Source organism: Streptomyces sp. NPDC003379, from assembly GCF_053589195.1.
The window spans coordinates 1-92,159 of the sequence record NZ_JBSFRK010000034.1 but is presented as its reverse complement, the minus strand read 5'-3'; the positions used below and the strand labels follow the sequence as shown (position 1 = coordinate 92,159).

The window sequence follows — 92,159 nt, the reverse complement described above, 5'->3', positions numbered from 1 at the left end:
GGGCCGTGTACACGGCCCGCCGCCCCTCACGTCTGTGGTGTGCCCTACAGCGCCTGCGCGGCCGGCTTCACCATGCCGCGCACCGTGCGGGACTTGACGAACTGCCCCATACCGGTCATTTCCCACTCGCCGGTGAACTGCTTGATGAGCTTGGCCATCATGACGCCCGTCTGTGCCTCGGCGTTGGTCAGGTCGAAGCGGACCAGCTCCTCGCCGGAGGCCGCGTCGATCAGGCGGCAGTACGCCTTCGCGACCTCCGTGAACTTCTGGCCCGAGAACGAGTTCACCGTGAAGACCAGGCCCGTGACGTCCTGCGGGAGACGGCCGAGGTCGACGACGATCACCTCGTCGTCACCGCCGCCCTCGCCCGTGAGGTTGTCGCCGGAGTGCTTGATCGCGCCGTTCACGATCGACAGCTTGCCGAAGTAGCAGCTGTCCACGTGGTTGCGCTGCGGGCCGTACGCGATGACGGAGGCGTCCAGGTCGATGTCCTTGCCGCGGAACGCGGGCTCCCAGCCGAGGCCCATCTTGACCTGGGAGAGCAGCGGCTTGCCGCCCTTGACCAGCGACACCGTCTGGTTCTTCTGGAGGCTGACCCGGCCCTTGTCCAGGTTGATCTTCCCCGAGCCGGGCGCGGGCGCGGCGGGCGCCGGGGGAGCGGCGGCCGGCGGGGGCGGGCCCTGGACCGGCTGTCCCACCGGGGGAGCCATCGGGGCGGCGGGCGCGGCGGCCGGAGCGGCCGGGGCCGGGGCGGGCTCCTCGACCGAGACGCCGAAGTCTGTCGCGATGCCCGCGAGGCCGTTGGAGTACCCCTGGCCGACCGCGCGGGCCTTCCACGCGCCGTTGCGGAGGTAGATCTCGACGATCACCAGGGCCGTCTCGGAGCCGAGCTGCGGCGGTGTGAACGTCGCGAGGACCGAGCCGTCGTCGGCGTTGCGGATCGTGGCGGTGGGCTCGACGCCCTGGAAGCTCTGGCCGGCCGCGTCCGGGCTCGCGGTCACGACGATCTTCTCGATGCCGGACGGCACGGAGGAGGTGTCCACGGTGATCTTGTCGGGGGTCGTGCCGCCGCCCGACTGGTAGGTCACACCGGGGCCCGAGGGCTGGTTGAAGAAGATGAAGTCGTCGTCGGAGCGCACCTTGCCGTCGGCGGTGAGCAGCAGGCCCGATACGTCGAGCCGCACAGGAGCGGCGACGTCCACCGCGACGCGGGCGGCGGTCAGCGGGATGTTCGAGCCGGGGGTCATAGCTGTCATGCCAGGGGTAACGAACGACCCCGCTTTGCCGTTCCCTTACCCGCGCAAGGTTTTTCTCAGGCGCGGTTACGAGGGTGCGCCCGCGCCGACCGTTCGTTGCCGCGCTTGTAGTTTCCGGTCCAGCGGGCCATGACCAGCTGCGGGTCCCCGCCCGCCACCTCGGCGAGGAACTGTTCGGCGCGGGGGCCGCGCAGCGTTCCGGCGGCGCGTGCGCCGTGGGTTATGACGACGGCGCCGTCGGCGCGCTGTTCGTAGGTGAATCCATGAGGTCTCGGCATGGCCGGGAGCGTATGTCCCGGCCATGCCGCCGCGGTAGCGGATTACGGCACGACAATGATCTTCCGGCCCACCCCGGCGGCGAACTGGTCAAGCGCCCGCGGGTAGTCGTCCAGCGGCAGCCGGTCGCTGATGAAGACCTCCGGGTCGAGGACGCCCGCCGCGAACAGCTCGGCGGCCCGCTCGTAGCTGTGCAGGACCGCCATCGACCCGGTGATGGTGATCTCCTGGTTGTAGATCCGGTACGGGTCGATGGTGACGCGTGTGGCGTAGTCGGCGACACCGAACTGCAGGAAGGTGCCCGCCTTGGCGACCCGGTCGAGGCCGTCCTGGATGGCGGCCGCGCTGCCCGTCGCGTCGATCACCACGTCCCAGCCGCCGGGCCGGTCCAGCTCGTCGGCGTCGGCCGCCGAGGCCGAGACGCCGAGCCGCGCCGCCGTGGCGAGCCGCTCCGGGTTGAGGTCGACCACGTCGACGCTCGCGGTGCCGGTCCGCTTGGCGAGCTCCAGCATCATCAGGCCCATCGTCCCGGAGCCGTAGATCAGCACATGCGCGCCGAGCCGCGACCGCAGGACGTCGTAGCCGCGCACCGCGCAGGACAGCGGCTCGATGAGGGCGGCGTCCTGGGTGCGTACGTGATCGGGCAGGCGCACGCAGTTGGCGGCGGGTGCGAGGGCGTACTGGGCGGCGCCGCCCGCCGTGGTCACTCCGATGGCGGCCCACCGCTCGCACAGGTTGCCCCGTCCGGCCCGGCACTGGCGGCACTCGTGGCAGTGCAGCGAGGGGTCGACGGCGACCCGGTCGCCGATGCCGAGGTCGGTGACGTCGCGGCCCCGCTCCACGACGGTGCCGGCGAACTCGTGGCCGGGCACCACTGGCAGCGTCGGCGCGAACTCGCCCTGGCGGATGTGGAGATCGGTGCCGCACAGGCCGCACGCGGCGACCTCCACGACGACGTCACGGGGTCCGGGCGCCGGGTCGGGCACCTCGCCGACGACGACCTTGCCCACTGACTCGACGATCGCGGCCTTCATTTCACGGCTCCCAACGACAGGCCCTGGACCAGCTTGTCCTGGGCGGCGAACCCCGCGGCGAGCACCGGCAGGGAGATCACGAGCGACGCGGCGCACACCTTCGCCAGGAACAGGCCCTGGCTGGTGATGAAGCCGGTCAGGAAGACGGGCGCGGTCTGGGCGACGACGCCCGTGAGCACCCGTGCGAAGAGCAGTTCGTTCCAGCTGAAGATGAAGCAGATCAGGGAGGTCGCGGCGATGCCCGGCAGCGCGATGGGCGCCACCACGCGCGTGAGGACGGTCGGCAGCCGTGCCCCGTCGATCTGCGCGGCCTCGATGACCGCCTTCGGCACCTCGGCGAGGAAGGACTGCATCATCCACACCGCGATCGGCAGGTTCATCGAGGTGTAGAGCAGGACGAGCAGCCAGATGTTGTCGAGCAGCCCGGTGTTCTTGGCGAAGAGGTAGAGGGGCAGCAGACCCGCCACGACCGGCAGCATCTTCGTCGACAGAAAGAAGAAGAGCACGTCTGTCCACTTCTTCACGGGCCTGATGGACAGGGCGTACGCGGCGGGCAGGGCCAGCACGAGCACGCACAGGGTCGAGGCGACCGAGGCCACGGTGGAGTTGATGAGCGACGGCCAGGGGCTCGCGCCGCCGCCCGCCCCGAAGAACTCGCGGTAGCCGTCGAGGGTGAGCGAGGCGGCGAGCGAGGGCGGGTTGGTGGCGGCGTCCTCCTCCGAGTGGAAGGAGGTCAGCGCCATCCAGGCGATGGGCAGGAAGAACAGGATCCCGGCGAGCCAGGCGGTCAGGCCGAGTACGGACCCACGCGCGCGGGGACGGGCCTTCACGGGTACGGCCATCAGCGAGAGGCCTCCTCACGGAACAGGGACGAGACGACCCGCAGCGCGAAGGTCGCGATGACGAGGGAGCCGATGACGACGAGCACGCCGGCCGCGGAGGCCAGGCCGTTCTCGTGCGCCTGGTAGAAGCTCTGGTAGACGGTGTAGGGGAGGTTCGCCGTGCCGAGGCCGCCCGAGGTGAGGGTGAAGACGGCGTCGAAGTTCTGCACGATGTAGATCGAGCCGAGCAGCGCGCCCAGTTCGAGGTAGCGGCGCAGGTGGGGCAGTGTCAGATGGCGGAAGACCTGCCAGTCGCTCGCGCCGTCGATGCGGGCCGCTTCGATCAGCTCGGTGTCGCGGCTCTGCAGCCCCGCGAGCAGGATCAGCATCATGAAGGGCGTCCACTGCCACACCAGGGAGGCCTCGATGGCCAGGAGCGGGGTGTCGGAGATCCAGTCGGGCTGCGCGGCCCCGTTACCGCCCACCCAGTGCAGCAGGCCGTTGAAGAGGCCGTACTCGGGGTTGTAGAGCACGTGCTTCCACAGCAGCGCGGCGGCCACCGGCACCAGCAGGAACGGCGCGATGAGCAGCGTGCGCACGAGCCCCCGCCCCTTGAATTTCCGGTCAAGGAGCAGCGCGAGGCCGAGCCCGACGACCAGGCTCGCGAGGACGACGGAGGCTGTGAGCAGGATCGTGGTCAGGACGGACTTGCGCAGGTCGGGGTCGGTGAGGACCTCGGAGTAGTTGGCGAACCAGGTGAAGCCGCGCGCGTCCGGGTAGAGGGCGTTCCAGTCGAAGAAGGAGATCACCAGAGTGGCCACGAACGGCAGTTGGGTCACGGCGATCATGAAGATGAGGGCGGGCAGCAGGGGCGCCCTGGTGGCCCAGGCGCGCAAGCGGCCCGGGGTCTTCGCGGCGGGCACGCGCGCGTGGCCGACCGTGGCGGTGCTGGTGGCGGTGGCGGTCATCGTCCCTCGTACTCCTCGGAGATCTTCTCGGCGAGCTTCTGGGACTTGCTCAGGGCCGCGTCGACGGACTGCCGTCCCGCGATGGCCGCGCTGATCTCCTGGGAGACCTTGGTGCCGAGGTCGGTGAACTCGGGGATGCCGACGAACTGGATGCCGGGCGCCGGGCGGGGCTGTACGCCGGGGTCGCGGGGCCTGGCTCCTTCGATGGCGGCGCGGGTGACGTCCTGGAAGGCGGCGGCTTCCTTGCGGTAGGCGGGGTTCGCGTACGTAGAGGCGCGCTTGCCCGCGGGGACGTTCGACCAGCCGGTCTTCTCGCCGACGAGCTTCTCGTACTCCTTGCCGGACGCCCAGGAGATGAACTTCCAGGCATTGTCCGGGTTCCGCGAGGTCTTCTGCATGCCCCAGGCCCAGGTGTAGAGCCACCCGGAGCTCTCGGTCCGCACCACGGGGGCCGGTACGTAGCCGATCTTGCCCTTCACCGGGGACCTGGCGGACTCCAGCGAACCGGCGGCGGCCGTCGCGTCGTACCACATGGCGGTCTTGCCCTGGGTGAGGTTGTTGAGGCACTCGGCATAGCCGGACTGCGCGGCCCCGGACTGGCCGTGTGCGCGGACGAGGTCTACGTAGAAGCGAGTTGCCTTTTCGAACTCGGGGGAGTCGAGGCGGGCCTTCCAGTCCTTGTCGAACCACGTGCCTCCGAAGGTGTTCACCACGGTCGTCAGCGGCGCCATCAGCTCGCCCCAGCCGGGCAGGCCGCGCAGGCAGATGCCCTTCATCCCCGGCTCCTCGCCGTCCACCTGGGCGGCGAGCTTCGCCACCTGCTGCCAGGTGGGGTGCTCGGGCATGGTCAGGCCCGCCTTCTCGAAGACGTCCTTGCGGTACATCAGGAAGGACGACTCTCCGTAGAAGGGCTGTCCGTAGAGCTTGCCGTCCTCCCCGGTGAGGGACTGGCGCATGGACGGCAGGATGTCCTTCTCGTCGTACGCCGTGTCCTCGCGGGCGTACGAACCGACCTCGTGCAGCCAGCCGTTCCTGGCGTAGATCGGTATCTCGTAGTTGCTGAGGGTGGCGACGTCGTACTGCCCGGCCTGGTTGGCGAAGTCCTGGCTGATCTTGTCGCGGACGTCGTTCTCCGGCAGGACGGTGAAGTTCACCTCGATGCCCGTCTCCTTGGTGAAGTGGGCGGCCGTGAGCTTGCGCAACTCCACCATCTGCGGGTTGTTCACCATGAGGACGTTCAGGGAGTCGCCTGAACCGGCCCCGCCCGCGCCGGCCCAGCAGCCGGCGAGCAGCGGGGCGAGCAGCGTCCCTGCGGCGGCCGCGGCGAACGCGCGCGCCCTCCGTCGGCTCGGGGTTCGCATGAATCGCTCCTGGATATAGGGGAGATTTAGGGATATTTGGGGCATGCGGAGGTGTGGGGAGGTCCGGGTGGTACCGGGCAGGGCGGGAAGCGGCCGTCAGGCGCGGATGACCTGGGGGCCGAGAAGGGAGTAGCGGTGGGCCTCGGAGGCGGGCAGGCGACTGCTCGTGACGATCGCGTCCAGGTCGCCGATCCCGGCGAACCGGCAGAAGCTCGTCGCGCCGAACTTGGTGTGCACGCCGAGGAAGACGGTGCGCCGCGAGGCCCTGATCGCCTGCGCCTTCACCTCGCTGACCGCCGGGTCCGGCGTCGTCAGGCCGTGCTCGCGGGAGATGCCGTTGGCGCCGATGTACGCCAGGTCGATGACGAACCCGGCCAGCATGCGGGTCGTCCAGTGGTCGACGGTGGCGAGCGTGCCCGGACGGACCCGCCCGCCGAGCAGCAGCACGGTGACGTTCTCCGCCTCCGCGAGGGCGCCCGCGGTGGCCAGCGAGGCGGTGACGACGGTCAGCGCGCGCCCGGCCGCGGCCCCGGGCAGCGCCTCGGCGATCAGCTGGGGCGTGAACCCCTCGTCGACGAAGACCGTCTCGGCGTCGCCGAGCAGCTCGGCCGCGGCGGCGGCGATGCGTCGCTTCTCGGGGACGTGCATGGTCGTGCGGAAGGCGAGGGTGGTCTCGAAGCCCGCGCTCTCCACGGGGTAGGCGCCGCCATGGGTGCGGCGGACCAGGCCGTGGTCCTCCAGGGCGCGCAGGTCGCGGCGGACGGTCTCCTTCGCGACGCCGAGCTGGGCGGCGAGCGCCGTCACGTCGACGGAGCCGGAGTGGCGGGCCGCGTTGACGATCCGCCGCTGACGTTCCTCCGCGGTCATCGGCGCCACCTTCTTCCCCTGGGTCACAGCGTGCCCGTTCGGGCCCTGTGGGGAAGTTCTACAGCGCGGGCAGGGGCGTGACCAGGTGCGCAGCGGGCGTGATGCTGCCCGTTTGTGCCCGCTCGTCGGGGCGGGGGCCTGCGGCTCGGGCGGCGCGCACGCCCGTTTCGGGTCGAGGGCTGCCCGCTCGCCGCCCGAACCGGCCTACTGGTTCAGTACGGCCACACCGGCGGGTTGGTGCAGAAGTGGCCGCCCAGGTGCGCGTGGTCGGGGTTGGCGGGGTCCAGTTCGCCCTGCTCGGCGATGAGCTTCTCCGCGTACTGTTCGGAGTCGTCCTGAGGGTCGTAACCGAGCGCCCGCGCCGAGGAGAGGTCCCACCACAGGCGCGTGTTGGCGGACGAGCCGTGGACGACGGTGTGCCGCACGTCCTCGGCGGTGAGCGCCGCGTGGAAGAGCCGCGCGCCGTCGCCGGGGCTCATCCAGACCGACAGCATCCGTACGTTCGTCGGCTCCAGGAAGCAGGATCCGATGCGGACGGAGACGGTCTGGATGCCGTACTTGTCCCAGTAGAACTGGGCGAGGTCCTCGCCGAAGGACTTCGACAGGCCGTAGAACGTGTCGGGGCGGTGCGGGGTGTCGACCGGGATCAGCGGGTCGTCGTCCCGCGGTCGCGGAGTGAAGCCCACCGCGTGGTTGGAGGAGGCGGAGACGATGCGCCGGACGCCCTCCGCGCGGGCCGCCTCGTAGAGGTTGTACGTCCCCTCGATGTTGGCCTTCAGGATCTTGTCGAAGGTGGACTCCAGGGAGATGCCCGCCAGGTGGAGGACCGCGTCGACCCCGCGCACGGCCTCGCGCAGCGCGTCCTTGTCCGCGAGGTCGGCGGTGACCGCGTCCGGCTCGCCGTCGATGCCGCGTATGTCGAGCAGGCGCAGGTCGTAGCCGTAGGCCGGCAGGAGCCCGCGCATCAGCGTGCCGAGGCCGCCGGCGGCGCCGGTGAGCAGGACGGTGCGGGGAGCGGGCATGCGGGGATCTCCTTGTGCGGCCGTATGTATCCACGTACGGGATTCACATGTAGACAACGGGATTCACATGTGTAGACACGCTAGGGATCTCGATCGTGCCGCGTCAAGTCTCTCGCGGAGGCGGTAAATCCGCTCCAGGGCGGGGAGTTCCTCCGCTTGACCGGCCCGCGGGCGCGCCTTAGCGTGGTCGCGTTCAGGGATATGGACACCAATCAGAAACGTGCACGCTCACGTGCACACTCATACGGCACACGCGCACGCCTAGGGAGAGCCCGTGACGTCAGCCCCTCTCGCTTCCCGACTTCGCGTCCCCAGCGGGCCGTTGTTCTTCCCGGTCACCGCGTACGGACCTGACGGTTCCGTCGACCTGGACGCCTTCCGCGCCCATGTGCGCGGCGGCGTCGAGGCGGGCTGCGCGGCCGTCTTCGCCTGCTGCGGCACGGGCGAGTTCCACGCCCTGACGCCCGAGGAGTTCCAGGAGTGCGTCGCGGCCGCCGTCGAGGAGGCGGCGGGGCGCGTGCCGGTCGTCGCGGGCGCCGGGTACGGCACCGCGCTCGCCGTGCGGTACGCGCGACTGGCCGAGGAGGCGGGCGCCGACGGGCTGCTCGCCATGCCGCCCTACCTCGTCGTCGCCGGGCAGGAGGGGCTGCTCCGGCACTACACCGAACTGGCCGCCGCCACGTCCCTGGACGTCATCGTCTACCAGCGCGACAACGCCGTCTTCACCCCAGGGACGGTCGTCGAACTCGCCCGTGCCGAGGGCGTCATCGGCTTCAAGGACGGCCTCGGCGACCTGGACCTGATGCAGCGCACTGTCAGCGCGGTGCGCGGCGAGGTGCCGGGTGACTTCCTGTACTTCAACGGACTGCCGACCGCCGAACTGACCGGCCTCGCCTACCGAGGCATCGGCGTGAGCCTCTACTCCTCGGCCGTCTTCTGCTTCGCACCGGACATCGCGCTCGCCTTCCACCGGGCGTTCAACGCCGGGACCCCGCAGGGCGACGCCACCGTGAACCGCCTCATCGACGGCTTCTACCGCCCCTTCGTGGAGCTGCGTGCCCTGGGCCGCGGCTATGCCGTCTCCCTGGTCAAGGCGGGCGTACGCCTCGGCGGCCTCGACGTCGGCCCCGTACGCCCGCCGCTGCACGAGCCCGCCGACGAACACGTCAAGCGGCTCGCGGAGCTCGTGGAGCGCGGCCGCGAGTTGCTGGGCGACGAGGCCGCCGGTGATGGGGCCGCCGGTGACCCGGGGGTGGATGCGTGAAGGCCGCCGCGTTCCTCTATCCCTGGGACGTCGTCGGTGACCCCGACGCGCCCGCACGCCTCGCCGCTCTCGGTGTCCGGCAGGTCACCCTCGCCTCCGCCTACCACTCCACGCGCGCGCTGACCCCGCGCCACCCGCGCCACCGGATCGTCACGGCCGCGCACGCCGCCGTGCTCTACCCGCCGGGCGAGCGGTGGCGGGGGCGCGAGCTGCGGCCGTACACCGCCGGGGACTGGGCTCCCGGTGACGCCTACGGAGCGGCCGCGGAGGCGCTGGCCGCCGCCGGGCTCGACGTGCACAGTTGGGTCGTCCTCGCGCACAACTCCCGTATGGGCGACGACCATCCGGCCACCTCCGTGGTCAACGCCTACGGAGACCGCTACCCCTGGGCGCCGTGCATCGCGCAGCACGCCACGCGCGCGTACCTCGTCGACCTCGCCGCGGAGGCCGCCGTGCGCCCCGGAGCGCACGGCACCGAACTGGAGTCGTGCGGCTGGTACGGACTCGCGCATCTGCACGCCCACGACAAGACCGCGGGCGTCGGTCTCGGCGAGGCGGGCCAGTATCTGATGTCCCTGTGCTTCTGCCCCTCCTGCCGTGCGGGGTACGACGGAGCGGGCCTCGACCCGGACGAGCTGGCCGCCTCCGTCCGGCACGCCCTGGAGCCCGTCTGGCGCGGCGAGGCCGAGGGCACCGGCTGGGCTGCCGTCGAGAAGCTCATCGGCACGGACACGGCACAGGCCACGCGCGCGTGGCGGGACGAAACGGCCCGCACGCTCCAAGAGGCCGCCATCGGCGCCGTCCGCGCGGCCGCCCCGCCGGGCTTCCAGGTGCTGCTGCACGCGGACCCGCTCTCGTACCACTGCGGGGCGAACGCGGGTGTGGACCCGGCGCACATCCTCTCCGTGGCCGACGGCGTGGTCGTGCCGTGCACGGGCGGCGCGCGGGCCCTGACGCCGTTCGCCGAACACGCCGGGGCCGAGGCCGTCCTCGCCGCCAACCTCACCGTCGTACGCGGCATGGGCGGCAGCCCCGCCACGCTCGGCGCCGACGCGGCTCGCGCCGCGGACCTCGGCGCCACGGAACTGCGGCTCTACCACGCGGGGTTGGCCTCGGACGCCGACCTCGCCCTTGTCGCGGAGGCTCTGTCGCGCCCGCGGTGATCGCCGCTACGATCCGCGCACCACGAACCGTCGCTCCAGTACCAGGGGACAGAGGAGACAAGGTGCGCAACAAGGGGATATCCGCGCTGGCCTGTGCCGGACTGATGGCGGGTGCCGCGGTGCTCGGCGGCGCGGCACCCGCCGCCGCGCAGGCCACGGAGGCACCCGCCGCCGCGCTGGCCACGGCGGCGGCCCGGCAGAGCGAGGCGGCCGACACCGTGCGCGAACGGCTGGAGAAGATACCCGGCATGAAGGTCGTCTCCGTCGCCGACAAGGAGGGCCACCCCCTCTACTCGCTGACGTACGTCCAGCCCGTCGACCACCGCAGGCCCCACGGCGCCACCTTCACGCAGCGCGCCACGCTCTGGCACAAGGCCACGGACAAGCCGACCGTGCTCTACACCGGCGGCTACACCCTCCCCGGCGGCACGGCCTCCCTCACCAGGCTGATCGACGCCAACCAGATCAGCGTCGAGCACCGCTACTTCGGCCAGTCCCGGCCCTTGGGGGCGGCGGGCGACGACTGGTCCAAGCTGACCGTCCGCCAGGAGGCCGCCGACGAGCACCGCCTCACCCGGGCCCTGCGCACCATCGAGAAGGGCAAGTGGCTGGGCACCGGCGCCAGCAAGGGCGGCATGACGGCGACCTACCACGAGCGTTTCTACCCCGAGGACCTCGACGCGGTCGTCGCCTTCGTCACGCCCAACGACGCCAACAACCGTGACGACTCCGGCTACGAGCGCTTCTTCAAGACGGTCGGGACCAAGGAGTGCCGCGACGCGCTGAACGCCGTACAGCGCGAGATGCTCGTACGCCGCGACACGCTGCTCCCCAAGTTCGAGGCGGACGCGAAGGCCAACGGCGACACCTTCGAGGAGACCCTCGGCACCACCGACCGCGCCTACGAGTTCGCGGTCCTGGACCAGGTGTGGAACTTCTGGCAGTCCGGCACCGCCGCCGACTGCCCGACCGTCCCCGATGCCAGGAAGGCAGGCGACGACCAGCTCTACGACTGGTCGAAGGAGCACGGCCTGAGCGTCTACCGCGACGAGGACCTCGGCGTCAACGGCTCCGGCCCCTACTACCGCCAGGCCGCCACCGAACTGGGCTGGGCCGACCTGAAGTTCAAGCACCTCAAGGGCGTCCGCCACTACCCGGACATCTACCAGCCCAACTCGGTGCTGCCCGCCGCCATGCGCGGCACCTACGACAACAGGACCGTCGCCGACGTCGACCGCTGGGTGAAGAGCCGCGGCCAGCGGATGATGTTCATCTACGGCCAGAACGACCCGTGGAGCGCGGAGCGGTTCACACCGAGCCACCGCGACTCCTACCGCTACGAGGTGCCGGGCGCCAACCACGGCGCGTCCATCGCCAAGCTGCCCGAGGCCGAGCAGACGGAGGCCGTCGCCACCATCAAGCGCTGGGCCGGCGTGAAGTAACCCGCCCCCGGGGCCTCAGCAGGGGCGCGGCGATCAGCAGCCGCGCCCCCGCGAGGACCGCCAGCAGAAGGCGGAGGTCGACGCACTCCACGAGGGCCGCGCCCGCCGCGACGCCGACCGCGGTCGGCGCGAACATCAGCGTGTTGGCGGTCGCCGCCACCCGGCCGAGCAGCGCGTCCGGGGCCTCCCGCTGCACCGCCGTCAGCCCGGCGATGAGTACGCAGGGCAGCCCGACGCCGTTCGCGAAGCTCCCCGCGAGGACCGCCGCGTCGCTCGGCAGCGCGCTCAGCACCGCCGCCACGCCGGTCAGCACGGTGCCCGCGCCGCCGAACCGCCACGCCCCGAGCCGCCGCATCAGCGCCCCCGACGCCACGCCCACCGCGACGGACCGGCGCCCTGCACGACGTACAGCACACCCGTGTACGCGGGTGAGCGGCCGAGCCCCTCCACGATCGCGTACACCGTCGCGCCGCTGATCCCCGACGTCAGCATCGTCAGGCCGCCCGCCACCACGAGGGGCCGCAGCCGCTCGTGCCCCCACAGGTAGCGGGCCCCCTCGGCGGTGCGGTCCCACAGGGACGCGCGCTCGCGCACCGGGGCGGCCTCGCGCACCCGCATCAGCGCGTACATGCCCGCGGCGAGTACGAACGTGACGGCGTCCAGGAGCGCCACCCGGGCGCCGCCGTACGCGGCGAACAGGCCCGCACCCGCGAGGGGCGCCACCAGCTTCATGCCCTCGTTCGCCGACATCCGCAGGCCGTTGAAGTCGCCGAGCAGCTCCTTGCCGACGGCCGTCGGGACCAGGGCGGCCTCCGCCGCGTCCGTGACGACGCCGCCCGCCCCGTACACCAGGAGCACGGCGAAGAGGATCCAGAGCCGTCCGGCGCCGTCCACGGCGAACAGGGACAGGAGCAGCGCGCCGAGCGCGAGGTTGGCGGCCACCAGGAGCGGTCTGCGGCGCGTGCGGTCGGCGAGCGTGCCGAGCAGCGGGCCGATGAGGGTGGGCGCCCACAGGGCGAACTGGCAGAGCGCGGCGAGCCCGTCGGAACCGGTCAGCTCCTTCGCCCAGATGCCGGAGGCCAGCCACAGCGCGGAGGTCCCGAAGCCGGAGACCACCACCGCGCCGAGACAGAGGCCCGCGTCGCGGTCCCGCAGGACGCGCCCGATCGTCGATGTCATGCCAGGTGATGCTGGTTTCTAAGGCCCCCGGGGCGGAATCGGGCGCTTTCCCTACCGCGGACCGATGAGTTCGGGGAGCGGGGCCGGTCAACAGAGGAGACGTACCGAGAAAGCTGCCTTAAGTCCTTAGCGGAGGCCCTCATGACCGACGACACCGTGACCGGCGACACCCTCGACCTCGGCCCGCAGGCCCGCCTGGTGGCGCGCCTCGCGGAGCAGGTCACGGACGAACAGCTCGCGGCACCCACGCCCTGCCCCGAGTACGCCGTGCGGCATCTGCTGGGCCATGTGATCGGCCTCGCCCGGGCCTTCGAGCAGGCCGCGCGCAAGGAGTTCGGGCCGACGCTGGACCAGAACCCCGCGGGCGTCGTGCCGGACGTGGGCCCTGGCTGGCGCGGCGAGCTGCCCAAGGCCCTGGACGCTCTCGCCGAGGCCTGGCGCGACCCGGCCGCCTGGCAGGGCATGACCCGGGCGGGCGGCGTAGACCTGCCCGGCGAGGTCGCGGGCCTCGTCGCCCTCGACGAACTGGTCGTCCACGGCTGGGACCTGGCACGCGCCACAGGCCAGGAGTACGCGCCCGACGAGGTGAGCCTGGAGGGCGCGCGGGCGCTCCTCACCCCCACGGGGGAAGGGGACGACGAGGAACCGGGCAGCCTGTTCGGGACGCCGGTCCCGGTGCCGGAGGGGGCGCCCCTGCTGGACCGGGTGATCGGTCTGAGCGGCCGCGATCCGGGGTGGCGCGCCGACCGCTGAGGGGCCGTACGTCAGGTATGGATCAGGGTATGGATCAGGTAAAGGGTCCGCCCACGGTCTCCCCAGACCCGGGTCAATGCGCGTAGACAGACCTTGACCTGCCCGAACCCTGATGCGGAGACGCAACGTATGCGGAAGTCCCTACGCGTGGCCGGCCTGGCCACGGCTTGTACCGTCGCCGGTGCCGCCCTCTACGCCACCGGTGTCGCGAGCGCCGACCAGGCCGGACCGCGCCCCACCAAGGAGCCCCACAACATCGGCCTCCTCGTCGGCGAGATCGACGCCTACTACGGCGCGACCAAGGACGCCGACGGCGTGTGGAAGTCCTCGCCCGACAGCCCGTACGCCAAGGACCTGGCCCGCATCCAGGCCAAGGCGAAGAAGGACATGAGGAAGGCCGCGCACAAGACGCGGCACGGCAAGAAGCCCGCGATCGTCCTCGACGTCGACGACACCGCGCTGCTCAGCTTCGACTACGAGAAGTCCACCAACTTCACGTACGACAACGACAGTTGGGACGCCTATGTCAAGGCGGCCAAGCGCCCCGCCGTCTTCGGCATGCCCGAGCTGGTGAAGTACGCCAAGAGCAAGGGCGTCGAGGTCTTCTTCCTCACCGGCCTCGCCGAGTCGCAGCGCGAGGGCGCCGTGACCAACCTCGCCAAGGCGGGCTACGCCACGAAGCTCGACCGCGCGCATGTCTTCACCAAGAACAAGCCGAACCCCCCGGCGTACCTCAGCCACTGCGCCACGCCCGCCGCCTGGAAGTGCGACACGGTCCAGTTCAAGGAGGGCACGCGCAAGTACATCGAGTCGACCGGCTACGACATAGTCGGCAGCTTCGGCGACCAGGCGTCGGACCTCGCGGGCGGCTACGCCGACAAGACGTACAAGCTGCCGAACCCGACGTACTTCGTGGGCTGAGCCTCACTCGGCAGTCAGCATGAGCAGCGGCAGTCGGCGGTCGGCAGTCAGTGACCCGAGATAGGTTGCATTACTGACTAGGTCGCCATACGGTCTAGGTAGCTCAGACGCTCAAGGGTCCGCGCGGCACGCGCCATTCCACATCCACGCGCTCGTGCCGTGCGGCCCTTTCGGGAAGGGGGATCCCATGACCATCTCGCCGGACTTCTCGGCCGCCGCGACGACCGTCACGGCCGTGCTCGCCGCCTATCTACTCCTCGGCGAGCCCTGGCTCGGCCGCCGGATGTACGCCTCGCTGGCCCGGCGCAGGGACACCGAACCCCGCGCCCTCGTCCGCTACTTCGGCGTCGTGTTCGCCCTCTGGTGGGCCTTCGCCGCGGTCGCGGTCGCCGCCCTGCTCCTCTCGCCCGGCGTCGACGCCGCCGACTTCGGTCTCGCGGCGCCCGAGAGGCCCATATACGCGGTCGCCGGAATCCTGCTCATCACGGCGATCGCCGCGGCCTCCGCACGGAACTTCCACGACCTCGCCAAGCACGACAAGAACGTGCCGGGCCTCGCCGCCATCGAGGCGATGCTGCCCCGCACCGCCGAGGAGCGCAGGCTCGCGATCGCCGTCGCCGTCACGGACGGCGTCTGCGGCGAACTCGTCTACCGGGGCCTGCTCATCGCCTTCGGCGTCGGCGCGCTCGGCCTGCCCCTCTACGCCGCGGCGGCCCTCTCCGTGCTCGTCCACGCGGTCGCCGGTCTCTACCAGGGCCGCAAGGGCGTCCTCGTCTTCGCCCTCTTCGGGGCGGTGCTCACCGGCCTCTACCTCGCCACGGGCAGCCTGCTGCTCCCCATCGCCGTGCACGCCGCCCTCTCCGTACGCGATCTGACGCTTCCCGCGCCGGACAAGCTGCGCGCCGCGCCCGCCGCGTGACTCCGTAAGTCCTCCGTAAGCCCATCCGCGAGCCCCTCCGCGAGCCCTCGAAAGGCAGCCCCAGTGACAGACCGCCCAGACCGCCGCGCCAGCTGGTTCAAGGGCGTACTCGACCTCCTCGTGCTCGCGAGCCTCACCGACGGGGAGAGCTACGGCTACGAGATCGCCAAGCTCCTCGGCGCCGCCGGCTTCGGCCAGATCAAGGGCGGCACGCTCTACCCCGTACTGAACCGCCTGGAGGAGGCGGGCCTGGTCGCCGCGGAGTTCCGCGCCACCGAGAAGGGCCCCGGCCGACGCTACTACCGGCTCACCGACGCCGGGCGCGAGACCCTCGGCGAGCAGGGCGGTCTCTGGCTCGCCTTCGACAAGTCCGTACGTGAGGTTCTCGCGAAGGCGGGGGTGGAGGCACGATGAACGCCCGGCACGAGTACGAGCGGGACGGCTATCTCATCGACCTCGCCGAGCGGCTGCGGGCGCACGGCCTGCCCGCCGACCGCGTCGAGGCGACCGTCACTGACCTGGCCGCGCACCTGGAGGAGTCCGGCGCCGAGGACGCGGAGGCGGAGTTCGGCCCCGCCGAGGAGTTCGCCCGGCAACTGGCGCCTGAGACGGCCACCTCGGGGGCGGCCGCCCCCGAAGGGTCCCCGGAGGGCCGCGTCGAGACCTGGCGCTGGACCGCCGACACCTACGTCGACGAGGAGCTGCTGAACCGCTTCGGCGACGAGGGCTGGGAGGTCGAGCGCGTCGACGCCCTAGGCCGCTTCGTCAGCCACCGGGACGTGGCGCGGCCCCAGCGGTGGGAGTACCGCAGGGAGCTGATCACCCGCGGCCGCGAGGGGCTGGACGAACGCCTCGCCCCCGACGGCTGGGAGGCGTGCGGGACCTGGGTGGTCTACGCCTGGTTCAAGCGCCCCAGGGCGGCCAGCCTGGGCCCGGCGGCGGAGATCGCCTCGCCGCCGCCCGTGCCGGAGCGGTCCAGCTTCTTCAGCCGGAAGTTCTACGTACTGCTCGCGGCGTTGGCGGTGGCCGTCGTGGTGGCGGCCGTCGCGGTGGCCGTCGAGGACGGCGACGCGGGCTCCGGCCTGGGCTTCGCGATGGGCCTGCCGGCCGGCGCGGCAGCGGTCGCGGCGGCGCTGTGGACCACGCAGCGATGGCGAGGCCGCTCCTAGACGAGGCCGCTCCTGGACGAGGCCGCTCCTAGGCGAGGCCGCTCCTGGACGAGGCCGCGCTGGACGAGGTCGCTCCTAGGCGAGGTCGCTCCTGGACGAGGCCGCTCTCAGACATGGCGAGCGGCGCACGGCCCCGAGGGAGGTCAGCGCTTGAGCGCCGCCTCCATCATCGCCTTCGCGATGGGGGCCGCCAGGCCGTTGCCGCTGACCTCGTCGCGGGCCGCGCTGGACGACTCGATCATCACCGCGACCGCCACCTCCTGGCCGTCGCCGCCCTTGGCGTACGACGTGAACCACGCGTACGGAGTCTTGCTGTTGTTCTCGCCGTGCTGCGCCGTGCCCGTCTTGCCGCCCACCGTCGCGCCGTCGATCTGCGCGTTCGAGCCGGTGCCCTTCTCGACGACCGTCTGCATCGCGGACCGCAGGCCCTCGGCGGTGGAACCGCTCATCACGCGCTGGGAGTCGCCGTCGCCGTACTTCTCCAGGGCGTTGCCGTCCGAGTCCGTGATCTGCGAGACCATGTGCGGTTCGGCCAGCTCGCCGCCGTTGGCGATCGCCGCCGACACCATCGACATCTGCAGCGGCGTCGCCGTCACGTCGAACTGGCCGATGCCCGACAGGCCCGTCTGCGCCTTGTCCATGTCGGAGGGGTACACGCTCTTGGCCGCGCGCACCGGCACGTCCAGCTTGTCCGCGTTGAAGCCCATCTTCTCCGCCATCGCCTTGACCTTGTCCTGGCCCAGGTCGACGGCCATCTTCGCGAAGACGTTGTTGCAGGAGTACTGGAGCGCCGTGCGGATGTCGGCGTTCTCGCAGGGCGCCGACTGGTTCTCGTTCCTCAGGACCGTCGCCGTGCCGGGCAGCGTGTACGGGTTCGGGCTGTCCGTTCCGGTGTCCACCGAGCCGTAGAGGCCGTCCTCCAGGGCCGCCGCCGCGACGACCAGCTTGAACGTCGAACCGGGCGGCAGGGGCTGGCGCATCGCGCGGTTCACCATCGGCTTGTCCTTGTCGGACAGCAGCTCCTTCCACGCCTCGGAGTCCGTGGAGCCGCTGATCTTCGACGGGTCGTACGACGGCGTCGAGACCATGCCGAGGATCTCGCCGGTCTTCGGGTCGACGGCGACCGCCGCGCCCTTGGTGTCACCGAGCGCCTTGTACCCGGCCTTCTGGACCGCCGGGTCGATGGTCGTCACGACGTCGCCGGGGTCGGCGCGCTTGTTGGTGACGGTGTCGAGCGGGTTCTTCAGACGGTTGTCGGTGCCGTCCAGGAGGTCCTGGTAGATGCCTTCCAGCTGCGTGGCGCCGTACACCTGGGAGCTGTAGCCCGTGACGGGCGCGTACAGGTCACCGTCCTTGTACGTGCGCTTGTACGCGAGGTCGCCGCCCTTCGTCCGCTCGGAGCCGGTGATGGCCTCACCGCCCACGATGATGTCGCCCAGCGGGTTCGCGTACTGCTCGATCGCGTTGCGCCGGTTGTGCTTGTCGTCCGCGAGCGCCTTCGAGTCGTAGAACTGCACCCACGTCGCCCGCATCAGGAGGGCGAGCACGAGCAGCAGTGCGAAGACCGAGGCGCGCCTGATCGTCTTGTTCATCCCATGGAAGGACGAGCGGAGGGGAGGGGTTCGTTCCCTTCTGGCCCGCTTGCGGCCGTTTTCTCAGAAAGTCCTCATGGAGCGGTCTTCATTAATTCATGAAGCCCGCCTCGTACGCCGCGATCACCGCCTGCGTGCGGTCCCGCGCGCCCGTCTTGGCGAGCACGGACGCCACGTGCGTCTTCACCGTCGCCGCGCCCACCCCCATCCGCCCGGCGATCTCCGCGTTGGTAAGCCCCGCCGCCATCAGCCGCAGCACCTCGCTCTCCCGGCCGGTGAGCCGCGCCACCCAGGCGGGCGGCGCGGGTTTGGCGCGCCCGTGTTCGGCGGCCAGGGCGCGCACCGCCGCCGGGAAGAGCAGGGAGTCGCTGTGCGCGACGATGCGCACGGCCTGGACGAGCGAGTCCGCGTCCGCCCGCTTGAGCAGGAACCCGGCGGCGCCCGCGCGCAGTGCCTCGTACACGTACGAGTCGTTCTCGAAGGTCGTCACCACCACGATGCGCGGCGGCCGTCCCATCGTCCGGAGGATCTGCTCGGTGGCGCGGATGCCGTCGATCTCCGGCATGCGTACGTCCATCAGGACGACGTCCGGCTGCAGCTCGCGTACGACGGACACCGCCTCGGCGCCGGTCGCCGCCTCGCCGACGACCTCGATGCCCGGCTCGGCGGAGAGGATGGCGCGCAGGGCGGTACGCACCATGCGCTCGTCGTCGGCGAGGACGATCCGGATGGCCGCGTCGCCGGGGCCGTCGGTGCGGTCGGTGCGGTCGGGGACGCCGGGGCCGTCGGGGCCGTCGGTGGGGGCGGGCGTGGTCGTCATGCGTGTCCCTTCAGTGGAAGTCGTACGTCCAGTCGCCAGTTGCCGTCTGCCGGGCCCGCCGAGGCGGTGCCGCCGAGCAGCCGGGCCCGGTCCGCGATGCCGCGCAGGCCGTGGCCGCCGCCGGGGCGGGGAGCGGGGGAGTGGGGCGGCAGGGGGTTCTCGGCCGTGACGGTCAGGTCGGGGCCGTCCAGGGCGACGCGCAGGGTCATGGAGGTGTCGCCGCCGCCGTGCCGCAGGGCGTTGCTCAGCGCCTCCTGCACGATGCGGTACGCCTCGCGGGAGACCAGCGGGGGCAGGGCGTCGGGCTCCATGTCGACGGTGACGCCCACCCGCAGGCCGCCCGCCCGGGTGCGGCGCAGCAGGCCGTCCAGGTCGGCGGCGAGCGTCGGCGCGGGCGCCGTGGAGCGGGCGTCGTCGGCCTCCCGCAACACGCCGAGCACGGCGTCGAGTTCGCCGACCGTGCGGCGCGTGGTGTCCTCGATGGCGGCGAGCGCCTCGCGGACGAACTCCGGGTCGTGGTCGAGGACCCGGCGGGCCGCGCTCGCCTGGAGCGTGACGGCGCTCAGCGCGTGGCCCACCGAGTCGTGCAGCTCGCGTGCGAGGCGGTTGCGCACCGCGAGGTCGGCGGCGCGCTGCTCGGCGGCCGCGAGCCGGTCGGCGGGCGTCGGCCCGAGCAGCTCGGGCGCCCAGCGCGCGAGGAGCCCGCCGGCCGTGGCCGCGCACGCCGCGAGCGCCACCAGTGAGGCGCAGCCGATGACCGGGGAGAGCGCCACCATCCAGGGCTCGCCGAAGACTTCGGGCAGGCCGATGCGGCTGTCCCGGATCACGACGAAGAACGGCAGTGTGATCAGCACGCACGCGAACGGCGGCAGCGCGAGCGACATGCCGCTGATGACTCCGCCGAAGCCGAGGTGCAGCGTGAACCACGCGGCGGTCCGCCCGCGCGCCGCCCGGCCGCGCGCGGGTCCCTCGGCGAGGGAGTCGTCCGGGACCGCGCACAGCGCGCGGACGGCGGCCACCGACATCGGCCGGGTCAGCGGGAACAGCGCGGTGATCGCGGCCAGCGGCAGACCTGCGGCGAAGGCGGCGAGTTGAGAGGTCAGCGATCCGAAGATCTGGTCGTCGCCGACGAGCGGTCCGACGATCACGGAGCCGACGAAGACGTACGGCATGGCGAGCGCGCCGCCGAGGATCAGATGGATCCACCGGCGGCGCGCCGAACGCCCGAACAGGGCCGCGGGTAGGGCTGCGGGTAGTGCTGCGGAGAGGGCCTTCACGCCGTGGATCCCGACCGCTCCTTGAGGAAGCGCACGCCGAGGGCGGCCACGAGTATGCCGATGATCATCTGCACAGAGTAGGCCAGCGGCATCAGGCCGGTGGGCTGTCGGGAGAGGTCGTCGACGGGGCCGGCGAGCGAGGCGAGCAGCAGCCAGCCGCCCCAGCAGCCGACCGCGCCGGAGCCGATCCAGGTGAGGGCGAGCGGCACCTTGAGCGGCAGCGCGGGTGCCCGCCGGAGGCAGAGCAGCAGGGCGCCCGCCACGGCAGCGACGAGGTAGACCGCGTCCAGGCACTCCAGGAAGTAGAAGTCGGTGGTGCGTTCCCTGGCCTGCGCCGCGCTGAGTCCGGTGGTGGAGCCGGTGGCCCACAGCAGATGGAGGGTGAGGGGGACGAGCGCGAGCAGCGCGACGGCGACGGCGCCGGCCCGCTGGGAGCGGCGGCCGCGCGGCAGGTCCCGTATGCGGCCGCGCCACAGGTGGCCCCAGCGGTCCCGCGCGTACAGCACGAAGAGGGAGCCGAGGGCGATGCCCTGGAGAATGAAGCCGCTGTAGACGACACCGAAGACCCAGTCATCGAGGAACGGCTCGTCACCGCCCCCCTCCGAGGTACCCCGCACGCTCCCGCCGAACGCCCTGACCAGCAGCTGCAGCGGAAACCCGGCCATGATCGGCACGAGCAGCCCGGTGGCGCCCCACATCGGCAACACCAGCACCCAGGCGGGCACCCGCAGACCCCACGGCCGCGTCAGGAGCAGCGCGAGCACGATGACGGTCGCGTCCATCAGAACGGTCAGACCGTTGGCGAAAATCATCACCGTGCGGTGCTCGAGCAGGGAACTGCCCTCGGGTATCCCGAGGTGACTCCCGCAGATCCAGGCGACCTTGAGCGCGAGGTAGGGAACACAGGCAACGGTGAGGATGAAGCGCAGTGCGCGGCGGTGGCGGGTGAGGGTGAATGGCGCGGGGGCTGGGGGCGAGGCGGCTGGCGGGGAGATGACCGGCCGGGGGGCGACCGAACGGGAGCCGGGCGGCGCGGACGATCCCGGCGGGGAGGCGGGCGATGGGGAGGAGCCTGGCGGGGGCGCGGGCGATGGCGAGGACGCCGATGGGGGCGCGGCCGGCGGGGAGGAGCCCGGCGAGGAGGAAGTCGGCGGCGAGGACGCCGGTGTCTGTGTCATGCCTCAACGGTCCCGCCCGGGCGCTCCCCGCACCTCCTGCGCCACGACGATCCGCCTCCGCCGCACGGCGGAGTTCAGCCGCCGCTCAGGACGAGAGCGGCCTGGTCGATGTCCAGCCCTCAGCCCCCATCCAGCACAAGCACCACCTCGTCGATCTCCGCCCCCCGCGCCGCCGCGTACCCCCGCTCCCGCGTGGACTGGCGGAAGCCGCACTTCTCCAGGACCCGGAGCGAGCCGACGTTGTCCGCCGCCGCTCGGGCGTAGAGCGGGCGTTCCGGGACCAGGGTGAGCAGTTCGCGCAGGGCGGCGGTGGCCAGGCCGCGGCCCCAGTAGGCGCGGTCGATCCAGTACGTGACCTCGCGCTCACCCGGCTCCCCGTACACCGCGGCGTTGCCGACCACGTCTCCGTCGGCGAGCACCGTGCGTACGTCGACCCCGGACGACGCGCGTATCTTCGCCCAGTGCGCGTCGAAGCGGTTCCAGTCGGCCGGGTCCTCGGGGGTGAAGGCGGCCATGCGACTGGACTCGGGGTCGTTCAACTGCCGGAAGAAGACGGGCAGATCGCTGTCGTGGACTTCGCGCAGGCTGACATCCATGCGGCAGAGCCTACGAGGCGTCAGAGCCTGCGCGTCGCCAGGGTCAGCCGGTCACGCGCGTCGAACAGGGCGTCCTTGACCATCTGTTCGTGCGCGGGCGTCAGCCGCGCCACCGGCACCGAGCAGCTGATGGCGTCCCGCGCCGGCGTGCGGTAGGGGATGGCGACGCCGAAGCAGCGCAGCCCGAGCGTGTTCTCCTCGCGGTCCACCGCGAAGCCCTGCTCGCGCACCGTGCGCAGCTCCTCGATGAGCTTCTCGCGGTCGGTGATGGTGTGCTCGGTGAGCGCGGGCAGCGCCTCCGGGAGCATCTTGCGTACCTGCTCGTCGGTGTGGGTGGCGAGCAGCGCCTTGCCGAGCGAGGTGGAGTGCGCGGGCAGCCGGCGCCCCACGCGGGTGAAGGGCCGCAGGTAGTGCTGCGACTGGCGGGTCGCGAGGTAGACGACGTTCGTGCCGTCGAGCCGCGCCAGGTGGATGGTCTCCGTGGTGTCGTCGGAGAGCCGGTCCAGGGTCGGGCGCGCGGCGGCCACCACCTCGTCGCCATCGATGTACGAGGTGCCCACCAGCAGGGCGCGTACGCCGATGCCGTACCGCGTGCCGGTCGCGTCCGTCTCGACCCAGCCGAGCTCGACCAGGGTGCGCAGCAGCATGTAGAGGCTCGACTTGGGGTACCCGACCGCCTCCTGGACGGCGGCCAGGGAGTGCATGCCGGGACGGCTCGCGAAGTATTCGAGCAGCTCCACAGTCCGCACGGCGGACTTGACCTGCGCACCGCCTCCGGTCTCGCCAGCCGACATCGCCCTTGACCCCTTAGATCGCCGAGAAATAGTCTCCGAGTCCCCGCCCATTCATCAACCGAGACAGCGTTCAGTATATCGAACGCCCTGGTGAGTGGCATACCTCTGGCAGTACTTCTGGCAGTACTTCCGGCATTACCTCTGGAAAGGGAATCCGCGGTGGCAGCAGCACCAGTCTGGAGTGTCGACCCCCGAACCGGGAAGCAGCGCGAGCAGGTTGCGGTGGAAGCCACAGCCGAGGAGGTCGGCCGCGCCGTCCTCGCGGCCCGTGACGCGGCACCCGCCCTCGCCGACCGCGCGGTCCGCGCCGCCTTTCTGCGCACCGCGGCCGAGCTGCTCTCGGAGGCGAAGGACCACCTCGTGGAGGCCGCGGACGCGGAGACCGCGCTCGGCCCCGTCCGCCTCACCGGCGAACTCGCCCGCACCTGCTACCAGCTGCGGGCCTTCGCGGACATAGTCGACGAGGGCGCCTTCCTCGGCGTCGTCATCGACCACCCCGACGCCTCCGCGACCCCGCCCATCCCGGACCTGCGCCGCTACAAGATCCCGCTCGGCGTCGTCGCGGTCTACTCCGCGTCCAACTTCCCCTTCGCCTTCTCCGTGCCCGGCGGCGACACCGCGAGCGCGCTCGCCGCGGGCTGCCCCGTCGTCGTCAAGGCCCACCCCGACCACCCGGGCACCTCCGAGCTGGTCGCCTCCGTGCTGCGCGGGGCCGCGGCGCGGCACGGCATCCCGGAGGGCGTCCTCGGCCTGGTGCACGGCTTCGAGGCGGGCGTCGAGCTGGTCAAGCACCCGCTGGTCGCCGGCGCCGGGTTCACCGGCTCCATCCGCGGCGGGCGCGCCCTCTTCGACGCGGCCGCCGCGCGGCCCGTGCCGATCCCCTTCCACGGCGAGCTGGGCTCCCTCAACCCCGTCGTCGTCACCGAGGCCGCCGCCGCCGAGCGCGGCGAGCAGATCGGCGCCGGCCTCGCGGGCTCGATGACGCTCGGCGTCGGACAGTTCTGCGTCAAGCCGGGCCTGGTCCTCGCCCCCGAGGGCGCGGGCGGCGACCGGCTCGTGAAGTCCCTGACCGAGGCGGTCGGCGACACCGAGGCCGGGGTGCTCCTGGACCACCGGATGCGGGAGAACTTCGTCGCCGGGGTGCGCGAGCGCGCCGAACTCCCGGAGGTGGAGGCCCCGGTGACGCCCGGCGCCGGCGGCGAGCACACCGTCAGCGCCGGCTTCCTCACGGTCCCGGCCGCGCGGCTGACGAGCGAAGGGGCGTACGACGTGCTCCTGGAGGAGTGCTTCGGCCCGGTCACCGTCGTCGCGCGCTACGCCGACGACGCGGAGATCACCGCCGTCCTCTCGCGCCTGCCCGGCAACCTCACCGCGACCGTGCAGCTCTCCTCCGACGAGGCGGCGGGCGTCAGCGACCGCGGCGCCGAGCTGGTCGCCGAGGTCACCCCGCTCGCCGGGCGCGTACTCGTCGACGGCTGGCCCACCGGCGTCGCCGTCGCCCCCGCCCAGCACCACGGCGGCCCCTACCCGGCGACCACGTCCACGTCGACCTCCGTCGGCGGCACGGCCATCGAACGCTGGCTGCGCCCGGTGGCCTACCAGAGCACCCCCGAGGCCCTGCTCCCGCCGGAACTGCGCGACGCCAACCCGCTGGGGCTGCCGCGACGGGTGGACGGGCGCCTGGAGCACTGACCCGCCGCGCATTCAGGGGCGGTGGCAGGTGGCCCGGCCGTCCAGCGCCCAGGCCATCTCCCACACGTCGTCGCCGCCGAGGACGGGCGGGTCGTACTGACGGCCGCCTCGGCGGTCCCCGACGACCAGGCCCGGCCAGCGGCTCACACCGCCACGCGATGCCCCGTGACCGCCGCGCGCCCGACGGCGTCCAGAAGCCGCTGGCGCCGCGCCGCGTGGGCGAAGTCCGGGGTGTGGGCGGTGCCCTCGGTGAGGTCGGCGTGGATCTGGGCGTACAGCGCTCCTACGTTGTACGCCACCTCGTACGAGGGCAGCCCCCGCAGCTCGTCGAGTTCCGGGACGTCGAAGTAGCGGGCGGGTACGGGGAGTTCGGTGAGGCCCGCGTCCGTACCGCGCCCGCCGCGCACGGTCACCGCGGCCTGCTGGAGGTGGCCGGAGTCGCCCGTGACGACGAGGTCCCCGTCCGTGCCGTTGATCTCCCAGTGGAAGTTCGTGCCCCGGGAGAGACCTGAGCGGAAGTGCGCCGTGGCGACGGCGCCCGACTCCAGGCGTCCCGAGACGGCGACCTGGTCGGCGGCCGTCATCGGCGCGGCGCGCCCTGTGCCCGACTCGCGCACGACGGGGCGCCGCGTCGCCAGGGTCGCGGAGACCTCCGTGAACTCCCCCAGCGCCATGGTCAGCGCGTCGACGGTGTGCCCGAAGGGGATCGTCAGCATCGTGGCGCCGTTCTCCTCGTCCAGCAGATACGCGCCGCCCGGCTCGAACGTGGGCCCCCACCCGCGCCCCGAGGCGACCAGGCTGGTCGACAGGACCTCGCCCACATAGCCGTCGGCGATCAGATCCCGTACGTGCCGCACCGCGGGCGCCGAGCGGGCCTGCAGGCCCACGAACGTCCGTACCCCCGCCCGGTCCGCGGCCGCCGCCAGCTCCTCGGCCTCGGCGAGGCCGTTGCCGAGCGGCCACTCGCAGAGCACCGCCTTGCCCGCGTCGAGCGCGGCGAGGACCACCGCGCGGTGCAGCGGCACGCGCACGCTCACCACGACGAGGTCGACCTGGTCGCTGCGGACGAGTTCCCCGGTCGAGCCGAAGGCCAGCGGCACCCCATATTTCTCGCCCGCGGCCCGCGCGGAGGCCTCGCTCGACGCGGACAGGGCGCGCAGCTCGTACCCCTTGAGGCGCGTCAGCGCGGGCAGGTGGGAGCGGGGCGCCCAGCCGCCGCGGGCGGAGAGGCCGACGAGGCCGACGCGGACGGGCGGGGGCGGGGAAACAGCGGTGGAAGTCATGATCGGCACCGTAGGCCGGACCGCCCGGTCACCCGCAAGGGACCCAACTATATTTTGGGAACCATGACTGGTCAGCCCCGCCATGACACCGCCTCCGGACAGCCCCGCCACGACATCTACGGCCGGCTCTGCCCCGGCCGCGCCGTCTTCGAACTGCTCGTCCACAAATGGACGGGCCTCGCCATCACCGCCCTGGAGGACGGCCCGCGCCGCTTCGGCGAACTGCGCCGCAAGCTGGAGGGCGTCAGCCCCAAGTCGCTCACCCAGACCCTGCGCCGACTGGAGGAGAACGGCCTCGTCCTGCGCACCGTCCACGCCGAGGTCCCGCCCCGCGTCGAGTACGAACTGACCGAACTCGGCCGCGGCGCCCTGGAGCCGCTCGCCCACCTGCGCTCCTGGATCAGGTCGAACACGGGAAAGTTCTCGGCGGGGGAATGAGCCGCTTTGCCCGTACGTTGACGCCCGGAGCGGAGGCTCCCTCCGCAGCCCGACCTGACGTACGACCTGAAGAGAGCCACACACATGCGCGTCGAGATATGGAGCGACATCGCCTGCCCTTGGTGCTACGTGGGCAAGGCCCGCTTCGAGAAGGCCCTCGCCGCCTTCCCGCACCGCGACGGCGTCGAGGTCGTGCACCGCTCCTTCGAGCTGGACCCGACCCGCGCCAAGGGCGACTCCGGCCCGGTGATCCCGATGCTCATGCGCAAGTACGGCATGAGCGAGGACCAGGCGCGCGAGGGCGAGCGGCGGCTCGGTGAGAACGCCGCCGCTGAGGGCCTGGACTACCGCACCGAGGGCCGCGACCACGGCAACACCTTCGACATGCACCGCGTCCTGCACCTCGCCAAGGCGCGGGGCCGGCAGGACGAGCTGATCGGTCTGCTCTACCGCGCCAACTTCGCCGAGGAGCGGTCCGTCTTCGAGGACGACGAGCGCGTCGTGGAGCTCGCCGCCGACGCGGGCCTGGACGCGGACGAGGTGCGTGCCGTCCTCGCCGACCCCGAGAAGTACGCCGACGACGTCCGCGCCGACGAGCGCGAGGCCGCCGAACTGGGCGCGAACGGCGTGCCGTTCTTCGTCCTCGACCGGACGTACGGGATCTCCGGCGCCCAGCCCGCCGAGGTCTTCGCGCAGGCCCTGGAGCAGGCGTGGGGCAACCGCTCGCCGCTGACCACCCTCGCGGACGCCGACGGGGGCGAGGCGTGCGGGCCGGGCGGATGTGCGGTTCCGCAGGGCTGAGCGCCCACGTAGGTTGATCTTCATGACACTCATGGGGACCGACGACATCACCGGCCACGCGGGCGACCTCGCGGGCGAGTTCGCTCCGACGACGACCTACCTCAACACCGCGAGCTACGGTCTGCTGCCGCGCCGCGCCGTCGCGGCCGTACAGGCCCTGGCGGCGGAGGTCGCCTCGGGCGAGCGCGCCAGTTCGGGCGACTTCGGGCAGGTCGACGCGGCCCGCCGGTCCTTCGCGCGGCTGGTGGGCGTGGACTCCTCACGCGTGGCGACCGGCGGTTCGGTGGCCGTACACGTCGGCCTGATCGCGGCGTCCGTCCCGGCGGGCGCCGAAGTGCTCCTCCCCGAAGGGGACTTCTCCTCCCTGATCAACCCCTTCGTGCTGCGCGGCGACCTGAAACCCCGGTACGCGCCGCTGGAAGGGCTCGCGGAGGCGGTGGGGCCCGGGACCGCGCTGGTCGCGTTCTCCACCGTCCAGTCGGCCGACGGCCGCGAGGCGGACTGCGCGGCGATCCGCGAGGCCGCGGCCGCCCACGGCGCGCGCACCCTCGCCGACGCCACACAGTCGGCGGGCTGGCTGCCGTTCGACGCGGGGGCGTACGACTACTCCGTGACCGGCGCCTTCAAGTGGCTGCTCTGCCCGCGCGGCACGTCCTTCCTGACGGTGGGCGAGGCGGCGCAGGAGTCCCTGGTGCCGCTGCACGGCGGCTGGCTCGCGGCGGCCGACGGATGGAAGTCGACGTACGGCCCGATAGGCGAGGTGGCCCCGGACGCCCGGAGGTTCGACGAGCCGCCCGCCTTCCTCGCCTACCACGGGGCCGCCGCGGCGCTCTCCCTCGTCGAGGAGGTGGGCGTCGACGCGATCCACGCCCACGACGTGGCGCTCGCCGACCGCTACCGCGCGGGACTCGCCGAGCTCGGGCACTTCCCGGTGCCGGGCACCTCGCCGATCGTCTCGGTCCCCGGGCTCGCCGCCCGCGAGCCGGAGCTGGCCCGCGCGGGGATCGTCGCGTCGGCGCGGGCGGGCCACCTGCGCGCCACGTTCCACCTGTACAACACGGAGGCCGACGTGGCTCGGCTCCTCGACGTGCTCTCCGGCTGAGAGCCGACGCCCCCGCGGGGGCTCAGCCCCGCGCCGCCCGGTCCCGCGCCGCCGCCTCGGCCCTGCGCTCCGGGCAGTCCGCCGTCTCCGTGCAGAGGTTCGTCTCCACCTTGGTGAGCAGTCGCAGCAGTTCCGTACGCTCGTCCTCGTCCAGGCCGGCGAGCGTATGCCCCTCCAACTCGCCCCAGGCGCCCTCCACCTGAGCGAGGAGCCCGCAGCTCGCGTCGCTGGCCTCGACCAGGACCGCCCGGCGGTCGGCCGGGTCGGGGCGGCGGCGCACGTGCCCGGCCTGCTCCAGGCGCTGGAGCATCTTGGTGACCGTGGAGGGGTCGAGGTCGACGGCCTTGATCAGCTCGGACTGCCGCACCGGACCGGCGTCCCACAGCTGCATCATCACGAACTCCTGGCCGGGGTAGAGGCCGACCCCCTTCAGGAACTTGCCCGCGGCGATGCGGTGCAGCCGCGCCACCCTGCTGACCGCGTGGCTGACGGGCCCCGCCTGGGCCACCGCGGGCAGCCCGGGGGGACAGGCGGGGTCGGCGGGGGCGGCCCGGTCGGTGTCGGCCTTCATCACGTGCTCCTGCTGGTCACTGGACGTCTTCCAGAAGATTACCTTGGTCGGCCAAAGAATGGGTTACAGTGGCATCCGGACCGCATACTTGGCCGACCACATAAAACCTGCCCGGGAGCCCTGATGACCACCGCGTTCGATCCGATCGACCTGTCCGGCACCCCCCTCGCCAACCGCATCGCCATGGCCCCCATGACCCGAAGCCGCGCTGGTCAGGGCGGTGTGGTCACGGACCTGACCGTGGAGTACTACGTCCAGCGCGCCTCCGCCGGACTGATCGTCACCGAGGGCATCCAGCCTTCTGTGGTCGGCCAGGGATACCCGGACACGCCGGGCCTGCACAGCGCGGAGCAGGTCGCCTCCTGGCGCAAGGTCACCGACGCCGTACACGCGGCGGGCGGCAAGATCTTCGCCCAGATCATGCACGCGGGCCGCATCGGCCACCCCGTCCTGCTCCCCGACGGCCTGGTCAACGTCGCCCCCTCGCCGGTCCAGGCCCAGGGCCAGGTCTACACCGCCGAGGGCCCCAAGGACTTCATCACGCCGCACGAGCTGACCGACGCCGAGATCCGCGCCACCATCGCCGACTTCGCCGCCGCCGCGCGCAACGCCATCGAGGCGGGCTTCGACGGCGTGGAACTGCACGGCGCCAACGGCTATCTGATCCACCAGTTCCTCGCCCCCGGCACCAACCGGCGCACCGACGCGTGGGGCGGCTCGGTCGAGAACCGGCTGCGCTTCGCCGTCGAGGTGGCCAAGGCCGTCACCGCCGAGATCGGCGCCGCCCGCACCGCCATCCGCATCTCGCCCGGCAACCCCTTCAACGACATCTCCGAGCCCGACCCGGAGCCGACGTACACCGCCCTGGTCAAGGAGCTGGCCGCGCTCGACCTCGCGTATCTGCACGTCATGGAGGTCGGCGAGATCCGCGAGCTGACCACCCGGCTGCGCCAGGACTTCGGCGGGACGTTCGTGCTGAACCCGCAGACCGAGGGCCCCACCGGCCGGGACGCGCTCGCCCTCGTCGAGGACGGCACCGCGGACGTCATCGCGTTCGGCGCGCTCTTCCTCGCCAACCCCGACCTGCCGGCCCGCCTGAAGGCCGGAGGCCCGTACAACACGCCCGACCAGTCGACCTTCTACGGCGGGACCGAGAAGGGCTACACGGACTACCCCGCGCTGTAGCAGCGGCGACGGCAGTCGGCCCGGCACCCACGGGGGGTGCCGGGCCGATGGCGTGTACGTCAGGTCACTTCACCGGGGTGAAGTCCCGCGCTCCGATGAACTCGGGCCGCCGCACCGGCGCCGCGAACGGCTCGACCGCCGCGTTCTCCACGCTGTTGAAGACGATGAAGACGTTCGACCGCGGGTACGGGGTGATGTTGTCCCCGGAGCCGTGCATGGCGTTGCAGTCGAACCAGGTGGCCGAGCCCGCCTCGCCGGTGAAGAGACGGATGCCGTGGTCGGCCGCGAGGTGGGTCAGCGTCTCGTCCGACGGGATGCCCGCGTCCTGCATCTGCAGCGACCGCTTGTAGTTGTCCTTCGGCGTGGCGCCCGCGCAGCCGAGGAACGTCTTGTGCGACCCCGGCATGATCATGAGGCCGCCGTTGGTGTCGTGGTTCTTCGTCAGCGCGATCGACACCGAGACGGTGCGCATGTTCGGCAGGCCGTCCTCCGCGTGCCAGGTCTCGAAGTCCGAGTGCCAGTAGAACCCCGAGGCCCCGAAGCCCGGCTTCACGTTGATCCGGGACTGGTGGACGTACACGTCGGATCCGAGGATCTGCCGTGCCCGGCCCACCACCCGCGGGTCGGCCGCGAGCTTGCCGAACAGCTCACTGATCCTGTGCACCTCGAAGAGGGAACGGATCTCCTGCGAGCGCGGCTCGACGATGGAACGCTCGTCCGCGCGCATCGCGGGGTCGTTCATGAGCCGTTCCAGCTCGGCGTGGTACACGCTGACTTCGTCCGGGGTGATCAGCTGGTCGATGGCCAGGAAACCGTCCCGCTCGAACCCCGCCAGATCCCCGGCCGCGATGGGCCCCTCGGCACCCGGCTCGGACCACACCACCGGGTCCTTGCGTTCGATGAGCACCTCTTCGGCGCCTCGGGTCGGGTACAGGTCAGTGGTGCGTTCGGGTGCGGTGGTCATGGTGTTGCCTGCCTCTCCTCTCGTACGGCCCTGTGCGGGATGTCAGCCGACCTCAGCCGACCGGCGCGCGGCTCTCAGCCCTCGTCGTCCTCCGTGAGCAGCGGGTACACGCCGTTCTCGTCGTGGTCCTCACGACCGGTGACGGGCGGGTTGAAGACACACAGGCAGTGGAAGTCCTCCTTGATGCGCATGGTGTGCTTCTCGTGCCCGTCGAGCAGGTACATGGTGCCCGGAGTGATCGTGTACTTCTCGCCGGTCGTGTCGTCGGTCAGCTCGGCCTCGCCCTTGGTGCAGACGACGGCCTCGATGTGGTTGGCGTACCACATCGACGTCTCCGTCCCCGCGTACAGGATGGTCTCGTGCAGGGAGAACCCCACGCGCTCCTTGGCGAGGACGATGCGCTTGCTCTCCCAGGTACCCGACGCGGCCTTCACATGCCGGTCGGTGCCTTCAATGTCCTTGAACGAACGGACGATCACGGTGAGTTGGTTCCTTTTCTCTTACGGTGTGAGGGACTCGGTCAGCAGCCGGCTCAGGCGGTCTCGCGTACCGCGCGGGCCAGCGTGCGCAGCCCCTCGTCCAGCTCGTCGGGGGTGATCGTCAGCGCCGGAAGGAGCTTGACGACCTCGCCCTGGGGGCCGGAGGTCTCGATGAGCAGGCCCAGTTCGAAGGCCCGCTTGGCCACGGCGCTCGCGCGGTCCTTGTCCAGGAACTCGATGCCCCACACCAGGCCGCGGCCGCGGAACTCCTTGATCTCCGCGCGGTTCTCGTCGACGATCGCGGTCAGCACCTGCTCGACCTGCTCGCCGCGGGCGCGGGTCTGCTTCTCCATCGCCGGGCCGTCGGTCCAGTACGCCTCCAGGGCGGCGGCGGCCGTGACGAACGCGGGGTTGTTGCCGCGGAACGTGCCGTTGTGCTCGCCCGGCTCCCACACGTCCAGCTCGGGCTTGAACAGGCAGAGCGACATGGGCATGCCGTAGCCGCTGATCGACTTCGACACCGTCACGATGTCCGGCGTGATGCCCGCCTCCTCGAAGGAGAAGAAGGCGCCGGTGCGGCCGCAGCCCATCTGGATGTCGTCGACGATCAGGAGCATGTCCCAGCGCTCGCACACCTCGGCGAGCTTGCGCAGCCACTCGACGCGGGCGACGTTGATGCCGCCCTCGCCCTGCACCGTCTCGACGATCACGGCGGCGGGCTGGTTGAGGCCGGAGCCCTGGTCTTCGAGCAGCCGCTCGAACCAGATGAAGTCGGGGGTCCGGCCGTCGAGGTAGTTGTCGAACGGCATCGGCGTGCCGTGCACCAGCGGGATGCCGGCGCCCGCCCGCTTGAAGGCGTTGCCGGTCACCGCGAGCGAGCCGAGCGACATGCCGTGGAAGGCGTTCGTGAACGACACGATCGACTCGCGGCCCTTGACCTTGCGGGCCAGCTTCAGCGCCGACTCCACGGCGTTGGTGCCCGTCGGGCCCGGGAACATGACCTTGTACGGCAGGTCGCGCGGGCGCAGGATGATGTTCTGGAAGGACTCCAGGAAGGCGCGCTTCGCGGTCGTCGACATGTCGAGACCGTGCACGACGCCGTCGCGCTCCAGGTAGTCGATGAGCGCGCGTTTGAGGACCGGGTTGTTGTGGCCGTAGTTGAGTGAACCGGCTCCGGCGAAGAAGTCGAGGTACTCATGGCCGTCTTCGTCGAACATGCGGCTGCCCTGCGCGCGGTCGAAGACCGTAGGCCAACCGCGGCAGTAGCTGCGCACCTCCGACTCCAGGGTCTCGAAGACGCTCAGGTCGGGCTGGGTGATGGTCACAGCGAATCTCCTGGGAGATGGAAAGACGTGGGAGGTGGGGGGGGAGGTACGGGACATGCGGGGGGAGGGCGAGGAGGAGCGGGTGCGAGACGCGAGGTGCGAGATGCGAGGTGCAACGTGCGCGCTGCTCGGTACTCGGTACTCGGTGCTCGGCGCGAAGATCAGTGGCTGATCGGGCCGATGCGGTAGAGCACCTCTGGCTCATGCCCGTCATCGGGGAACAGGCCCGCGTCGAAGAGGACTTTCCGCTCGACCGACGCGCCGTGTCGACGCGCGTAGGAGAGGAAGAGCCGCTCGGACGCCGTGTTGCCCGGCGCGATGGTCGTCTCGATCGTGCTCAGCGGGCGCCCGGCGGCGACCTTCGCGGTCAGCCCGTCGAGCAGGGCGCCCGCGAGGCCCCGGCCGCGCTGTCCGTGGTCGACGGCCACCTGCCAGACCAGCAGGGTGTCCGGGCGCTCGGGCCGGATGTAGCCGGTGATGAAACCGGCCGGCTCACCGTCGGCGCCCCGGGCCACCACCGAGGTGGCCGCGAAGTCGCGGCACCACAGCAGGTAGCTGTACGAGGAGTTGAGGTCCAGCACCTTGGAGTCGCGGGCGATCCGCCAGATGGCGGCGCCGTCGGCGACAGCGGGACTGTCGAGTCGCAGCCCCTCCGGCATTTCCAGGAATTTCGCTCGCAGGTCGGTCGGTAGATCGGCTTGTGCAGCGGTCATGCGGATTGAATTTACCCAGCAATTTCTTGAATTGCATCGGGGAGAGGGGTTACGTCAGAGAGCCTTGTGTGTTATCGCGCGGGGGTGCGTGCCCGCATGAGGTCTTGTCGTTATGCCCGCATTTGACCGGGTTATTGTACGCAAATGGGATGCGCTGTGGAGTGCGTCACATGGCCGTAACTTGCTCGTGGCGTGACCGGATTGCGGTATTTCGTACTGTTGAAATCTTAGTGTTTAAGCTTCGAAAAAGCGGGCAGAAGAACACGGCAAGCTGTGTTCATAAAGAATTCGTGAGAATGCGCGGATGAATTGACGGGCCGTCCCGTTTTTTCACGTCCCGGTTACGCCGTCGATGCGTTCCCGCAAGAGATCCGCATGGCCGTTGTGGCGTGCGTATTCCTCGATGAGGTGGATCAGGATCCAGCGGAGGCTGACCTCGTCGTCCCCTCCCATGACGGCCGCCTCCTCGGCCCCGAGCCGCCCCGTGTCGTCGAGCGAACGCCCGGCGCAGATCTCCCGGTTCAGGGCGACCTCGCCCTCCCACACCGCGAGCACTTCGGCGAACGTCCGCGTCCGGTCCACCGTGAAGCCGCCGGGCGGCGGCCCGTAGATCAGGGGTACGTCCCGTCGGGCGAACACCCGCTGTATCCAGTTCCGTTCGACCTCGGCGAGATGCTGCACGAGCCCGAACAGCGAGAGCGTGGACGGCTCCACGGGCGTACGCAGCGTCTGCTCGTCGTCGAGCCCCGCGCACTTGGCGACGAGCGTGGCACGGTGCAGATCCAGCCAACTGGCCAACATGGTGGGCTCGTCGGCGGTCAGGGGCGGGATACGACGGCCGTCGGGAAGCGTGGTCATGGCGGGCAGGGTGCCATGGCGTGGTGCGGTGGGGGAAGGGGAAAGGGGGCGGGCGGGGTCGGGGACCTGGCCGGCCCCGGGCGGGGGCGGCGTACCGTCTGCGGCCGGCAGGCGCGCGGGCCTCCTGCCCGGACGGGCCGTGAGGCCTACCGCCAGGCGTCCGTCACCGTGCGGCGCGTGGTGGTGGGGCCTAGGGCCAGGCGTGCCGTCACCGTGCGGTGTGAGGTGGTGGGGTCTAGGGCCAGGCGTGCCGTCACCGCGTGGCGCGTGGTGGTGGGGTCTAGGGCCAGGCGTGCCGTCACCGCGCGGCGCGTGGTGGTGGGGTCTAGGGCCAGGCGTGCCGTCACCGCGCGGCGCGAGGTGGTGGGGTCTACCGCCAGGCGTGCCGTCACCGCGCGGCGCGAGTGGTGGGGCCTACCGCCAAGCCTCCGTCACCGCGCGCGCGAGTGGTGGGGCCTACCGTCAAGCCTCCGTCACCGCGCGGCGCGCGGCGCGAGGCCGTGGGGTCTACCGCCAAGCCTCCGTCACCGCGCGGCGCGCCGCCTCCAGGTCCACCGGGAGGCCCGTCTCGCCCATCGCGGCGCCCAGGGCCGCCAGGCAGGCGTGGACGACGCCGCGTGTCGCGTCGGGGCCGTAGTGGTTGACGCGGATCATCTCCTTCGCCAGCGCCCCGCCCCCGGCGACCAGCGGAAGCACCGGGTCCGCGGCGAGCGCCTTGGCGACCAGCTCCGAGGCGTCCGTGCCCGAGGGCGCCCGCAGGGTGGTGGCGACGGGGGCGGCGTCCCGCGCCTCGTACACGTAGGGCTCCAGACCCCCGCCGAGCGCGAGCGCGCCCGCGCGGGTGGCGGCGGCAGCGGTGGCGTGCCGTGCCGTCACGGCGTCGAGGCCCTCCGTCTCGACGCGCTCCACGCACGCCTCCAGAGCCAGCATCTCCAGCTGGGCGGGCGCGTGCAGCAGGGCCTTGCGGCCGGCGTCGATCCAGCGCTCCTTCCAGTCCAGGAGGGAGAGGTAGGAGCGGCGCGGCGCCTGCGGGTTGGCGGCGATCCGCTGCCAGGCCCGCTCGCTCACCGACACCGCGGAGACGCCCGCCGGGCCGCCCATCGCCTTCTGCGCGCCGATCACGCACAGGTCCACGCCCCACGCGTCGGGCAGCAGCGGCTCGGCGGCCACCGAGGCGACCGCGTCCAGCATGAACAGGGCGCCGTGCTCGCGTACGACCGCGCCGATCTCCGCGACCGGGTTGGTGTTGCCGGTCGCGGCCTCGGCGTGCACCAGCGAGACGAAGTCGATGCCGGGGTGCTCGGCGAAGGCTTGGCGCACCTCGTCGGCCGTGACGGCCGTGTGGAAGGGGACGGCTAGGTCGACGACGGTCGCGCCGCAGTCCCGCAGCCAGTTCCCGAAGGTCTGGCCGTACGGCCCGGTGATCACGTTGAGGGCGGTCGTACCGGGCCGCGCGGCGCCCCGGATGCATCCCTCCAGGGGCAGCAGGGCCTCGCCCTGCATGATCACGACGTCCTGCTCGGTGGCGAGCAGCCGGGCCACCCGCGCCTCGATGGCGGCGAAGTGCTGGGCGCTCAGCGGCGCCAGGTCCAGAAAGGGATGCGTCACGGTACTGCTCACGTCACTGCTCACTTCGCTCACGAGTTCGTTCGGGCCGGTACCGAGCGTACCCAGCGCCCCGTGCGCGGCCCCGCACCCGGCGCCCCGTACCGCCCGTCCGGGGCGCCTCCTAAGCTGCTGCCATGAGCGATCACGCGGTGCTGCACGTGAAGGGGCGGGTGCTCGTCGGGCCCGATGACGTACGGGACGAACTGTGGGTCGTCGGGGGGAGAGTGACGTACGACCGCCCGGTCGCCCCGGCGACGGAGACCGTCACCGTCGAGGGCTGGGCGCTGCCCGGCCTGGTCGACGCGCACTGCCACGTCGGCCTCGACGCGCACGGTCCCGTGGACGCCGCCACCGCCGAGAAGCAGGCCCTGACGGACCGGGAGATCGGCGCCCTCCTCCTCCGTGACGCGGGTTCCCCCTCCGACACCCGCTGGATCGACGACCGCGAGGACCTGCCGAAGATCATCCGCGCGGGCCGGCACATCGCGCGCACGCACCGCTACATCCGCAACTACGCCCATGAGATCGAGCCCGAGGACCTCGTGGCGTACGTCGCCCAGGAGGCGCGGCGCGGCGACGGCTGGGTCAAACTCGTCGGCGACTGGATCGACCGCGAGGCCGGCGACCTGACGGCCTGCTGGCCCCGCGACGCGGTCGAGGCGGCGATCGCCGAGGCGCACCGGCTCGGCGCCCGCGTGACGGCCCACTGCTTCGCCGAGGACTCCCTGCGGGACCTGGTCGAGGCGGGCATCGACTGTATCGAGCACGCCACCGGCCTGACGGAGGACACGATTCCGCTCTTCGCCGAGCGTGGCGTCGCGATCGTGCCCACGCTGGTGAACATCGCGACCTTCCCGGACCTGGCCGCGGGCGGCGAGAAGAAGTTCCCCCGCTGGTCGGCCCATATGCGTGGGCTCCACGACCGCCGCTACGACACGGTCCGCGCGGCGTACGACGCGGGCGTCCCGGTCTTCGCGGGCACCGACGCGGGCGGCTCCCTGGCCCACGGCCTGGTCGCCGCCGAGGTCGCCGAGCTGACCCTCGCGGGCATCCCGCCGGTGGCGGCGCTCTCCGCGACGACGTGGGGCGCGCGCGACTGGCTCGGCCGCCCCGGCCTGACGGAGGGGGCTCCGGCGGACCTCGTGGTGTACGAGGCGGATCCACGGGAGGACGTACGGGTGCTGGCGGCGCCGCGGAGGGTGGTGCTGAACGGGAGGGTGGTCGGTTAGAACTCGTAGGCGGAGGGCCACAGCAACATCGCTCGGGCCGAGCAAGACACCGGTGGGGCAAGGGGGAGGGGAGGGGAGGGAGTGGGTGTCTCAGCCCTGTAGGGACGCGGTGAGACCCCCGTCAGGGGCGAAGCGTCTCGGCGAGCGTGGTCAGGAAGCGGTCCGACGTGGCACGGTCACGGACCGCGAGCCGAACCCAGTCGGGCCCCAGGCCAGGAAACGTGTCGCCGCGCCGCACGGCGAACCCCGCCCCCCGCAGCCGATCACGTACGACCAAGGCCCCGGGAACCCGCACGAGCACGAAGGGCCCCTCCGCGGGCCCCACCGCGCGGACCCCGAAGGGGGCCAACTCCGCGAGCCCCGCGAGGAGATGCGCCCGGTCCGCCGCCACGCGGTGCGCCGCGTGACCGGCCTCCGCCAGCGCCCGAGGGCCGACACAGGCCCGCGCGGCGACCAGCGCCGGCGTGGACACCGGCCACAGCGGCTGCGCCTGCGCCAGCGCGGAGATCACGTCGGGCGGGGCGAGGACGTAGCCGATCCGGAGGCCCGCGAGGCCCCACGTCTTCGTGAGGCTGCGCAGCACCACGAGCCCGGGGACGTCCGTGCGGCCCGCCAGCGCCTCCCGCTCACCCGGCACCGCGTCCATGAACGCCTCGTCCACCACCAGAATCCGCCCGGGCCGCGCCAGCCCGGCGATGGACGCCGCCGGGTGGAGGACGGACGTCGGGTTCGTCGGGTTGCCGATCACCACCAGGTCGGCCTCCTCCGGCACCACCGCAGGACCGTCGAGGCGGAACCCGTCCTCCTCCCGCAGCAGCACCCGCCCCACCTCATGCCCCGCGTCCCGCAACGCCGCCTCGGGCTCCGTGAACTGCGGGTGCACGACGACGGGACGACCTACCTTCAGGGCGCGCGCCAGAAGGACGAAGGCCTCCGCGGCGCCCGAGGTGAGCAGCACCCGGTCCGGGGTCAGACCGTGCCGCGCCGCCACCGCCTCCCGCGCTTCCCTGCCGTCCGGATAGGCCGCCAAACCGTCCAGGGAGGCGGCGATGACGTCCTTCAGCCACGCCGGGGGAGTGTCGGCCCGTACGTTCACCGCCAGGTCGGTGAGGTCCGCGCCGTCGTCCCGCACCTCCGCGTCCCCGTGGTGACGCAGGTCGTGGCCGAAACCGGGCCCCCTGGAGGCGTCGTCGCGGCGCACCACCGCGCACGTCGCCATCGCCGGGCGCCCGGACGGCGCCGACTTCCGCTTGGGGACGACGAGTTCACCGCCGCCCCGCAGCGCCGCCGCCTCCGCCACGGACGGCGTCCCCACGGCGGTACGGGACGCCACGGACGGGTTCGGCACCCGCACGTCCGCCAGCTCCCGCGCCGAGTACGCCACGAGCGGCACCCCGAGCCGCGCCGCCGCCCCGACGATCGCAGGCTCCTCGGCCTTCACATCGACCGTCGCCAGCTCGGCGACCGCCCGTTCGCAGAAACCGGCCTCGCGGACCGCGTCCCGGACGAGCCCGAGCACCTCCTCCAGGGAAGCGCCCTCGCAGGCGCCGACGCCCACGACGAGTACTTGGGCGTCAGCCATGGAGAGGGTCCTTTCCACAGGGGATTTGTAAGAGGTGGGGAAACACGGGGCGAGGGATGTGCGCGGCAGGGGGTCAATCGGCTAGCAAGGGCGCATGGCGGTGTTCGTGGCGCTCGGCGCCTTCCTCATGACCCTGGTGGGCGGCTGGACGGCCCAGCGGGTCACCGACCGGCGCCACCTCGTCCTGGGACTCGCGGGCGGCCTGATGCTCGGTGTCGTCGGCCTCGACCTGCTGCCGGAGGCGCTGGACGCCGCAAGCGCGCCGGTCTTCGGCGTACCGGCGGCGCTCCTCCTGTTCGTGGCCGGCTTCCTCGTCGCCCATCTGGTGGAACGCCTCCTCGCGGTCCGGCAGGCCGCGCACGGCGCCGACGAGCACGCGAACGGCCGGGTCCCTCAGGTGGGGCTCACGGCGGCCGCCGCGATGGTGGGCCACAGCGTGATGGACGGCGTCGCGATCGGCGCCGCCTTCCAGGTGGGCGGCGGCATGGGCGTGGCCGTGGCGCTCGCGGTCATCGCCCATGACTTCGCGGACGGCTTCAACACGTACACGCTCACCAGTCTGTACGGGAACGCCCGCCGCAAGGCCCTCGCGATGCTGTTCGCGGACGCGCTGGCCCCCGTGGTCGGGGCCGCCTCGACGCTGCTCCTCACCATCCCGGAGCAGCTGCTCGGCGGCTATCTCGGCTTCTTCGGCGGCGCGCTGCTCTACCTCGCGGCGGCCGAGATCCTGCCCGAGGCGCACCACGACCACCCGGCCCGCTCGACGCTGCTGTGCACGGTGGCGGGCGCGGCGTTCATCTGGGCCGTGGTGGGCATCGCCGAATGAGCCGCCGCGTGCCTCCGAGCCGCCGCGCGCGTTCACGGCGTACATCTCTCGACGAAGCGGCGCGCGACCTCCGGCCGCGATGCCCAGTGCGTGTGCAGATAACTGGCGTGCACGTTCCCCTGTACGAAGCCTTCGACGCGCCGCTCCGGGGCGTGCAGGCCCCACGCGGGGGCCGTCCCGGCGCCGGGCTCCACCACCGTGCGGTGGAACTCATGGCCCCGCATCCGCGTCCCCGCCGCCGCGAGCACACTGTCCGACACGGCGACCGCCTCGCGGTAGCCCAGCGTCAGCCGCTGCGACATCCGCGCCTCGGCGTCCAGCACCCCGCACATCGGCTTCCCGTCCAGCTCACGGGAGAGGTACAGGAGCCCCGCGCACTCGGCGGCCACGGGCGCCCCGGAGCGCGCCAGCTCCGCCACGGCCTTGCGCAGCGGCTCGTTGGCGGACAACTCGGGCGCGTACACCTCGGGAAACCCGCCCCCCACGACCACCCCGGCGGTCCCGTCGGGCAGTTCCTCGTCATGGAGAGGGTCGAACGGCACGACCTCGGCCCCGGCGGCTCGTAGCAATTCGGTGTGCTCGGCGTAGGAGAAGGTGAAGGCGGCCCCACCGGCGACAGCGATGCGCGGGCGGTATTCAGCCCGTCCGGCGTTTGAGGACGAACCCGGCGAAGCCGGTGACAGAGCAAGCCCCGCCGCGGGGTCCCAAGCCTCCCCCGGCAGGGACGCCGCACTCCGGGCAAGGGCAAGAAGCGCGTCCAGATCGCAACCGTCCCGCACCCGCGAGGCCAACGCGGCGACGGACTCCACCGCCTCCCCCTGCCGCTCGGCAACCGGCACGAGCCCCAGGTGCCGCGAGGGCGCAGCCACCTGAGGGGTGCGACGCAGCGCGCCGAGCACCGGCACCCCGGACTCGTCCAGGGCCTCCCGCAGCAGCGCCTCGTGCCGGTCGGAGCCGACCTTGTTGAGGATGACGCCCGCGACGCGCACCTCGGGGTCCCAGGACGCGAAGCCGTGCACCAGCGCCGCCACCGAACGCGACTGCGACGACGCGTCGACGACCAGCACCACCGGCGCCCGCAGCAGCTTGGCGACATGCGCCGTCGACGCCAGTTCGCCCTGGCCCGCGGCACCGTCGTACATCCCCATCACGCCCTCGACCACGGCGAGGTCGCACCCGGCCGCCCCGTGCGCGAAGAGCGGCGCGATCAGGTCGGGCCCGCACAGGTACGCGTCGAGATTGCGGCCGGGGCGGCCGGTCGCCAGCGCGTGGTAGCCGGGGTCGATGTAGTCGGGCCCGACCTTGTGCGGGGAGACGGCGAGTCCGGCCGCCGTGAACGCGGCCATCAGGCCCGTCGCGACGGTCGTCTTGCCGCTGCCGGACGACGGCGCCGCGATGACGAGGCGAGCTACCACTCGATGCCCCTCTGGCCCTTCTGCCCGGCGTCCATGGGGTGCTTGACCTTGGACATGTCGGTCACCAGATCGGCGAAGTCGATCAGCTTCTGCGGCGCGTTGCGGCCGGTGATGACGACATGCTGGGTGCCGGGGCGGTTCCGCAGCACCTCCACGACCTCGTCCGTGTCGATCCAGCCCCAGTGCATCGGATAGGCGAACTCATCCAGGACGTACAGCTTGTACGTTTCCTCGGCGAGGTCCCGCTTGACCTGCTCCCAGCCCTCGCGGGCCTTGTCCTCGTTGGTCAACTCGCCCTCGGCGGGCGCGCGTTGGATCCACGACCAGCCCTCGCCCATCTTGTGCCAGGCGACCGATCCGCCCTCGCCGGAGGCGCCGAGCACCTTCAGCGCGTTCTCCTCGCCGACCTTCCACTTCGCCGACTTCACGAACTGGAAGACACCGATCGGCCACCCCTGATTCCAGGCCCGCAGCGCGAGCCCGAACGCGGCGGTCGACTTGCCCTTGCCGACGCCCGTGTGGACGAAGACGAGCGGGCGGTTGCGGCGCTGCCGCGTCGTGAGCCCGTCGTCCGGTACGACACTCGGCTGTCCCTGCGGCATTACGCGGCCTTCCTGGAGTAAGTCCCTTGTCCCTGCACATCCTTGACAAGCCCGGCGATCGAATCCGCCCGCAGCTCGTCCAGCGTCACGGCCGTCCCGCCCAGCTCGCCCGCCAACTGCCCGGCCAGGCCGAGCCGTACGTAGCCCGACTCGCAGTCGACGACGACGGACGCGACGCCGTCGGCCGCGAACAGCCGCGCCGCGCGCCCCGCGTGCGCCACCGGCTCCACGCCGCCCGTGGCCCGCCCGTCCGTCACCACGACGACCAGCGGCCGCCGCGCCGCGTCCCGCAGCCGCTCGATCCGCAGCACGTCGTGCGCCCTCAGCAGGCCCGCGGCCAGCGGGGTGCGCCCGCCGGTCGGCAGCGATTCGAGCCGGGCGGCGGCCGCGTCCACCGACGACGTCGGCGGCAGCGCCACCTCGGCCGCCGAGCCGCGGAACGTCACGAGCCCCACCTTGTCGCGCCGCTGGTAGGCGTCCAGGAGGAGGGAGAGCACGGCGCCCTTGACGGCGCTCATCCGCTGCCGCGCCGCCATCGACCCGGAGGCGTCCACGACGAACAGCACGAGATTGCCCTCGCGGCCCTCCCGCGTCGCCTGCCGCAGATCGTCACGGCGTACGACGAGACCCGTCCCGGAGCGTCCGCGCGCCCGCTGGTGCGGGGCCGCGGCCTGCACGGTCGCCGCCAGGTGCAGCTTGGTCAGCGCACCTCGGGGGCGCCGCGAACCCGTCGTACGCCCGTGTTCGGTACGGGCGCGGGAGCGCCGCCCCGCCGCGCCCTCGCCGATGCCGGGCACGCTCAGCATCTTCGTGCGGAAGGGCTCGGCGGCGCGTACGGCCTGCTGCTCGCCCGCTCCCGCCCCTGTGGTCGGGGCGGGCTCCTGCGGGGCCGGTGCCTCGTCGGAGTCCGGTCCCTGCTGCTGGGAGGGCAGCCCGGGGGAGTCGGGGCCGTCCGCCGGGGGCTGTCCGCCGCCACCGTCAGGACCGCCGCCACCGTCAGGACCGCCGCCACCGTCAGGACCGCCGCCACCGTCAGGACCGCCGCCACCGTCGGGATCATCGTCGCCCTCAGGAGGCTCGGGAGCCCCGGCAGCCTCGTCAGCCTCGTCCTCGCGTGCCTCCTCCAGCGTCTCGTCGAGCTTGTCCTCGTCGAGTCCCGGCGCGTCGAAGGGGTTGCGGCGCCGCCGGTGCGGCAGCGCGAGCAGCGCGGCCTGCCGTACGTCCTCGCTCCGCACCTCGGTACGTCCCGCCCAGGCGGCCAGGGCCGTCGCCGTGCGCGCCATCACGATGTCCGCGCGCATCCCGTCGACCTCGAACGCCGCGCAGGTCGCCGCGATCTGCCGCAACGGCCCGTCACCGAGGATGACTTGGGGCAGCAGCGCCCGCGCCGCCACGACCCGCTCGCGCAGCGCGTCCTCGTCCTCGGCCCAGCGCCCCGCGAACCCCTCGGGGTCGTCGTCGTAGGCGAGCCGCCGCCGCACGACCTCCACACGCTGGTCCGTCTCGCGGGACGCGGCCACCTCGACGGTGAGACCGAACCGGTCGAGCAACTGCGGCCGCAGCTCGCCCTCTTCGGGGTTCATGGTGCCGACGAGAAGGAAACGCGCGGAGTGCCGGACGGAGACGCCTTCGCGCTCGACGTACGAGGCGCCCATCGCGGCCGCGTCGAGGAGCAGGTCGACCAGGTGGTCGTGGAGGAGATTGACCTCGTCGACATAGAGGATGCCGCGGTGCGCGTCGGCGAGCAGTCCGGGCTCGAAGGCCTTCACGCCCTCCGAGAGCGCCCGTTCGATGTCGAGGGCGCCGACCAGCCGGTCCTCCGAGGCGCCGACCGGCAGCTCCACCATGCGCGCGGGCCGCGCCGTGCCGCCACCCGCCTCGTGCGGGCCGTCGGGACAGTTCGGGTCGGGCGCCGCCGGGTCGCACGAGAAGCGGCACCCGGCGACCACCGGCACCTGCGGCAGCAGCGCCGAAAGGGCGCGTACGGCGGTGGACTTGGCGGTGCCCTTCTCACCCCGTACGAGTACGCCGCCGACGGCGGGGGAGACGGCGTTCAGCAAGAGCGCGAGCCGCAGGTCGTCCTGCCCGACGAGAGCGGTGAACGGGTACGGGGTACTCACAGAGCCTCCATGGAGAAGTGGTGCGTGGTGGCGCTCGGGACACGGCTCATGACCGGGTTCATGCCGGGGCCCATGACGGGGCTCCTCATGACGGCGCTCCGGGCGCGATGAACGGCAACCCGGCCGGCGCGCCGTTCTCGATCAGGCTCAGCAGCCCGTCCGTGTCCGCGTGTTCCTCGATCAGGTCGCCGAGCAGATCGAGTTGTTCCTCGCGCAGCGCGCCGAAGCTGGTGTCCGGCGCCGGCACGAAGCGGCGCCCGGCCGCGCGCGCCACCTCGGTGAGGAAACGGCGCCGGAACGCGTCGCTCTCCAGCGACCCGTGCCAGTGCGTGCCCCACACCTCGCCGACCCGGCAGCCGTCCAGGAAGGTCTCCCCGCCAAGGACTTCGGCCACGCCATGATGGATCTCGTATCCCTCGACCGGTTCCCCGAGGGCCTCGCCCACCGGCCGCGCCAGGGTCTTCTCGCGGGCGAACCGCACCCGCACCGGCAGCAGCCCGAGCCCGTCCACGGAGCCCGCCCGCGACTCGACCTCGTCCTCGATGTGCTCGCCGAGGAGCTGGAAGCCGCCGCAGATCCCGAGCACCGGCCGCCCCTCGGCGGCGCGGCGCGCGAGGGCGGCGGCAAGACCGCGCTCCCGCAGCCACTCAAGCGCCCTTACGGTCCCGCGCGTGCCCGGTACGACCACGAGGTCCGCGTCGACGAGCTCCTCGGCCCGGTCCACGAACCGCACGACGACGCCCGGCTCGGCGGCCAGCGCGTCCACGTCCGTGAAGTTGGACATCAGCGGCACCGCGCACACGGCGACCCGCAGCACGTCCTCGCCGACGGGCGGCGCGACCACGGACTCGCGGACCGCGCCCCGCAGGGAGACCCGGAGGCCGTCCTCCTCGTCGATGCCGAGCCCGTGCTGGAACGGCAGCACGCCGTACGTGCGCCGCCCGGTGAGGCCGTGCAGCATGTCGAGCCCCGGTTCGAGGAGCGAGACGTCGCCGCGGAACTTGTTGACGAGATACCCGGCCACCAGCTCCTGGTCGGCCGCGCTCAGCAGCGCCGTCGTCCCGAAGAAGGAGGCGAACACCCCGCCCCGGTCGATGTCCCCGACCACAAGGACGGGGAAGCGGGCGGCCCGCGCGATGCCCATGTTCACGATGTCGGTGCGCCGCAGATTGATCTCGGCGGGGCTGCCCGCGCCCTCACAGATCACGGCGTCGTAGCTGCCCCGGAGTTCTTCGAGGCACCCCACGACGGTGTCGAGCAGCGCCGCCTGGCGCCCCCCGTGCAGCCTTTCCCCGGGGGACGACCCCCCAGGCCCCCCGAAGAACCCGCGCGCGCTCATCTCGCCCACCGGCTTGCCCATGAGTACGACCTGACTCGACCGGTCGCTGCCCGGCTTGAGCAGTACGGGATTCATCAGGGCGCTCGGCTCGACGCGGGCGGCCTGCGCCTGCATGGCCTGCGCCCGGCCGATTTCGGCGCCCTCGCGGGTGACGAAGGAGTTGAGGGACATGTTCTGCGCCTTGAACGGCGCGACGGCGACGCCCTTGCGGGCCAGCCACCGGCAGATCCCCGCGGTGACGACGCTCTTCCCGGCGTCCGAGGTGGTCCCGGCGACCAGTAGTCCACCACTCATGAGCTTCTTCACGGGGTTCTCCTTGACCGTGACCGACGGAGTACTTCCCGCGCGCCCACCGCGACGCCCAGCGCAAGCCAGCCGACCCGGCGGGAGAGTTTCGCGGCCCGCTCGATGTCCGCGACGTCGACGTCCCGTCCGTCCGCGTTCAGGACGGGCCGGTGCTCGACCCGCCCCGCGTACGAGAGGGTCCCGCCGAGCCGTACGCCGAGGGCGCCCGCGAAGGCGGCCTCGACGGGACCGGCGTTGGGGCTCGGGTGCTTGGCGGCGTCCGCGCGCCAGGCCCGCAGGGCGCCCCGGGGCGAATCCCCGGCCAGCGCCGCGAGGCCCGCCGTGAGCCGCGCTCCGGGCCACCCGAAGACGTCGTCGAGCCGTGCGGAAGCCCACCCGTACCGCCGGTACGTGGGCGACTTGTGCCCGACCATGGCGTCCAGGGTGTTCACGGCGCGGAAGGCGACAAGCCCGGGCACTCCGCCGACGGCGCCCCACACCAGCGCCCCGACCACCGCGTCCGAGGTGTTCTCGGCGACGGACTCGACGACGGCCCGCGCGATCCCGTCGGCGTCCAGCGCCTGCGGGTCCCGTCCGCACAGATGCGGCAGCCGCTCCCTGGCCACCTCGATGTCCCCGGCTTCGAGCGCGCCGCCGATGGCCCGCGCCTCCCGCCCGAGCGAGGTCCCGCCGACGACGGCCCAGGTGGCGGCGGCGGTCAGCGCGATGGACGCGGTGGGGCAGCGGCGTACAAGTCGGGAGGCGAGCGCGGCGGCACCCGCCGCGCCCCCGGCGCACACCACGGCGTGCAGCGCGCCCCACCCGCGGTGGTCCCGCCACAGCACCCGCTCGACGGCACCCGCCGCACGCCCGAACGCGGCGACCGGATGGCCCCGGCGGGGATCGCCGAGCAGCAGGTCACCGAGGAGGCCGGCGGCGGCGCCGTACGCGAAGTCGCGATCGGCACTCATGGGCTCAGCCGACCGCTGTGCCGAGGAGGGAGCTGACGCTCGGGAACTGGTCCGGCAGTGGGCGGCCGCGCATGGCGATATGTCCTCACTCAGGGTGTCCGCGCCCTGGTTCGACGTGATCGGCGGCGAGAGTTCCTGGCTGACGGGAGCGTCGGGGACGGTTTCCCGGTGACAGTGGCGGGACCGCGCCGGATTCGCACCGGCTTCCTCTTCTGCCGCCGTAGTTGGCCCCGGAAGTCCACCACGCCCCGCGAACGCCCGTCAACTCGCCGTTGACCTGCGGCGGGAGAGTGTGCGGAGCCCCACAGCAGAGCCTCACAGCGGGGCCCCGGACATGACGGTGGGGTGCGGGACGCGCACGCACGTCCCGCACCCCACCCGAAGCTTCTGCCGTCAGGCGACGATCAGATAGATGCCGTACGCCACGGCCGCCGCGCACAGCGCGAAGCAGGCGTACGCGCCGGTGCGCGCCATGGCCGCGGAGCCGCCGCCCGAGGCGGACGCCGTCTCCTGCTTGGAGAGACCGACGACGCCAAGGGTGAACAGGCCCACGAGAGCCACCGTCACGGCGAGGCTGACTCCGAAGACGGAACCGAGAGCTGCCCAGTCGATGTTCATGCTGATGTGTCCTTAAACCGTCGCGGGCCTGGCGGGGTCCGCCATGGCGCCGGTCGTGGTCGTGGTCGGGGCCGAGATGGTGGCCCTGACCGGGTCGTCGGAGGAGGCGTCCGCGGCGGCCATCGCGCCCGTCGGGGGCGGCGTGACGGCGGCGATCGCGGTGGTCACGACGCCCGCGGGCTCGACGTCCGCGGTGGTGCCGTCGTGGCGGATCTCGTCGTCGGTGACGTTGGTGTGGTCGACGGCGTTGCGCCGCGAGAGCACCCAGATGACCGCCGAGCCCGCGATGAGCAGCGCGGCGGTGACCGCGACGCCCCAGGGGCCCTGCTTGGTGAGGAACTCGGCGCCCGCACCGACCAGGCCGGCGGCCGGCAGGGTCAGGCCCCACGCGATGAACATGCGGCTCGCGGTCGACCAGCGGACCACGCCGCCCTTGCGGCCGAGGCCCGCGCCCATCACGGCGCCGGAGCAGGACTGGGTGGTGGAGAGCGAGAAGCCCAGGTGCGAGGAGGCAAGGATGACCGTCGCGGCGCTGGTCTGGGCGGCGAAGCCCTGCTGCGGCTGGAGGTCGGTGAGGCCCTTGCCCATGGTGCGGATGATGCGCCAGCCGCCGAGGTACGTGCCGAGCGCGATGGCGACACCGGCCGAGACGATGACCCACATCGGGGGGTTCGAGCCGGGGTTCAGGACGCCGCCGGTGACCAGGGCGAGCGTGATGATGCCCATGGTCTTCTGCGCGTCGTTCGTGCCGTGGGCCAGCGAGACGAGGCCCGCGGACGCGATCTGGCCCGCGCGGTAGCCCTTGGCCGTCGCCCTGGTGTCGGTGTTGCGGCCGATGCGGTACGTCAGTCGCGTGGCCACCATCGCGGCGAGACCCGCCACGAGGGGCGCGGCGAGGGCCGGGATCAGGATCTTGGTGACGACGGTGCCGCCGTTGATCGAGGACCAGCCCATCGACATGACCGCGGCGCCGATGAGGCCGCCGAAGAGCGCGTGGGAGGAGCTGGAGGGCAGGCCCACCAGCCAGGTCAGCAGATTCCAGAGGATCGCGCCGACGAGCGCGGCGAAGATGACCTCGGTCTTGAGGCCGTCCTCGTTGACGATGCCGCCGGAGATCGTCTTGGCGACTTCGACGGAGAGGAAGGCGCCGACGAGGTTGAGCACGGCGGACATGGCCACCGCCGTCTTGGGCTTGAGAGCGCCGGTCGAGATGGTCGTCGCCATCGCGTTGGCAGTGTCGTGGAAACCGTTCGTGAAATCGAACACGAGAGCGGTAACGATCACGATCCCGAGGAGAAGCGTGATGTGTTCCATTTACCCAGGCTTCTGTTGGACGTCAGTGGCATGTGGAACGTAGGCAACCTGGGTGAACGGAAAGTGAACTGGATCGGGCATCACGGTGACCCGAAGCGGAGTCTCGTCGATCCGTATCGATCAGGTGTCTGGTCAGGATCGTACGGATTGGCGGCGCACGGCCGTAAATCCGGGCGGAGTGTCGCCTTCCGCCACCCTTCGGCCCCCCTCTCCGCGCACTGATCCGACCGGCCGCCGGACCGCCCAGGAGATACTTGTCACCCGGCGGAGCCCGCGGGAAGCGGAAGCGGAAGCCGCCCCTCGCCTCTCGTCCCTCGCCCCTCGCCCCTCGCCCCTCGATCCTCGGCCACGCCTACAGCGCCGCGCGCCCGGCTGGCAGGATCGGCCCATGACGGAGCAGGAGCAGGGGCAGGGCGCCGGGCGTGGTGCGGAGCGGGACGCCGTCGGGCGGGCATGGGACGAGCTCGTGGAGACGGCCCGCAGGACGGTGACGGACGGCCTGGTCGTCGGCACCTCGGGCAATGTCTCGGTGCGGGTCGGCGACACGGTCCTGGTCACCCCGAGCGGGGTGCCCTACGACCGGCTGCGGCCGGAGGACGCGCTCGGCGTCGACCTCGAAGGGCAAAGGGTCCTCGGCGACCTCGCGCCGACCAGCGAGCTGCCCATGCACCTCGCGATCTACGGCACCACCGACGCGACGGCCGTCGTCCACACCCACGCGGTACACGCCACGGCCGTCTCCATGCTGGTCTCCGAGCTTCCGGCGGCCCACTACATGACGGGCATCCTCGGCGGCTCGGCCCGCGTCGCCCCCTACGCGCTCTACGGCACCGACGAACTGGCTGAGAACATGCTCCAGGCCCTGCGCGGCCGCACCGGATGCCTCCTCCAGAACCACGGAACGGTCACGTACGGAGACTCCCTGCCCCAGGCGTACGACCGGACGGCGCAACTGGAATGGATGTCCCGCCTCTGGCTCACGGCCAGCTCACTGCCGGGCCACACGCCCACGCTCCTGTCCGACACCCAGCTGCGTGCGGCGGAGGAGAAGCTGCGGGGGTACGGACAGGGCGACGAACGGGAGTACGAGCCGGAGCCGGAGCAGGAGCAGGAGCAGGAGCACGGGCAGAAGACTCCCTGACCGTTGCCACCGCCATCTGTGGGCACCAGACACACATGGCAGATCCAATGGCAGACCCGATGGCACATCCGATGGCACATCCCATGCGTACACAAGGCTCCCGACCCCGGCTGCGCCGAGCCGCCGGGTCACCCCGCGGGTACCGCCCACTGGCCTCCGGGCTCCTGCCCCCGGACACTGGGACGGTGCGCCCAGCCAAAGCGACGGCAGCGGCCGTCACCGCAGTCACAGCAGCCCTGGGGACAGCCGCGGCCGCCATCGCGGCGGGCCGGTTCGCCAGCGACGCCGCCCTCAAGGCCCCGGCGGGCCGCCGGCTGCCGACGGAGCCCCGCCTCACCGTGCACGCCACGGCCGCCGGCCAGATCTCCCTGACCCGCGCCCTCGCGAGCCTGCGCCCCGGCACGTACGGCCTGAGTGGCGACGGCATCCATGCGATCGTCGGCCCGGTCCTGGAGGCCGCCCCGCACGAGGCCGACACGGTCGTACGACGCCTCGAAGCCGTCACCCGGGGCGCCCTGGAACCGGGTGCCAAGGTCTGGCTCACCCCGCAGGTCCACATCGGCGACCCGCACACCGCGCTCGGCATCGACCACACGGACGTCGGCATCCCCGGGGAACTCGGCAACCTGCCCGCCTGGTTCGTGCCCGGCGGACGCGATACCTGGGTCATCACCGTGCACGGCCTCGGCACCACCCGCGAACACCCCATGGTCGTCATGGACTTCCTGCACCGCCTGCAGCTGCCCGTGCTCGACCTCGCCTACCGTGGCGACCCGGGCGCGCCCCGCTCCGCGGACGGACTCGCCCACCTCGGCGAGACGGAGTGGCGCGACCTGGACGCCGCCATCCGCTACGCCGTGCGCCACGGCGCCCGCAACGTCATCCTGCACGGCTGGTCCACCGGCGCCGCGATGTGCCTGCACGCCGCCGCCCACTCGGCGCTGCGCGAGAGGATCAGCGGTCTCGTCCTCGACTCCCCGGTACTCAACTGGGAGACCACCCTGCGCGCCCTCGCCGCGGCCCGCCGCACCCCAGGACCGCTCCTTCCGCTTGCGGTCCGCGCGGCCCAGGGACGCACGGGTCTGCGCGGCGACCGCACCCTGGCGGCCGCGGACCCCGCGACGCTCAAGGTCCCGACCCTCGTCCTGCACGGCCCCGACGACGCCATCGCCCCCTGGGCCCTCTCCCGTCGACTGGCCCGACACCGTCCCGACCTGGTCTCCTTGCGCACCGTCCCCGGCGCGCCGCACGGCGCCATGTGGAACGCCGACCCGGCGGGCTACGAAGAGGCGATGCGCCGCTTCCTCACCCCTCTGATGTGACCGTCCGCATCCTCTCCCGCGCGGCCGCCGCACCCCCTCGGCGCGGCGGCCGCGAGGTCACCGAGGCCCTTCCGTTTGGGTTTTCGGACCGTCAACAGGAAGACTGCTCCCGTGACGTCCCGTACCCCGCGCGACTCCAGGCTCCGACTCGTCCGCGCTCCCTACCCGAGGGCCGAGAAGCGAGGAGAGACCCAGCGCGACCCAGCGCGACCCCTCTCCGCAGCCCCCGGCGCGGTGAGCAACCGCCGCACGCGCCGTCCCGCGCCCCGTCCACCCGAGGGCACACCCGCGCCCTCGGAACTGGCCCGCGGCGCGCGTGCCGGCCTCGCCGACGCCGTGCGGGTCGCCCGCTGGGCCGACGCCGCCCTGCGCCCGGGGCCCGGCCGCACCGGCGCGACGCCCGACGGCAAGGGCACCCTCTCCGACGCCACCGCCGAACGGGCCGCCGCCGAGCTGGGGCTGACCCCCGGTCAGGTCCGCGCCCACTGGGACACCGCCCGCCTCGCCGGCCTCGTCGAGGTGCACGGCGACAGCGCGCGCCCCGGCTGGCGCCTGCGCGCGTGGGACCGCGACGACACCGCCGTGCTGCGCGGCTGGGTCGCACTCTTCGACGCCTGGTCCCTGGCCCACCCGGCACCGGACGACCTCGGTGCCGCCGCGGTCGCCGAGGTCGTCGAGGCCATGCCACAGGTCCTCTCCTTCCTCCAGCTCTCTGCGGGCCCCGTCCCCGTACCGCAACTACTCGACCTCCTGGACCAACGCGTCACGGAACTCCGCACCGAGCGCTGCGAGATCCCCTACGCCCCCCATCCCGAGGCCGCCGCCGGGGCCACCCCGGGGACCGTCGCCGGAGCCACCCCCGCCGACCGCGCCGAAGAGGCCGCCCCGCTGCCCGCCCTGCTCGACTGGGCGTTGCACGGTCTCGCCGCCGTCGGGGCGCTCACCTACGCCGGCGGTCAGGCCACGCTCACCCCGCTCGGCAGCTGGGCGGTCTGGGTCAAGCTGGAGCAGATCTGCGTCGCCGCGCAGAGTCCCGCCGGGCACATCGAGCAGTCCGCCGAGGACATGCTGCGCGGCTGCGCCCGCCTGCGCCCCAACGCGGCCCGCGCCGAGTACCGCGCCTGGCTCGCCGCCCGCCCCGTCGGCAGCGCCGTCACCGACCTGCTCACCGCCGCCCGCGGCGAGGACGCCCTGCTGCGCGGCCTCGCCTTCGAGGCGCTGCGCGTGGTCGGAGCTCCGGCTGAGGCGGAGGTCAGGGCCGTCGTCGACGAGGCATCCCTGCGCCCCTACGCCCTGCTGTGGCTCGCCGAGCAGGAGGGCGCCGACCCCGAGGACGTCCACCTCGTGCTGACCCGTGAGGAGTCCACCTGGCTGTGGATCGACACGGCGGCGGCCGTCGCCGACCACGGCGAGGCACAACTCCTCGTCCGGCACCTGGAGTCGGCGGTCCAGCCCACCGTGCCCGCCCTCCTCGACGAGGTGCGCCGCGCGGGACACCCCCGCACCGTCCAGGTCCTGGTCGCGCTCGCCGCGGCCCACCCCGACCCGGCGCTCGCCAAGGCCGTGCGCCGCGCCGCCTTCCAGGTGCACACCGGCGGGGAGTGAGCGAGGGGCGACCTCGGGGCCTCAGGTCCCTGTCCGCCTCAGGTCCGTATCTCGGGGGCGTACGTACCAAAGCTCCATACGTTGCCCTCGGCGTCCCGGGCCATGTAGTCCCGCGAGCCGTAGTCCTGGTCCGTCGGGGGCATCAGGATCTCCGCCCCGTGCTCCTTGGCCCGCTGGTGGTGGGCGTCGACGTCGTCCACGACGATGTACACCCCGCTGGGCCCCGCGTCCTTCATCGCCTGGTCGAAGACGCCGCCCGTGCCCCTGGAGCCGAGCATCACCGCGCCGTTCCCCTGGGCCAGCTCGGCGTGCACGATGCCGCCGTCCTCACCCTCGTACACACTCACCTCGGTGAAGCCGAAGGCCTCCGTCAGCTGCTTGACCGCGGCCTTCGCGTCCGCGTACAGCAGTGTCGGGAACACGCTCGGCCGTCCGCCGTCATCGCCTGCCATGCCGATCACTCCGATCAGATCCATGACGCGGAGTGTGATCCACCCCACATCTGCTCACAGTCTCGCACCGGGCACTGACAACGCCCTCCCGAGCCTGCGGAGTCCGTTCGACGGAAGGCTCAGCGGCAGGCTCAGCGGAAGGTGTCGCACCGCCCCATGTCCCCCGTGCGATAGCCCTGGTGGAACCACCGCCGGCGCTGCTCGGCGGAGCCGTGTGTCCAGGATTCGGGGGTGACCCGGCCCTGGAACCTCTCCTGGATCCGGTCGTCGCCCACCGCCGCCGCCGCGTCCAGGCCGTCCCGGATGTCCGCGTCGTCGAGGCTGGTGATCAGCGGCCTGCCCGTGCGGTCGTCCGGGCTGCGGGTCGCGTGCCGCGCCCAGACCCCGGCGTAGCAGTCGGCCTGCAACTCGACCCTGACCGCGTTGCTGTCGCGGCCCGTACGTCCGTCCTGGGCGCGCCGCAGGATCCCCGCCAGGTTCTGCACGTGGTGCCCGTACTCGTGGGCAACGACGTACGCCTGCGCGAAGGGACCGCCGCTGGAGCCGAACTTCGTGCGCAGCTCGTCGAAGAACCCGAGATCCAGATAGACCTTCCGGTCGCCGGGGCAGTAGAACGGGCCGACCGCCGAGGTCGCCGTGCCGCAGGCGGTGCCGACGCGGCCGGTGAACAGGACGGTCCGCGCGGGGGAGTACGTGGCCTGCCTGCGCTGGAACTCCGGCCGCCAGTAGTCCTGGAGGCTGTTGACCACCGCCACGATGCGGCAGTCCTCCTTGGTGTTCGCGTCCCGCCCCGTGCGGCAGCTCTGCTGCACCTGCGCGAGCGACGAGGACGAAACCTCGGGCTCCTCCTCACCGGAGGAGAGGCCCAGCTGATCCGGGCCCACTCCGAAGAAGAGGCCGAGCACCAGCGCGATGAGTCCGGCGATGCCGCCGCCGACGGTCGCCCGGCCGCCGGGGATCCGGCTGCCGCGCACGTCCTGCACCTCGGAGGTGTCCAGGCCGGCGTCGTCGTCGAACTGCATGGCGCACCCCTCTGCGTCGCACCCGGACCGGCACCGGCACCCACGCCCGCACCGAGACCTCCGGCCATCCACTCCATCCTGATACGCCCGCCGTCGCGAGGCGCCGGACGAAGGCCCGAACGGGGGACCGAACCACTCCCCACGCCGTGTCGCACCACCGCCACCCCCCACCACCGGCGCCCCCACCGCTACGCTCTGCGCCTGATCCGCAGGCAGTGGTACCGAAGGGGGGCCGACATGCCCACTCCGCCACCCACCACGCCAACGACGCCCACCGCGCCCGCCGCGTCCACCGTGCCGGCCGCGGCCGCCGTGCCCACCGTGCGGGCCGTGCCTGCTGCCCCCGCCAACACCACCGGCACCGCCGCGCCTGCCGTGCCCACCGCGTCCACCGTGCCTGCTGCCCCCGCCAACACCACCGGCACCGCCGCGCCCGCCGCGTCCACCGTGCCCGCCGTGCCCGCCGCGTCCACCGTGCCTGCTGCCGCCGCCAACACCACCGGCACCGCCGCGCCCGCCGCGTCCACCGTGCCCGCCGCGTCCACCGTGCCTGCTGCCCCCGCCAACACCACCGGCACCGCCGCGCCAGCCGCGCCCACCAGAACACCACCCCCCCACCCCGCCCGCAGAAGCGCCCGCATCCTCCTCCCCGTCGTCCTCGCGCTGTTCGCCCTGCCGCTCATCACCGCCGCTCACCACTCACGGCCCGCCCCCTACGGAGACCACCTCACCGCCCATGCCCACGCCCATGCCCACGCGCGCGTGCCAGGCACGGGCACGGGCACGGGCAGAGACACCGGCACAGCTCCCGCACTGCGGACAAAGGGGCGGGCCGTCGAGGCGTACGACACAAGGAGCGGTGAGGGCCGCTGGACGTACACGCGTGAAGGGCGTCGGCCCGTCACGCTGCTCGGCGCCCCCGGGCACGCCTTCGTGCTCTGGAGTGACGGGCTGGTCACCGATACCGAGCGCGACGCGGGCAGCTCCGTGCGCTGGCATCGGGCCATCCCCGAGAGCGCCGGCTGGCTGCGTACACCGGCCGCGCGCGGCGGCGCCGGAGTGCTGCGGCCGCTCAGCCCGGGGGCGCGGATGCTGGCGGTCGTCACCCCGCACCGCATCGCCGCCTACCGCGCCTCGGACGGCGACCTGCGCTGGGTGCTGCCCGCCCGTCGGGGCTGCGCCTTCGAACCGGGCCGCTCGCTCCGCCGCGACGGCGCCCTCCTGGTCGCCCAGCCCTGCACGGGCGTGGCCACGTCGTGGACGTCCCAGGTCATCGCGGTGGACGACCGCGGAAGGATCGTTCCCGGCCGCACTCCACTGGGCAACGGCGACCTGGAGTAGCGCAGCGGGGGCGGCACGGGCGGCCGGAGCCCAGAAAATTAGTTGCGTTCGCCCGTTAGAATGGCTGCCATGGCAGCTCCTCTCCTCAGTTGGACGGCATAGACACCGGTCCCGAGCACCTAGTCGTCCCACTCGCCGTCCACATCTGTTCAGGAGTACCCCCGTGATCACCGCTTCCGGCATCGAGCTGCGCGCCGGCGCCCGCATCCTCATCGAGAACGCCTCCTTCCGCATCGCGAAGGGCGACCGCATCGGCCTCGTCGGCCGCAACGGGGCGGGCAAGACCACCCTCACCAAGTGCCTGGCGGGTGAGGGCGTCCCCGCCGGCGGCACCATCAGCCGCTCCGGAGAGGTCGGCTACCTGCCGCAGGACCCCCGTACGGGCGACCTCGACGTGCTCGCCCGCGACCGCGTCCTCTCCGCGCGCGGACTCGACGTACTGATGCGCAAGATGCGCGAGAACGAACAGCGCATCGCGAACGGCGCGGGCGCCACCCGTGAGAAGGCCCTCAAGCAGTACGAGCGCCAGGAGACGGAGTTCCTCACCAAGGGCGGGTACGCCGCCGAGGCCGAGGCCGCCACCATCGCTGCCGCGCTCAACCTCCCCGACCGGGTGCTCGGCCAGCCCCTGCACACCCTCTCCGGTGGTCAGCGCCGCCGCATCGAGCTGGCCCGCATCCTCTTCTCGGACGCCGACACGCTCCTCCTGGACGAGCCGACCAACCACCTCGACGCCGACTCCATCGTCTGGCTGCGGGACTACCTGAAGACGTACCGCGGCGGCTTCATCGTGATCTCCCACGATGTCGAGCTGGTCGAGACGGTCGTCAACAAGGTCTTCTATCTGGACGCCAACCGCGCCCAGATCGACGTCTACAACATGGGCTGGAAGCTCTACCAGCAGCAGCGCGAGTCCGACGAGAAGCGCCGCAAGCGTGAGCGTCAGAACGCCGAGAAGAAGGCCGCGACGCTCCACTCGCAGGCCGACAAGATGCGTGCCAAGGCGACCAAGACCGTCGCGGCCCAGAACATGGCGCGGCGCGCGGACAAGCTCCTCGCGGGCCTGGAGGCGGTGCGCCAGAGCGACAAGGTCGCCAAGCTCCGCTTCCCCGAGCCCTCGCCGTGCGGCAAGACGCCGCTGATGGCGGAGGGCCTGTCGAAGTCGTACGGCTCGCTGGAGATCTTCACCGACGTCGACCTCGCGATCGACAAGGGGTCGCGGGTCGTCATCCTCGGCCTCAACGGCGCGGGCAAGACCACGCTCCTGAGGCTCCTCGGCGGCGCCGAGAAGCCCGACACCGGCCAGGTCATCGAGGGCCACGGCCTCAAGCTCGGCTACTACGCGCAGGAGCACGAGACCCTGGACCCCGAGCGCACGGTCCTGGAGAACATGCGTTCGGCCGCCCCGGACCTCGACCTCGTCGAGGTGCGCAAGACGCTCGGCTCGTTCCTCTTCTCCGGAGACGACGTCGACAAGCCGGCGGGCGTGCTCTCCGGTGGTGAGAAGACCCGGCTCGCGCTCGCGACCCTCGTCGTCTCCTCGGCCAACGTCCTGCTCCTGGACGAGCCCACCAACAACCTCGACCCGGCGAGCCGCGAGGAGATCCTCGGCGCCCTGCGCACCTACAAGGGCGCGGTCGTCCTCGTCACCCACGACGAGGGCGCGGTCCAGGCGCTCCAGCCGGAGCGGATCATCCTGCTGCCGGACGGCGTCGAGGACCTGTGGGGCCAGGACTACGCGGACCTTGTGGCGCTCGCCTGAGCCCCGGCGCCGGGGATGGCGGCGTCCACTTCGCGTGATCGAACCACTGATCCACTGCGTATGGATCATTCGGCCGATCCGTGATCCCCCATCTGTGTGAGCTGTCCTCGTACCGAGGTGTGGCATACACGGATTTTGGTGCCGTCGGGGCATGGAGGCGGCCTCCTGCCCCAGCACCGCGCTGACCTGGCCCTTCGTCGCGCGGTCCGATCGGTCGTATGGAATCCAGCAGGCGGAATCATTAATTCCGCTCATGGTGGCCCTTTCCGAAGAGCCAAACCTTGTCGTACGGACCTTGCCGAATGGGTGGCCAGGAAGCCCGGGAGGGGTGATCATGAGAAGTCCAGAGCGCACTTCCCATGAGGAGGCACGGGTGGCCGAGACTCTGAAGAAGGGCAGCCGGGTTACCGGCGCCGCGCGCGACAAGCTCGCGGCAGACCTGAAGAAGAAGTACGACGGCGGTGCGAGCATCCGGGCGTTGGCCGAGGAGACCGGCCGCTCGTACGGTTTTGTGCACCGGATGCTCAGCGAGTCCGGCGTCACGCTGCGGGGACGCGGCGGGGCGACGCGAGGCAAGAAGGCCGCCGGCTGACGCAGGCGGCACGCTGTTTCACGCTGTTCAGTGGTCCGATGGTGACCACCCGGTCGATCGTCTGATCGGTCGGGTGGTTACTGTGCAGTCACTTACGGGCGCTTGTGGGCGCCCGGCCCGACTGCATCCCATCGGAGGCACCCATGGCTTCGTCCGACAGCGAGCTCGCACCGGTTCTCGACAAGGACGGCGTACGCCTCACCATCGACGAGGCCGTCGCCACGGTGACGCTGACCAACCCGGCCAAAAGGAACGCCCAATCTCCCGCGCTGTGGAGGGCGTTGGCCGAGGCTGGTCAGCTGCTGCCGGGCAGCGTCCGCGTCGTGGTGCTGCGCGGTGAGGGCAAGTCCTTCTCCGCGGGCCTGGACCGGCAGGCGTTCACGCCCGAGGGCTTCGACGGCGAGCCGTCCTTCATCGACCTCGCGCGCGGCGAAGACGGCGTCCTCGACGCCACGATCGCCGAGTACCAAGAGGCCTTCACCTGGTGGCGGCGGAGCGACATCGTGTCCATCGCCGCCGTCCAGGGCCACGCCATCGGCGCCGGCTTCCAGCTCGCGCTCGCCTGCGATCTGCGGATCGCGGCGGACGACGTGCAGTTCGCCATGCGCGAGACCAGCCTGGGCCTGGTCCCCGACCTCACCGGCACGCACCCGCTGGTGGGGCTCGTCGGCTATGCCCGCGCGCTGGAGATCTGCGCCACCGGACGCTTCGTCCACGCGGACGAGGCCGAGCGGGTGGGCCTCGCCAACCTCGTCGTGCCCGAGGGGCAACTCCACGCCGCCGCCAAGGACTTGGCGGCCGCGCTGATCTCCGCGCCACGTGACGCGGTCATCGAGACCAAGGCCCTGCTGCGGGGCGCCGCGGGCCGTTCGTACGAGGAACAGCGCGCCGCCGAACGTGCCGCACAGGGCCGCCGTCTGCGTGACCTCGCGGGCCTCGGCGACTGACGGCTGCTCCACGGCCACGGCCATGCTCCACGGCCACGGCCATGCTCCACGGCCACGGGCTACTCCGTGGCCTGCTCCACCGCGGTGACGAGTACGGCCACCGAAGGGTGGTCCGGCAGAGCGTCACCGACCGCCGCGCGGACCGCGAGCGCCACGTCCAGGGCGCGGTGCTCCCGGTCCGTCGCGAGCTCCACGCGCGCGTGGCGGCGCGGCAGCGCGCCCGCCGCCGGGCGCTGCGGGCGCTCCTCGATGTGCACGGCCGCCGCGCCGAGCGCCCCCGTCAGCCGGGTCACCCCGGGCACCGACAGTGCCGCCTGCCCCACGCGCGCCTCGTCGCCGTCGCCCTGCGGCGTCTGAGCCGCAGGCGCACGGGCCGCTTCCGGGCGTACGTCCTTGGGACCGGCGCCCTCGTCCAGCAGCGCCGTCACCCGCAGATCCACCGCGTCGACCACCAGACCGAGCCGCTGTGCCGCTGTGCCGAGCGCGGCGCGCAGCCGGTCCGCCGAGACGGGCAGCGGCTGGGCCGTCGCCGCCGCGAAGTCCGCCGCGAGGTCCACCCCGAAGTCCGCCGTGATCCGCAGCGGTCCGGGCTGCAGCGCGCTCGGCGGTGGCGGCACGGCGGCGACGTACGCGGTGTCCGGGTCGGCCAGGGCGACGCGGACCCTGCCCAGACGCACGCCGGTGACCGGTCGCGCCGCACGGCACAGCACGCTGTCCACCGCCGACTCCGTCACCCACGCGCCGTCGCGCGCGCCGCCCAGCGGCAGCACCCGGCCGAGGCCGAGCTGCCGGCGTACCGCCTGGGTCCAACCGTCACCCGTCATGGCCCCACCCTGCCGCATCCCTGGGGCGCCGCAGCGCAACCCGTCCTAATGTGGGCGAAGAAAGCAGATCCCCTTTCGAAACGGACGGGACGACGATGACCGACGACACCGGAGAGCGGAAGACGTCTCAGACGCTGGAGAAGGACTCCCCGAGCCAGGGGCAAGGCCAGGGCCAGGGCCAGCGTCAAGGCCAGGGCCTGGCGGGCGGCGCGGCCGGGCGTGGCGGCGGTGACCCCGCGAGCCGGGGCCGCACCACCATCGCGGACGGAGTCGTCGAGAAGATCGCCGGGCTCGCCGCGCGCGACGTCGACGGCGTGCACGCGATGGGCGGCGGCCTCGCGCGGACCTTCGGGGCCGTGCGCGACCGGGTCCCCGGTGGCTCGAAATCCGTCTCGCGAGGGGTGAAGGCCGAGGTCGGCGAGGTGCAGACCGCACTCGACCTGGAGATCGTCGTCGAGTACGGCGTGCCGATCGCCGATGTCGCGCAGGATGTGCGGGAGAGCGTGATCGGCGCTGTCGAACGCATGACCGGGCTCGAAGTCGTCGAGGTCAACATCGCGGTCAGCGATGTGAAGCTGCCCGACGAGGATGACGACGACGAACCTCAGGGCCGCCTCCAGTAGGTACCAACCTTCAGCCGCGTCTCGCTAAGGAGCGCACGATGAGCATGGCCGTGATCGGCATGGTGGCGGGAATGGCGCTCGGCTTCGCCGGATACTTCGGCGGATTCGGGGCGTTCCTGCTGGTGGCCGCCTTGGGAGCCGTCGGCTTCGTGGCCGGCCGGTTCCTTGAGGGGGACCTGGAACCCGGCGAGTTCTTCCGCAGCCGCGGCGACCGGGGGCGGTGAGGGGTGGCGGCACAGGTCGCGCCCGGGGAGCGCGGCGCCACCCGGATCGCCGACCGGGTCGTCGCGAAGATCGCCGCGTGGGCGGCGCGTGAGGCGATGGAGACGGTGCCGGCCGACGGCTCCCCGCCGCACGCCACGGTCTCCGTGAGCCACGAGACCGCCCGCGTCCGCGTCAGCCTCGAACTGGACTACCCCTGCGACATCGGCCGCCAGTGCGGTGCCGTGCGTCACCAAGTCGTCGAGCGGGTAAGGGCGTTGGCGGGGATGGACGTGCCCGAGGTGGTCGTCCAGGTGGAGCGGCTGCACTCGGCGCGGGTACGCGCCGCGGCACAGGGGAGGACACGATGAGCGAACCCCCGGGGAGCGGTCCCACGCAGCCGCTGCCGGTCGTCGAAAAGGCCCGCCAGGGCGAGGGCGAGCTCGACCAGTCGGCCTCCGGTGCCACATACCATCCACTGCCCACGCTGTCGGGCGACGACAAGGCGTCCCGGTTCTGGTCGCCGCGCCGGGTGCCCGCCGCCCTTCTCGCCCTGGTGGTCCTGGGCGGCGCGGGGCTGCTCCTGTACGACGTCGTCGCCGTGCGGGCGGACCACCCCGCGATGCGCTGGCGGCGCGACCTCGCCCGCCAGCTCGGCGAGCGCCCCCTCGACGACGACGGGGTGCTCGCCGGAGCCGCCATCGCCGCCCTTGTCGGACTCTGGCTCATCGTGCTCGCCGCGACTCCCGGGCAGCGCGCGCTCCTGCCGATGCGGCGCACCGACTCCGACGTACGCGCCGGGCTGTACCGCGATGCCGCCGCCACGGTGCTGCGCGACCGGGCCATGGACGTCTCCGGTGTGCAGTCCGTGCGGGTCCGCATGAAGCGTTCCAAGGTCGTTGTGCGGGCCGTCTCGCACTTCCGTGAACTCGACGACGTACGGGGTGACCTGGACGCCACGCTGGCCGACGGCATCCGAGATCTCGGCCTCGCGCGTGCCCCCGGACTCTCCGTCCACGTCGCCCGGCCCGGCAGGAAGGGGTGAGCGCGATGCTCCGCACGGTCAACCGCGTGGTCCTCACCCTGGCCGGGCTCGTGCTGCTCGTCCTCGGCGGCTCGGTCCTCGCCGTCGGGCTCGGCGCCTCGCCGCCCTCCTGGTGGATCCACGACGGGCGGCACGACGTCCTGGTCAGCGCCGCCGACCGGGCGCGGTGGCGGGACGCCGGATGGTTCTGGCCCACGGTCATCGGCGTCCTCGCCGTGCTGGTCCTGCTCGCCCTGTGGTGGCTCTCGGCGCAGCTGCGCAGGCGCCGCCTCGCGGAGGTCCTGGTGGAGACCGGCGAAGGCGAGGGCGCGCTGCTGCGCGGGCGCGCCATGGAGAACGTCCTGGCCGGGGAGGCGGAGTCACTGGACGGCGTCGACCGGGCCCAGGCCGCCCTGAGGGGCCGCCGCGCCACGCCGCGAGCACGCGTACAACTCACCCTCGCACCCGACGCCACCCCGGCCGACACGCTGCACCGCTTCTCCTCGGAGATCCTCACACGCGCCCGCGACTCGGCAGGCTTGACGAGCCTGCCGGCTACGGTGCGGCTGCGGGGGGTCAAGCACCGAGCAGGGCGCGTGAGTTGAGGCCCGCAAGGCCGCAAATCCGCAAGGCCCGCCGAGTGGCCCCGGACGCCGGAACCGCGTCCCCGTCAGAAGCCGCTGCGTGCTCCGCCGTCCACCGGCACCATGATCCCCGTCAGATACGAGGCGGCGGGCGAGAGCAGGAACGCTGTCGTGCGGCCGAACTCCTGGGGTGTGCCGTAGCGGCGCAGCGGGATGCTCGCCTCGTTGGCGGCGCGGGTCGCCTCCGGGTCGGGGGAGAGGCCGTCCAGCTGGCGCATGCGGTCGGTGCCGATGCGGCCGGGGAGCACGCCGAGGACGCGGATGCCGCGCGGGCCGAGCTCGTCCGCCAGGGACTTGGCGAACCCGGCGAGCCCCGGCCGCAGGCCGTTGGAGATCGTCAGGCCCGCGATCGGCTCGTACACCGAACCGGACAGCACGAACCCGATGACCCCGCCCTCGGACAGCTCCGCGGCGGCCGTGCGGGCGAGCCGTACCGCGCCGAGGAAGACCGACTCGAAGGCCGCCTGCCACTGCTCGTCGGTGTTGTCGGCGACGAAGCCGGGCGCGGGCCCGCCGACGCTGATCAGTACGCCGTCGAAGCCGCCGAAGTGCTCGCGCGCCGCCGCGATCAGCCGCTCGGCGACGGCCGGGTCGGCGTTGTCGGCGGCGACTCCCACCGCGTTCGGGCCGAGCTCGGCGGCAGCCTCGGCGACCGTCTTCTCGTCGCGGCCGGTGACGACGACCTTCGCGCCGTCGGCGACCAGCTCGCGCGCGGTGGCGTTGCCGAGGCCGCGGGTCGCGCCGGTGACTACGTAGACACGGTCTTTCAGTCCAAGATCCATGGCCCTATCCTCCCGCGTCCTCACCGAAGAGCGCGAGGGCCGTGTTCACCAGACCGATGTGGCTGAACGCCTGCGGGAAGTTGCCCAGCTGGCGCCCGGACACCGGGTCGTACTCCTCCGCGAGCAGCCCCACGTCGTTGCACAGCGACACCAGGTACTCGAAGAGTTCGCGCGCCTCCTTCGTGCGGCCCGTCATGTGCAACGCGTCCACCAGCCAGAACGAACAGACGAGGAAGGTGCCTTCCTCGCCGGGCAGACCGTCGATCACCTTCGCGTCGGATGTGTAGCGGCGCAGCAGACCGTGGTGGTCGAGCTCCGCGCGGACCGCGTCGATCGTGCCGATGACACGCGGATCGTCGGGCGGCAGGAAACCGGTGTGCGGGATGAGCAACAAGGAGGCGTCCAGTTCGGTGGAGCCGTAGGACTGCGTGAAGGTGTTGCGCTCCGGGTCGTAGCCCTTCTCGCACACCTCCCGGTGGACCTCGTCCCGCAGCTTCCGCCAGCGGTCCGGGTCGCCGCGCAGCTCGGGGTTCTCCTCCAGGGCGCGCACCGCCCGGTCGGCGGCGACCCACACCATGACCTTCGAGTACACGAAGTGGCGGCGCGGACCGCGTACCTCCCACAGCCCCTGGTCCGGCTCGCGCCACTTCTCGCGCAGGAACTCCAGGAGACAGAGTTGGAGATTCCAACCCTGGGGACGGGTGGTGAGACCGGCGTGGTGCGCGAGGGCGAGGGAGTCGATGACCTCGCCGTACACGTCGAGCTGCAACTGCTCCACGGCTTTGTTGCCGATCCGCACGGGCGCCGACCCCGCGTAGCCCGGCAGCCACGGAATTTCGTACTCCGGAAGGCGCCGCTCGCCGGCGAGGCCGTACACGATCTGGAGGTCGGACGCGTTGCCCGCGACCGCGCGCAGCAGCCAGTCGCGCCAGGCCTCGGCCTCCTCCAGATAGCCGGCCATGAGCAGCGCGCCCAGGGTGAGGGTGGAGTCGCGCAGCCAGCAGTAGCGGTAGTCCCAGTTGCGTACGCCGCCGATCTCCTCCGGCAGGGAGGTGGTCGGGGCGGCCACGATGCCGCCGGTCGGGGCGTAGGTCAGGGCCTTGAGGGTGATGAGCGAGCGCATGACCGCGTCGCGGTACGGGCCGTCGTACTGGCAGCGGGAGGACCAGGCGCGCCAGTCCGCCAGGCTGTCGCGCAGCGCCGCGTACGGGTCGACGAGGGGCGGGCGTGGCTCGTGCGAGGGGTGCCAAGTAAGGACAAAAGCGACCTTCTCCCCTTCCTTGACGGTGAACTCGGAGTGGGTGCCGAAGTCGCGGCCCCAGGTGCGCACGGGCGGTTCGCTGCGCAGCCACACGGAGTCGGGCCCCGCGACGGCGACGCGGTGCCCGTCCACCTTGCGCATCCACGGCACGACCGAGCCGTAGTCGAAGCGGAGCCGGAGCGTGCTGCGCACGGTGACGCTGCCTTTGAGACCTTCGACGATGCGTACGACATCGGGGGAGCGGTCACGCTGTGGCATGAAGTCGGTGACGCGCACCGAGCCGTCCTCGGTGTCCCACTCGGAGTCCAGGACGAGGGAGTCGCGGCGGTAGGCGCGGCGGGTGCACGGGCCCGCGTCCTTCGGGGCGACGCGCCAGTGGCCGTTCTCCTCGTCGCCGAGCAGCGCGGCGAAACAGGCGGCGGAGTCGAAGCGGGGCAGGCAGAGCCAGTCCAGCGAGCCGTCCTTGCCGATGAGGGCGGCGGTCTGGTGGTCGCCGATGAGCGCGAAGTCTTCGATTGGTCGGGGCACGCGGAACGGGTTCCCGGGGGAGGCCCTTGTCAATCGGACGGGACTCGGGTGGACTCAGGCGGTCGCCGGTGCCGCTTCCGGAGCGGGAGCCTCCGCGGCGGCCGCGCGGTCACGGCGCTCCCTGCGGACCAGGACCACCCAGCCGACGGGGACGCCCGCGGCGAACAGCCACCACTGGACCGCGTACGCCATGTGTGGGCCGATGCCGCTGTGGTCGGGCTCACCGATCAGCTCGGGAGTGTCGCCCGGGGGGTCGGGCGAGGTCTGCTCGACATAGCCGCCGAGGACCTGCTTGCCGAGGCTGTCGGCCTGCTGCCCGCTGCTGATCAGCATGATCTGACGGTCCGGCAGGCCGCGGACGTCCTTGATGCCGCTGGCCGCGGACGTCTCGTCGGCCATCAGACGGCCGGTCACGGTGACTTCGCCCTTCGGGGCGGCGGGGATCTTCGGGAAGGCGGTCTGCGGTCCGTCGGCCGGGATCCAGCCGCGGTTGACGAGCAGGACCTTGCCGTCGTCCAGGACGAAGGGGGTCAGCACGTGGAAGCCGACCTTGTCGTCGGAGTCGGTGCGGCGCCGCACGACGACCTCGTGCTCCGTGTCGTACGTCCCCTTGGCGCTCACCCGGCGGTACAGGTCCTCCTTGGGCACCTTGTGGCCGGGGGAGGTGATCTCCTCGGCCGGGACCGGATCGGCGGCCAGCGCCTTGGAGATCCGCTGGTTCTGCGCGACGCGGTGCTCGTGCCGGTGCAGCTGCCAGAAACCCAGCTCGACCATCACGGGGATGAGGACGAGGGCGATGAGGGTGAGGATCACCCACTGCCGGGTCAGGAGGAAGCGGTACACCCCACGACCGTACAACTCGGTCGTGAGGTGCCTAAAGGTGGGGTCGGGCGTGGGGCGCTCAGACTTTGTCGATGATGCCCACCCGCCCCTCCGCGCGCGAGCAGTGGGCGCCGCAGTACCAGTGGCCGTCCGCCTCGACGCCCTGGCCGATGATGCGGCACCGGCAGTGCTCGCAGATGGGTGCCATGCGGTGGATGGCGCAGGAGAAGCAGTCGAAGACGTGCACCGCGCCTTGTGCGTGCACTTCAAAGGACATGCCGTAGTCGTTTCCGCAGACCTCGCAACGTGCCATGCGCCACAGGGTGGGGCGCCGCGGCGGTGCGGTGCGAGCGGTCGGCGGGCGAGTCGTCCGCAATCACCCGTCTGACGGTCGCCGACTCGCCGACCACGTCGTCACCCGTACGACGGTCACCGCCCCGACGTTCACTCGTCCGTGGCGGGCGCCACGTCCTGGAGGAGCTGCCCGAAGGCGGCCTCGTCGATCACCGGCGTGCCGAACGAGCGCGCCTTGACGGTCTTGGAAGTGCCCGAGTCCGGGTCGTTCGTGACGAGCAGACTCGTGAGACGCGACACGCTCGTCGCGATGTGCAGGCCCGTCTCGACCGCCCGGTCCTCAAGCAGCTCGCGCTCCACGGAGGTGTCTCCGGAGAACGCGATCCGCATGCCCCGCTTGAGTGGTTTGCCCGGTTCGTAACGCCCCGGGTTCGGATACGGGCACGGCGGGCGCTTTCGCGAGGGGCGCCAACTTCCGGGCCGGTACGACGAGGAGGGCGCCGGTCCCGTCGACTGGCGGACGACGCGGGGCGCGCCGTCGGACCACTCGGTGAGCGGGCGGCACTCCAGGAGCGGCAGGCGCACATTGCCCCCGGCGGCCGCGTGCAGGCTCGGGCGGAACGCCTCGGCGAGCACGCGCGCGTCGTCCAGGGCATTGTGCGCGTGGCGCTGCTCGACGCCGAAGTGGGCGGCCAGGGACTCCAGCTTGTGGTTGGGCAGCGGCAGCGCCAGCTCCTTGGAGAGCGCGATGGTGCACAGCCGCTGGCGCACGGGGGCGGTGCGCTCCGCGCGTGCGTACTCCCTGGCGATCATCGACCAGTCGAAGACGGCGTTGTGCGCGACGAGGACGCGGCCTTCGAGGCGGCTCGCGAACTCCTCGGCGATGTCCGGGAACAGCGGCGCCTGGGCCAGCGTCTCGCTGGTGAGGCCGTGGATCCAGACGGGGCCCGGGTCGCGCTGGGGATTGACCAGCGTGTACCAGTGGTCCTCGATCTCCCCCTGGGCGCCCACGCGGTAGACGGCCGCCGACACTATGCGGTCGTCGCGGGCCAGGCCGGTGGTCTCCACGTCGACGACCGCGTACCCCGTTGGATACGCGGCCGGCCAGGAGGTGGCGGACGCTGCGGTCGTGCGGTCTTCGAGCATGGTCCATGAGGATACGGGCCGCCACCGACAGTCATGCCCCCGGTCCGAGAAGCCCCGTCACCAGAGCCTTGACGGAGGTGGTGAACAGGGCCTCCGGATCGAGGGGTCCGGCCAGCGCGCGGGCGAGCGCGCCGTCCCGCTCCGCCGCCTCGGCCGTCCACAGCTCCTCCTCGGCGGGATGCTGAGCCGGGGCGCGTTCACGGTTGCGTTCGACCAGGACATGGCCGACGACATGGACCTGGACGGCGCGCACGGCGTCGGCGGCACGGACACCGCGCAGGCCCGTCTGGTGCACCTCGTGGACCAGGGCACGCTGGGCGGGCAGGAACATCCGTTCGGTCAGGCCACGTTCGTGGACCATCGCCACGAGGTGCGGATGGTCGAGCAGTTGGCGGCGCAGGGCGCGGGCCACGGAGGCGACGCGCTGGGCGGGGGTGCGGCCGGTGGGGCGGATCTCGCCGAGGTCGGCGAGGGTGCGCTCGACGAGGGCGTCCAGGAGCGCCTCGCGGTTGCCGACGTGCCAGTAGATCGAGGTGACGGCGGCGCCCAGCTCGGCGGCCAGCCTGCGCATCGTCAGGGACTGCGGGCCGTGCCGTTTGACAAGACGCGCGGCGGTGTCCAGCACGTCGTCTCTGCTGAGGTGCGTACGCGTCTCTTTACCCTTCACGCTTCCTGTTGTAACTGTGTTACAGAGCAGCCGCAAGCCCGACTACCACAAGCTTGACGAAGGGTGGTACGACATGGCACGCGTACGGTACGGAGCGCGCACCGAGGCGGAGATCGCCGCCGCGCGCACCGCGAGTTCCAAGCTCCCCGACATCTGGTCCACGGGCGTGGTGGCCGTCTGGGAGAGCGATCCCGACGCGGTCGCGGCGGTTCTGCCGCCCCCGTTGAAGCCCACCGGGCGGCCCCTGGTGCGGGCCGGAATCAGCAAGGTCGACCTGCCCGGCTACCCGCTCGGCGCGGGCTCGGTGGCCGTCGCCGCCGAGCACGGGGGAGTGGCCGGCTGGTATCCGCTGGTGATGCCGATGACCCATGAGCGGGCCCTGATCGGCGGGCGCGAGGTCTTCGGTGAGCCGAAGAAGCTCGGCGAGGTCGAGGTCGAGCGCGACGGCATGGTCGTACGTGCCTGGCTGGCCCGGCACGGCATCGCGTTCGTGGAGGTGCGCGGCGCGGTCAGCGGTGCGCTGCCGCTCCCGGAGCCGGCCCGGAAGACGGACTTCTACTTCAAGTTCCTGCCCGGGGTGGACGGTTCGGGCTTCGACGCCGACCCGGTACTCGTGCACTGCGTACGGAACGAGAAGGTCCGCAAGCTGGAGGGCATCACCGGCGACGTCGTCCTGCGGGAGTCGATGTACGACCCCGTGGCCGATCTGCCGGTGCGGGCGATCGTCGGGATCACCATCGGCGAGAAGACCACCGACCAGCAAGGCCGCGTCGTGGAGCGCGTCAGCGCGCAGGCCCTGCTGCCCTACATCCACCAGCGCTACGACGACCCCGCGCAGATCCTCGACGGCCCGCCCGAGGGGAGCGTCTGAGATGGAGCTGCGCGCGGGACAGGTCGCCGTCGTCACCGGCGCGGCGAGCGGCATCGGGCTAGCCATGGCGCGGCGGTTCGCGGCGGACGGCCTGAAGGTGGTCCTCGCGGATGTCGAGGGCGGCGCCCTGGAGAAGGCCGCCGCGGGGCTGCGCGAGGACGGAGCCGGCGTGCACGCGCGCGTGGTCGACGTCGGAGACCGCGAGCAGGTCGTCGCCCTCGCCGACGAGGCGTACGACACGTTCGGCGCCGTCCATGTGCTGTGCAACAACGCGGGCGTCGGCTCGGGCGCCGAGGGCCGCATGTGGGAGCACGAGCCGAACGACTGGAAGTGGGCCTTCGAGGTCAATGTGTGGGGCGTCTTCCACGGCATCCAGGCCTTCGTCCCCCGGATGATCGCGGGCGGCGAGCCCGGACACGTCGTCAACACCTCCTCCGGCGACGGCGGCATCGCACCGCTGCCCACCGCCTCCGTGTACGCGGTCACCAAGGCGGCCGTGGTGACGATGACCGAGTCCCTGTACGCGCATCTGAAGGCGGAGCACGCGCGCGTGGGCGCCTCCGTGCTCTTCCCCGGACCCCACATGCTCCGCACGGGCCTGTGGGAGTCGCACCGCAACCGGCCCGACCGGTACGCCAAGTCCCGCCCCCGCAGAGCCCCTTACCGCAGCCTCGACCAGTGGGAGGCCGCGATGAAGGACGCAGGGCAGGAGGTGCGGTTCACGCCCGTCGAGCAGGTCGCGGACTTCGTGGCGGACGGCATCGCGGCGGGCCGCTTCTGGCTGCTTCCGGAGAGCGAGCACAGCGACCGGCAGATCAAGGCGAGGTCGCGGTCGATGCTCGACCGCTCCGACCCGACGTACCTCGAGAACTTCATCCTGGACTGAAGGGAGCGCCACCGATGAGCGACCAGGGCCACCAGGGCCACCAGGGCCACCAGAACCGGCAGGACCCGCAGACCCCGCAGGACCCGTACCTGATCATCTCCTCCGACTGCCACGCCGGGCTCCCCACGGAGGAGTACCGCCCCTACCTGGACAGCCGCTTCCACCGCGCCTTCGACGACTTCCTCGGGGAGCGGGACGCACGCCGACAGGAGGCCACCCGGCTCGGCATCCGCAACGACGCGTTCGCCGCCAAGTGGTTCCACGACAACGAGGAGGGCCTGCGCGGCGGCTGGGACACCGCGCAGCGCCTCAAGGAGCTGGACGGCGACGGGGTGGCCGCCGAGGTCGTCTTCCCCGACGCGGATGCCGTGGACAGCCGGACGGCCGCGCCCTTCGGCGTGGGCCTCGGCCTCTCCGGAGACCAGGACCCCGAGCTCGGCATGGCGGGCGCGCAGGCGCACAACCGCTGGCTCGCCGAGTTCGTCTCCGAGCACCCCGAACGGCACTGCGGCGTCGCCCTGCTGCCCGTCACCGGCGAGGTCGACCGCGTCGTCGCCGAGATCCGCCGCACCAAGGAGTCGGGGCTCGGCGCGCTGATGATCCCCTCCATGTGGGTCGACAAGGCGCCCTACCACGACCGGCGTTACGACCCGGTGTGGGCGGCGGCGGCCGAGTGCGCGATGCCCGTCCTCACGCACTCCGGGGCGGCACCCCGCCACGAGTACGGCGACCACCTCGGGATCTACGTCTCCGAAGTGACGTGGTGGCCCGCGCGGCCGCTGTGGTTCATGCTCTGGTCCGGCGTCTTCGAGCGACACCCGGGGCTGAGGTTCGGCGTCGCGGAGTCCGGCTGCTGGTGGCTGCCGAACCTCCTGTGGTTCATGGACCGCCTCTACCTGGGCGCGCACGGCGGCAAGAAGCTCTCCCCGTTCGCCGAGCTGAAACGCCCGCCGCACGAGTACCTGGACCGGCAGCTCTTCGTCTGCGCCACCAACACCAAGCGCCGCGAGCTGGCCCAGCGCTACGAGATCGGCGTCGACAACATCCTCTGGGGCAGCGACTTCCCGCACCCGGAGGGGACATGGCCCGACACGCGCGCGTGGCTGCGGAAAACCTTCCACGACATCCCGGTGGGGGAGACCCGCCGCATGCTGGGCCTCGCCGCCGCCGAGGTCTTCGGCTTCGACACGGACAGACTCGCGCCGCTGGCACACCGCATCGGCCCGACCCCCGCCGACCTCGGACAGGACACCGACCAAACGGCCGTGGAGGCCTCCTGGGCCCGCTCTCGCGAGGTGGGCCGCCACTGGCTGACCGACCACGACTTTCCGGTACTGGGGGCGGACACATGAGCGGACATACCAGCGCGGAGCGCTACACCGTCATCTCCGCCGACTGCCACGCGGGCGCCGATCTCCTGGACTACAAGCCCTACTTGGAGTCCCGCCACCACGACGCGTTCGACGCCTGGGCGGCCACGTACGTCAATCCGTACGAGGACCTCCTCGCGGACACCGCCGACCGCAACTGGAACTCGGACCGCCGTATCGCCGAACTTGAAGCGGACGGCATCGTCGCCGAGGTCGTCTTCCCGAACACCATCCCGCCGTTCTTCCCCTCGGCCTCGCTGATGGCCCCGGCCCCCACCCGCGAGGAGTTCGAGCTGCGCTGGGCGGGTCTGCGCGCCCACAACCGCTGGCTCGCCGACTTCTGCGCCGCCGCGCCCGGCCGTAGGGCGGGCGTCTTCCAGATCCTCCTGAACGACGTCGACCAGGCCGTCGAGGAGATCCACCGGTCGGTGGAGGCCGGCCTCACGGGCGGGCTCCTGCTGCCCGGCACCCCGCCGGGCTCGGGGCTGCCGGAACTCCACTCGGCGGCGTACGACCCCATCTGGGCGGCCTGCGCCGAGCTGGGCGTGCCGGTCAACCATCACGCGGGCTCGGCGTCGCCGCCGCTGGGCGAGGAACCCGCCGCGCGCGCGGTGTTCATGGTCGAGACGACGTGGTTCTCCCACCGGGCGCTGTGGCACCTCGTCTTCGGCGGCGCCTTCCGCCGCCATCCGGGGCTGCGCCTCGTCCTCACTGAGCAGGGCTCCGGCTGGATCCCCGGCGTCCTGGGCATGCTGGACTACTACCACGCGCGCCTGGTCGCGGCGGCGACGAAGACCGGGAGCGCCGACACGGCCGAGTCGAAGTTCGGCGCGGGTCTCGCCGAGGCGATGGGCAAGGGCCCCTCCGAGGTGTGGCGCGAGAACTGCTTCGTCGGCGCCAGCTTCATGCGCCCGCACGAGGCGGCCCTGCGCGACCGCATCGGCCTCGACAAGATCATGTGGGGCAGCGACTACCCCCACGACGAGGGCACCCACCCCTACTCGCGCGAGGGCCTGCGCGTCGCCTACGCGGGCCTGCCCAGGGACGAGATCGCCGCCATGGTCGGCGGCAACACCGCCCGTGTCTACGGCTTCGACCTGGAGCGGCTCGGGCGCATCGCCGCGCGCGTGGGACCCACGGTCCAGGAACTGGACGAACCCCTCAAGGAAGCCCCGGCCGACGCGACGAGCCCGGTGTTCGCGCCAGGAGGGTCGGTGCGCGTCTGGTGACCTCGGCTCACGGCTCAACCGGCTGCGGGCCGCCGAGCAGCTGACCGAGCGGCCTTTGGAGAGGATCACCAACAACCGCTCCCGTACCGCCGGTAATACTTGTCGGTAACCACCTCTAGTCGCGGGCGAGGAGCCGTTCTACGGTGCACGCATGTCCCCGAACCTGCCCGATGTCGTGCTGTGGTCCATCCCGGCCTTCGTGCTGCTCACCGTCGTCGAAATCGTGAGCCACCGGATCCATCCCGATGAGGACGCCGCCGGGTACGAGGCCAAGGACGCCACCACCAGCGTCACCATGGGGCTCGGCAGCCTCGCCTTCGACTTCCTGTGGAAGATCCCGATCGTCGCGATCTACTCGGCCGTCTACGCGCTGACGCCGCTGCGCGTGCCCGTCCTGTGGTGGACCGTCCCGCTGATGCTCCTCGCGCAGGACTTCTTCTACTACTGGTCGCACCGGGGCCACCACGTCATCCGCATCCTGTGGGCCTGCCACGTCGTGCACCACTCCAGCCGCAAGTTCAACCTCACGACGGCGCTGCGCCAGCCCTGGACGAGCCTGACGGTGTGGCCGTTCTACCTGCCGCTCATCGCCTGCGGTGTCCACCCGGCGGCACTCGCCTTCTGCTCCTCGGCCAACCTCGTCTACCAGTTCTGGATCCACACCGAGCGCATCGGAAAGCTCCCCCGCCCCTTCGAGTTCGTCTTCAACACGCCCTCGCACCACCGCGTCCACCACGCGTCCCAGGGCGGCTACCTGGACCGCAACTTCGGTGGCATCCTCATCATCTGGGACCGCCTGTTCGGCTCCTGGGTGGCGGAGACCGACCGCCCCGTGTACGGCCTGACGAAGAACATCACCACGTACAACCCGCTGCGCGTCGCCACCCACGAGTACGCCGCCATCGCCAAGGACGTGAAGGCGGCGACCAGTTGGCGCGAGCGGGCCGGGCGGGTCTTCCGCGGCCCCGGATGGCAGCCGAAGGCTCCCGAGGCACCCACGGCCCCCGTACGGCCCCCCGAGACGACAGCCCCTGAGACGACAGCCCCCGAGACAGCAGCCGCCGAGGCGACGGTCGCGGAGCGGGCGGCATGACGGGGCGGCCCGCGCCGAGGCTGCTCCTCGGCGCCTTCGGCCTCGCCGCGCTCGGGGACCTCCTCGCGCTTCTCATGGACTTCGACCCCGGCCACGCCGTCTTCAAGCCGCTGCTCATGCCGCTCCTCGCGGCATACGTGGCTGTGCGGCGGGGCCCGCGACTCCTGATCGCCGCCCTCCTCTTCAGCTGCGGCGGCGACACCCTCCTGCTCTTCGACGCCGAGCCCGCCTTCCTCGCGGGAATGGGCTCCTTCGCCGCCGGGCACATCTGCTACCTCGTACTCTTCAAGCGGTACGGCGACACCACGAGGTACGCCCGTACGGGCGGCTCGCCACGCGCGCGTGGGGCGGCGCTCGTGGCCGCGTACGCCCTCGCGCTCGCCGTCACCGTGGCGCTGCTCTGGCCGGACCTGCCGGCCGACATGCGGGGACCCGTCGCGGGCTACAGCCTGCTGCTCACCACCATGGCGTTCGGCGCGACCACGCTGGGCCTCACGGCAGCCGCCGGAGGGGCGCTGTTCCTGCTGTCGGACACGCTCATCGCGACCGGCGTCGCCGAGTGGCCGCAGCTGCCCAGACCCGATCTCGCGATCATGCTCACCTACATCGCGGCGCAGTTCCTGCTGGCCACAGCCGTGCTGGGCAGAACCGTGCCGGCCACAGCCGTGCTGTGCGAAGGTCACCAGCGGATCGGCACCGGCACCGCGGTCAGCAGCGCCGAAAGCACGACGACCACGCCCAGCGCGATCACCTCACCGCGCGCGGGGACGTAGGTCTGGAGCCGGGCGCCTGTGCCGCGCAGCCGGTGGCGGGCCAGCAGCGCGAGCACGGCGACCACGGCCACGAGCAGCGCCTTGGCGAGCAGCGTGCGGCCGTACGCCGTCTCGGTGAGCTGGTCCACGACCGTGCTCGGCGGCATCCGGCGCAGCGTGCTGCAGATCCCGGTCACGGTGATGGCCGCGAACAGAACGGCGGCCACGCGCGCGTAGAGGCCGAGAACGGCGACGCTCGCCTCCGGAGCGGTCGTCCGCCACCGCCGCAGCATCCGCAGGACGTACAGCAGACCGCCCGCCCACAGCGCCCCGCACGTCAGGTGTACGAGCGTGAGACCGCTGCCGACCAGCGGGGAGTCCTCCACCGGAGGGTGGGCGCGCAGCGCCTCGGCGACGATCACCGCGGCCAGGGGGAGCGCCGCCGCCGCGGGGCGCCGTGAGCGGGCGCACAGCGCGGCCACGATGAAGGAGTTGACCTCCAGGAGGGCGAGCCTGCCGTCCCGGGAGTCGTAGAGCCGCCCGATGTCCAGGTCGGAGAGCTGCTGCGGGACGAGATTGCCGTTCGCCACGATCGCGGCGAGTCCGAGCGCCGCGGCGCATCCCGCCCACGCCGTGTACGCCGCCCAGCCGCGCGGCGCACGGTCCAGCGGCGCCCCCGGGACACGGCGGGCGAGCCGCGTCACGAACACCTCGCCCAGCTGCACGCACAGCGCGCCGAACACGACCGCCCGCAGAAACGTGATCCCGCCTGTGCCGGGCGCCTGCGCCTCGCCGGTGCCGCGCAGCGCGACCGAGGGGCCGAGCAGCGGGATCAGAGTGGCGACGGCCACCAGGACGAGCACGGCCACGGCGCGTCCGACGGGAGGGCGGCGACGCGGGGCAGCACGGTGCGAGGTGGGGGGCGCGGCCGCCACCTCGCACCCGGAAGACGGTCGCATGGAACTCACCACAAGATCTTCACCAGGTGTGACCGCGCCCGGCAAGTCGGGAGCAAGGGGGCCGGACGGCGCACCACCGCCAGGCCCCCTCGTCACACCGTCACACCGTCACGTCACGCTACTCGCGCACGGCGTCCAACGCGTCGGCCATGCCCGCGCCGTAGAACCCGTTCTTGTTCTTGCCGCCCTCGCAGACCGCGTCGACCTTGCCGTCACCGTCGAAGTCGTACGGATCGGTGCAGGCCATCGCGTCCGCCTGGCGGTACAGGAGCGCCTTGATCCGGGCCGGCGAGGCGTGCGGGTGCGTGGACTTCAGGAGTGCGGCCACGCCCGCGGCGTGCGGCGACGCCATCGACGTACCGCCCTTGTAGCCGAACTTGCCGCCCGGCAGCGTCGACAGGATCCTGCCGTCGACGGCCGGTGGGTTGGGCGTCTGGTACCGGGTGGCGTCGCCGCCCGGGGCCGTGATGTCGATGACGCCCTTGCCGTAGTTCGAGTACGACGCCTTGATGTCCTTGGCGCCGGTGGCGGAGACCGTCACCACGCCGGGCAGCTGCGACGGAAGGTCGAAGCAGTCCTTCGTCTTGATGGTGCGGGGCACCGGAGTGGTGTCGTTGGGGCTCGTCGTGTCGACGATCTCGTCCTGGGCGAGGTCGGTCTTCGCGTTGCCCGCGGCCGCGACGTTCACCGCGCCCTTGCGCTCCGCGTACTTCGCGGCCCGGCCGACCGCGTCGACCAGCGCCTTCTGGTCGTCGTCCGTCGTGCAGTTGAACAGCCACGGGTCGGTGTAGTAGCTGTTGTTGGTGACGTCCACGCCGTGGTCGGCCGCCCACACGAAGCCGCAGACGACGGCCTCCGCGTAGTACAGGGCGGTCGCGGGCTCCGCCACCTTCAGGCTCGCCACCTTCACGCCGGGCGCGACCCCGGTGATGCCGGTGCCGTTCTTCGCGGCGGCTATCGAGCCCGCCACGTGCATGCCGTGGTCGCTCTCCTTGGCCACCGGACGCCACGCGTTGTCCTTCTGGACGGGCACGCCGCCCAGGCAGCTCGCGGACGCCCGGCGGTCGAAGTTGGGCGCTATGTCGGGGTGGGTGTCGTCGATCCCGGAGTCGAGGACGGCGACCGTCACCTTGCGGCTGCCGAGTGATATCTCGTGCGCCTTGTCCGCCTTCATGGCGGGCAGGTCCCACTGGAGCGGCTCCAGCTCGTCCTGGCCCGCCGCCGCGCTGCCCGCCGCGGCCTTCGCCTCGTCGGCGGTCAGCGGCCGCTCGGAGTCGAGGGCGTTGTCGGACTGCGCGGAGAGCGGGGCCGTCCGGGTCGCGCCCGCCGAGTCGACGCCCTTCGCCTTGCGGATCGTCCTGGCGAAGTCCGGGTTCGCCGAGTGGACGACGATGACGCCGATCTTGTCGTACGCGATGACGACGTCGCCACCGGCCTTGGTGATGGCCTTCTTGACGCGCTGGGAACTTCCCTTGCCGGGGCGGACGTTCACCACATAGCTCATCGATGTGGCGTCCGAGGCCGCGGCGGACGCCGAAGCGGGCGCGTCCGGCATGGAGGCGGGCCGCGCCGACGCCGAACCCGGCAGGAAGGCGACGGCCGACGCCACCGCCACCCCGAGCGGGACAGCCAGCGCGCGGCGGGAGCGCGGGAAGCCGGTGGCCTTGCTGGGGATCCTGGTCACGTCCGTACCCCCCGTCACTTCTTCTTCACGGCGTCGAGCGCGTCGACGAGACCGCTGCCGTAGAAGCCGTTCCTGCCCTTGCCGCCGCTCTCGCAGACCGCGTCGACGTCACCGTCGCCGTCCGGGTCGTACGGCCCGGCGGGGCACTCCATGCGGTCGGCCTGCGCCTTGAGGAGGCGCTGCAGCTCGGCGGGGCCCGCCTTGGGGTGCGTGGACTTCAGCAGCGCGGCGACGCCCGCGGCGTGCGGCGCGGCCATCGACGTACCGCGCAGCCAGCCGTACTCGCCGTTCGGCATGGTGGAGAGGATGTTGCCGTTCTTCGACGGGGTGTCGGTCGGCAGTTGGTACTTGTCGCCGCCCGGGGCCGTGACGTCGACGACGCCCTTGCCGTAGCTGGAGTACGACGACTTGAGGTTCTTCACGCCCGTCGCGCTGGTGGTGACGACGCCCGGCAGCTGGGTCGGTACGTCGAGGCACTCGTGCGGGTCGATGGTGCGGGTCACCGGAGTGGAGTCGTCCGGGCTGGACTTGTCGACGATCGCGTGGGAGTCCAGGTCGTGGTTGGAGTTGCCCGCGGAGGCGACGTTGAGGATGCCCTTGCCCTTGGCGTACAGCTGGGCGCGGTTGACCGCGTCGAGGATGGCCTTCTGGTCCGGGTCGTCCTTGCAGTTGTACAGCCACGGGTCCACGTAGTAGCTGTTGTTGGTGATCTCGACGCTGTGCTCGGCGGCGAACACGAAGGCGCAGACCACGTTCTCCGGGTAGAACAGCTCGTCGACCGGGTCGGCGACCTTGATGCCCGCTATCTTCACGCCGGGCGCGACGCCCGCGACGCCGACGCCGTTGCGCGCGGCGCCTATCTCACCCGCCACGTGCGTGCCGTGGTAGTGGTCCTTGTTCGCCGGGCGCCAGGCCCCGGCCGAGGTGTCCGCCTTGCCGCCGACACAGCTCGCGGACTGCGACGCCGAGAAGTTCGGGGCGAGGTCCGGGTGGGTGTCGTCGACGCCGGTGTCGATCACGGCGACGGTGACCTTCTTGCTGCCCGGGTTGATCCTGGCCGCCTTGTCGGCGCCGATCGCCCGCAGGTCCCACTGGTCGGCCTCCATCGGCTCGGCGCCGGGAGCGGCGCTCCGCTTCAGGGACTCGGCGTCGGCCTCGGACAGCAGCTTCGCCTTGCCGTCGTCCGTGGTGCCCGCCGCCCGCAGCGGCGCGGTGTGGGTCGCGCCCGCGGACTGCACACCGCGGACGTCACGTATGCGCTCGCCGAACTTCGGGTCCGACGCGTGCGCGACGATGACGCCGATCTTCTGGTGCGCCACGACGACGGAGCCGCCGGCCTTGGCTATCGCACGCTTCACGTACGCCATCGTCTTGTGGTCCGCGCGGGTGTTGACGACGTACGCGAAGACGGGGGCGTCCTTCGCGGCCGACGCCGACACGGGGGCGGGCGACTCGTTCGGGGCCGCCGTCGCGGCACCGGGCACGAAGCCGACCGAGGCGGCGAGCGCGATACCGAGCGGCACGGTCAGCGCCGTACGGCGTCTGGAACGCAGATGAGCCATGGGATCTCCACATCATCCGGATACGGAACCGCCCGAACACAGCTGGTGCTCGGGCAGGTACATGACGGGTCGTGCAGGGCGAAGCTATCTCCCGAACTCCCAGGCCAGCAATGCCTTCCGGAAGAACCGGAAGAAACCGGTGAGCCGGGGCGCGTCGTGCGCGCCGCCATGACGTTGAGCAGACAACAGAAGCAACATCAACCCCTGTCGGATCACGGCCCGTGGCCTTAGCATCGCCATCCGTGGCTCACGTGATCCGCGTCACGCCGGATGTGAGACCAGAGCCCCCATGGAACAACTGTCCGTCCCCACCCCACCCGCACCACGAGGAGACTCCGTGGCCACCGACGCACCGCCCCCTTCGAAGGGTGGCGCAGGGAAAGAACCAGCTCCCCACGCGCCCTCCACGGAGGAGTTCGCCGAGATGCAGGAGAGCGCGGAATTCGGTGAACTGCGCCGCGCCCACCGCTCGTTCGCCTTCCCGCTCACCATCGCCTTCATCACCTGGTACCTCGTGTACGTCCTGCTCTCCAACTACGCGGGCGACCTCATGGGCACCAAGCTGTTCGGCAACATCAACGTCGCCCTGGTGCTCGGCCTCGGGCAGTTCCTGACCACCTTCCTCATCGCCTGGTTCTACTCGCGGCACGCCGCGGCGAAACTCGACCCCAAGTCCGAGGCGATCAAGTCCCGTATGGAGTCCGGCATGCAGTCCCGCACGGAGGGCGACGCATGAGCCCCGCGCACACCGCCGTCATCGACCTCGCGGCGGCGTCCGACGCCTCCCAGCACCGGCCGCTGATCATCAGCCTCTTCGCCGCCTTTGTCGTCGCCACCCTCATCATCACCGTCTGGGCCGGCCGGCAGACCAAGAGCGCCGCCGACTTCTACGCGGGCGGGCGCCAGTTCACCGGCTTCCAGAACGGCCTGGCGATCTCCGGCGACTACATGTCCGCCGCTTCCTTCCTCGGCATCGCGGGCGCCATCGCGCTCTTCGGATACGACGGCTTCCTCTACTCCATCGGCTTCCTGGTCGCCTGGCTGGTGGCGCTGCTCCTGGTCGCCGAACCGCTGCGCAACTCCGGCCGCTACACCATGGGAGACGTGCTCGCGTACCGCATGCGCCAGCGCCCCGTCCGCACCGCCGCGGGCACCTCCACCATCGTCGTGTCGATCTTCTACCTGCTCGCCCAGATGGCGGGCGCCGGTGTCCTGGTCTCGCTGCTGCTCGGCATCACCTCCGACGCCGGCAAGATCCTCATCGTCGCCCTCGTCGGCGTCCTGATGATCGTCTACGTCACCATCGGCGGCATGAAGGGCACCACCTGGGTGCAGATGGTCAAGGCTGTCCTGCTCATCACCGGCACCGTGCTCATCACCTTCCTCATCCTCCTGAAGTTCAACTTCAACGTCTCCGACCTGCTCGGCTCCGCCGCCTCCAACAGCGGACAGGGCTCGAAGTTCCTGGAGCCCGGCCTCAAGTACGGCGTGAGCGCCACCTCTAAGCTGGACTTCATCTCGCTCGGCATCGCCCTCGTCCTCGGCACCGCCGGACTGCCGCACATCCTGATCCGCTTCTACACCGTCCCCACGGCCAAGGCCGCCCGCAAGTCCGTGAACTGGGCCATCGGCATCATCGGCGCCTTCTACCTGATGACCATCGTCCTCGGCTTCGGCGCCGCGGCCCTGCTCAAGCCCGGCGAGATCATCGCCTCCAACAAGGCGGGCAACACCGCGGCGCCACTCACCGCCATGGAGATCGGCGGCGGCGGCGACTCCGCCGGCGGCGCGATCCTCCTCGCGGTGATCTCCGCGGTCGCCTTCGCCACGATCCTCGCCGTCGTCGCGGGCCTGACCCTGGCCTCGTCCTCGTCCTTCGCGCACGACATCTACGCCAACGTCATCCGCAAGGGCAAGGCCACCGAGAAGGAGGAGATGAAGGCGGCCCGCTGGGCGACCGTCTTCATCGGCGTCGTCTCCATCGCGCTGGGCGCCCTGGCCCGCGACCTGAACGTCGCCGGTCTCGTCGCCCTCGCCTTCGCGGTCGCCGCCTCCGCGAACCTCCCGACGATCCTCTACAGCCTCTTCTGGAAGAAGTTCACCACCCAGGGCGCGCTCTGGTCTATCTACGGCGGTCTGGCCGCGGCCGTCGGCCTGGTGCTGTTCTCCCCGGTCGTCTCCGGCAAGCCCTCCTCGATGTTCCCCGACGCGAACTTCGACTTCTTCCCGCTGGAGAATCCTGGCCTGATCTCCATCCCGCTCGGCTTCCTGCTCGGCTGGCTCGGCTCGATCCTCTCCAAGGAGAAGCCGGACAAGGGCAAGTACGCCGAGCTCGAGGTCAAGTCCCTCACCGGCGTCGGGGCCCACTGACAGGGAATCGTTCACACGCCCGTAGCGGCCGCGTCGTAGAGTCCTACGACGCGGCCGCACCGTTCCTCGTGGCAAATGGCCCATGGCGTTGTCAGAGGTGTCGCGTAAGGTCGAAACCAGTGGGGCCCATACCGATGGGACCTCAGCATCCGACCGCCGGGGAGGGGGCCGCAGTGCTCATCGACACATTTGGCCGCGTAGCCACTGACCTGCGCGTATCACTGACCGACCGCTGCAATCTGCGCTGCACGTACTGCATGCCGGAAGAGGGCCTGCAGTGGCTGGCCAAGCCCGATCTGCTCACGGACGACGAAATAGTCCGCCTCGTGCGGATCGCCGTCACCCAGCTCGGCATCACCGAAGTCCGCTTCACCGGCGGCGAGCCCCTCCTGCGCCCCGGCCTCGTCGGCATCGTCGAGCGCTGCGCCCAGCTGGAGCCCCGCCCCAAGATGTCCCTGACGACCAACGGCATCGGCCTCAAGCGCACCGCCAAGGCCCTCAAGGCCGCCGGCCTCGACCGGGTCAACGTCTCCCTGGACACGCTGCGCCCCGACGTCTTCAAGACGCTCACCCGCCGCGACCGCCACAAGGACGTCCTCGAAGGCCTCGAAGCGGCACGCGACGCGGGCCTCACCCCGGTCAAGGTCAACACCGTCCTGATGCCGGGCCTGAACGACGACGAGGCCCCCGACCTCCTCGCCTGGGCCGTCGAGAACGACTACGAACTGCGCTTCATCGAGCAGATGCCCCTCGACGCCCAGCACGGCTGGAAGCGCGACGGCATGATCACCGCGGGTGACATCCTGCAGTCCCTGCGCACCCGCTTCGAGCTCACCGAAGAGGGCACCGGGGAGCGCGGTTCCGCGCCCGCCGAGCGCTGGCTCGTCGACGGCGGCCCGCACCGCGTCGGCGTCATCGCCTCGGTGACCCGCCCCTTCTGCTCGGCCTGCGACCGTACGAGACTGACGGCCGACGGCCAGGTCCGCACCTGCCTCTTCGCCACCGAGGAGACCGACCTGCGCGGAGCGCTGCGGGCGGCCCCCGAAGACAGCACGGACGGCTCCGACGGTCCGGACGGCTCGGACGAGGCGATCGCCCGCATATGGAAGCTGGCCATGTGGGGCAAGAAGGCGGGCTCGGGCCTCGACGACCCCTCCTCGTTCCTCCAGCCGGAGCGCCCGATGTCGGCGATCGGCGGCTAGCCCTCCCGGGCTGCCCACTCCGCCAGGGGCACGACTTCCTTCAACATGCCCCGCACGCCCAGGAATTGGGAGAGATGCTCGCGGTGCTCCTCGCACGCGAGCCACGTCTTGCGCCGCTCCGGCGTATGGATCTTCGGATTGTTCCAGGCGAGTACCCAGGCCGCGTCAACGCGGCAGCCCTTGGCGGAACAGATCGGCGTTTCGTCACTCACAGTCGCGTCCCAGAACGTTCCGAACAAGGCGACGCCGAGCAGCCACGGGGGGAGCTGCCCGGCGTCGGTCTGTCGCTCCGACGGGGGATGCGGAGCGCGTACGAAGTATGTCACGCGGGACCCGGTGACTGGCACCGGAACTACATGTTGATCTGAGCTTTTCTTGAGCTTGGCGGAACGTCGACGGTCAGTCGTGCTCGCGTGAACTGCCGCGCCGCTGGTCGTACGCGGCGCCCAGGGGATCTTCCGGGACGGATTCCGCGGGACCGGCCGCGACAGGCGGCGCGAGCATTGGCCGAGAAGGAGCGGGTACGAACGTCGACGGAAGCGAAGGGTTGCCCTCGCGGCCCGCGTTGGCGATCACCACGGAGATGTAGGGGAGGAGGACACCGAGCACCAGAGCGACGATGGCGACGTGCCGCTCGACGTTCCACAGCACGGCCGCGGCGACGACGGAGACGGTCCGGACCGACATGGAGATTACATACCGGCGCTGCCGGCCGCGCACGTCGTCCGCGAGTCCCTGACGGGCGCCCGTGATCCGGAAGACCTGGCCATCGCTCTGCTTCCGCATCACGTTCCACCACCCTGTCCGCTGTGCCGGACTCTCCCCGGTATCTGCCCCGGTCCGGCCCCTCCACGTTACGCCTGGCCTGCGCAGCCCACGAGACCGGGGAGGGCCTCAGCTCGGCGCGGTCCCTGCGTCCGGCCACGTATGGGGGCGCCCGACATGCGCCGTACGGCGGACACGCCGACACTGGCGGTAATGCTCACGTAGAGCCGTACAAGGAGGCAGCTATGGGCTGGTTGTGGGCGATCATCGTGGGATTCGTGCTGGGGCTGATTGCCAAGGCGATCCTGCCGGGTAAGCAGCACAGTCCGCTCTGGCTCACCACGGTGTTCGGCATCATCGGAGCCGTCCTGGGCAACTGGCTCGCGACGCAGTTCGGCATCAACGAGACCAAGGGCATCGACTGGGGCCGCCACGCCCTGCAACTGGCCGCGGCGGTCGTGGTCGTCGGCCTGGGCGACGCGGCGTACAAGATGATCAAGGGAAACAGACGGACGGCCTGAGCCGCACGCCCCATGACGAAGGCCCGGCGCCCCACACGGGGAGCCGGGCCTTCGCGGCGCGCGCGGCGACGCGCGCTCAGCAGAGTCAGCAGAGTCAGCAGAGTCAGCAGAGTCAGCAGAGTTAGCAGAGTCAGCAGGGCCAGCAGGATCAGCCCGCCGTGACCTCGACCGCCGCCAGGTTCTTCTTGCCGCGGCGCAGCACCAGCCACCGCCCGTGCAGCAGCTCCTCACGAGCGGGCACGGCGTCCTCGGCGGCGACCTTGACGTTGTTCACGTAGGCACCGCCCTCCTTGACCGTCCGCCGCGCGGCCGACTTGCTCGCCACCAGGCCGACCTCGGCGAGCAGGTCCACGACCGGCCCGAGGTCGGCGACCTCGACGCGCGGCAGCTCCGAGAGGGCCGCGGCCAGCGTCGCCTCGTCGAGATCGGCGAGCTCGCCCTGGCCGAAGAGCGCCTTGGACGCGGCGATGACCGCGGCGCACTGGTCCGCACCGTGCACCAGCGTCGTCAGCTCCTCGGCGAGCGCGCGCTGCGCGGCGCGCGCCTGCGGACGCTCCTGGGTCTGCTTCTCGATCTCCTCCAGCTCCTCGCGGGACTTGAAGGAGAGGATCCGCATGTACGTCGAGATGTCCCGGTCGTCCACGTTCAGCCAGAACTGGTAGAACGCGTACGGCGTCGTCATCGCCGGGTCGAGCCAGACGGCGCCGCTCTCGGACTTGCCGAACTTGGTGCCGTCCGCCTTGACCATCAGCGGCGTCGCGAGCGCGTGCACGCGCGCGTCCGGCTCCAGGCGGTGGATCAGGTCGATGCCGGCCGTGAGGTTGCCCCACTGGTCGCTGCCGCCCTGCTGGAGCGTGCAGCCGTAGCGGCGGTAGAGCTCCAGGAAGTCCATGCCCTGGAGGAGCTGGTAGCTGAACTCCGTGTAGGAGATGCCCTCCTGCGACTCCAGGCGCCGGGCGACGGAGTCCTTCGTAAGCATCTTGTTCACGCGGAAGTGCTTGCCGATGTCGCGCAGGAACTCGATCGCGGACAGGCCCGCGGTCCAGTCGAGGTTGTTGACCATCACCGCGGCGTTGTCGCCCTCGAAGGAGAGGAACGGCTCGATCTGCGAGCGCAGCCGCGCCACCCACTTCGCGACGGTCTCCGGGTCGTTCAGGGTGCGCTCGGCGGTCGGCCGCGGGTCACCGATCTGACCGGTGGCACCGCCCACCAGAGCCAGCGGGCGGTGCCCCGCCCGCTGGAGCCGGCGGACGGTGAGAACCTGCACGAGGTGCCCGACGTGCAGGCTCGCCGCGGTGGGGTCGAAGCCGCAATAGAACGTGACGGGACCGTCCGCGAGCGCCTTGCGCAGTGCGTCTTCATCGGTGGACAGGGAGAAGAGTCCCCGCCACTTCAGCTCGTCGACGATGTCCGTCACGGTCTCGCGTCTCCTCGGCAGTGCTTACAGGGTGCACGTACGTGCAAGGGTCGAGGTTATACGCCCTGGCTGACCGAGCTCATATTGAAATCGGGGACGCGCAGCGCGGGCATCGCGGCCCGGGTGAAGTAGTCGCCCCACTCGCGCGGCAGCGTCTTCTCCGTACGGCCCGCCTCCGAGGCCCGGCCGAGCAGGCCGACCGGCGACTCGTTGAAGCGGAAGTTGTTCACCTCGCCCACGACCTCGCCGTTCTCGACGAGGTAGACGCCGTCCCTGGTGAGGCCGGTCAGGAGCAGCGTGGCCGGGTCGACCTCGCGGATGTACCAAAGGCAGGTGAGCAGCAGCCCGCGCCCGGTGGCCGCGACCATCTCGTCCAGGGAGCGGTCGCCGCCCCCGTCCAGGATGAGGTTGTCGATGGCGGGCGTCACCGGCAGCCCGGTCAGGCCCGCGCTGTGCCTGGTGGTGGCCAGGTGGGCCAGCTCGCCGGCGCGGATCCACTCGGTGGCGCGCAGCGGCAGCCCGTTGTCGAAGACGGACGAGTCGTCGCCCGAGGCGTGCGCGAGCACGAACGGCGCCGACTCCAGGCCGGGCTCGTGCGGGTCGCTGCGCAGCGTCAGCGGCAGTTCGGCGAGCCGCTCGCCCAGGCGTGTGGCGCCGCCCGGCTTGGAGAAGACCGTGCGGCCCTCGGCGGCGTCCCGGGCCGAGGAGGACCACAGCTGGTAGATCAGCAGATCCGCCACGGCGGTGGGCGGCAGCAGTGTCTCGTACCGCCCGGCCGGCAGGTCGATGCGCCGCTGGGCCCAGCCGAGGCGCTGCGCGAGCTCCGCGTCGAGCGCCGCGGGGTCGACGTCCTTGAAGTCACGGGTGGCCCGCCCCGCCCACGCCGACTTGGTGCGGTCCGGTGACTTGGCGTTGAGTTCGAGGGTGCCGTTGGGCTGGTCGTGCCGCAGCCGCAGCCCTGTCGACGTACCGAGATAGCTGGATACGAATTCGTGGTTCGCGAAGCCGTACAGCTCCCGTCCACCCGCGCGGGCCCGTGCGAAGGCCTCGCCGAGGGCGGGTGCGAAGTCGGCGAAGACCGCGGAGGACGTCTCGGCCGGGCCGTCCGCGAAGTCGGCGGAGGGGGCGGTGCCGGTCACCAGCGGCTGTGCGTCCTCCGCAGGGCCAGCCCCGCGCGCGGCCTCTTCGGCGGCCCTCACCAGCGGCTCCAGGTCGTCCTTGGTGACGGCCGAGCGGGAGACGACACCGGAGGCGGTGCCTTCCTTGCCGTCGACGGTGGCGATGACGGTCAGGGTGCGGCCGCGGGTGACGCCGTTGGTGGTGAGGGCGTTGCCCGCCCAGCGCAGATTCGCCGTGGACTCCTCGTCGGCGATCACTACGCAGCCGTCGGCGTTGGACAGTTCGAGGGCGCGCTCGACGATCTCGTGCGGCTTGGGGTTGCGCGGGCTCATCGACCGGCCTCCTGCGTGGTGTTCAGAATGTTCACGCCCCGGAAGAGGGCGGACGGGCAGCCGTGCGAGACCGCGGCGACCTGGCCCGGCTGGGCCTTGCCGCAGTTGAAGGCACCGCCGAGGACGTACGTCTGCGGGCCGCCGACCGCGGCCATCGAGCCCCAGAAGTCGGTGGTCGTCGCCTGGTAGGCGACGTCGCGCAGCTGTCCGGCGAGCCGCCCGTTCTCGATCCGGTAGAAGCGCTGCCCGGTGAACTGGAAGTTGTACCTCTGCATGTCGATCGACCACGACCGGTCGCCGACCACGTAGATGCCACGGTCGACGCCCGCGATCAGATCCTCGGTGGAGAGCCCGCCGGGATCCGGCTGGAGCGACACGTTCGCCATGCGCTGTACCGGCACGTGGCCGGGGGAGTCGGCGTAGGCGCAGCCGTTGGACCGCTCGAAGCCGGTGAGCCGCGCGATGCGCCGGTCCAGCTGGTAGCCGACGAGCGTGCCGTCCTTGACGAGGTCCCAGGACTGCGCGGCGACGCCCTCGTCGTCGTAGCCGATGGTGGCGAGCCCGTGTTCGGCGGTCCTGTCGCCCGTCACGTTCATCAGCGACGAGCCGTAGGCGAGCTTGCCGAGCTGGTCGAAGGTGGCGAACGATGTACCCGCGTACGCGGCCTCGTAGCCGAGCGCGCGGTCCAGTTCGGTGGCGTGGCCGATGGACTCGTGGATGGTCAGCCAGAGGTTCGACGGATCGACGACGAGGTCGTACGAGCCCGCCCGCACGCTCGGCGCCCGCATCTTTTCCGCCAATTGCTCGGGGATCCGCGCGAGCTCGCCCTCCCAGTCCCAGCCGGTCCCGGTGAGGTACTCCCAGCCCCGCCCGGCCGGCGGCGCGAGCGTGCGCATCGAGTCGAACTCACCGCTCGACTCGTCGACGGCGACCGCGGTGAGCTGCGGGTGCAGCCGCACACGCTGCTGGGTGGTCACCGTGCCCGCCGTGTCCGCGTAGAACTTGTTCTCGTGCACGGTGAGCAGCGAGGCGTCGACGTGCGCGACCCCCTCGGCGGCGAGCAGCCGCGCGCTCCAGTCGGCGAGCAGCCCCGCCTTCTCCTCGTCGGGCACCGAGAAGGGGTCGATCTCGTACGAGGAGACCCACGTCCGGTCGGCGTGCACGGGCTCGTCCGCCAGCTCCACGCGCTCGTCCGACCCGGCCGCCGCGATCACCCGCGCCGACAGCTTCGCCATGGCCACGGCCTGCGAGGCGACCTTCGCCGCCGCGTCCATGCTCAGATCGACACCCGAGGCGAACCCCCAGGTCCCGCCGTGCACCACGCGGACCGCGTACCCCAGGTCCGTGGTGTCCGAGGAGCCGGACGGCTTGGCGTCGCGCAGCCGCCAGGACGCGTTGCGCACCCGCTCCAGGCGGAAGTCCGCGTGGTCGGCGCCGAGCGCCCGCGCGCGGGCGAGCGCGGCGTCGGCGAGAGCCCGCAGCGGCAACGCCGTGAAGGCTTCATCGATGGAATGAGGCACGGATGTCTCCCTGCTGTCGGCACCGGTCAGGTCCGATCATGTCGCGCGCGGCGGCCCCGCGGCCAGACCTTTCTGTAGGGATCCAACAGGGAGTCCTCTGCGCCACTGTCGGTCGCCGATTCTCCGTATCGCGGAAGGTACCGATAGGTTTTCGACGTACCAGACCGCTATCGAAAGGGTGATCCGTTGAGCCGCTCGGTTCTCGTCACCGGAGGAAACCGGGGCATCGGCCTCGCCATCGCCCGCGCCTTCGCCGACGCCGGCGACAAGGTCGCGATCACCTACCGCTCGGGTGAGCCGCCGCAGGTCCTCACCGACGCCGGGGTCCTCGCCGTCAAGTGCGACATCACCGACGCCGAGCAGGTGGAGCAGGCCTACAAGGAGATCGAGGAGAAGCACGGGAACGTCGAGGTCCTGGTCGCCAACGCCGGCATCACCAAGGACCAGCTCCTGATGCGCATGTCCGAGGAGGACTTCACGTCCGTCCTCGACACCAACCTCACCGGCACCTTCCGCGTCGTCAAGCGCGCCAACCGCGGCATGCTGCGGGCCAGGAAGGGCCGCGTCGTCCTGATCTCCTCGGTCGTGGGCCTGATGGGCGGCCCGGGACAGGCCAACTACGCCGCGTCCAAGGCCGGTCTGGTCGGCTTCGCGCGCTCGCTCGCCCGCGAGCTCGGGTCGCGCAATCTCACCTTCAACGTCGTCGCGCCCGGTTTTGTCGACACCGACATGACCAAGGTGCTGACGGACGAGCAGCGCGCGGGCATCGTCGCCCAGGTGCCGCTCGGCCGTTACGCGCGGCCCGAGGAGATCGCCGCCGCGGTGAGGTTCCTCGCGTCCGACGACGCCTCGTACATCACTGGAGCCGTCATCCCCGTTGACGGCGGATTGGGCATGGGTCACTGATCACATGAGCGGAATTCTCGACGGCAAGCGCATCCTCATCACGGGTGTGCTGCTGGAGTCCTCCATCGCCTTCCACGCGGCCAAGGTCGCCCAGGAGCAGGGCGCCGAGGTCATCCTGACCGCCTTCCCGCGGCCCACCCTCACCGAGCGCATCGCCAAGAAGCTCCCCAAGCCCGCCAAGGTCATCGAGCTGGACGTGACCAACCAGGAGCACCTGGACCGCCTCGAAGGCATCGTCCGCGAGGAGCTCGGCGGACTGGACGGCGTCGTCCACTCCATCGGCTTCGCCCCGCAGGGTGCCTTCAACTTCCTGGAGGCCACCTTCGAGGACGTCTCCACGGCGATGCACGTCTCCGCGTACTCCCTGAAGTCGCTCACGATGGCCTGCCGCCCCCTGTTCGGCGACAGCGCCTCGGTCGTCGGCCTCACCTTCGACGCGCAGTACGCCTGGCCCAAGTACGACTGGATGGGCCCGGCCAAGGCCGCCCTGGAGGCCACCAGCCGCTACCTCGCCCGCGACCTGGGCAAGGAGAACATCCGCTGCAACCTCATCTCCGCGGGCCCGCTCGGCTCCATGGCGGCCAAGTCCATCCCGGGCTTCGCCGACCTCGCGGACGTCTGGAACACCCGCTCCCCGCTGAGCTGGGACATGGCCGACCCCGAGCCCGCGGGCCGCGGCATCGTCGCCCTGCTCTCGGACTTCTTCCCGAAGACCACCGGCGAGATCATCCACGTCGACGGCGGCGTCCACATGGTCGGTGCCTGACCGGAATGATGGGTGCCTGACCAGGCATTTCGTACGTAGGTGACGCCCCGTCCCCCGCTCCGTGCGGGAGGCGGGGCGTCACCCGTTCGGCCCACCGGCCGGGCGGTGGCGGGCCGGTGCCGCGCACCCTGGAGTGTGCGTCTTACCGGTGCGGTGCTCACCGCTCTCGTCCTGCTGGTCGCCGTGCCTCCCGGTGCCGCGTCCCTGGGCGAGGCCGATCCGGACCGCCACGCGCGCGTGGGGACGCCAAAGCCCCGGCCCTTCGGCTCGGAGTGCCGCACCGGGGTCACCGGCTCCGGCGTCATCGCGTACTGCCACAACCCGTACCCCGAGACCGACCGGGTCCGCCTGCACGTGGAGTGCGACCGGTGGTGGGACATCGACGTCGACAGCGCGCCGGTCGAGGCGGGGCCCGCCCAGACGGTGCGTCTGACCGGGCGGTGCTGGAAGGAAGTCCGCTCGGCCTGGGTCAGCCACCAGAAGTGACCGGACGGCACAGGAACGGATAGCCCGCCGCCTCGGTCGCGGCCGCCTCCGCGTCCCGCGCGCGGATCGCGTCGACGAGCCGGGCGTGGTCCATGTGCGTCTCGGGGGTCAGCTCCGTGCCGATGTCCTCGCGCAGCCAGTCGCGCAGAACCTCGCCCAGGTCCGCGTAGAGCGCCGTCATGACGTCGTTGTGCGACGCGGCGACGACGGCCATGTGGAACGTCGCGTCCGCCGTCACGAAGGCCTCCGCGTCCCCCGAAGCCCAGATCTCCTCGCGGCGCGCGAGGAGGGCGTCGAGCTGCTTGAGGTCGCGTGCGGTGCGGCGCTCGGCGGCGAGCTTCGCGGCGCTCGACTCCAGGGTGCTGCGCAGCTCGGCGATGTGCCGCGGGTCGGCGTCGGCGAACCTGCGGTGCATGACGCCCGCCAGTTCACTGGTCGCGGCCACGTAGGTGCCCGAGCCCTGCCGGATGTCGAGCAGGCCGTTGTGCGCGAGGGCGCGCACGGCCTCCCTGACGGTGTTCCTGGCCACGCCCAGCTGCTCGACCAGCTCCGGCTCGGTGGGGATGCGGGAGCCGACCGGCCACTCGCCCGAGGAGATCTGGTTGCGCAGCTCGGAGATGACCTGTTCGGAGAGGGCCGAACGGCGAGGGGAGGTCAGCGGCATGACGTTCCTTCGTGTGGATTGGACAGCCAATCATCCCATGATTCTATGATGGCGTCATGGCCAGTGAGGAAACCAGCACGATGACACCGACAGCAACGACGCCCCCCACGCGTACCGACACAGGGCAGAAACAACCCCCCACGCGCGCGTGGGCGACGCGTCTTGTCATCGTCGGCATCGTCCTCGCGGCCCTCAACCTCCGCCCGGCCATCACCAGCCTCGGCTCCCTCCTCGAAGAGGTGCGCGACGGCCTCGGCATGAGCGGCACCCTCGCCGGACTGCTCACCTCCGTACCGCCCCTGTGCTTCGCGGTCTTCGGCGTCATGGCGCCCCGGTTCGCCCGGCGCTTCGGCGCCGGCGCGGTGGTCTGCGTCGGCATGGTGGCGATCGCCACGGGCCTGGCGATACGCCCCTTCCTCGGCGGCACGGCCGGCTTCCTCGCCGGCACCGCGCTCGCCCTCATGGGCATCGCGGTCAGCAACGTCCTGATGCCGGTCATCGTCAAGCGCTGGTTCCCCGACCGGGTCGGCTCCATGACCGGCCTGTACTCGATGGCACTCGCGCTCGGCACCGCCCTCGCCGCCGCCCTCACGGTCCCCATGACCGACGCGCTCGGCGGGCGCTGGCAGACCGGGCTCGCCGTCTGGGCGGTCCTCGCCGTCGTCGCCATCGTGCCGTGGATCCCGCTCGTCCGTGACCGGAGCGCGGCCTCCGCCGCACCGGAGCACGTCAGCACCACCGTGCGACAGGAGGACGCCGGACTGCGCATCACCCACAGCCGCACCGCCTGGGCGCTCGCCGTCTTCTTCGGGCTCCAGGCCACGGCCGCGTACATCACGATGGGCTGGATGCCGCAGATCTTCCGCGACGCGGGCGTCCCCGCGGGCCAGGCGGGCGTGCTGCTCGCCGTGACGATGGCCATGGGCGTGCCGCTGGCGTTCGTCATCCCCAAGGTCGCCACGCGCCTGACCCACCAGGGTCCCGTCGTGGTCGTCCTCGGCGCCTGCGGCCTCGCCGGATACGCGGGTCTCTACCTCGCGCCCGCGGGCGGCGCCTGGGCCTGGGCGCTGCTGCTCGGCATCTCCAACTGCGCCTTCCCGCTCGCCCTCACGATGGTCGGCATGCGGGCCAAGAGCAGCGTGGGCGTGGCCAAGCTGTCCGCCTTCGCGCAGAGCACCGGCTACCTGATCTCGATCCCCGGGCCGCTCCTGGTCGGCGTCCTCTACCAGCACAGCGGCGGCTGGGGCCTGCCGATCGCGCTGATGGCGGGGCTGATGGTGCCGCAGATCGTCGTCGGCATCCTCGCGGGCCGCAACCGCACGGTCGAGGACGAAGTGGCGGCCAGGGCGGCCTGACCGCACCGGCGGGGGTGCGAACCGGGGCTGACCGCACCGGCGGGGGGTGTGAGCCAGGCCCGACCCCACCGGCGGGGGTGCGGGTCCGGGGTGCGAGACTGGCGGTATGCCCGTCCTTGACCCGAACCCTCAGAACGGCCAGAAGAAGCTGCTCATCGTGCTCGGCGCGATGCTGGCCATCACCGTGATCATCGGCATCGTCGCCTCCATCGCCTCCCCGTGATCCGACCCGATGGTGGGGCTGGCACCCCCATCCCCTAGGGGGTCAGTGTCAGGGTCAAGTGGGTGGGTCACCGGATGGGCCCAAGGGCCGCTGATCGCCTAGTTTCGAGTTGTGCCCGCGACGACGCGGCACGGACCACTCGAAGACCACGGAGGCGGCATGTCGGCCCGCACGCACACCCGGCGCGACCCCGCGGAGTCGGGCAGCGTCGAGATCCAGCTCCCCTGGTGGGCCATCGCCCTGCCCGCCGTCGCCTTCGCGGCCCTGCTCCTGCTGATCCTGAACCCCGCGGACGCCCACGCCGCGACCAGCGAGCCCGTCGTCACCAACCTCGTCGAGCGCATACAGGCGATGGTCCTGCGCGCGACCCCGTGACCACCGCCCCGCCGGAGCCGTCACCCGCCCAGGGCCACCGCGTCAACTACCTGCGCCCTGTGGCGCGTTTCATGCGAAGCTGGGATGCATGAGCGTCGCAGAACCCCGCAGGATTGTCCTCTTCCGGCATGCGAAGGCCGACTGGCCGCAGATCTCCGACCACGAACGGCCGCTCGCCGACCGAGGCCGCAGGGATGCCCCCGTCGCCGGACGCAAGCTGGCCGACAGCGGCATCCCCTTCGACCTGGCCCTCTGCTCGACCGCGGTCCGGACCCGCGAGACCTGGAAGCTCGCCGTCCAGGAGCTGCCGCAGCGGCCGAAGACCGTCTACGAGGAGCGGTTGTACGAAGCCTCTCCCGGCGAGCTGATCGCCGTGCTCAACGAAGTCCCGGACGACGTGCAGAACGTCCTCCTGATCGGCCACAACCCCGGAGTGCAGGGTCTGACCGACATCCTCGCCGGGGACGCCGAGGGCGATGCCCGGGAGCGGCTGACCCGCCGAGGCTTCCCGACCGCGACCTTCTCCGTCCTGACGTACTCCGGTTCCTGGAAGGCGCTCGAACCGGGCGTGGCCACCCTCGTCGGCTACTGGGCGCCGTCCGAGTAGACCTGCTCCCCCTCCGTCCCTCCTTCGTCGGTACGACGACGGGGCTCTACCGTCTCGACGCCATCCTCCACGGCACGACGCCCCTGGAGATCCAGCGCCGTCTGATGGTCGGCTCCGAGGGCACCTTCGGCGT

The 92,159-nt window shown here is 71.9% G+C and carries 94 protein-coding genes, 1 pseudogene and 1 riboswitch; of the genes and pseudogenes, 44 read left to right on the top strand and 51 right to left on the bottom strand.

From position 1 onward, the window contains the following. Positions 1–44 precede the first annotated feature (44 nt). From ACWDVB_RS28795 to ACWDVB_RS28760, 8 genes are all read right to left on the bottom strand, one after another. Complete coding sequence (locus ACWDVB_RS28795) at positions 45–1,247, bottom strand: TerD family protein (protein WP_451517531.1); 1,203 nt, start codon at positions 1,245–1,247, stop codon at positions 45–47. A 65-nt stretch (positions 1,248–1,312) separates the two neighbouring features. Further along, complete coding sequence (locus ACWDVB_RS28790) at positions 1,313–1,534, bottom strand: hypothetical protein (protein ID WP_451517528.1); 222 nt, start codon at positions 1,532–1,534, stop codon at positions 1,313–1,315. A gap of 42 nt (positions 1,535–1,576) precedes the next feature. Further along, a complete protein-coding gene (locus ACWDVB_RS28785; RefSeq protein WP_451517527.1) occupies positions 1,577–2,566 on the bottom strand; it encodes a zinc-dependent alcohol dehydrogenase family protein in 990 nt (329 codons plus the stop codon). Further along, the gene (locus ACWDVB_RS28780; RefSeq protein ID WP_451517526.1) at positions 2,563–3,408 is read right to left on the bottom strand and encodes a carbohydrate ABC transporter permease; all 846 of its coding nucleotides are present in this window, start codon (positions 3,406–3,408) and stop codon (positions 2,563–2,565) included. The genes ACWDVB_RS28785 and ACWDVB_RS28780 overlap by 4 nt, the downstream gene beginning before the upstream one ends. Continuing rightward, positions 3,408–4,355, bottom strand: a complete 948-nt coding sequence (locus ACWDVB_RS28775; RefSeq protein WP_451517525.1) for a carbohydrate ABC transporter permease — start codon at positions 4,353–4,355, stop codon at positions 3,408–3,410. Before ACWDVB_RS28775 ends, ACWDVB_RS28780 begins: the two co-directional genes overlap by 1 nt. Then, a complete protein-coding gene (locus ACWDVB_RS28770) occupies positions 4,352–5,716 on the bottom strand; it encodes an ABC transporter substrate-binding protein (protein ID WP_451517524.1) in 1,365 nt (454 codons plus the stop codon). Before ACWDVB_RS28770 ends, ACWDVB_RS28775 begins: the two co-directional genes overlap by 4 nt. A gap of 96 nt (positions 5,717–5,812) precedes the next feature. Next, positions 5,813–6,583 (bottom strand): DeoR/GlpR family DNA-binding transcription regulator, encoded by a 771-nt coding sequence (locus ACWDVB_RS28765; protein WP_451517523.1) that lies wholly within the window; start codon positions 6,581–6,583, stop codon positions 5,813–5,815. 212 nt (positions 6,584–6,795) lie between these two features. Next, complete coding sequence (locus ACWDVB_RS28760) at positions 6,796–7,605, bottom strand: NAD-dependent epimerase/dehydratase family protein (protein ID WP_451517522.1); 810 nt, start codon at positions 7,603–7,605, stop codon at positions 6,796–6,798. A gap of 274 nt (positions 7,606–7,879) precedes the next feature. On the opposite strand from ACWDVB_RS28760, the gene ACWDVB_RS28755 reads away from it, so the two are divergent. From ACWDVB_RS28755 to ACWDVB_RS28745, 3 genes are all read left to right on the top strand, one after another. Then, positions 7,880–8,869: a 5-dehydro-4-deoxyglucarate dehydratase gene (locus ACWDVB_RS28755; RefSeq protein ID WP_451517521.1), complete on the top strand. Its 990-nt coding sequence runs from the start codon at positions 7,880–7,882 to the stop codon at positions 8,867–8,869. Continuing rightward, positions 8,866–10,032, top strand: coding sequence for a hypothetical protein (locus tag ACWDVB_RS28750; protein ID WP_451517520.1), 1,167 nt, complete (start codon positions 8,866–8,868; stop codon positions 10,030–10,032). The genes ACWDVB_RS28755 and ACWDVB_RS28750 overlap by 4 nt, the downstream gene beginning before the upstream one ends. A gap of 62 nt (positions 10,033–10,094) precedes the next feature. After that, a complete protein-coding gene (locus ACWDVB_RS28745; RefSeq protein WP_451517519.1) occupies positions 10,095–11,474 on the top strand; it encodes a S28 family serine protease in 1,380 nt (459 codons plus the stop codon). Here the strand turns inward: ACWDVB_RS28745 and ACWDVB_RS28740 are convergent. Then, positions 11,449–12,653, bottom strand: a pseudogene (locus ACWDVB_RS28740) (MFS transporter). The gene ACWDVB_RS28745 and the pseudogene ACWDVB_RS28740 overlap by 26 nt on opposite strands. 141 nt (positions 12,654–12,794) lie before the next feature. On the opposite strand from ACWDVB_RS28740, the gene ACWDVB_RS28735 reads away from it, so the two are divergent. From ACWDVB_RS28735 to ACWDVB_RS28715, 5 genes are all read left to right on the top strand, one after another. Further along, the gene (locus tag ACWDVB_RS28735) at positions 12,795–13,406 is read left to right on the top strand and encodes a TIGR03086 family metal-binding protein (RefSeq protein ID WP_451517518.1); all 612 of its coding nucleotides are present in this window, start codon (positions 12,795–12,797) and stop codon (positions 13,404–13,406) included. A 129-nt stretch (positions 13,407–13,535) separates the two neighbouring features. Further along, positions 13,536–14,327: an HAD family acid phosphatase gene (locus ACWDVB_RS28730; RefSeq protein WP_451517517.1), complete on the top strand. Its 792-nt coding sequence runs from the start codon at positions 13,536–13,538 to the stop codon at positions 14,325–14,327. Positions 14,328–14,514: 187 nt separating this feature from the next. Next, positions 14,515–15,246 carry a CPBP family intramembrane glutamic endopeptidase gene (locus tag ACWDVB_RS28725; RefSeq protein WP_451517516.1) on the top strand — a complete coding sequence of 244 codons (732 nt, stop codon included), beginning with the start codon at positions 14,515–14,517 and terminating at the stop codon, positions 15,244–15,246. A gap of 63 nt (positions 15,247–15,309) precedes the next feature. Next, positions 15,310–15,660 carry a PadR family transcriptional regulator gene (locus tag ACWDVB_RS28720; RefSeq protein ID WP_451517515.1) on the top strand — a complete coding sequence of 117 codons (351 nt, stop codon included), beginning with the start codon at positions 15,310–15,312 and terminating at the stop codon, positions 15,658–15,660. Continuing rightward, positions 15,657–16,415: a hypothetical protein gene (locus ACWDVB_RS28715; protein ID WP_451517514.1), complete on the top strand. Its 759-nt coding sequence runs from the start codon at positions 15,657–15,659 to the stop codon at positions 16,413–16,415. The genes ACWDVB_RS28720 and ACWDVB_RS28715 overlap by 4 nt, the downstream gene beginning before the upstream one ends. Positions 16,416–16,558: 143 nt before the next feature. Here the strand turns inward: ACWDVB_RS28715 and ACWDVB_RS28710 are convergent, their stop codons facing one another. From ACWDVB_RS28710 to ACWDVB_RS28685, 6 genes are all read right to left on the bottom strand, one after another. Next, positions 16,559–18,007, bottom strand: coding sequence for a peptidoglycan D,D-transpeptidase FtsI family protein (locus ACWDVB_RS28710; protein ID WP_451517513.1), 1,449 nt, complete (start codon positions 18,005–18,007; stop codon positions 16,559–16,561). A gap of 91 nt (positions 18,008–18,098) precedes the next feature. Then, positions 18,099–18,827 carry a response regulator transcription factor gene (locus tag ACWDVB_RS28705; RefSeq protein WP_451517512.1) on the bottom strand — a complete coding sequence of 243 codons (729 nt, stop codon included), beginning with the start codon at positions 18,825–18,827 and terminating at the stop codon, positions 18,099–18,101. Next, positions 18,824–20,104, bottom strand: coding sequence for a sensor histidine kinase (locus ACWDVB_RS28700; RefSeq protein ID WP_451517511.1), 1,281 nt, complete (start codon positions 20,102–20,104; stop codon positions 18,824–18,826). The genes ACWDVB_RS28705 and ACWDVB_RS28700 overlap by 4 nt, the downstream gene beginning before the upstream one ends. Continuing rightward, positions 20,101–21,282, bottom strand: coding sequence for a hypothetical protein (locus ACWDVB_RS28695; protein WP_451517510.1), 1,182 nt, complete (start codon positions 21,280–21,282; stop codon positions 20,101–20,103). Before ACWDVB_RS28695 ends, ACWDVB_RS28700 begins: the two co-directional genes overlap by 4 nt. A gap of 119 nt (positions 21,283–21,401) precedes the next feature. After that, on the bottom strand, positions 21,402–21,878 hold the full coding sequence (locus ACWDVB_RS28690; RefSeq protein WP_451517509.1) for a GNAT family N-acetyltransferase: 477 nt from the start codon (positions 21,876–21,878) through the stop codon (positions 21,402–21,404). Positions 21,879–21,898: 20 nt separating this feature from the next. Beyond that, positions 21,899–22,672: an IclR family transcriptional regulator gene (locus tag ACWDVB_RS28685; protein WP_451517508.1), complete on the bottom strand. Its 774-nt coding sequence runs from the start codon at positions 22,670–22,672 to the stop codon at positions 21,899–21,901. A gap of 159 nt (positions 22,673–22,831) precedes the next feature. Here ACWDVB_RS28685 and ACWDVB_RS28680 point away from each other — a divergent pair, with 159 nt between their 5' ends. Beyond that, the gene (locus ACWDVB_RS28680) at positions 22,832–24,364 is read left to right on the top strand and encodes an aldehyde dehydrogenase (NADP(+)) (protein ID WP_451517507.1); all 1,533 of its coding nucleotides are present in this window, start codon (positions 22,832–22,834) and stop codon (positions 24,362–24,364) included. Positions 24,365–24,376: 12 nt separating this feature from the next. Here ACWDVB_RS28680 and ACWDVB_RS28675 read toward each other — a convergent pair whose 3' ends face one another. Both ACWDVB_RS28675 and ACWDVB_RS28670 read right to left on the bottom strand, forming a co-directional pair. Beyond that, entirely contained in the window at positions 24,377–24,511 is a 135-nt protein-coding gene (locus tag ACWDVB_RS28675) for a hypothetical protein (protein WP_451517506.1), read from the bottom strand. Next, positions 24,508–25,647: a Gfo/Idh/MocA family protein gene (locus ACWDVB_RS28670; protein WP_451517505.1), complete on the bottom strand. Its 1,140-nt coding sequence runs from the start codon at positions 25,645–25,647 to the stop codon at positions 24,508–24,510. Before ACWDVB_RS28670 ends, ACWDVB_RS28675 begins: the two co-directional genes overlap by 4 nt. Before the next feature lie 63 nt (positions 25,648–25,710). Between ACWDVB_RS28670 and ACWDVB_RS28665 the strand changes: the two genes are divergently transcribed. The 3 genes from ACWDVB_RS28665 (at position 25,711) to ACWDVB_RS28655 (ending at position 27,988) form a co-directional block, all read left to right on the top strand. Then, positions 25,711–26,085, top strand: a complete 375-nt coding sequence (locus ACWDVB_RS28665) for a winged helix-turn-helix transcriptional regulator (RefSeq protein WP_451517504.1) — start codon at positions 25,711–25,713, stop codon at positions 26,083–26,085. A gap of 84 nt (positions 26,086–26,169) precedes the next feature. Then, positions 26,170–26,886: a DsbA family oxidoreductase gene (locus tag ACWDVB_RS28660; RefSeq protein WP_451517503.1), complete on the top strand. Its 717-nt coding sequence runs from the start codon at positions 26,170–26,172 to the stop codon at positions 26,884–26,886. A 22-nt stretch (positions 26,887–26,908) separates the two neighbouring features. Next, positions 26,909–27,988 (top strand): aminotransferase class V-fold PLP-dependent enzyme, encoded by a 1,080-nt coding sequence (locus ACWDVB_RS28655; RefSeq protein ID WP_451517502.1) that lies wholly within the window; start codon positions 26,909–26,911, stop codon positions 27,986–27,988. A 22-nt stretch (positions 27,989–28,010) separates the two neighbouring features. On the opposite strand, the gene ACWDVB_RS28650 is transcribed toward ACWDVB_RS28655, so the two are convergent. Next, complete coding sequence (locus tag ACWDVB_RS28650; protein WP_451517501.1) at positions 28,011–28,559, bottom strand: MarR family winged helix-turn-helix transcriptional regulator; 549 nt, start codon at positions 28,557–28,559, stop codon at positions 28,011–28,013. Positions 28,560–28,682: 123 nt separating this feature from the next. On the opposite strand from ACWDVB_RS28650, the gene ACWDVB_RS28645 reads away from it, so the two are divergent. Beyond that, positions 28,683–29,744, top strand: a complete 1,062-nt coding sequence (locus ACWDVB_RS28645; RefSeq protein ID WP_451517500.1) for an alkene reductase — start codon at positions 28,683–28,685, stop codon at positions 29,742–29,744. A gap of 64 nt (positions 29,745–29,808) precedes the next feature. On the opposite strand, the gene thpD is transcribed toward ACWDVB_RS28645, so the two are convergent. From thpD to ACWDVB_RS28610, 7 genes are all read right to left on the bottom strand, one after another. Continuing rightward, the gene (gene thpD / locus ACWDVB_RS28640; protein WP_451517499.1) at positions 29,809–30,708 is read right to left on the bottom strand and encodes an ectoine hydroxylase; all 900 of its coding nucleotides are present in this window, start codon (positions 30,706–30,708) and stop codon (positions 29,809–29,811) included. 74 nt (positions 30,709–30,782) lie between these two features. Next, complete coding sequence (locus ACWDVB_RS28635; protein ID WP_451517498.1) at positions 30,783–31,187, bottom strand: ectoine synthase; 405 nt, start codon at positions 31,185–31,187, stop codon at positions 30,783–30,785. A gap of 53 nt (positions 31,188–31,240) precedes the next feature. Then, positions 31,241–32,512, bottom strand: coding sequence for a diaminobutyrate--2-oxoglutarate transaminase (gene ectB / locus ACWDVB_RS28630; RefSeq protein WP_451517497.1), 1,272 nt, complete (start codon positions 32,510–32,512; stop codon positions 31,241–31,243). Positions 32,513–32,673: 161 nt separating this feature from the next. Then, positions 32,674–33,225 (bottom strand): diaminobutyrate acetyltransferase, encoded by a 552-nt coding sequence (gene ectA / locus ACWDVB_RS28625; protein WP_451517496.1) that lies wholly within the window; start codon positions 33,223–33,225, stop codon positions 32,674–32,676. 330 nt (positions 33,226–33,555) lie between these two features. Next, complete coding sequence (locus ACWDVB_RS28620; protein WP_451517495.1) at positions 33,556–34,083, bottom strand: DinB family protein; 528 nt, start codon at positions 34,081–34,083, stop codon at positions 33,556–33,558. A gap of 146 nt (positions 34,084–34,229) precedes the next feature. Beyond that, positions 34,230–34,475, bottom strand: coding sequence for a hypothetical protein (locus ACWDVB_RS28615; protein ID WP_451517494.1), 246 nt, complete (start codon positions 34,473–34,475; stop codon positions 34,230–34,232). Positions 34,476–34,590: 115 nt separating this feature from the next. After that, positions 34,591–35,691 (bottom strand): pyridoxal-phosphate-dependent aminotransferase family protein, encoded by a 1,101-nt coding sequence (locus tag ACWDVB_RS28610; protein WP_451517530.1) that lies wholly within the window; start codon positions 35,689–35,691, stop codon positions 34,591–34,593. Between the two features lie 134 nt (positions 35,692–35,825). On the opposite strand from ACWDVB_RS28610, the gene ACWDVB_RS28605 reads away from it, so the two are divergent. Beyond that, positions 35,826–36,920 carry an amidohydrolase family protein gene (locus tag ACWDVB_RS28605; RefSeq protein WP_451517493.1) on the top strand — a complete coding sequence of 365 codons (1,095 nt, stop codon included), beginning with the start codon at positions 35,826–35,828 and terminating at the stop codon, positions 36,918–36,920. A gap of 121 nt (positions 36,921–37,041) precedes the next feature. On the opposite strand, the gene cobC is transcribed toward ACWDVB_RS28605, so the two are convergent. Further along, the gene (gene cobC / locus ACWDVB_RS28600; RefSeq protein WP_451517492.1) at positions 37,042–38,502 is read right to left on the bottom strand and encodes an Rv2231c family pyridoxal phosphate-dependent protein CobC; all 1,461 of its coding nucleotides are present in this window, start codon (positions 38,500–38,502) and stop codon (positions 37,042–37,044) included. Positions 38,503–38,596: 94 nt separating this feature from the next. Here cobC and ACWDVB_RS28595 point away from each other — a divergent pair, with 94 nt between their 5' ends. Further along, positions 38,597–39,328, top strand: coding sequence for a ZIP family metal transporter (locus tag ACWDVB_RS28595; RefSeq protein ID WP_451517491.1), 732 nt, complete (start codon positions 38,597–38,599; stop codon positions 39,326–39,328). Positions 39,329–39,360: 32 nt separating this feature from the next. On the opposite strand, the gene ACWDVB_RS28590 is transcribed toward ACWDVB_RS28595, so the two are convergent. From ACWDVB_RS28590 to ACWDVB_RS28560, 7 genes are all read right to left on the bottom strand, one after another. Next, the gene (locus ACWDVB_RS28590; RefSeq protein ID WP_451517490.1) at positions 39,361–40,743 is read right to left on the bottom strand and encodes a cobyrinate a,c-diamide synthase; all 1,383 of its coding nucleotides are present in this window, start codon (positions 40,741–40,743) and stop codon (positions 39,361–39,363) included. Further along, positions 40,737–41,345, bottom strand: a complete 609-nt coding sequence (gene cobO / locus ACWDVB_RS28585) for a cob(I)yrinic acid a,c-diamide adenosyltransferase (protein WP_451517489.1) — start codon at positions 41,343–41,345, stop codon at positions 40,737–40,739. The genes ACWDVB_RS28590 and cobO overlap by 7 nt, the downstream gene beginning before the upstream one ends. Then, on the bottom strand, positions 41,345–43,465 hold the full coding sequence (locus ACWDVB_RS28580; RefSeq protein ID WP_451517488.1) for a putative cobaltochelatase: 2,121 nt from the start codon (positions 43,463–43,465) through the stop codon (positions 41,345–41,347). Before ACWDVB_RS28580 ends, cobO begins: the two co-directional genes overlap by 1 nt. An 85-nt stretch (positions 43,466–43,550) precedes the next feature. Continuing rightward, on the bottom strand, positions 43,551–45,098 hold the full coding sequence (locus ACWDVB_RS28575; RefSeq protein WP_451517529.1) for a cobyric acid synthase: 1,548 nt from the start codon (positions 45,096–45,098) through the stop codon (positions 43,551–43,553). A gap of 8 nt (positions 45,099–45,106) precedes the next feature. Continuing rightward, on the bottom strand, positions 45,107–46,060 hold the full coding sequence (locus ACWDVB_RS28570; RefSeq protein ID WP_451517487.1) for a cobalamin biosynthesis protein: 954 nt from the start codon (positions 46,058–46,060) through the stop codon (positions 45,107–45,109). A gap of 107 nt (positions 46,061–46,167) precedes the next feature. Further along, a riboswitch (cobalamin riboswitch) is annotated at positions 46,168–46,318 on the bottom strand. Between the two features lie 135 nt (positions 46,319–46,453). After that, positions 46,454–46,678 (bottom strand): hypothetical protein, encoded by a 225-nt coding sequence (locus ACWDVB_RS28565; protein ID WP_451517486.1) that lies wholly within the window; start codon positions 46,676–46,678, stop codon positions 46,454–46,456. A gap of 12 nt (positions 46,679–46,690) precedes the next feature. Continuing rightward, positions 46,691–47,992 carry an anion permease gene (locus tag ACWDVB_RS28560; protein WP_451517485.1) on the bottom strand — a complete coding sequence of 434 codons (1,302 nt, stop codon included), beginning with the start codon at positions 47,990–47,992 and terminating at the stop codon, positions 46,691–46,693. A 388-nt stretch (positions 47,993–48,380) separates the two neighbouring features. On the opposite strand from ACWDVB_RS28560, the gene ACWDVB_RS28555 reads away from it, so the two are divergent. The 3 genes from ACWDVB_RS28555 to ACWDVB_RS28545 all read left to right on the top strand — a co-directional run bounded on the left by ACWDVB_RS28555 (position 48,381) and on the right by ACWDVB_RS28545 (position 52,060). Beyond that, on the top strand, positions 48,381–49,133 hold the full coding sequence (locus tag ACWDVB_RS28555; protein ID WP_451517484.1) for a class II aldolase/adducin family protein: 753 nt from the start codon (positions 48,381–48,383) through the stop codon (positions 49,131–49,133). Positions 49,134–49,318: 185 nt separating this feature from the next. Further along, positions 49,319–50,455, top strand: a complete 1,137-nt coding sequence (locus tag ACWDVB_RS28550; RefSeq protein ID WP_451517483.1) for an alpha/beta hydrolase — start codon at positions 49,319–49,321, stop codon at positions 50,453–50,455. A 111-nt stretch (positions 50,456–50,566) separates the two neighbouring features. Beyond that, the gene (locus ACWDVB_RS28545) at positions 50,567–52,060 is read left to right on the top strand and encodes a hypothetical protein (RefSeq protein ID WP_451517482.1); all 1,494 of its coding nucleotides are present in this window, start codon (positions 50,567–50,569) and stop codon (positions 52,058–52,060) included. A 38-nt stretch (positions 52,061–52,098) separates the two neighbouring features. Here the strand turns inward: ACWDVB_RS28545 and ACWDVB_RS28540 are convergent, their stop codons facing one another. Together ACWDVB_RS28540 and ypfJ are read right to left on the bottom strand one after the other, a co-directional pair. Beyond that, on the bottom strand, positions 52,099–52,536 hold the full coding sequence (locus ACWDVB_RS28540; protein WP_451517481.1) for a VOC family protein: 438 nt from the start codon (positions 52,534–52,536) through the stop codon (positions 52,099–52,101). 107 nt (positions 52,537–52,643) lie between these two features. After that, positions 52,644–53,534 (bottom strand): KPN_02809 family neutral zinc metallopeptidase, encoded by an 891-nt coding sequence (ypfJ, locus tag ACWDVB_RS28535; RefSeq protein WP_451517480.1) that lies wholly within the window; start codon positions 53,532–53,534, stop codon positions 52,644–52,646. 237 nt (positions 53,535–53,771) lie between these two features. Between ypfJ and ACWDVB_RS28530 the strand changes: the two genes are divergently transcribed. The 4 genes from ACWDVB_RS28530 to ACWDVB_RS28515 all read left to right on the top strand — a co-directional run bounded on the left by ACWDVB_RS28530 (position 53,772) and on the right by ACWDVB_RS28515 (position 58,176). Next, positions 53,772–54,875: a hypothetical protein gene (locus tag ACWDVB_RS28530; protein ID WP_451517479.1), complete on the top strand. Its 1,104-nt coding sequence runs from the start codon at positions 53,772–53,774 to the stop codon at positions 54,873–54,875. Between the two features lie 163 nt (positions 54,876–55,038). Further along, on the top strand, positions 55,039–56,637 hold the full coding sequence (locus ACWDVB_RS28525) for an ABC-F family ATP-binding cassette domain-containing protein (RefSeq protein WP_451517478.1): 1,599 nt from the start codon (positions 55,039–55,041) through the stop codon (positions 56,635–56,637). Between the two features lie 373 nt (positions 56,638–57,010). Continuing rightward, a complete protein-coding gene (locus tag ACWDVB_RS28520) occupies positions 57,011–57,229 on the top strand; it encodes a helix-turn-helix domain-containing protein (RefSeq protein WP_451517477.1) in 219 nt (72 codons plus the stop codon). Positions 57,230–57,372: 143 nt separating this feature from the next. Beyond that, positions 57,373–58,176, top strand: a complete 804-nt coding sequence (locus ACWDVB_RS28515) for an enoyl-CoA hydratase/isomerase family protein (RefSeq protein ID WP_451517476.1) — start codon at positions 57,373–57,375, stop codon at positions 58,174–58,176. Positions 58,177–58,235: 59 nt separating this feature from the next. Here ACWDVB_RS28515 and ACWDVB_RS28510 read toward each other — a convergent pair whose 3' ends face one another. Then, the gene (locus ACWDVB_RS28510; protein WP_451517475.1) at positions 58,236–59,000 is read right to left on the bottom strand and encodes a nucleopolyhedrovirus P10 family protein; all 765 of its coding nucleotides are present in this window, start codon (positions 58,998–59,000) and stop codon (positions 58,236–58,238) included. 95 nt (positions 59,001–59,095) lie between these two features. Here ACWDVB_RS28510 and ACWDVB_RS28505 point away from each other — a divergent pair, with 95 nt between their 5' ends. Genes ACWDVB_RS28505 through amaP form a run of 5 tightly spaced genes read left to right on the top strand, consistent with a single transcriptional unit; the run spans position 59,096 to position 61,453 of the window. After that, on the top strand, positions 59,096–59,623 hold the full coding sequence (locus ACWDVB_RS28505; protein ID WP_451517474.1) for an Asp23/Gls24 family envelope stress response protein: 528 nt from the start codon (positions 59,096–59,098) through the stop codon (positions 59,621–59,623). A 38-nt stretch (positions 59,624–59,661) separates the two neighbouring features. Next, the gene (locus tag ACWDVB_RS28500; RefSeq protein ID WP_451517473.1) at positions 59,662–59,847 is read left to right on the top strand and encodes a hypothetical protein; all 186 of its coding nucleotides are present in this window, start codon (positions 59,662–59,664) and stop codon (positions 59,845–59,847) included. A 3-nt stretch (positions 59,848–59,850) separates the two neighbouring features. Continuing rightward, complete coding sequence (locus ACWDVB_RS28495; RefSeq protein WP_451517472.1) at positions 59,851–60,195, top strand: hypothetical protein; 345 nt, start codon at positions 59,851–59,853, stop codon at positions 60,193–60,195. Then, positions 60,192–60,869, top strand: coding sequence for a DUF6286 domain-containing protein (locus tag ACWDVB_RS28490; RefSeq protein ID WP_451517471.1), 678 nt, complete (start codon positions 60,192–60,194; stop codon positions 60,867–60,869). Before ACWDVB_RS28495 ends, ACWDVB_RS28490 begins: the two co-directional genes overlap by 4 nt. Positions 60,870–60,874: 5 nt before the next feature. Then, the gene (gene amaP / locus ACWDVB_RS28485; protein WP_451517470.1) at positions 60,875–61,453 is read left to right on the top strand and encodes an alkaline shock response membrane anchor protein AmaP; all 579 of its coding nucleotides are present in this window, start codon (positions 60,875–60,877) and stop codon (positions 61,451–61,453) included. A gap of 65 nt (positions 61,454–61,518) precedes the next feature. Here amaP and ACWDVB_RS28480 read toward each other — a convergent pair whose 3' ends face one another. The 6 genes from ACWDVB_RS28480 to ACWDVB_RS28455 form a co-directional block, all read right to left on the bottom strand. Then, on the bottom strand, positions 61,519–62,274 hold the full coding sequence (locus ACWDVB_RS28480; RefSeq protein WP_451517469.1) for an SDR family oxidoreductase: 756 nt from the start codon (positions 62,272–62,274) through the stop codon (positions 61,519–61,521). 4 nt (positions 62,275–62,278) lie between these two features. Further along, positions 62,279–64,063: a glycoside hydrolase family 15 protein gene (locus tag ACWDVB_RS28475; RefSeq protein WP_451517468.1), complete on the bottom strand. Its 1,785-nt coding sequence runs from the start codon at positions 64,061–64,063 to the stop codon at positions 62,279–62,281. Between the two features lie 54 nt (positions 64,064–64,117). Then, positions 64,118–64,906 (bottom strand): SURF1 family cytochrome oxidase biogenesis protein, encoded by a 789-nt coding sequence (locus tag ACWDVB_RS28470; RefSeq protein WP_451517467.1) that lies wholly within the window; start codon positions 64,904–64,906, stop codon positions 64,118–64,120. A gap of 58 nt (positions 64,907–64,964) precedes the next feature. Then, positions 64,965–65,198, bottom strand: coding sequence for a hypothetical protein (locus ACWDVB_RS28465; protein WP_451517466.1), 234 nt, complete (start codon positions 65,196–65,198; stop codon positions 64,965–64,967). A 131-nt stretch (positions 65,199–65,329) separates the two neighbouring features. Next, positions 65,330–66,325, bottom strand: a complete 996-nt coding sequence (locus ACWDVB_RS28460) for a DEDDh family exonuclease (protein WP_451517465.1) — start codon at positions 66,323–66,325, stop codon at positions 65,330–65,332. Positions 66,326–66,356: 31 nt separating this feature from the next. Beyond that, the gene (locus tag ACWDVB_RS28455; protein WP_451517464.1) at positions 66,357–66,992 is read right to left on the bottom strand and encodes a TetR/AcrR family transcriptional regulator; all 636 of its coding nucleotides are present in this window, start codon (positions 66,990–66,992) and stop codon (positions 66,357–66,359) included. Positions 66,993–67,065: 73 nt separating this feature from the next. On the opposite strand from ACWDVB_RS28455, the gene ACWDVB_RS28450 reads away from it, so the two are divergent. From ACWDVB_RS28450 to ACWDVB_RS28425, 6 genes are all read left to right on the top strand, one after another. Further along, on the top strand, positions 67,066–67,863 hold the full coding sequence (locus ACWDVB_RS28450) for an acetoacetate decarboxylase family protein (protein ID WP_451517463.1): 798 nt from the start codon (positions 67,066–67,068) through the stop codon (positions 67,861–67,863). Between the two features lies 1 nt (position 67,864). Further along, positions 67,865–68,749, top strand: a complete 885-nt coding sequence (locus tag ACWDVB_RS28445) for an SDR family NAD(P)-dependent oxidoreductase (RefSeq protein ID WP_451517462.1) — start codon at positions 67,865–67,867, stop codon at positions 68,747–68,749. A 14-nt stretch (positions 68,750–68,763) separates the two neighbouring features. Continuing rightward, positions 68,764–70,101, top strand: coding sequence for an amidohydrolase family protein (locus tag ACWDVB_RS28440; RefSeq protein WP_451517461.1), 1,338 nt, complete (start codon positions 68,764–68,766; stop codon positions 70,099–70,101). Further along, complete coding sequence (locus ACWDVB_RS28435) at positions 70,098–71,348, top strand: amidohydrolase family protein (RefSeq protein ID WP_451517460.1); 1,251 nt, start codon at positions 70,098–70,100, stop codon at positions 71,346–71,348. The genes ACWDVB_RS28440 and ACWDVB_RS28435 overlap by 4 nt, the downstream gene beginning before the upstream one ends. Positions 71,349–71,499: 151 nt before the next feature. Continuing rightward, entirely contained in the window at positions 71,500–72,441 is a 942-nt protein-coding gene (locus tag ACWDVB_RS28430; RefSeq protein WP_451517459.1) for a sterol desaturase family protein, read from the top strand. Then, on the top strand, positions 72,438–73,214 hold the full coding sequence (locus tag ACWDVB_RS28425; protein WP_451517458.1) for a lysoplasmalogenase: 777 nt from the start codon (positions 72,438–72,440) through the stop codon (positions 73,212–73,214). Before ACWDVB_RS28430 ends, ACWDVB_RS28425 begins: the two co-directional genes overlap by 4 nt. On the opposite strand, the gene ACWDVB_RS28420 is transcribed toward ACWDVB_RS28425, so the two are convergent. The 3 genes from ACWDVB_RS28420 to ACWDVB_RS28410 all read right to left on the bottom strand — a co-directional run bounded on the left by ACWDVB_RS28420 (position 73,121) and on the right by ACWDVB_RS28410 (position 77,398). Continuing rightward, positions 73,121–74,152: a CopD family protein gene (locus tag ACWDVB_RS28420; RefSeq protein ID WP_451517457.1), complete on the bottom strand. Its 1,032-nt coding sequence runs from the start codon at positions 74,150–74,152 to the stop codon at positions 73,121–73,123. The two genes, ACWDVB_RS28425 and ACWDVB_RS28420, sit on opposite strands and share 94 nt — an antisense overlap. A gap of 118 nt (positions 74,153–74,270) precedes the next feature. After that, positions 74,271–75,836: a S8 family peptidase gene (locus tag ACWDVB_RS28415; protein ID WP_451517456.1), complete on the bottom strand. Its 1,566-nt coding sequence runs from the start codon at positions 75,834–75,836 to the stop codon at positions 74,271–74,273. Between the two features lie 14 nt (positions 75,837–75,850). Further along, positions 75,851–77,398, bottom strand: coding sequence for a S8 family serine peptidase (locus ACWDVB_RS28410; RefSeq protein ID WP_451517455.1), 1,548 nt, complete (start codon positions 77,396–77,398; stop codon positions 75,851–75,853). A 337-nt stretch (positions 77,399–77,735) separates the two neighbouring features. Between ACWDVB_RS28410 and ACWDVB_RS28405 the strand changes: the two genes are divergently transcribed. The 3 genes from ACWDVB_RS28405 to moaA all read left to right on the top strand — a co-directional run bounded on the left by ACWDVB_RS28405 (position 77,736) and on the right by moaA (position 80,970). Continuing rightward, entirely contained in the window at positions 77,736–78,134 is a 399-nt protein-coding gene (locus ACWDVB_RS28405) for a DUF485 domain-containing protein (protein WP_451517454.1), read from the top strand. Continuing rightward, positions 78,131–79,768 (top strand): solute symporter family protein, encoded by a 1,638-nt coding sequence (locus ACWDVB_RS28400; RefSeq protein ID WP_451517453.1) that lies wholly within the window; start codon positions 78,131–78,133, stop codon positions 79,766–79,768. The genes ACWDVB_RS28405 and ACWDVB_RS28400 overlap by 4 nt, the downstream gene beginning before the upstream one ends. Positions 79,769–79,941: 173 nt before the next feature. Beyond that, entirely contained in the window at positions 79,942–80,970 is a 1,029-nt protein-coding gene (gene moaA, locus ACWDVB_RS28395) for a GTP 3',8-cyclase MoaA (protein ID WP_451517452.1), read from the top strand. On the opposite strand, the gene ACWDVB_RS28390 is transcribed toward moaA, so the two are convergent. Further along, on the bottom strand, positions 80,967–81,182 hold the full coding sequence (locus tag ACWDVB_RS28390) for a hypothetical protein (protein ID WP_451517451.1): 216 nt from the start codon (positions 81,180–81,182) through the stop codon (positions 80,967–80,969). The two genes, moaA and ACWDVB_RS28390, sit on opposite strands and share 4 nt — an antisense overlap. Before the next feature lie 187 nt (positions 81,183–81,369). Continuing rightward, positions 81,370–81,756 (bottom strand): DUF3099 domain-containing protein, encoded by a 387-nt coding sequence (locus ACWDVB_RS28385; protein ID WP_451517450.1) that lies wholly within the window; start codon positions 81,754–81,756, stop codon positions 81,370–81,372. Between the two features lie 224 nt (positions 81,757–81,980). Here ACWDVB_RS28385 and ACWDVB_RS28380 point away from each other — a divergent pair, with 224 nt between their 5' ends. Next, the gene (locus ACWDVB_RS28380; protein ID WP_451517449.1) at positions 81,981–82,256 is read left to right on the top strand and encodes a GlsB/YeaQ/YmgE family stress response membrane protein; all 276 of its coding nucleotides are present in this window, start codon (positions 81,981–81,983) and stop codon (positions 82,254–82,256) included. 148 nt (positions 82,257–82,404) lie between these two features. On the opposite strand, the gene tyrS is transcribed toward ACWDVB_RS28380, so the two are convergent. Genes tyrS through ACWDVB_RS28365 form a run of 3 tightly spaced genes read right to left on the bottom strand, consistent with a single transcriptional unit; the run spans position 82,405 to position 86,644 of the window. Continuing rightward, a complete protein-coding gene (gene tyrS, locus ACWDVB_RS28375; RefSeq protein ID WP_451517448.1) occupies positions 82,405–83,673 on the bottom strand; it encodes a tyrosine--tRNA ligase in 1,269 nt (422 codons plus the stop codon). 56 nt (positions 83,674–83,729) lie between these two features. Next, positions 83,730–85,124: a metallopeptidase TldD-related protein gene (locus ACWDVB_RS28370; RefSeq protein WP_451517447.1), complete on the bottom strand. Its 1,395-nt coding sequence runs from the start codon at positions 85,122–85,124 to the stop codon at positions 83,730–83,732. Next, entirely contained in the window at positions 85,121–86,644 is a 1,524-nt protein-coding gene (locus ACWDVB_RS28365) for a TldD/PmbA family protein (RefSeq protein WP_451517446.1), read from the bottom strand. The genes ACWDVB_RS28370 and ACWDVB_RS28365 overlap by 4 nt, the downstream gene beginning before the upstream one ends. A 186-nt stretch (positions 86,645–86,830) precedes the next feature. Between ACWDVB_RS28365 and fabG the strand changes: the two genes are divergently transcribed. The 3 genes from fabG to ACWDVB_RS28350 all read left to right on the top strand — a co-directional run bounded on the left by fabG (position 86,831) and on the right by ACWDVB_RS28350 (position 88,802). Continuing rightward, entirely contained in the window at positions 86,831–87,550 is a 720-nt protein-coding gene (gene fabG / locus ACWDVB_RS28360) for a 3-oxoacyl-[acyl-carrier-protein] reductase (protein WP_451517445.1), read from the top strand. Positions 87,551–87,554: 4 nt separating this feature from the next. Then, the gene (fabI, locus tag ACWDVB_RS28355; RefSeq protein WP_451517444.1) at positions 87,555–88,316 is read left to right on the top strand and encodes an enoyl-ACP reductase FabI; all 762 of its coding nucleotides are present in this window, start codon (positions 87,555–87,557) and stop codon (positions 88,314–88,316) included. A 135-nt stretch (positions 88,317–88,451) separates the two neighbouring features. After that, entirely contained in the window at positions 88,452–88,802 is a 351-nt protein-coding gene (locus tag ACWDVB_RS28350) for a hypothetical protein (RefSeq protein WP_451517443.1), read from the top strand. Here the strand turns inward: ACWDVB_RS28350 and ACWDVB_RS28345 are convergent. Beyond that, a complete protein-coding gene (locus ACWDVB_RS28345; protein WP_451517442.1) occupies positions 88,786–89,466 on the bottom strand; it encodes a FadR/GntR family transcriptional regulator in 681 nt (226 codons plus the stop codon). The genes ACWDVB_RS28350 and ACWDVB_RS28345 overlap by 17 nt on opposite strands. 56 nt (positions 89,467–89,522) lie before the next feature. Here ACWDVB_RS28345 and ACWDVB_RS28340 point away from each other — a divergent pair, with 56 nt between their 5' ends. The 4 genes from ACWDVB_RS28340 (at position 89,523) to ACWDVB_RS28325 (ending at position 92,026) form a co-directional block, all read left to right on the top strand. Continuing rightward, positions 89,523–90,821 carry a CynX/NimT family MFS transporter gene (locus ACWDVB_RS28340; protein ID WP_451517441.1) on the top strand — a complete coding sequence of 433 codons (1,299 nt, stop codon included), beginning with the start codon at positions 89,523–89,525 and terminating at the stop codon, positions 90,819–90,821. 106 nt (positions 90,822–90,927) lie between these two features. Further along, positions 90,928–91,044, top strand: a complete 117-nt coding sequence (locus tag ACWDVB_RS28335) for an SGM_5486 family transporter-associated protein (RefSeq protein WP_254374049.1) — start codon at positions 90,928–90,930, stop codon at positions 91,042–91,044. A 159-nt stretch (positions 91,045–91,203) separates the two neighbouring features. Continuing rightward, entirely contained in the window at positions 91,204–91,419 is a 216-nt protein-coding gene (locus ACWDVB_RS28330; protein ID WP_451517440.1) for a hypothetical protein, read from the top strand. Positions 91,420–91,507: 88 nt separating this feature from the next. Beyond that, on the top strand, positions 91,508–92,026 hold the full coding sequence (locus tag ACWDVB_RS28325) for a SixA phosphatase family protein (protein ID WP_451517439.1): 519 nt from the start codon (positions 91,508–91,510) through the stop codon (positions 92,024–92,026). The last annotated feature ends 133 nt before the right edge of the window (positions 92,027–92,159 follow it).

Excerpts from the sequence above, each read along its gene's own strand:
- ACWDVB_RS28795 (WP_451517531.1), bottom strand. The coding sequence starts at position 1,247 with ATGACCCCCGGCTCGAACATCCCGCTGACCGCCGCCCGCGTCGCGGTG.
- ACWDVB_RS28790 (WP_451517528.1), bottom strand. The coding sequence starts at position 1,534 with ATGCCGAGACCTCATGGATTCACCTACGAACAGCGCGCCGACGGCGCC.
- ACWDVB_RS28785 (WP_451517527.1), bottom strand. The coding sequence starts at position 2,566 with ATGAAGGCCGCGATCGTCGAGTCAGTGGGCAAGGTCGTCGTCGGCGAG.
- ACWDVB_RS28780 (WP_451517526.1), bottom strand. The coding sequence starts at position 3,408 with ATGGCCGTACCCGTGAAGGCCCGTCCCCGCGCGCGTGGGTCCGTACTC.
- ACWDVB_RS28775 (WP_451517525.1), bottom strand. The coding sequence starts at position 4,355 with ATGACCGCCACCGCCACCAGCACCGCCACGGTCGGCCACGCGCGCGTG.
- ACWDVB_RS28770 (WP_451517524.1), bottom strand. The coding sequence starts at position 5,716 with ATGCGAACCCCGAGCCGACGGAGGGCGCGCGCGTTCGCCGCGGCCGCC.
- ACWDVB_RS28765 (WP_451517523.1), bottom strand. The coding sequence starts at position 6,583 with ATGACCGCGGAGGAACGTCAGCGGCGGATCGTCAACGCGGCCCGCCAC.
- ACWDVB_RS28760 (WP_451517522.1), bottom strand. The coding sequence starts at position 7,605 with ATGCCCGCTCCCCGCACCGTCCTGCTCACCGGCGCCGCCGGCGGCCTC.
- ACWDVB_RS28735 (WP_451517518.1), top strand. The coding sequence starts at position 12,795 with ATGACCGACGACACCGTGACCGGCGACACCCTCGACCTCGGCCCGCAG.
- ACWDVB_RS28730 (WP_451517517.1), top strand. The coding sequence starts at position 13,536 with ATGCGGAAGTCCCTACGCGTGGCCGGCCTGGCCACGGCTTGTACCGTC.
- ACWDVB_RS28725 (WP_451517516.1), top strand. The coding sequence starts at position 14,515 with ATGACCATCTCGCCGGACTTCTCGGCCGCCGCGACGACCGTCACGGCC.
- ACWDVB_RS28715 (WP_451517514.1), top strand. The coding sequence starts at position 15,657 with ATGAACGCCCGGCACGAGTACGAGCGGGACGGCTATCTCATCGACCTC.
- ACWDVB_RS28710 (WP_451517513.1), bottom strand. The coding sequence starts at position 18,007 with ATGAACAAGACGATCAGGCGCGCCTCGGTCTTCGCACTGCTGCTCGTG.
- ACWDVB_RS28705 (WP_451517512.1), bottom strand. The coding sequence starts at position 18,827 with ATGACGACCACGCCCGCCCCCACCGACGGCCCCGACGGCCCCGGCGTC.
- ACWDVB_RS28695 (WP_451517510.1), bottom strand. The coding sequence starts at position 21,282 with ATGACACAGACACCGGCGTCCTCGCCGCCGACTTCCTCCTCGCCGGGC.
- ACWDVB_RS28690 (WP_451517509.1), bottom strand. The coding sequence starts at position 21,878 with ATGGATGTCAGCCTGCGCGAAGTCCACGACAGCGATCTGCCCGTCTTC.
- ACWDVB_RS28685 (WP_451517508.1), bottom strand. The coding sequence starts at position 22,672 with ATGTCGGCTGGCGAGACCGGAGGCGGTGCGCAGGTCAAGTCCGCCGTG.
- ACWDVB_RS28670 (WP_451517505.1), bottom strand. The coding sequence starts at position 25,647 with ATGACTTCCACCGCTGTTTCCCCGCCCCCGCCCGTCCGCGTCGGCCTC.
- ACWDVB_RS28665 (WP_451517504.1), top strand. The coding sequence starts at position 25,711 with ATGACTGGTCAGCCCCGCCATGACACCGCCTCCGGACAGCCCCGCCAC.
- ACWDVB_RS28660 (WP_451517503.1), top strand. The coding sequence starts at position 26,170 with ATGCGCGTCGAGATATGGAGCGACATCGCCTGCCCTTGGTGCTACGTG.
- ACWDVB_RS28655 (WP_451517502.1), top strand. The coding sequence starts at position 26,909 with ATGACACTCATGGGGACCGACGACATCACCGGCCACGCGGGCGACCTC.
- ACWDVB_RS28650 (WP_451517501.1), bottom strand. The coding sequence starts at position 28,559 with ATGAAGGCCGACACCGACCGGGCCGCCCCCGCCGACCCCGCCTGTCCC.
- ACWDVB_RS28645 (WP_451517500.1), top strand. The coding sequence starts at position 28,683 with ATGACCACCGCGTTCGATCCGATCGACCTGTCCGGCACCCCCCTCGCC.
- thpD (WP_451517499.1), bottom strand. The coding sequence starts at position 30,708 with ATGACCACCGCACCCGAACGCACCACTGACCTGTACCCGACCCGAGGC.
- ectA (WP_451517496.1), bottom strand. The coding sequence starts at position 33,225 with ATGACCGCTGCACAAGCCGATCTACCGACCGACCTGCGAGCGAAATTC.
- ACWDVB_RS28620 (WP_451517495.1), bottom strand. The coding sequence starts at position 34,083 with ATGACCACGCTTCCCGACGGCCGTCGTATCCCGCCCCTGACCGCCGAC.
- ACWDVB_RS28605 (WP_451517493.1), top strand. The coding sequence starts at position 35,826 with ATGAGCGATCACGCGGTGCTGCACGTGAAGGGGCGGGTGCTCGTCGGG.
- cobC (WP_451517492.1), bottom strand. The coding sequence starts at position 38,502 with ATGGCTGACGCCCAAGTACTCGTCGTGGGCGTCGGCGCCTGCGAGGGC.
- ACWDVB_RS28595 (WP_451517491.1), top strand. The coding sequence starts at position 38,597 with ATGGCGGTGTTCGTGGCGCTCGGCGCCTTCCTCATGACCCTGGTGGGC.
- cobO (WP_451517489.1), bottom strand. The coding sequence starts at position 41,345 with ATGCCGCAGGGACAGCCGAGTGTCGTACCGGACGACGGGCTCACGACG.
- ACWDVB_RS28575 (WP_451517529.1), bottom strand. The coding sequence starts at position 45,098 with ATGAGTGGTGGACTACTGGTCGCCGGGACCACCTCGGACGCCGGGAAG.
- ACWDVB_RS28570 (WP_451517487.1), bottom strand. The coding sequence starts at position 46,060 with ATGAGTGCCGATCGCGACTTCGCGTACGGCGCCGCCGCCGGCCTCCTC.
- ACWDVB_RS28565 (WP_451517486.1), bottom strand. The coding sequence starts at position 46,678 with ATGAACATCGACTGGGCAGCTCTCGGTTCCGTCTTCGGAGTCAGCCTC.
- ACWDVB_RS28560 (WP_451517485.1), bottom strand. The coding sequence starts at position 47,992 with ATGGAACACATCACGCTTCTCCTCGGGATCGTGATCGTTACCGCTCTC.
- ACWDVB_RS28555 (WP_451517484.1), top strand. The coding sequence starts at position 48,381 with ATGACGGAGCAGGAGCAGGGGCAGGGCGCCGGGCGTGGTGCGGAGCGG.
- ACWDVB_RS28540 (WP_451517481.1), bottom strand. The coding sequence starts at position 52,536 with ATGGATCTGATCGGAGTGATCGGCATGGCAGGCGATGACGGCGGACGG.
- ypfJ (WP_451517480.1), bottom strand. The coding sequence starts at position 53,534 with ATGCAGTTCGACGACGACGCCGGCCTGGACACCTCCGAGGTGCAGGAC.
- ACWDVB_RS28530 (WP_451517479.1), top strand. The coding sequence starts at position 53,772 with ATGCCCACTCCGCCACCCACCACGCCAACGACGCCCACCGCGCCCGCC.
- ACWDVB_RS28515 (WP_451517476.1), top strand. The coding sequence starts at position 57,373 with ATGGCTTCGTCCGACAGCGAGCTCGCACCGGTTCTCGACAAGGACGGC.
- ACWDVB_RS28510 (WP_451517475.1), bottom strand. The coding sequence starts at position 59,000 with ATGACGGGTGACGGTTGGACCCAGGCGGTACGCCGGCAGCTCGGCCTC.
- ACWDVB_RS28505 (WP_451517474.1), top strand. The coding sequence starts at position 59,096 with ATGACCGACGACACCGGAGAGCGGAAGACGTCTCAGACGCTGGAGAAG.
- ACWDVB_RS28500 (WP_451517473.1), top strand. The coding sequence starts at position 59,662 with ATGAGCATGGCCGTGATCGGCATGGTGGCGGGAATGGCGCTCGGCTTC.
- ACWDVB_RS28490 (WP_451517471.1), top strand. The coding sequence starts at position 60,192 with ATGAGCGAACCCCCGGGGAGCGGTCCCACGCAGCCGCTGCCGGTCGTC.
- amaP (WP_451517470.1), top strand. The coding sequence starts at position 60,875 with ATGCTCCGCACGGTCAACCGCGTGGTCCTCACCCTGGCCGGGCTCGTG.
- ACWDVB_RS28480 (WP_451517469.1), bottom strand. The coding sequence starts at position 62,274 with ATGGATCTTGGACTGAAAGACCGTGTCTACGTAGTCACCGGCGCGACC.
- ACWDVB_RS28465 (WP_451517466.1), bottom strand. The coding sequence starts at position 65,198 with ATGGCACGTTGCGAGGTCTGCGGAAACGACTACGGCATGTCCTTTGAA.
- ACWDVB_RS28460 (WP_451517465.1), bottom strand. The coding sequence starts at position 66,325 with ATGCTCGAAGACCGCACGACCGCAGCGTCCGCCACCTCCTGGCCGGCC.
- ACWDVB_RS28450 (WP_451517463.1), top strand. The coding sequence starts at position 67,066 with ATGGCACGCGTACGGTACGGAGCGCGCACCGAGGCGGAGATCGCCGCC.
- ACWDVB_RS28445 (WP_451517462.1), top strand. The coding sequence starts at position 67,865 with ATGGAGCTGCGCGCGGGACAGGTCGCCGTCGTCACCGGCGCGGCGAGC.
- ACWDVB_RS28440 (WP_451517461.1), top strand. The coding sequence starts at position 68,764 with ATGAGCGACCAGGGCCACCAGGGCCACCAGGGCCACCAGAACCGGCAG.
- ACWDVB_RS28435 (WP_451517460.1), top strand. The coding sequence starts at position 70,098 with ATGAGCGGACATACCAGCGCGGAGCGCTACACCGTCATCTCCGCCGAC.
- ACWDVB_RS28430 (WP_451517459.1), top strand. The coding sequence starts at position 71,500 with ATGTCCCCGAACCTGCCCGATGTCGTGCTGTGGTCCATCCCGGCCTTC.
- ACWDVB_RS28425 (WP_451517458.1), top strand. The coding sequence starts at position 72,438 with ATGACGGGGCGGCCCGCGCCGAGGCTGCTCCTCGGCGCCTTCGGCCTC.
- ACWDVB_RS28420 (WP_451517457.1), bottom strand. The coding sequence starts at position 74,152 with ATGCGACCGTCTTCCGGGTGCGAGGTGGCGGCCGCGCCCCCCACCTCG.
- ACWDVB_RS28410 (WP_451517455.1), bottom strand. The coding sequence starts at position 77,398 with ATGGCTCATCTGCGTTCCAGACGCCGTACGGCGCTGACCGTGCCGCTC.
- ACWDVB_RS28400 (WP_451517453.1), top strand. The coding sequence starts at position 78,131 with ATGAGCCCCGCGCACACCGCCGTCATCGACCTCGCGGCGGCGTCCGAC.
- ACWDVB_RS28385 (WP_451517450.1), bottom strand. The coding sequence starts at position 81,756 with ATGCGGAAGCAGAGCGATGGCCAGGTCTTCCGGATCACGGGCGCCCGT.
- ACWDVB_RS28380 (WP_451517449.1), top strand. The coding sequence starts at position 81,981 with ATGGGCTGGTTGTGGGCGATCATCGTGGGATTCGTGCTGGGGCTGATT.
- ACWDVB_RS28370 (WP_451517447.1), bottom strand. The coding sequence starts at position 85,124 with ATGAGCCCGCGCAACCCCAAGCCGCACGAGATCGTCGAGCGCGCCCTC.
- fabI (WP_451517444.1), top strand. The coding sequence starts at position 87,555 with ATGAGCGGAATTCTCGACGGCAAGCGCATCCTCATCACGGGTGTGCTG.
- ACWDVB_RS28345 (WP_451517442.1), bottom strand. The coding sequence starts at position 89,466 with ATGCCGCTGACCTCCCCTCGCCGTTCGGCCCTCTCCGAACAGGTCATC.
- ACWDVB_RS28340 (WP_451517441.1), top strand. The coding sequence starts at position 89,523 with ATGGCCAGTGAGGAAACCAGCACGATGACACCGACAGCAACGACGCCC.
- ACWDVB_RS28335 (WP_254374049.1), top strand. The coding sequence starts at position 90,928 with ATGCCCGTCCTTGACCCGAACCCTCAGAACGGCCAGAAGAAGCTGCTC.
- ACWDVB_RS28330 (WP_451517440.1), top strand. The coding sequence starts at position 91,204 with ATGTCGGCCCGCACGCACACCCGGCGCGACCCCGCGGAGTCGGGCAGC.
- ACWDVB_RS28325 (WP_451517439.1), top strand. The coding sequence starts at position 91,508 with ATGAGCGTCGCAGAACCCCGCAGGATTGTCCTCTTCCGGCATGCGAAG.